Below are 115,343 nucleotides of genomic sequence, written 5' to 3'. Positions count from 1 at the left end.
CGGCAAATAAGTCATGGCAATAACAATTCAGGAAGCAATTAAAAAAAATATCCTAATCCTTGATGGAGCAATGGGAACGATGTTGCAACGCTATAATTTCTCCGAAGAAGATTTTCGTGGAGAGCGTTTCAAAGATTTTCCACATCCGTTAAAAGGAAACAACGATTTACTATCCATAACACAACCACAAGCGATCCGCGATGTTCACGCCGCTTATTTTGAAGCTGGCGCTGACATCGTAGAAACCAATACTTTTTCAGGAACTACAATCGGTATGGCCGATTATTTCCTGGAAGATTTGGTCTATGAATTAAATTACGAATCGGCTAAAATTGCCAGAGAAGTAGCCGATGAATTCACCGCTAAAAATCCGGAGAAACCACGTTTTGTTGCCGGATCCATCGGACCAACAAACAGAACGGCAAGTATGTCGCCAGATGTAAACGATCCGGGTTACAGAGCCGTAACTTTTGATGATTTGCGTATTGCTTACAAACAACAAGTCGAAGCTTTAATGGATGGAGGATGCGATTTACTTTTGGTAGAAACTATTTTCGACACCTTAAATGCTAAAGCAGCACTTTTTGCAATCGAAGAAGTAAAAGACGAACGCAATTTGGATATTCCAATCATGGTTTCGGGAACGATTACCGATGCTTCAGGAAGAACACTTTCCGGGCAAACGGTTGAAGCGTTCTTAATTTCAGTATCACATATTCCGTTATTGAGTGTTGGTTTTAATTGTGCTCTTGGAGCCGATTTGTTGAAACCGTATTTAAAAACATTATCTCAGCATACACAGTTCAACGTTTCGGCACATCCAAATGCAGGTTTACCAAACGCGTTCGGACAATATGATGAAACACCAGAACAAACTCAGGCGCTAATCAAAGAATATTTAGATGATAATTTAATTAATATTATCGGTGGTTGTTGTGGAACAACTCCGGATCATATTCGATTAATTGCTGAAGTAGCGAAGGGTTATAAGCCGAGAGTGGCGCCTGTTTTGGCCTAATGTTTACGTTTCCTACAAGGTTTTCAAAACCTTGTAGGTATAAATTTGTTGGCGAGTAAATGGCAAACCTACAAGGTTTTGGAAACCTTGCAGGTTAAAGGAAGCTAAAGGTTTTGTCGGAACAATATGTTTTTAAAAATGTGGAATATCGGGATGAGATTGCTTCGTTCCTCGCAAAGACAAGTAAGCCGAAGAAATAAAAGTTCCGGAGGAACGAAATATTGGTAGCAACGGAATTTATTCCGTTGAAAATGATAAAGATTCACAACAAAAGTTCCGTAGGAACGACATATATAGGTTCAAAGATTTGAAAACGATTATTGAAAACGTGAAAAAACATAAATATCTTATGAAACCAAGTTTGCGTGAGGGATAGAAGTGGATAGCCCACAGCCTGACGAAGGAAGTGTGAGGACTAGAAACGAATAGCCTGACCCGGAGGGACACGCCCAAAATAAGATTATTAAAAAACGAAATATACCTACAAGGTTTCGAAAACCTTGCAGGAAAGAAAACAAAGAATAAAAAACTTAGAACCTAAGCATCTTAGGACCTTAGTAACTTAAAAAGAAATGGCAGAAAAAAGAAGAGACCTTGTATTAGCAGGATTAGAACCGTTAATTATTACGCCCGAAAGTGTTTTTGTAAACGTTGGGGAACGTACGAATGTAACCGGTTCACGAAAATTCCTTCGCTTGATCAAGGAAGAGAAATATGACGAGGCGCTTGATATTGCAAGACAACAAGTAGAAGGTGGAGCACAAATCATCGATATTAATATGGATGAAGGAATGCTTGATGGTGTTCAGGCAATGACTAAATTTTTGAATTTAATTGCATCAGAACCGGATATTTCGAGAGTGCCGATTATGATCGACAGTTCGAAATGGGAAATCATCGAAGCGGGTCTAAAAGTAGTACAAGGAAAAAGTGTTGTAAATTCCATTTCATTGAAAGAAGGTGAAGAAGCCTTTATTCATCATGCCAAATTAATCAAACGTTACGGAGCGGCTGCGATTATTATGGCTTTTGACGAAGTAGGTCAGGCCGATAATTTTGATCGAAGAGTCGAAATCTGCCAGCGTTCGTATGATATTTTGGTTAACAAAGTTGGTTTTCCTCCACAGGATATTATTTTCGATTTAAACATTTTTCCCGTTGCAACCGGAATGGAAGAACATCGCCTGAATGCTTTGGACTTTTTTAGAGGTACAAAATGGGTTCGTGATAACTTGCCACACGCACATATTAGTGGTGGAGTAAGTAACGTTTCGTTCTCTTTTAGAGGAAACGATCACGTTCGTGAAGCGATGCATTCGGTGTTTTTATACCACGCGATCAAGAACGGAATGACGATGGGAATCGTGAATCCGGAGATGCTTTCGATTTACGATGATATTCCGAAAGATTTGTTAGAGCACGTTGAAGACGTAATTTTAAATAGACGCGATGACGCGACAGAACGACTTTTAGATTTTGCGGAGAACGTAAAAGGCGAAGTAAAAAGTGATGAAAAAGCGATTCAGGAATGGCGTTTAGGAACGGTTCAGGAAAGAATTACGCATTCATTGGTTAAAGGAGTTGATGCTTTTATTGAAGAAGATGTTGAAGAAGCCCGTTTGGCTGCAACAAAACCAATTGAAGTTATCGAAATCAATTTGATGACGGGAATGAATGTCGTAGGAGATTTATTCGGAAGCGGAAAAATGTTCTTGCCTCAGGTAGTAAAATCGGCACGTGTAATGAAAAAAGCGGTTGCATATTTATTGCCCTATATTGAAGCTAGTAAACAAGCCGGAGACAAACAAGGAAACGGGAAAATATTGATGGCAACCGTAAAAGGTGACGTTCACGATATTGGTAAAAACATTGTTTCGGTAGTTTTGGCTTGTAACAATTATGAGATTGTAGATCTTGGTGTTATGGTGCCTCCGGAAAAAATTATTGCGGCCGCGATTGAACATAATGTTGACATTATTGGTTTAAGCGGATTAATTACACCTTCGCTTGACGAAATGGTCTATCTGGCCAAAGAACTTGACAAACAAGATATTAAAATCCCGATTATGATTGGTGGAGCTACCACTTCGCGTGCGCATACTGCCGTGAAAATCGCTCCGCAATATAGAGAAACTGTAATTCACGTAAACGATGCTTCGCGCGCCGTGACAGTTGCAGGAAACCTGTTAGATCATAACCGAAAAATATATGCAAGCGATATTCGTGCAGAATACGATTCGTTTAGAGAAACGTTTTTAAATCGTTCAAGAGATAAAAACTTCTTGAGTATTGAAGATGCCCGTAAAAATAAAATGCAATTAGATTGGAGTGAATACACGCCGACAAAACCAAAATTTATTGGAAAACAAACCGTCGAGGTTGAACTAGATGTTTTGGTTCCGTATATCGACTGGACGCCGTTTTTTCAAACTTGGGAATTGCACGGAAAATATCCTGCGATTTTAACGGATGAGGTTGTGGGTAAAGAAGCAACTTCTCTTTTTGCAGATGCTAAGGCGATGCTTAAAGTGATTTTGGCTGAGAAAAAACTACAAGCAAAAGGTATTTACGGAATTTTTCCTGCGAATCAGGTTGATGATGACGATATCGAATTGCGTGATGAAAACGGAAAATTTTTAGAGAAATTCTTAACGCTTCGTCAGCAATCACAAAAAACAAAAGGCGCACCGAATATTGCATTGTCTGATTTTATTCTGCCAAAAGAAAGCGGAATAGAGGATTATATGGGAGCTTTTTGTGTGACAACCGGTTTTGGTGTAGATGAATGGGCCGCGGAATTTGAGAAAGATTTGGATGATTATAATTCGATTATGGTTAAAGCGCTTGCAGACCGTTTTGCTGAGGCTTTTGCCGAATATCTTCACGAAAAAGTTCGTAAAGATTTCTGGGGTTATGATAGAGAAGAATCTTTAACAAACGAAGAATTAATTAAAGAAAATTATAAAGGAATTCGTCCGGCGCCAGGATATCCGGCTTGTCCTGATCACCTGGAAAAACCAACGATTTGGAAACTCTTAAATGTAGCCGAAGAAATTGGAGTTACGTTAACGGAAAGCATGGCGATGTGGCCGGCTTCCTCTGTTTCAGGATATTATTTCGGAAACCCGAAAAGCAGGTATTTCGGACTCGGAAAAATAAAAGAAGATCAGGTGGTTGATTACGCCAAACGACGTAGCGTGCCAACAGATTACGCAATGAAATGGTTAAACCCTAATATAGCAGATTAAGAAAAAGTTTCAAGTTTCAGGTTTCAGGTTCGCACGTAACTTGAAACTTGAAACTTAAAAAACTTGAAACAAAAAACAAGAATGAAAGTAACAGAACATATAGAAAACGCCAAAGGAAATACATTATTCTCATTTGAACTTATTCCGCCTCAAAAGGGGAAAAGCATTCAGGAATTATACGATAATATCGATCCGTTGATGGAGTTTAAACCGCCATTTATTGATGTAACAACTTCACGTGAAGAATACATTTATATTGATAAAGGCAACGGACTTTTAGATAAAAAATTGACTCGTATGCGTCCGGGAACGCTTGGAATTTGCGCTTCTATAAAACATAAATACAATGTAGATACTGTACCGCACTTGCTTTGTGGCGGATTTACACAGGAAGAAACAGAATACATGTTGGTTGATTGTCAGTATTTAGGAATCAACAATGTAATGGCACTTCGTGGGGATGCCATGAAAGATGAACAATCTTTTGTGCCAAAAGTTGGTGGTAATAGTTTTGCTATTGATTTGGTAAGACAAATCAACGATTTAAATTGCGGAAAATATCTGCATGAAGTTATGGATGCCGACAATAAAGCTGATTTTTGTATTGGAGTTGCAGGATATCCTGAGAAACATTTAGAATCTCCTTCGTTACAATCAGATTTAAAAAGACTGAAAGAAAAAGTAGATGCAGGAGCAGATTATGTGGTGACGCAGATGTTTTTTGACAATGCTAAATATTTTACTTTTGTAGAAAAAGCGAGAGAAATGGGGATCACAATTCCTATTATTCCGGGAATTAAACCAATTGCTGTTCAAAGACATTTACAAATTTTACCCCAGATTTTCAGAATTGATTTACCGGAAGATTTAATCGATGCTGTTGATAAATGCAAAAACAATGCAGAAATAAAACAAGTAGGAATCGAGTGGGCAATTCAGCAATCGTTAGAATTAAAAGCTGCCGGAGTTCCTGTTTTACATTATTATTCAATGGGAAAATCTGAGAATATTCGCCAAATCGCGAGTCAGATTTTTTAATATTTAAATACAATGCTGTAATCTTTATCAAAGTTCAAAACTTTGACAAAGATATTGCTAGCTTGGAATTTGGGAGTTAAAGTTTGGAATTTTTTAAATTTAAACATTATGGAAAAAGAAGAATTACAAGCGATAGCTTCTCAACTAAAACATCCAAAGGGAGAAAAAGGAATTGAAATGGCGAACATGATGAATGAAACCAACATCAATATGACACGCCATTCAATTCAAAATCTAAATATATCCAAAGAAAATAAAATTCTGGAATTAGGCCACGGAAATGCGGGACATGTAGAATTTTTATTAGAACAAGCAGAAAACTTAAAATATTGCGGACTAGAAATGTCTGAATTAATGTTTCAGGAAGCACGTCAGATAAACAGGAATTTTGTCTCTCAAAAGCAGGCTTTCTTTTCGCTTTATGATGGAAATACAATTCCGTTTGAAGAGGATTCTTTCGATAAAATATTTACTGTAAATACTATTTATTTTTGGCAGGAACCAGAAAAATTACTTCTGGAAATTTACAGGGTTCTGAGACCAAATGGAAATTTCTGCCTAACATTTGCTGAAGAAGACTTCATGAAGAAACTTCCCTTTACTCAATTTGAATTTGAACTCTACAGCACCGAAAAAGCACAGCAATTAATAAAGAAAACACCTTTTAAAATTGTTTATACAGAAACTCAAACAGAGAAAGTAAAAAGTAAAACAGGAGAATTGGTTGACAGAGCATTTACTACATTGGTTTTAGAAAAATAACAAAAAGTTAGAATAATAATTTTCGAACTCTTTTTTTGAGTACTTTAATTGATTTTTTTATTGCAAGTTTCTATTTCTGAATTCTAAATACTTTTTATAATTATGGAAGTTAAAAAAATCAATTTTCTCAAAAGTTACAGTAGTATTCTGTTGCTTCTTGGAGGTATTATTCTGGGAAGTATTTTAGGCCTTTTTTTTGGTAAAGATGTCATGGTTATAAAACCGCTTGGCGATATCTTTTTAAACTTACTTTTTACTGCAATTATTCCGTTAATATTTTTCACGATTGCTTCTTCTATTGCTAATTTAGAAAGAACAGAAAAGTTAGGAAAGCTTTTCATTATTATGATTGCTGTATTTTTAGCCACAGTTCTAATTTCGGCAATAGTTATGATTGCAGCAGTTTATGTTTTTCCTATCCACCAAAATATTATAATTTCTAAAGTTCCTATTGAAAATATTGAGTCGGTAAGTATTGGCGAACAAATTGCACAATTACTTACGGTAAATGATTTCTTCGAATTATTGTCAAGAAAAAGTATGCTGGCGCTTATTATTTTTTCGTTTTTAATTGGATTCGCCAGTTTGCAATCCGGAGAAAAAGGAAGCAGTTTCAGAAGTTTTCTGGATTCAGGAAATGAAGTTATGAAACAATTACTGAATATGATTATGAAATTGGCACCAATAGGTTTGGGCGCTTATTTTGCTTATCAGGTTGGCGTTTTCGGACCGCAATTATTTGGTGTTTATGCCAAACCGTTAGGGATTTATTATGGTGCTTGTATATTCTATTTCTTTGTGTTTTTTAGTTTGTATGCTTTTGTTGCAGGAGGTAAAAGAGCATTTAAAGTATTTTGGAGTAACAATATTACGCCTGCTTTAACAGCTGTAGGAACTTGCAGCAGTATTGCTACAATTCCCGCAAATCTCGAAGCGGCAGAAAGAATGAATATTCCAAATCATGTAAAAAACTTAGTTATTCCACTTGGTGCGCCTTTGCATAAAGATGGTTCCAGTATGTCATCTATCTTAAAAATAACAGTTCTTTTTGCCATGTTTGGAAAAGATTTTACCGAACCTTCAACCATACTTTTAGCCTTAGGAATTACTGTAATTGTTTCTATTGTAGAAGGCGGAATCCCGAATGGCGGATATATTGGAGAAGTCTTAGCAATTACTGTTTACGGATTGCCAATGGAGCAAGCGTTGCCTGTAGCTATGATTTTAGGAACTTTAGTAGATCCAATTGCTACTTTATTAAATGTTAATGGCGATTTAATTTGTTCGATGATGATTTCGCGGTTCTCCGAAAAAACCAAATGGTAAAAAATTATTATTTATAACGATTTCAAAATAAAATAATGAATTCAGTATTACAACACGATTTAAACGATTTCGAAAATATTTTAGAAAAAGCAAAAAAACAAGGAATAGATTTCTTAAATGATCTGGAAAATATTCCAACTTCTAATAAAAACTCAATTGATTATACCAGAGAATTAAACGAATTAGGCTTAGGCTCTTTGAGTGCGCTGAAAGAATTTAATGAACGATTGGCTCCTTTGATGGTTGCTTCTCCGGGGCCACGGTATTGGGGTTTTGTTACCGGAGGATCAACACCGGCTTCTATTGTGGGCGATTGGCTGGCTACAGTTTATGACCAAAATACGCAGGCCATAAAAGCACAAGGCGGTGCTTCGGCATTAATTGAATTTGAAACTATCAATTTATTATTGCAATTATTTGAGTTACCTGATTCTTTTTTAGGCGGATTTGTAACTGGAGCCACGATGTCAAATTTCACCAGTTTGGGAGTTGCGAGACAATGGTTTGGGAAACAATTTGGGAAAGATTTTGCCAAAAACGGAATTTCAGAACCAATTACTATTTTGACTGCAACACCACATTCTTCGTCAATAAAATCATTGGCAATGTTAGGAATTGGAAGTAATAATTACACGACAATTAAAACAATTGAAGGCAATCGTGAAGCTATTGATATTGTTGATTTAGAAAAAAATATTGAAAGCTTAAACGGAAAACCTTTTATACTAATTTCAAGTGCAGGAACGGTTAATACGGCCGATTTTGACGATTTTCTGGCCATTTCAAAACTAAAAGAAAAATACAATTTCTGGTGGCATATTGATGCCGCTTTTGGTGGGTTTGCCGCAGTTTCAGATAAATTTAAACACTTGGTTGAAGGCTGGGAAGGAGCAGACAGTATTACAATTGATTGCCATAAATGGTTGAATGTTCCTTATGAAAGTGCTTTTTATTTGGTTAAAAAAGAACATACAAGTTTACAAATAGAAACATTTCAAAATTCGAATGCGCCTTATTTAGGAAATCCGTTGGAGAATTTTAATTATCTGAATGTATTGCCTGAAAATTCAAGACGTTTAAGAGCTTTGCCGGTTTGGTTTTCATTATTGGCGTACGGAAAGGAAGGGTTTTGTGATATTGTAGAAAACAGTGCTTCAATGGCTTTGCATTTTGGGAATCAGCTTATCGAAGATGAAAATTTTGAACTATTGGCGCCAATTCGTCTTAATAATGTTTGTTTTACTTTAAAAGGAGATCACAATCAGGAAAAAGTTTCTCCATTTCTGACTGAACTTAATGATCGCGGCAAGGTTTTTATGACACCCACGGTTTATCGCAACAGAAAAGGAATCAGAGCTTCATTTGTAAATTGGCGAACTACAGAAAATGACATTAAAACCGTAATTGAAGAAATGAAAGCCGTTTTTTTAGAAATATAACAAAATCATAAGTATTTATTAAAAGTCCTGTTTATCCATAAACAGGACTTTTTTTGTGAATTTTTGTAAGTTTTTTAATAAAATGTTTTTATCTTTTTTTAACCCTTTTGATTATTTTTTAAGCAATTATTAAGACTAAATTAAGTTAATCTTAATAATTGAGTCTTTTTTTTTGAGAAAAAACAGTTTAAAAGTTAATTACAATCCTTATTTAGAATAATTAAATATAATTTGGAAAAACCCATTGGAGAAGTTAATTTTGTGCCAAATTTTAACTGTCATTCAAATTTTAAATAATGCAAATAAAAAGATTGTTAATCTTGATGCTGGTTTTGCTGGCTTCAATTCAGGGTTTTTCGCAAAGTAGTAAAGTAAATTTAACCGGCGTCATTTTAACAGATAGTGGTCAGCCTGCTGAAGGTGTTTCTGTAGCATTAAAAGGAACAGCTTATTCAACATTAACAAATGAAAAAGGGGAATATGAACTAAGTGCCGAACCGGGCAATTATGTTTTATCCGTTACCTATGTTGGATACAAATCAAAACAAACAAAAATTAATCTGCAATCTAATCAAACTGCACCAAGCATTAGTATAGAAGAAGATATGGCAGCTTTGGATGAGGTTCAGGTTACAGGGAAATCTAAAGTAGAACGAGTTCGAGAGCAACCTTTTAATATTACAGCTGTCGATTTAAAAATGATTCATAATACTTCTGCTGATTTAAATCAGGTTCTAAACAGAACAACGGGAGTTCGTGTTAGAGAGACCGGAGGAATGGGATCTGATTTTAACTTTTCATTGAATGGATTTTCAGGAAATCAGGTTAAGTTTTTCATGGATGGTATTCCAATTGATAGTTATGGATCTTCATTTACCCTAAATAATATTCCGGTTAATTTGGCAGAACGCATTGAGGTTTATAAAGGTGTTGTACCAGTAGAATTAGGAAGTGATGCTCTAGGAGGTGCTGTAAACATAGTTACAAATCAATCGGTAAAGCGTTATGTTGATGCATCATACAGTTTTGGCTCTTTTAATACACACAAGTTAGCTGTTAATACTCGCTTTAGTGGTAAAAAAGGCCTTGTTGCTAATATAAATGCTTTTGGTAATTATTCAGACAACAGCTACAAAGTAGATGTTAGTGTAGCCGATAAGAATGGAAATTTTGGTCCTGTACAAGCCTACAAACATTTTCATGATGGTTACAAATCAGGAGCAATTATTGGAGAAATTGGAGTAAAAGATAAGAAATATGCTGATTATCTTGTTTTGGGGATGATGATGTCTGCTAACAAAAAGGAAATACAAACCGGAGCAACTATGCAAAATGTTGTTGGTGATGCTTTTAAAGACAGTAAAGCTTTTGTTCCTACTCTTAAATATAAGAAAGACAGTCTTTTTACTAAGAATTTGTCTGTAAATTTTATTGCTTCATATAATATGGTTAATAGCCGTTCTGTGGATACTTCTTCTTACAGGTATAAATGGGATGGAAGCCGTACTTACAATGTATTAAGTAATAGCGGAGAGATCTCCCGTGAAAAAACTATTTATGTTTTTGATGATAATTCCTTTCAAGCCAACACTAATTTCAAATATGACTTGAATGATATACAATATTTTGCTTTTAATTATTCTGTTAATAATTTGAAACGTAAAGAAGAAGAACAATTTAGGGCAGACGCACCTAAGCCTGGTTCGCCTACTTTGGATAAAAATATTTTAGGCTTATCTTATAATCTGGCTGCGTTTGATAGAAAATTATCTTTTATAGCATTTGGCAAAAAGTACTTTTTAAAAAGCAGAATGATTGATGTCGTAGATGATTACGCAGATGAAAAGCAATATGTTGTCTATAATAATTCTTTTGATGATTGGGGCTATGGAACAGCATTAGCTTATTTTCTGACTAGTGAAATACAATTAAAAGCATCTTATGAACATGCTTTTCGTCTCCCAACCGCTGAAGAAATGTTAGGAGATGGTATTACTATCTTACCTGCAATAGAATTAGTTCCTGAGGAGAGTGATAATTTTAATGCAGGATTTAGTTACAAGAAATCTTATTCTGTACATTCATTTGGCTTTCAAGGAAATTTCATTTACAGAAATGCAAAGAACTTTATACGAAGTAAACCAGAGGGAGCTTTGGCTATTTATTCAAATTTGGCAGATGTGAGAGTTACAGGTTTTGATGGTTCATTACACTATGGATACAAAAACTGGTTAACCTTTGAAGTAAATGCAACGCAGCAAAAAACAATTAACGAAGGTAATTTTGATCCGCCATGGACAAATATCAAGAACGATTATAAAGGCAGTCAAATTGAGAATGTTCCAATCTTTTACGGTAATGCCAATTTGGGGTTCAATTTTAAAAATATTAGAACTTCTGACGATAACCTAAGCGTTAATTTATTTGCAAATTACGTAGGTGAATACTATTTGAAATCAACAAAAAATGGCGACCCAAGTACCAGAAGAACAATACCGGAACAATTTACTCAAAGTATTGCTACCGCTTATGTTTTTGGAAAAGGGAAGTATAATGTAGGTTTAGAATGCAACAATATTACAAATGCAAAAGTATATGACTATTTTATGATACAAAAACCAGGGAGGTCATTTACTGTTAAATTCAGATATTTTATAAACTAATTAATAATTCTAAAATTTTAAAACAATGATAACTAGAACTAAAACACTTTTAGCTTTATTTGTACTGTCAGCGGTTACATTTTCATGTAGCAGTGATGACGCAGCACCAGTAGAAAACCCTGCTGACGTAAGTTATGTACTTGCGTACCAAACAACTGATTTTGATACATACATTTGGCAGTTTGAGTCAACAGACGAACTTTTGAGTGGAGAAATAAACATGGTTGGAAAAGGAATCGAACAAGCGGCAAGTGCTGGTGTACCAGTTGCTAATACATTTTTTGCTCTTACTGGTGAAAATGAAGGATCTGTTGGGTACTATCTTAATTCTGATGGTATTTTAGCAAAAAGCAAAAATGTTTTCACAGGAGATACTTATGCTTATGGTACCACAGATGATGATAAATTAATTTTGATTAACTCTCCTTGGGATGCTAGTTCAACACAAAATGAATTGATTTTATATGATCCAGCTACTGCAAGTATTACAAATCGTGTATATGATGATTTTGCTATATCAAATGGACATTTTTTATGGCCTACAAGTGTAAACGTATCAGGTAATAGAGTATTTGTATCAACTTTTGAGCGTGATGCTGCCTGGAAACTTTACAATGAAAACGCAGTTGTAAAAGTTTATGAATACCCTTCATTAAAATATGTAAAAACTATTACAGATACTCGTACAACAGCTATTGGTCAATATTATACTAATACAGGAATGGTTCAAACAGAATCAGGAGATATTTATACATTCTCTTCAAATTCACGTACTGCAGGTTATGCTGCTACAGCTTCTCATTCAGGAATTCTTAGAATAAAAAAGGGACAATCAGAATTTGATACTACTTATTTCTTCGATATCGAAGCAAGTACTCTTAAAGGAAAAGTTTTGTCAGCTTATCCAGTTGGAGGAGAAAAAGTATTAATCAATTATATGCCAGCAGATATTGATGCGGATCAAGGAAACTGGAGTTTCTTAAATTACGGTACATTTAAATTTAAATCTGCTATTCTGGATCTTAGCTCAAAAGCTATTACACCAGTTACAGGATTACCTGACCACGCAGGAGATAATTACTATGGTTTTGGTAGTGCTTTTACAGAAAATGGAAAAACTTACAAAAGTTTTGTAACAAACGATGAAGGACGCGTTTATCAAATTGATGTTAATACTGGTGCTGCTGTAAAAGGGGCTCTTATTACTGGAGGTGTTAATTTGCCAGCAATTACAAAATTAAAAAAGCAATAAGAAAAATAAAATCTAATTTTTCTATAAAAAAAACCATATAATCAATGCTTTAGTGGTATTGATTATATGGTTTTTTCAATAATAACGATTTCTCATATTGATGAATAAAAGAATTCTATAATGTCTATTATCACTAAAAAAACATCGAAACCCAAACCCAAATCACGCTTCAGTAAAATAAATGCCTGGCTGCATTTATGGCTCGGACTTGCTTCTGGAATTGTAGTTGTAATAATGGGAGTTACAGGCTGTATTTTGGTTTTTGAGCATGAAATAAAAGGATTGACTTCGCCTTGGTTAAATGTAGAAGCTCAAAGTCCGGAGAAAGTTTTGCCCCCTTCTCAAATCTATGCTTTGGTCAGGAAATCTTTGCCGGAAAAGGAAATTCATGGCTTATGGTACAATGGTTTAGATAAAACAATAAAAGTTGATGTTGAATCAGATTCGTTGATTTACGTAAATCCTTATAATGGTAAGATAACCGGAATGGTTGATCATGAAGATTTTTTCCATGAAATAGATGAAGGGCACCGCTATTTATGGCTAGGGAAAGAAATAGGAACTGCCATAACATCATGGGCAACCTTTATTTTCTTTTTTTTGCTTATCAGCGGACTTATTCTTTGGTTTCCAAAAAAATGGAATAAAACCACGATAAATAGCAGTTTTAAAATTAAATCGAATGCTAAGTTTAAACGTTTGAATTATGATTTGCATAACGTAATGGGTTTTTATACACTCATTTTGGCTTTGCTTATTTCATTAACCGGATTGATTATGACTTTTCATTGGGTAAGAGAAAGTACTTATTGGATTACCGGTGGCTGGGCAAATGAAAAAGAGAAAAAAGAACAAATTCTTTCAGTCAAAAAAGATGCATTAGCTACACCACAATTAGATAAACTAACAGCCGCAGATTTTATCTGGAATAAAGTTCGAAAAGAAATCGCAAAAGAAAATAAAGAAGCCGTTATTATTCATTTTCCTGATGAGCCAAAGGATGATTTTTATGCCTGTACAGATATGCATAACGGAAATTGGAGAGATTTGTATTTTGATCCAAAAACATTAGAACTGCTTCCGAATTCAAGAAAATACATTGACGACGAAAAATTCCATGATTGGATGAGCCGTTCTAATTATAGTCTTCATGTTGGTGCAATTGGCGGATTAACAACTAAAATAATTTATTTTACAGCCAGTTTAATTTGTGCCAGTCTACCTCTCACAGGTTTTTATATTTGGTTAGGAAGAAAGAAGAAACAGAAACCAACAGTAAAATCTTAGCACTTATTTCAAACGTATTGGTTTGAATGAGAATAGAAAAGCCTTTTGAAAATACATTAACGATTTTCAAAAGGCTTTTTTCCTTCTTAGATTAAAGTAAATAAGTTTTTGATGATGTATTATATACAAAAAGAGCCTGCTAACTACAAACAGGCTCTTTACTAACACAAAAAAAAACAAAAAAACAAAGAATTATAGTTACGGGCTTATATTCGATATGTAAAAGCAATTGTAGTAATACGGTTATCAAGTTCGTATTGTTTATTAATTCCTGTTTGTCCGATGACAGATTTAATATCAAAATTATTAGTGTTGAAAATATCAGTAAAATTCAGTTTGATATTTCCTTTATTTGCCAAAATTTGTTTCGAAATTCCGATGCTGAAATCAAAAAAATCAGCTCTTTCATAAATACCTAAATTTGATTTCGATTGATATTGTGCATTTGCTTCAGCTTTCCATGTTTCAGAAATTGTGAAGGCATTTTGTGCGCTTAAGTTAAAAGTAATTATTGGGTCGATTTTATCTGTATTTACAGTGTTTCCCATAAATTTATTTTCAAAAACATTAAAAAGTGTATTGAGTGACCACCATTTGTATATTTCATTTGTGTTGGTAATATTTACACCATAATTATATGATTTATCAACATTAATTTGAGAAGTTACTGTTGTATTGGTTGCAGGATTGTAGACATACACTTCTGTAAAAACATCTTTTGTTTTGCTAAAATACACCGAAGCCATAAAAGTGCTTTTCCATGCATATCCAATTTCTGCTGCATGAGTAATTTCGGGAACTAAATTTGGATTTCCCTGCGAATAATTAAAAGAATCATCATAAAAACGGAACGGATTTAAATCAAATTGGCTTGGTCTGTTAATTCTTTTGCTATACGATGCATGTACAGAATTACGTTCATTAAATTCATATTTCATTGAAACACTCGGAAACCATTTCAGGTAATCATCTTTATGCTCTTCATTCAACGTTTTTTGTAGAATATTAATAGCTGTATATTCCGTTCTTAATCCACCCTGAATATTGAGTTTTTCCATTTGATATTTATAGTTTGCATATGCCGCATAAATCTGTTCCTTATATTCAAAATGATTGGTCGAATTTGCATCTATTGTCCATTGATTATTTTCGTTATATTCATAAACCGATGGATTATCATTGTTTTTCAAACCTGCTTTAAATCCCCATTCAATGCTTTCCTTTTCTTTTAGGGGATTTGTAAAATCAACTTTTGCTGTAAAAACTTTCAATTGCGAAGGAATAAAACCTCTTCTGTCATTAATAACAGTTGAGCTTGACTGATCTGTATTTTGGGCACTCTGAAACTGATTCGATCTAAATTTAGATGTCTCGTATTCAAAATCAAAAGTCATATTTCTTCCTTCAGTATTAAATTTATGAGCTCCGGAAAAAGCATAAGTATAATCATTCCATTTTTCTTTACTATCATTATAAGTCAAAGCATCAAATTGTAATTGATCTTGCGCATTCAATAACGTATTTCTTCCGTTGGCAATATTTTCATAACGGCCAATTTTAGCATCAACATAAGCTTCTAAATTAGTTTTAGGCGAAATTTCATAAGTCGTTCCAATTTTAAAATTGTTTGAAGTCAAGGGTTCGTCAGTCGTTGCGTTCTGATAATTTTTGGTTACAATTTCTTGTCTGGTATTATCAGCATATTGAATCTGATCATATTTTTTACGTTCTTCTTCTCCTCTAAAGGTGTAGCTGTAGTTTCCGTAAACACCAAATTTGTCTTTGTTATAGCTTAAATTTATTCCTGAATTTGTTCTGTTTTTTTTACCTCTTCCATAACTTGTAAAAGCAGTTCCCTTTAGGCCGGAATTGCTTGGTTTTTTTAGAATAATATTGATAATTCCGGCTTTTCCGGTTGCATCATATTTTGATGAAGGATTGGTAATAACTTCAATTTGTTTGATATTTGATGAGGTTGTCGATTTTAAATAATTAGCCAGTTCCTTTTGAGAAAGCTGAGTTAATTTGCCATTTATCATTACACCAACGCCTTGTTGCCCACGAATTGATAATTCGCCATCCTGAGAAACCACAACACCCGGAGCTCGGCTTAAAACGTCTAATGCCGTTCCGCCTTCAGAAACAATACTGTTTTCAACATTAAAAACCATTCTGTCTGATTTTTGAGTATAAAGAACCTTCTTTTTTACAATAACAATTTCGTCAAGCGCATTTATAGAGCTTTCAACAATACTGTCGGTTTCTTTTTCTGTTTGTGAATAACTGTAGACAGAAAAAGCAAGCATAAGAGAGGTTATAATATTTTTCATATTACGGGAATATTTAATTTAAGAGAGATTTTCAACTCTCATTTGAATTGGGATTTAAATTAGTTTAGAATGTTTTTATGGTAAAACAATGCGTTCGAGTTTTTCTGAAAGAACTTTTCGAAAATGCAAAATACGATTGATTAATCGAAGGAAGTAGTTTTTGAAGGAGGAGTATAGGGATAACATTTTGAATGTTTTTGGGAGTTTTATTTTTCAAATATAACACTATTTATATCAAGTCTAAATAAAAATAATTATAAATTTTTCAAGAAAATACCAAAACACTGGGAATGAGCCATTTTTTAAACTTCGAAAACTTAAAGTTAGAAAGAAAGTAAGAAAAATAAATAATTGAATTCTATTGAAAAATAGACAAACAAAAAAGCCCGTTTATAAAACGAGCTTTTCTGTAATTGAAACTTTAAATTGAAACCTATTTTGTTATCTCTCTAAAAACAGCTTCAAGATTTTTATTTTTTTGATTTAATTGTAATGTTTTCAAACCGTTTTCGTTGGCAAAATCAAAAATAGCCGGACGCATATCTTTTTCTGCAACAAAAGTTAATTCCCAGGTCATATCATGAATGTTTCTATATGAGATGATATTTTCAAGTTTTGCTAAAAGCTGTTCCTGAATCTGATAATCAAATTCTACCTCGATCACTTGTTCTTTATTTTCAGAAATTAAATGATCTAATTTTTTATCAGCCACAATTTGTCCTTTGTCAATAATAATGACACGATCGCAAATAGCTTCTACTTCCTGCATAATATGAGTTGATAAAAAAACTGTTTTATCTTTCCCGACATTTTTAATTACATTTCGTATTTCCATTAACTGATTCGGATCCAGACCTGTAGTTGGTTCATCCAGAATTAATACATCCGGATTGTGCAGTAAAGCATTCGCAAGTCCCACACGCTGGCGGTATCCTTTAGAGAGCTGACTTATTTTTTTATGGCTTTCCGGTGTCAGTCCTGTCAGTTGAATTACTTCTTCAATTCTTGATTTGGCAACATGATAAACATCCGCATTAAAAGCCAAATACTCACGAACATACAAATCCAAATACAACGGATTGTGCTCTGGTAAATACCCAATAGAAAGCTGGACTGCCTTTGTGTTTGTCATGACATCATGACCATTTACAAGGGCCGAGCCACTATCGGCAAGTAAATAAGTAGTCAAAATTTTCATTAACGTAGATTTTCCTGCGCCGTTTGGTCCTAAGAATCCTACGATTTCTCCTTTCTCAATTTTAAATGAAATTTCGTTAAGAGCTTTTTGCGTTCCGTAACTTTTTGATATGTTGTTTACTTCTATCGACATGAGTATTTATTTGCTACAAAAGTAAACAGAAATACGCTCGTTTACTACATTTTTGTCTTTTTAAGAACTCATAAAAAAATCTTAATGTTTAATTGTTGCGGCATCGTTATTGTTAAAGCGTTATTAAATTTTTTAAAACAAAAACAAAATGAAAAAAATGTTAGTTATTGTTGCATTAGCTGTAGTTAGCTTTGCAAATGCACAAAAAGGAACAATCTTAGTTGGTGGTAGTATTGGTTATTCTTCAGAAACCAGAACTCTTGGTAACAACGAAGTAAAAAACAATGAATTTGATTTTTCTCCAAAAGTAGGTTACCAATTTCACGAAAGTTGGACTGTAGGGGGTGAGGCTTCTTTTGGTTCTTCTAAAACAAAACAAGGGGTTAACGAAGATAGATTTAATACTACTAAATTAGGTGCATTTTTACGTTACACAATGCCATTAAATCCAACTTTCTCATTCTTTGCAGAATTAGGGTTAGGTTATCAGGCAGAAAAAGACAAAACTTATGCTGGACCACTTACTTCAACTGCTAAAGGTGACGGTATGTATGTTGGTGTAACACCAGCTCTTTTTATCGATATGAAAAAAGGTTTTGGTTTAAACTTTAACATTGGTGGATTAAACTACGGTACAATAAACTACGAAAACAACGGACCAGAATACAAAAACTTCGATTTTAATTTTGGTAAAACATTTAATATTGGAGTTTCTAAAAACTTCTAATCTTAAGATTATATTAAATGAAAGCATCCGCCGTGGCGGATGCTTTTTTGTTTTAACGTTATTATGTGTTTATGTTTTAATTAATTGTTACCAAATTGATTAAGGGTAAATGCTGGTATTTTTGTTGTTTATGCTATGTGAAATCTTAACAAATATCACATATGAAAAAAATGCTACTTATTCTTGCATTGGCTATGGTTAGCTTTGCAAATGCTCAAAAGGGAACAATCTTAGTTGGTGGAAACATCGGATTTGCTTCTGAAAAAATTGATAATCAAGGCGAGGAGAGAAAATCAAATTCATTTGGTTTTTCTCCAAAAGTGGGTTATCAGTTTCACGATAATTGGACAGCCGGTGTTGAATTTGCCTTGTCTTCTTCAAAATCAACATTTTCTTTAAATAGTATTGGAGAATCAGAATCGAAATTTAATGCTTTCAAAGTAGGCGCATTTGTGCGTTATTCGGTTCCGTTGAGTGAAACATTTTCAGTATTTGCCGATTTAGGGGCTGGTTTCCAAAATCAGAAAAATAAAGATTATATTAACGGATCGCTTACTTCAGAAAGTAAAGCAGATGGACTTTACGCAGGAATAACACCAGCACTTTTTATCAATATGAAAAAAGGCTTTGGATTAAATTTTAGCATTGGTGGTTTAGGATACGAAACATTAAGTTTTGATACTAGTGATACTGATGTTAGTAAATTCTATTTCAATTTTGGAAAAACAGTTAGTATCGGAGTTTCTAAAAACTTTTAATATATAAATCATATTCAATTTTGAAGAAAGCATCCGCGTAGGCGGATGCTTTTTGCTTTTTACGTGAAGTCTTTTAAAAACTAAAAATTCTCATTTAGCCCCGATAGAAGCGATATCCTTTTGTGGCCGCAGCGGCGGACATAAAAGATATAGCGGATAGCGGGACATAAGGTGTTTTAAAACCATAAATTTCTGCTTCAAAATTCACTTTAACTCATTTTATTTTTAAAAACAAAAATGCCAACCAAGTGAAGCCAAAAAAATCATAACTACAGATTTCCGACTTCACTTTGTTGACATTAAAAAACAAAAATATATTAAAATAAAAAGTATTAATTAACCGGACTTTCAACGGCAGCTCTCATTTCCTGAGCAGCGGCAACCATTTCGATTAAAGCTTTTTTGGTTTCATCCCAATGACGTGTTTTTAAACCACAATCCGGATTTACCCATAATTGATCTACAGGGATTACAGCCGAAGCTTTTTCTAGTAATTTTACCATTTCCTGACTCGAAGGAACACGTGGCGAGTGAATATCATAAACTCCAGGTCCAATTTCGTTAGGATATTTAAAGTTGGCAAAAGCATCTAAAAGTTCCATTTGCGAACGTGAACATTCGATTGTAATAACATCGGCATCCATGTCAGCAATATTTTGGATAATATCGTTAAATTCGCTGTAACACATATGCGTATGAATTTGCGTGTCGTCTTTTACTCCACTTGCCGAAATTCTAAACGCTTTTACAGCCCAATCAAGATAATTTGCCCATTCTTCTTTTCGCAATGGCAATCCTTCGCGAATAGCAGGTTCATCAATTTGAATAATTTTGATTCCGGCTTTTTCCAGGTCAACCACTTCATCACGAATCGCTAATGCAATTTGCGTACAAGTTTCAGAACGTGGCTGATCGTTACGAACAAACGACCATTGCAAAATCGTTACAGGTCCTGTAAGCATTCCTTTTACCCATTTTGGAGTTAGGGATTGTGCATATTTCGACCATTTTACTGTCATTGGGTTTGGTCTCGAAACATCACCATAAATAACAGGAGGTTTCACGCAGCGGCTTCCGTAACTTTGTACCCATCCATTTTTAGTAAAGGTAAATCCTGCCAATTGTTCTCCAAAATATTCCACCATATCATTACGCTCAAATTCTCCATGAACCAAAACATCAATACCTGTTTCTTCCTGAAAACGAATGGTAGCTTCGGTTTCTTTTTCGATTAAATCATTGTATTGTTCAACGGTTAATTCGCCTTTTTTAAATTTCGCTCTCCAGCTTCTTACTTCCGCCGTTTGAGGGAAAGATCCAATAGTTGTTGTAGGAAATAATGGCAGATTCAAAGCTTCAATCTGACTTTTTCTTCTCGTTGCAAATGTACTGTTACGTTTATCGTCAGAATCGGTAATGTTGGCTACACGAGATTTAACTTCATTATTGTGGATTAATTTTGAAGTTTTACGATTTTCATTCGCAGTTGTATTTTGTTTAAAATCTTCAAAATTCTCAGTATTCACTTCGTTTGAAGCAAATTGTTTTAATAATACAATTTCATTGATTTTTTGTTTGGCAAAAGCAAGCCATTGTTTGATTTCAGGCGTAAGTGTTGCATCATTTGTTTCTAAGTCTAAATCACACGGACTGTGAATTAAAGAACAAGATGGAGCAACCAAGATTCTGTTTTCTCCCAAAGCATCAGTAGCTTTTTTGATTAATTCCAACGATTTTTTGAAATCATTTTTCCAGATATTTCTCCCGTCAACAACCCCTAATGAAAGATTTACAGTAGTGTTTAATTTTCCTGATTCTAAAATATCATTTAGTTGAAGCGGACAGCGTACTAAATCTAAATGAAAAGTGTCAACAGGCAAAGCCAATGCAGTAGCCAGGTTTTCGCCAAAACAATCAAAATAGTTTGCCAGAATGATTTTTATTTTTGGAAAACGAATATTGATTTCATTATAAACTTCTGTAAAAGTGTTTCTTTCTTTATCCGTTAAATTTAAAGCTAAGAAAGGTTCGTCAAGCTGAATATATGCTACATTTTCGGCTTGTAATTTTTCGAAAATTTCAAAGTAAACCGGAAGCAATTTATCGATAAGATCAATTCGGTGAAAACCTTCTTCTTTTTCTTTTCCTAAAAGTAAATAAGAAATTGGCCCAATTAAAACTGGTTTTGTAGCAATTCCTAAATCTTTTGCTTCTTTAAATTCATTAATTATTTTTTCTGAAAACAATTCAAATTTTTGGTTTTTTGTAAATTCAGGAACAATATAATGGTAATTGGTATCGAACCATTTTGTCATTTCCATCGCCACGACATCTTGTCCGTTTTTTTGCGCGCCTCTTGCCATTGCAAAATACAAATCGATAGAAGAGTTGGTTTTGGCAAATTTATGATAACGCTCCGGAATGGCACCCAAAGCCAACGTTAAATCAAGCACCTGATCGTAAAAAGAAAAATCATTTGACGGAATTAAATCTACTCCGGCTTCGGATTGTAATTTCCAGTTGTTAAGACGAATTTCTTTTCCGGCATCAATAAGTTCGTCAACCGAAATTTTTCCTGCCCAATACAATTCGCTGGCTTTTTTCAGTTCTCTGTTGCTGCCAATTCGTGGGTAACCTAAATTATTTGTTTTCATTTTTGTTTCAGTATTTTTTACTGAACAAATTTATTGTTTTAGGTTTTAATACTTATATTTGGTTATTATTTAAGTAAAATGTCTTATAAAATACATTTTTTAAAGATTATATTACTGATGAAATGTATTTAAAAGAACTTTAGCCGTAAAAATTACTATGGAAAACTTAGATAAAACCGATTTGTTGATACTTAAACACCTGCAGGAAAACTCCAATATCAATACAAAAGACCTCGCAAGTAAATTATTTCTGACGGTAACGCCGGTTTATGAACGTATAAAAAGACTGGAACGCGACGGATATATTACTAAATATGTTGCTTTATTAGATAAGAAAAAAATGAATCGCGGCATGACGGTTTTCTGTAATGTTCGCCTAAAAGAGCATGCAAAAAATGTAGGAAGTAATTTTGTGAAAGATATTGTGGCACTTCCTGAAATTATAGAATGTTATAATATTGCCGGAGATTACGATTTTATGCTAAAGATACTGGTTCAGGATATGGCTAGTTATCAGGATTTTGTCATGAATAAATTATCAACCATAGAAAATATTGGAAATACCAACAGTATTTTTGTCATGGGAGAAATTAAACATAGCACAGCTTTAGAGTTTTAATCGCTATAAAATCCTAAAATAAAATGTATTTTTGACATTTAGATCCACAATCTACAATCTAAAATCACAAATCTAAAATTGAATAATGAACTGGGAACAACTTTTATCACTCAAACGTCAAGGCGATACTAACAAAAGATTACGTGCAGAACAAGATGATACCCGTTTAGGATTTGAGGTAGATTATGACCGAATTATATTTTCGTCAGCCTTTAGATCTTTGCAGGATAAAACTCAGGTTATTCCCCTTTCAAAAACAGATTTCGTACACACACGATTGACACACAGTTTGGAAGTGTCGGTTGTAGGGCGTTCTTTAGGGCGTTTGGTTGGAAAAAAAATTATCGAAAAATATCCGGACTTAAAAGAAATTCATGGCTACCATATGAATGATTTTGGTGCTATCGTAGCGGCGGCATCTTTGGCGCATGATATAGGGAATCCTCCTTTTGGTCATTCTGGCGAAAAAGCTATTGGTGAATATTTTTCAATAGGAAACGGACTGAAACATAAAGATAAACTAACGGCAAAACAATGGCAGGATTTGATTGATTTTGAAGGAAATGCCAATGGATTTTCTGTGCTTACAGCCAGTCGTCCGGGAATTGAGGGCGGACTTAGAATTTCTTATGCCACTTTAGGCGCTTTTATGAAATATCCCAAAGAAAGCCTTCCTAAAAAACCAACAAACAATATTGCCGATAAAAAATACGGGTTTTTCCAGACTGATAAATCATTTTTTGAAGAAGTAGCTCAGGATATGGGAATGATTGCCAATAAAGAAGGCGAAGATATTGGTTTTGAAAGACATCCTCTTGCATATTTGGTAGAAGCTGCAGACGATATTTGCTACACAATTATTGATTTTGAGGATGGGATAAATCTTGGTTTAGTTTCTGAAGATTTCGCTTTAGAATATTTAATAAAGCTTGTGAAAGACAATATTGGCGTTTCAAAATATAAAATGTTAGAGACCAAAGAAGATCGAATTAGTTATTTAAGAGCTTTAGCAATTGGAGCTTTAATAAACGACGCGGTTGATGTTTTTATTGAAAATGAAGAAGCAATCCTGGCTGGAAAATTTCCTTTTGCTTTAACAGATAAAAGTAAATACAAAGCTCAAATGGATGATATTATCAAATTAAGTATTGAGAAAATCTATCAAAGCCGTGAAGTAATTGAAAAGGAAATTGTGGGTTATCAAATTATTCAAACCTTGCTGGATAAATTTATAACAGCTTTTAATAACAAATATGAAGGAAAGGCATCCAATTATGATAATTTAATTTTAAAAATGCTGCCGGAAAAGCATCATTTAGATAAAACTAACTTATACGAACGTTTGCTTCATATTTGTCATTTTGTTTCTCTTTTAACAGATGGAAATGCTTTAGAATTATTCGAAACTATTAACGGAAGAAAGAATAACTAATTACTGAAAAGCATATACAAGACCTACACCCAGAACTTGTCTTAGCTGAGCTCTTGGTCCGTCATTAACCTGACTTGTTGTTCCTGTTACCGGGTCTACAACATCTATTTTGGTTTTGATGTCATCATCATATACTAAATGAACCCCAATGTTTGCTTTTACATAAGCATTAACTACAAGGTCTATACGCGTGTCATAATCAATGTCGACATTTCCAAATTTGTTCAGATAATCGGTATATAAACTTAGCCTGTTTTCATAAAAAACGTTTTTATAAATTTCGCTTTTCATATATCCGGTGAATAAAATACCAAATTCGGCTTTTACCTTTTGTCCTTCTTCAACTAAGATTTGACTTGCAGGATCATTAGGATCAGTTATATAAACGGCTTTTTTAACACCAAAAGATCCCTGATTTGCTAAATATTGATCTAATACCAAAGTAGTTTTTAACGTGATTGGAGAGAAATAAAATGTTCTGTCTTTTTGCTTGTTTGAATTCTCAGCTCCGGCTCCTAAAAAGATATAGGCCGGTGCAAATGGTTTAGAGATTGCAATATCCCTATTAGGATAATTGTAACCGTCTGTAAATTGCGTGTTAAAATTAAACTTGGCAGAATAATACCAGTTTGATAAAGTGTCTTTTCTAAATCCGTAAGTAGAGTTCAACTGAGCAGCATCATCCGTTTTTCTTAATTCGGTACCATCTTGTTTATTTAAACCATATTTTACAATAAGTTCATTCACCCATTTATGATTTCCTTTGGCATAAGTTCTTCCAAATTCACCTTTAAATAAACCAGAGATAGAACTTGTTCCCCCCGCGCTCCAGTTAACAAACGCAATTTCTGAAATATCAAAACCTATTTGATTTTTCTTTGTCCAGTTTGAAGGAATTTTTGGCAATTGGGAAGGATCTAGCGTAGTTCGAATAATTTGAGCAGACGTCGTAATTGAAAAACTAAAAAGGAATAATAAGATGGTGAATCGAAATAATTTCATTAGGTTAACTTTTGATTTTTTTTTTGACTGCGCAAAATAATTATTTTGAACGGTTAGAAAAAAGATTTGCTAAACTTTTAACGTCAATTTTGCATAATTGTTGTAATTGTAAGACAGTTCCATGCTCAATAAATACATCAGGAACGCCCAGAATTTGTATTTTATTCGTATAGTTATTTGCTGCTGCAAATTCAAGAATAGCACTTCCAAAACCTCCGCTGATGACACCATCTTCGATAGTAATAAGGGTTTTGAAATTCTCAAAAGTATAATGTAATATATTGTGATCTAAAGGTTTAATGAATGGAAAATCGTAATGGGCAATAGTTTTAGGATTTCCGCATTCGTTTAAGGCAGCAATCACATTATTGCCAATTGTTCCAGTAGATAAAACGGCTGTTTCTGTACCGCTTTTTAGACAATTTCCGTCGCCAATTTTAATATTTTCGTATTGTCCGAAATTTTCTACTTCCCAATTCGAAATAACGCCCCGACCTCTCGGATATCGAATTGCAATAGGATGCTCTAGTCCAAATTGAGCAGTATATAAAATGTTTTGAAGCGCAATTTCATTAATTGGCGCATAAATTATCATATTTGGGATTGATCTTAAATAAGCAATATCAAAAACACCGTGATGCGTTGCTCCGTCTTCGCCAACCAAACCTGCTCTGTCCAGACAAAAAATAACAGGTAAATCCTGTAAAGCCACATCATGAATAACCTGATCGTAGGCACGCTGTAAAAATGTCGAATAGATATTGCAATATACAATCATGCCCTGAGTTGCCATTCCGGCGGCAAGCGTTACAGCATGTTGTTCTGCAATGCCCACATCAAAAGCACGTTCAGGAATTTCATCCATCATGAATTTTAAAGAACTTCCGGATGGCATTGCGGGTGTGATTCCGATAATTTTTTCATTCTTTTTGGCTAAATCCAAAAGGGTTAAACCAAAAACATCTTGAAATTTTGGAGGAAGATTTTCTTCAGATTTCAAATGAATTTCTCCGGTTAAAGCATCAAATTTTCCAGGCGCATGATATTTTACCTGATTTTCCTCAGCTTGCTGTAAACCTTTTCCTTTTGTTGTAACAATATGAAGGAATTTAGGGCCTTTTATTTTTTTTAAACGGTTTAATTCTTTGATTAAAGTTGGAAGATCATGACCATCAATTGGTCCGGAATAATCGAAATTCAAAGATTTGATCATATTATTCTGCTTCGGATTTTTCCCGTTTTTTACCGCTGTGAGGTATTTTTTTAAAGCACCAACACTTGGATCAATTCCAATTGCGTTGTCGTTTAAAATTACCAGAATATTAGCATCTGTAACTCCGGCATGATTCAAACCTTCAAAAGCCATTCCTGAAGCTATAGAAGCATCGCCAATAACTGCAATATGCTGTTTGTTGAAATCACCTTTTAGTTGAGAGGCAATCGCCATTCCGAGTGCCGCAGAAATTGATGTTGAAGAATGTCCAACACCAAAAGTATCATAAACACTTTCACCTCTTTTAGGAAAACCGGAAATTCCGCCTATTTGTCTGTTGGTATGAAAATTTTCTCGCCTTTCAGTCAGGATTTTATGTCCGTAAGCCTGATGTCCAACATCCCAAACCAATAAATCTTCGGGCGTATTAAAAACATAATGCAAGGCAATTGTCAATTCAATCACGCCTAAACTCGCACCCAAATGTCCTTCTTTAACAGAAACAATATCAATAATAAATTGACGTAATTCCTGAGCAATTTGAGGTAATTGCGTCTCTTGTAAAAGGCGTAAATCGGCTGGATTGAATATGTTTGAAAGTAAATTGCTTTTCATTGTAGAGTAAAAAACAAATTTACGGTTTTAAATTTATTTTCAGGGTATAGAGCTCTTTATTGTCATCATCATATTTATTCGCTAACACTTCTTAATCAAAGATCGATTGTAAAATTTTACTATTAAAGTTAGTGTGAGTTTAGGTTTATTCTATTACTAGTGGTAAGGAATATTGCATTCTTATTTTTCTTCCATTAGATTCTGCAGGCTGCCATTTAGGACATAGGCTTAAAACTCTTATAATTTCTGTTTCTAAAATTTTGTCAATGGCTGGTACAGATTGTAAAAAAAGCATAGAACCGTTTCTTTCTACTGAAAAGGAAATTCTAATCTTAGGATTTGTAATATTGACGTCTTCAGGCTTTTTAAATTCTTTTTCAAAAAAGTTGTACAATTGTTCAATACCACCAGGGAATTCTGCATTTGTTTCAATTGAGGTACCTCCATTATAAATCACATCTTCTACAACAGTTTCTTTCTTTATTGTTTCGCAGGAATTAATTGGTTTAGCTTTAAATATCTTTGAGTTTTTTATTTGAGTTTTTTCTTTTTCAAATTTTACTGAATCTGATTTTGGCAATGGTGGTGGCGGAATTTCACTTTTCCCACGAAGTGCTTTTCCTGTAGTCATATTATTTTCTAATTCAGTTTTATCAACAACTTCTATCGTATCAATTTTTTGTTTATTTCCATTTGTATCCTTACAGCTAAACAGAGTTGTTCCCATGGCAACAAATAATGCCAAAAGAAACATCTTATGATAATTTATTTGCGTGTATAAAACCTGACTCGGAATTTGAATCGTTATCGAATCTAATTGAGATTTCTTAAATCTTCCGCAGATATTTCCACTTTGATTTTGAATGAAAAAATGCTGTACTTCTTCAGGGAGCATTACTGTAAAATCAATAACGGTTTTAGAACAACTTAGGCAAAAGCGGCCATTTTCAGAAGGAGTCATTTTATTCCAGTTTTCATGACAGGGTTCAGGAATTGTAATTTTTTGTTTCATTCTTTATTACTTAAATGGAATTTGCAAAGTGTAAGTGGAGCGAACAATTCTATTTTTTCGTTTACCCGGAATCCACTTTGGAGTTTTTTCTAAAATTCCGATAATATCTTTTTCACTTGCTGACGTTGTATTTTCAAGTATATTAAAATTACTAAGACTTCCGTCGCCTTCAATCACAAATAAAACGGATATTTCTCCTTGTTTTGCTGTGATAAGATTTTTTGAAAAATTAGAATTGAATTTTTTTATTCCATTTTTAGGAACAGCTGCAACGTCTAAATCATTTGAATTATAAATAATTCCGTAATGTTCGGATTGAGGCTCCTCTTGTCCAGATTGAGAATGTTCTTCGGCGTTAAGTTTGTCTACAGGCATCAAAATAATTCCGGTAGTAGCGTGTTGTTCTGGTTTGATATCTTCTACAACTTCAATTGTATCTATTTTTTTCTTATTTCCGTCTTTGTCTTGACAACTAAATAATGTAGTGCTCATAGCTATAAAAAGTGCCAATAAAAACATTTTTCTATAATGGATTTGGCTGTGTAATATTTGAGATGGAATCTTAATATTTATTTCACTTAGCTGTTCACTTTTAAGTCTTCCACAGACATTTTTATGTGAAATAAAATATTGCTGAATTTCCTCAGGAAGCATTGATGTAAAATCAACAACTGTTTTAGAACAACTCAGACAAAAACGACCATTGTCTTTTGGAGTCATTTGATCCCAGTTTTCATGACAAGGCTCAGGAATTGTTATTTTAAAATTTCTTTCCATAATTGAATATCAGGATTTAAATGTAATAAAAAAATGAAACGAAAATCTTCAGCAAGAATGATTTATTTAACAGTTGAGGCGATTATCGATATTAATCGCCTCAAAAAAAGTGATTTTATGAGGCAATTAATTTTTATAAACACAGAAGAAATTAAAAACTAAAGATTTGCCAATGTTTTTATGATGTCTAAATCAATAAAAATTATTTCAAAATAGTATTTTTGCAGCTATGATAAATCCCTTCACCGACGAGTACTTTATGAAAAAAGCTTTGCAGGAAGCTGAAATGGCCTACGAAAAAGGCGAAATTCCTGTTGGCGCCATCATTGTTGTGGCTGATAAAGTAATTGCAAGAAGTCATAATCTGACAGAGTTATTAAATGATGTTACGGCTCATGCCGAAATGCAATCCATAACCGCTGCCGCAAACTTTCTGGGCGGAAAATACCTTAAAGATTGCACGTTGTATGTTACGCTCGAGCCTTGCCAAATGTGTGCAGGAGCTTTGTATTGGAGTCAGATTTCAAAAATCGTTTTTGGCGCCCGCGATGAACAGCGCGGTTTTATGGTAATGGGAACAAAACTGCATCCAAAAACAACCGTTGTTTCCGGAGTAATGGCCAATGAAGCGGCCGAATTAATGAAGCGTTTTTTTATCGAAAGGCGTAAATAATATTTTTGATGATAACAATGTTATGACTGATTTTTCAACAATAAAAAAACTATTTCACATTTCAGAATCTAATGGTTTTGCAAATAAAGAAATAGAAACTATTAAAAATATTTTTGGTAATCTTCCACAAGTATTTGTTGATTATTACACTGAATTGGGTAAAATTCAGAACCTAAATCACACACAAGATTTATTAATTGTACCTGAACGCTTTCAATATTATCAGCACAATGACTTTTTGATATTTTATTCTGAGAATCAAAGAGCTTGTGTTTGGGGAATCAATAAACAGGATTTATTAAATGCTAATCCGCCAGTTTATATAAGTTATGATCAAGAAAAATGGCAGTTAGAAACAGAAACCTTATTAGAGTTTTTTACTGCAATGGCTTTTCTTCAGGCCGCTTTTGCACTTCAATTTCCATCTGAATCATTTAAAGAGTTGAATCAAAATGAGATAGATTTTATCGTTGAAAACTACAAAAATAAAAACGTTGCTTTTAAACAATGGTGTGAGGGAATAAAATTTTACGGAAATTATAGTGATGATGTTATTATAATTATGAGTAATAATCAACTTTTTTATTCAGCCAATACCGAGGAGCATTTTTGTGAGATGGATGAAAATTTGTCCAAATTAGGTATAGAAATGTGAAAACATTTTTTCTGCTAAAAGCTATCAATAATTCTTTCTTTTCATTTCTGAAAAATAATTCAGGCAACTGAATTTTCCTCTTAAATACTTCGGAAAATAGTATACATTTACTAGAATATAATTAGTGTTTTGTTAATATGATTTTAAGATCATCAAACCGCATTTTCTTTATATTTAACAGTATTTGTAACAATTAACTCCTTTATCAAAGTGAAAGCAAGAAAATTAGTTTACGTGTTTTTTGTGTTTTTAATTTTTCAGGCCTGTGGCAAAAAATCAGATTTCAACTCTGATTTTTCATTATTCAAAGAGTACATAACAAGTTTTACGGGTGGTATTGTCTCAGCACAATCGGATATACGTGTTGTTTTGGCTTTCGATAAAAAAGAATGGAAAGTAAATGAGGTTTTAGACAACGATTTGTTTGATATTTCGCCAAGTGTAGACGGAAAAGTAGTGGCACTTTCAAGCAATACAATTGCTTTTATTCCAGAGGAAAAACTAAAAGCAGGAACAGAATATCAGGTAACATTACACTTAGATAAGTTAATTGAACTTCCTAAAAAAACAGATGATGATAAAACTGATCTTTCTGATTTTAATTTTACTGTTAAAACTGTAAAACAGGATTTTACCATCAATACGCTGGATATTCAGTCTTATAGTAAAGAATATCAATATCTGAATTGCGTTCTTAAAACAGCAGATGATATAGATTTAGAAACAGCCCAAAAATTGGTTGAAGCTTCTCAAAACGGAAATAAGGTTAAAATTAAATTTAATAAAACGCCAAATTCAGGAAAAGAATTTAAGTTTATAATTGATAGCATTCAACGATTAGATTCAGAAAGTAATCTGGAGATTGCATATGATGGAAATGATTTTGATATCGACCAAAAAGGCAAAATGGATTTTCCAATTACAGCTATTAATGATTTTAAGATTGTCAAAGTCGATATTCCGGATGATAATAACCAACAAGTATTGATCAATTTTTCTGAACCATTAGAAAAAGGTCAGGATTTTAAAGGATTGGTTTCCATACAAAACACCAATAATCTGAAGTTCTCAACTCAGGGAAATATTCTTAAAGTTTATTTCAGCAATCAAAAACCAGTTGAAGAAGTTGTACACGAAGTTGAAGTTGAAACCGAAGCTGTTGCTGTAGATTCTACAAGCGCAGTAGTTGATTCTGCAAGTGTTGCTGTGGATACTGTTGCAGTCGCAGAACCGGTTGTAGAGGAAGAAGTTGTAGAAGAACCAGAGCCGGAATCAGCAGTTGTTTCAGGTGAATTATTATTGGAGGTTTTTCAGGGAATTGAAAGTCAGTACGGTCAGAAAATGAAAAATAATTATACTGAAAAGATCTCTTTTGACCAGATAAAACCAAATGTTCGCCTTATCAAAAACGGAACAATCCTGCCAAGTTCAAGTAATTTAAAACTGAATTTCGAAGCCGTAAATTTAAGTGCTGTTGATGTAAAAGTGTATAAAATCTATAAAAACAACATTTTACAATTTCTTCAAAATAATGAACTAAACGGAACACAAAACCTAAAACGAGTTTCGCAGCCTATTGCCAAAACGAGACTTAATCTTAAAGAAAATTCATTAATAAATCCAAGTAAATGGAACACTTTTGCTTTGGATTTGTCTAAAATTATAAGTCCGGAACCCGGCGCAATTTACAGAGTTGAGTTCTCTTATAAAAAAGCCTATTCTTTATACAAATGCGAAAGTTCTGAAAGCGATGATAGTTCTGCAGAAGAAGAGGAAGAAGTCGATGAAAATGACGTAAACTACAGTGGAAACTCTTACGACGATTATTATTATGATGATTATGAATGGAGAGAAAGTCAGGATCCGTGTACAGGTTCGTATTATTATAATGCCAAAATAGGGACCAATATTTTAGCTTCAGATTTAGGCGTAATTGCCAAAAGAGACGAAAACAAATCGTATTTTTTTGCTGTAAATAATATTATTACAACCGAACCGGTTTCAAATGCAAGAGTTGATCTCTATAGTTTTCAGCAACAAAAACTGGCAACAGCAGCAACAAGCAGTGAAGGAATCGCTTCATTTCAGTTAGATAAATTTGCTTATTTTGCCATTGTCACTTTAGGAAATCAATCGACTTACGTAAAACTTGACGACGGGAATTCACTTTCGGTAAGTAATTTTGATGTTTCCGGCGAAACTTTACAAAAAGGATTAAAAGGGTTTATTTACGGAGAACGTGGCGTTTGGCGTCCGGGCGATAATTTGTATTTATCATTTATTTTAAATGATGCTGCGAATAAATTACCCAAAGCGCATCCGATAAAATTCAGGTTAACAGATCCGAATGGAAAAGTGACGTATCAAGCCGTACAAAAAACGAATGAATTAAATCATTACGCTTTTACGGTTCCAACAGATCCCGACGCGCCAACCGGAAATTGGGAAGCGATGGTAAGCGTAGGCGGAGCAAAATATTATAAAAGCATCAAAATAGAAACGATTAAACCAAATCGTTTAAAAATCAAGAACAGTTTTAGAAACCCTATTTTATCTTCGTCGCATGCTAATACAAGTAATCTTGAAGTAACCTGGCTTCACGGTGCGATTGCCAAGAATCTGAATGTAGAAATGCAGGCTAAATTTTCGCAGCAAAGCACAACTTTCAAAAATTATCCTAAATATGTTTTTGATGATTTAGTACGTCAGTTTAGTACCGAAGAAGTAAATGTTTTCTCCGGAAAATTAGACGCAAACGGAAGAGCATCCGTAAATATAGATCCAAAATTACAAGGTCAGGCACCGGGAATGCTGAAAGCTGCGTTTGTTACCAAAGTTTATGAAGAAGGCGGAGATTTTAGTACCGATGTTATCTCGACAACTTATTCTCCGTATAAAACATATGTGGGGGTTAAATCGCCTGAACCAAACAAATACGGAATGCTGGAAACCAGAACAGCAAACAAATTTGACATCGTTACCGTTGATGAAAATGGAAGGCCAAAATCTGTTAAAGATCTTGAAGTAAAATTATATAAGGTTGAATGGCGCTGGTGGTGGGATGCCTCAAGCGATAACTTATCCAATTACAATTCATCAGAAGCAACAACTTCATATAAAACTTTTAAAGTAAATACAGATTCAAGCGGAAAAGGAAGTTTTCAATTTGCCTTGACAGATGAAGAATGGGGACGTTATTTAATTCGTGTTTCAGATGAAGAAGGCGGACATGCATCTGCATTAACCGTAAATATCGATTGGCCAATCTGGTCTGGAAAAACCAGAAATACAGATGCTTCTACAGCCAATATGCTTGTTTTTTCTACCGATAAAAAAGAGTACGCTGTAGGTGAAAAAGTGCAAATTTCTTTCCCTTCAAGTGAAGGTGGACGCGCACTGGTTTCGATAGAAAACGGATCAAAAGTTGTGCAGACGCTTTGGGTTGAAACTAAAAAAGGCGAAACAAAAGTTGAAGTTCCGGTTACAGCCGCAATGGCGCCAAATGTGTATTTTAATATTACACTTTTGCAACCACACGCAACGACCAAAAACGATTCGCCAATAAGAATGTACGGAATTGTTCCGATCGAAGTTGTGGATAAAAACACGATTCTTTCTCCTAAAATTACCATGCCGGATGTTCTAAAACCGGAACAGACATTTTCGTTAAAAGTCAATGAGCAATCCGGAAAAGAAATGACGTATACGATTGCAATTGTTGATGAAGGTTTGTTGGATTTGACACGTTTTAAAACGCCAAATGCCTGGGATAGTTTTTATGTGCGTGAAGCATTGGGCGTAAAAACCTGGGATGTCTACAATGATGTTATTGGTGCGTATGGTGGAAAAGTAAATCAGATTTTCAGTATTGGGGGAGATCAGGATTTAGGCGGGGGAAAAGCTAAAAAAGCCAATCGTTTTAAACCGGTTGTGGTTTACCTGGGACCTTTTAAATTAGAAAAAGGACAAACAAAAACACATCAGATCAAATTGCCAAAATACATTGGTTCAGTGCGAACAATGGTTGTGGCGGGAGACGCCAATACAAGTGCATACGGAAGTGTCGAAAAAGCAACTCCGGTTCGTAGTCCGTTGATGGTATTGGCTTCATTACCAAGAAAAATTTCACCATCAGAAAAAGTAACGATTCCAGTTACGGTTTTTGCAATGGAAAAAAATATTAAAAATGTTTCAGTTCAGATCAAAACCAGCAATGGATTGAAAGTTATTGGAAGTGCATCACAAAGATTGACATTTGCACAACCAGATGAAAAAATGGCTTATTTTAATCTGGCCGTAGGCAGTTTAACCGGAATTGGAAAAGTGCAAATTGTGGCAACTTCCGGGAACGAAAAATCAGTTTATGATGTTGAAATTGATATGACGAATCCAAATCCGGTAACGAATACGTTTACAGATGTGATTTTAGAACCTAATAGCTCTAAAACAATTAGCTGGAAAACGTTTGGAGTTTCAGGAAGTAATAAAGGTAAGTTGGAAGTTTCATCAATGCCAACAATTAATTTAAACGGAAGATTACAGTTTCTTATTCAATATCCACATGGTTGCGTAGAGCAAACTACTTCCTCTGTATTTCCACAATTATTTTTAAATGAAGTTGCTGATATTGATGGTATACGTTTACAACTGATTCAAAAGAATGTTACGGCCGGAATAAATCGATTGGGAGGTTTTCAGTTGCCAAACGGAGGGCTTTCTTATTGGCAGGGAAATACGCTTGCCGATGATTGGGGAACTTCATACGCTGGACATTTTATGATTGAGGCAGAGAAAAAAGGCTATGTTTTACCTATTAATTTTAAATCAAAATGGCTTTCATACCAACAAAAAGAAGCCAAACAATGGCGATTTGAGCCTCGTTATGGAAATGATCTGGCACAAGCTTATCGTTTATACACATTGGCTTTGGCTGGTTCTTCAGATTTATCTTCTATGAACAGATTAAGAGAAACAAAAGGAATTTCTAATGAAAGTAAATTGCGATTGGCTGCCGCTTATATTCTGGCAGGACAAAAATCAGCAAGTCAAAACCTGTTTTTACATAGTAAAATTGAAGATGAAACAAGTGATTATAATTACTATTATTATGGTTCAAGCGCCAGAAACAGGGCAATGGCTCTTGAAACGATGTTGTTGTTAGGGCAAAAAGAAAAAGCATTTGCAATGGCTATAAAACTGGCTAAAAACATGGCAAGTGACCAATGGATGAGTACGCAAACAACAGCATATTGCCTATATGCAATGTCTAAATTTGCTGCAAATAATGGTGCTAAAGGAATTGATGTTCAGTTTAGTAAAGACGGTAAATCTCAGGTAGTAAAAACATCAAAAACAGTTGCAGACAGAAGTTTGGTGGTAAAAACAGGATCAAACAGTATTACTTTAAAAAATAATAAAAAGAACACCATTTATGTTCGTGTATTAAACACAGGAATTTTACCAATTGGGCAGGAAAATGTTGTTCAAAATGATGTTTCGGCCGGAATTGTTTTCAAAAATCGTAAAGGCGGAACAATAGATGTTTCGAGAATTACACAAGGAACTGAATTTGTTGCAGAAGTTACGGTTAGAAATCAACGAAATGAACATGTTGAAAATGTAGCATTGTCACAAATTCTTCCTTCCGGGTTTGAAATCGTAAATACCCGTTTTACTGACTACGGAGATGCAACAAACAATATTGCAGATTATATTGATATTCGTGATGACAGGACAAATTTTTATTTTGGAATGAAAGCAGGCGAGACCAAAGTATTTAGAATTCTCCTGAATGCATCTTATTTAGGAAATTATTATTTACCGGGATTGCAATGCGAAGCGATGTATGATAATACGTTTTTAGCAAGAACTAAAGGATTTTGGGTTGAGGTTGTGAAGTAAATATATTGCCCACGGATAGAACGGATTAAACGGATTTACACTGGTTTTTAGTTTTGTTTTTCAGATTTAATAAAAAAATAATCTGTGTAAATCCGTTTAATCCGCACAATCAGTGGGCTAAAATGAAATTGTTTTGAAAAATAAACTTATAGCGTTCTTTCAACGCATTTTATACTGGATAAAAAGAAATAAAATAAAATCAGCAATTGTATTTTTACTCTTGCTGATTTATTATTTCTCGTTGCCACGAACTTTATTTCAGGAACCTTATTCTACCGTTATTGAAAGTAAAGAAGGAGAATTATTAGGCGCAAAAATTGCTCGCGACGGGCAATGGCGTTTTCCGGAACAAGATAGCGTTCCCGATAAATTTAAAAAATGCATTGTTTATTTTGAAGATGAATATTTCTATAAGCATCCAGGTTTTAATCCTGTCGCAATGGTTAATGCTATCAAACAAAACCGAAAAGCCGGAAAAGTAGTTCGCGGTGGAAGTACATTAACCCAACAAGTAATAAGGCTTTCTCGAAAAGGAAAAAACAGAACTTATTTTGAGAAGATCATTGAGCTTATTCTGGCAACACGCTTAGAATTAAGATATTCGAAAGATGAAATTTTAGATCTCTACGCTGCACATGCACCTTTTGGCGGAAACGTAGTTGGACTTGAAATGGCTTCCTGGCGTTATTTCGGATTAAAATCTACTCAGCTTTCGTGGGCAGAAAGCGCAACATTAGCAGTTTTGCCAAACGCACCAAGTTTAATTTATCCAGGAAAAAATCAGATTAAATTATTAGAAAAAAGAAATAGACTTTTATTGAAATTAAATCAGGAAGGTATAATAGACAAACAAACCTATGAACTTTCTGTTGATGAGCCATTGCCCGGAAAACCGTATAATTTGTCTCAAATTGCACCTCATTTATTACAGCGAGTTGCTAAAAATCAGGAAGGAACAAAAGTAAAAACCACGGTTGATTTTGCTTTACAAAACAGAGTAAATCAAATTGCGAAATATTATTACAATCAATACAAACAAAACGAAGTTAATAATCTGGCAATTTTGGTGGTTGATGTCAAAAACAGAAATGTAATCAGTTATGTTGGGAATGCGCCAACAGATAAAGATCACCAAAAAGATGTTGATATTATTGATGCGCCAAGAAGTACCGGAAGTATTCTAAAACCTTTATTATATGCTGCAATGCTCGATGATGGTGAACTTTTGCCTAATACTTTGGTTGCAGATGTACCAACTCAGATTTCGGGTTATACGCCAGAAAATTTTAATCTAACTTTTGATGGAGCTGTACCTGCGCATAGAGCTTTGTCCCGTTCTCTAAATATTCCGGCTGTTTTAATGCTGCAGGAATTTGGCGTAAATAAATTTTATGAAGAATTGCAGAAATTTAAATTAAGGGATATTAATAAAACGCCGGATCATTACGGATTATCGCTTATTCTTGGCGGAGCCGAAAGTAATCTGTGGGATTTATGCCGTTCATATGCAAATTTATCTTCGACGGTAAATTATTTTAATAAAAGTCACGGAAAATACAGAACAAAAGAGTTTGCAGAACTGAATTACGAAAATAATTTTGAGGCTGATTTTGGAGACGAAACGAATCAGAAGAATATTTTAAGTGCCGGCTCAATTTGGCTAGCGTATAACGCAATGGAAGAAGTAAACCGACCAGAAGGAGACGAAGCCTGGAAGTTTTATGACAGTTCGTTAAAAATCGCATGGAAAACCGGAACCAGCTTTGGTAATCGTGATGCCTGGGCTATCGGAACAAATTCGAGATATGTAGTGGGTGTTTGGGTTGGAAATGCAACAGGCGAGGGAAGGCCAACTTTGACAGGAGTTACAAGTGCGGCTCCTATTTTGTTTGATGTTTTTAATTTACTGCCAAGACAAAAATGGTTCGAAACGCCTTATAATGATTTAGATGAGGTAGAAGTTTGCAAATTAAGTGGTTATCTGGCAAAAGAGGGCTGCCCGAAAATAAAACAATGGGTTACTAAAAAAGGAAAAACGACAGCAATTTGTCCGTATCATAAAGTTGTGCATTTAGATCAAACAGAACAATTTCAGGTTAATAGCAGTTGTGAAAATGTAGAGAATATCGTAGTTAAAAATTGGTTTGTTTTGCCTCCGGTTATGGCTTGGTATTACAAAGGTAAACATATCGAATACCTGCCATTGCCTCCTTTTAAGGAAGATTGTATGGGAGCGCAAACCACCTCAATGGATTTTATTTATCCGAAAGTAAACAGTAAAATTTATCTAACGAAAGATTTTAATAGTGAAATACAGCCGGTAATTTTTAAAGTAGCTTATTCGCAAAGAGAAAATAAATTGTTTTGGTACGTTGATAATGTTTACAAAGGCGAAACAAAAGTTTTTCATGAAAAACCAATTTTGATGACAGCAGGATTTCATTATGTTACTGTAGTTGATGAATTTGGAAATGAAATAAGGAGAAAAGTTGAAATTGTGAGAGAATAAAAAACTAAAATATAATATATGAAACAAACGTGTCTGTATCTGATAATTATTTTAGGATCAGTATTTTTTAATTATCATTATGGCTTTGGATTCTTTTTTAAAAATGGAGAATTTACTATTTTATGGCTTTTCTTTTATACGCTTCTTTTACCAATTGGTTCAATGTTACATCTTTTTAATAATTACGCATCATCTTCAAACTTTCGTCAAAGTAGTTTATTTGTTTTTTTAGTTTATTTATTGAGCGTTTTTGTGTCTGCTTTTGAATATTTTGATTTTATAAATTTCACAATATTGGGTGATGGTGAAACAAAATTTGTTATTAGTTCGGTTTTAATAGTTTGCTTTATATCTGCATGTAGTTCATTTTTCTTTACTCAAATAAAAAATATAAGTAAATAATCTTCTTATGAAAACGAGTGCCTAGCCCAGATAGAAGTGGAAATCCTTTTATTTTTTTCTTTAAAAAATAAAAGATTGTAACGAATAGCTGGAAATTGCTCCTAAAAAAACAGCCGCGAATTCACGAATTAAAACTTATAATAATTCGTGAATTCGTGGCTAATAAAATAAAAAAGGGCACAAAAAAACCGCCAATCTTTCGAGAGGCGGTTTCTTGTTTTATTCTTTGATAACATTTCCTTTTTTGTCGTAGAAATGATATTCTAAGTACGTGTAAGCGTCACGAGGTATGATTTTCACCCATTTCTTATGTTCAAAAAACCATTTTGAACGTAATGATGGAAAACCTTTACTGAGGTATGCAGCCACAAACGGATGTACATTAAGTACAACACCCTTGTGGGTTTTTAAAATTCTTTCTAAATCAGAGGTGATTTTATCAATGATTAAAATTGGCGCTTCAATTTCGCCATGTTCATTGTTTGGATCTTCTTCTCTAGTTTTAATATTAACTTCGGGTCTTACTCGTTGTCTGGTAATTTGAACTAAACCAAATTTACTAGGCGGTAAGATTTTATGCTTTGCTTTATCGTCGCTCATTTCTTCTCGCAAGAAGTCGAACAAAACCTTCCTGTTTTCAGGATTAGACATATCGATAAAATCAACTACGATTATTCCACCCATATCACGCAAACGAAGTTGTCTGGCAATTTCAGCGGCAGCGATCATATTTACTTCCATGGCGGTATCTTCCTGATTAGTCGCCTTATTCGAACGATTTCCACTATTTACGTCTATAACGTGAAGAGCTTCAGTATGTTCAATAATAAGATAAGCGCCTTTGCTCATTGAAACCGTTCTTCCAAATGAAGTTTTGATTTGTCTCTCTATATTGTATTTCTCAAAAATTGGAGTGTCGTTTGATTGATAAAACTTAACAATCGATTGTTTTGAAGGGGCTATCTCTTGCAGATATTCCTTCGTTTGATGGTACAACTCTTCGTCATCTATTTGGATACCACTAAAGGTATCGTTAAAAACATCTCTTAATATTGAAGAAGCTCTGTTAAGCTCTCCTAATACTTTTGATGGATGATGAGCAGTTGGTAATTTTTTACACATTGCAGTCCATCTGGCAAGCAGGTTCTGCAAATCTTTTTCTAATTCGGCTACGTTTTTGCCTTCGGCTACTGTACGAACAATAACACCAAATCCTTTTGGTTTGATAGATAGAACAAGTTTTTTTAGACGATCCTTTTCTTTTTTGTCTTCTATTTTTTGTGAAATAGAAACTCGGTCAGAAAACGGAACGAGAACAATAAATCTTCCTGCCAATGAAAGCTCAGCGCTTATTCTTGGACCTTTGGTAGATATAGGTTCTTTTACAACTTGAACTAAAACAGATTGATTGGCACTTAAAATATCAGTAATGATGCCATCTTTGTCAATCTCTTTTTCAAACTGAAAGGTTTTTAGGGAGAAATCTTTTAATTTACCTGCGCTTACAAGTTTTATGAATTTCAATTGAGAAGCTAAGTTAGGTCCTAAATCGTGATAATGTAAAAAGGCATCTTTTTCGAAGCCTACATTTACAAAAGCAGCATTAAGTCCGGCAACTGGTTTTCTTATTTTGGCAATAAAAATATCACCAACCTGAAAATTGCTTTTCTCTTCTTCTTTATGTAATTCAATTAGTTTTCCATCTTTTAATAAGGCAAAATCTACGGCTTCAGAACTAGATCTAATGATTAATTCTTTATTCACACTGTAAATTTTTATCTGTTTTTTCAGAAAATAGAGTAAAGAGTAAAGAATAAAGACTTAGTAAAGCCTAAAATCTGAAATCTAAAATCTAAAATCTTATCTACAGATGGATTAAACAATATTTTTAACAGGTATTGAACCCGGGGAAAAGAAGATTAGTAGAGAATAGAACAAAGAGAATAGATTTTTACGTCTATTTTCTATTTCTTTACTCTTTCATCTTTTTTCAATTTCAATGAACGTTAAAAAGAAAAAAGTAGTTTAAAACTACTTTTTCTTTTTGTGACGGTTAGCTCTCGCTCTTTTCTTTCTTTTGTGAGTAGCTACCTTATGTCTCTTTCTTTTTTTACCACTTGGCATATCGTGTCGATTTTATAATTAATTAATAGTATTATTTTGCTTCGTTGTTTGTTTTTACTCCTTCTACAAAAACTTTTGCAGGTTTGAACGCAGGAATGTTGTGCGCTGGAATTTTGATAGTGGTGTTTTTAGAGATGTTTCTTCCAGTCTTTTCAGCTCTTGTTTTTACGATAAAACTTCCGAAACCTCTTAGGTAAACATTGTCACCAGTTTCTAATGAAATTTTAACTTCTTCCATAAAAGTTTCTACTGTTGCTTGAACATCTCCTTTTTCAAGACCTAGTTTCTCTGAAATTTTCGCTACGATATCTGCTTTCGTCATTTTCTTTCCTATTTTATTTATAAATGATGTACTATTTTTTTGAGTTTGCAAATATAGGAATTAAAAAAATAATTAATCAAGCTAATTCGTTAAATTTTAATTACATAAACATTTACTTTTGTATTCTAAGTATTTTACGATGGATTTTTCTAACATATTGATAAAATGGTATTTACAAAACAAACGTGATTTGCCTTGGCGAAAAACGACCAATCCGTACCTAATTTGGCTATCAGAAATAATGTTGCAACAGACTAGAGTTGCGCAGGGAACGCCCTATTTTTTTTCTTTTTCAGAGGAATTTCCTACGGTATTTGATCTCGCAAATGCCGATGAAGAGCAAGTTTTGAAACTTTGGCAGGGTTTAGGGTATTATTCTCGCGCCCGAAATTTGCATAAAACGGCTCAATATGTAGCAAATGAGTTAAATGGAATTTTCCCTCCTTCTTATACTGAATTGTTAAAATTAAAAGGTGTTGGTGAATATACAGCCGCTGCAATTGCTTCTTTTTCTTATAATGAACCTGTTCCTGTAGTAGACGGAAACGTATTTAGAGTGCTTTCCCGTTATTTTGATATTGAATCTGATATTACATTACCGGCAACTAAAAAAGAATTTACAGAACTGGCACGTCAATTAATGCCAAAGGACGATCCTGCAATTTTCAATCAGGCCATAATGGAATTTGGTGCTTTGCAATGTGTGCCTAAAAGTCCGAACTGTTCTGTTTGTGTTTTTTCAAATAGCTGCGCGGCATTGCAAAAAAAGAAAGTAGATGTTTTGCCTGTAAAGACTAAAAAGGTAAAAGTAACCAATCGATTTTTTAATTATTTAATTTTAGAAGATGTTTTGGGTAATACTTTAATCCAAAAAAGAACCGCAAAAGGAATTTGGCACAATCTATATGAGTTTCCTCTTTTAGAAGCACAGGAAATTGTTGATTTTGATTTTGTTTCAAAAACTGTTCAAAATGATATATTTTCAAACTATACTATATTAGGTATAGAAGACTGTAGCCATGCAACGGTTATTCATAAACTTTCGCATCAGCATTTGCATATTCAGTTTTGGAAAATTAAAATCAATGAAATAATTGAAAATGGAGTAGACTCAGTTAGTTTGGAAACATTTCCTTTTCCTATTGTGATTTATAATTTTATAAAAAAGCAAGAAATAAATTGCTAAAAAAATGTATCTTTGAGATAAATACCACAAAAACTATGAACGGAACATTAAATAAAGTGATGCTCATCGGCCACTTAGGCGATGATGTAAAGATGCATTATTTTGATGGAGGAAATTGTATTGGACGTTTTCAGTTGGCAACAAATGAAGTTTATATTAATAAAACGACCAATGAAAAGATAACCTCTACAGAGTGGCATAATTTAGTAGTACGCAATAAAGCGGCTGAAATTTGTGAAAAATATCTCTCTAAAGGAGATAAAATTTATATCGAGGGGCGCATAAAATCGCGTCAATGGCAAGCCGAAGACGGAACTACAAAATATACAACCGAAATTCAGGTTACGGAGTTTACTTTCTTGACTACCAAAAAAGAAGTAGCAAATCATAAACAAAATCACGAGTCAGAATCCGCAAAAAATGCTAACTTTGAAGCGAGTAACGAAGGCTTGCCTATAAATGATTTGCCTTTTTGATTGTTTAACTAATCTTTTTTGATTTGGACCCGGAGCCCAGTTTATTTTTCTCTACTAACTTAGACATCAATTTAATTATTGGTTTTGTCGGAATATTTATTTTGCTGTTCTTATCAGCAATTGTATCAGGTGCCGAAGTAGCACTTTTTTCTTTATCTCAAAAAGACATCGAAGATACTTTACAAGAAGATACTTCAAAAGGAAAAATTATTTCCAGTCTTTTAGATAAACCCAAAAAACTTTTAGCTACTTTATTGGTAGCCAATAATTTTTTCAATATTGGAGTTGTTATCTTATTCTCTTTTATTGGACAAAATATTTTTTCAAATGTTATTTCACCAGTATTTAAGTTTGTTTTAGAAGTTACTTTGGTAACAACTTTGATTTTACTATTCGGTGAAGTTTTACCTAAAGTTTATGCCAGTCGAAACAATATAAAATTTGCGAAATGGGCAGTATACCCAATTTCTTTTTTAGATAAATTACTCTCGCCAATAAGTTTGCCTATGCGTCAGGTTACCTTATATTTGCAGAATAAATTAGGGAAACAGAAGAATAATTTTTCGATCAATCAGCTTTCACAGGCTTTAGAGCTTACAGATTCTGAAGGGACATCAAGCGAAGAGCAAAAAATACTCGAAGGAATTGTTTCTTTTGGAAACACGGATACAAAACAGGTAATGAGCCCAAGGATTGATATTTTTGCATTAGAGATATCAGAATCATTTGCTTCAATTTATCCCAAAATAATCGACAAAGGATTTTCGCGAATTCCTGTTTATAAAGACAATATCGATCAAATAGAAGGCGTTTTGTTTGTTAAGGATTTATTGCCTCATATTGATAAAAAAGAGTTTGAATGGACATCTTTATTAAGAGAGCCTTTTTTTGTTCCCGAGAATAAAAAACTCGACAATTTATTAAAGGATTTCCAAAGTCTTAAAAGCCATTTGGCCATTGTGGTTGATGAATATGGCGGAACATCCGGATTGGTTTCTTTAGAAGACGTTATAGAAGAAATTGTAGGCGATATAAGTGACGAGTTTGATGATGAAAACCTGAATTATTCTCAAATAGATGAAAAGAATTTTCTTTTTGAAGGTAAAATCAATATGAAGGATTTCTACAGAATTGTAGATGTAAATGAAGATATTTTTGAATCACATAAAGGGGAAGCCGAAACGTTAGCCGGTTTTATCCTTGAGATTCTGGGGAATTTCCCTAAAAAAGATCAAAAAATAGCGTTTGAGAACTGTATTTTTACGATAGAAACAGTTGATAAAAAACGTGTAAAACAAATAAAAGTAACAATAGAATAAAATGCTTAAAAGAATAATTTCAGTAGCGACAATTTTACTAACACTAACACTTGTAAGCTGTAAAGATGATGTGATGCCAAAACCGGCAAGTTTTTTACGTTTGGATTATCCGGAAGCTACATATGCTAATTTTGAAGGTAATTGTCCATTTTCTTTTCAAATGAATGAAGCTGCGATTATAAAAGGCGAAAAAAATTGTGGTTTTGCAATTACGTATCCCAAAATGAAAGCTACCATTTATTTAACTTATAAACCAGTAAACGGCGATATCGAAAAATTGCTTAAAGATGCTCAGAAACTAACTTACGAGCATGTAATAAAAGCGGATGATATATTAGAACAGCCATATTTAAACCCTGAAAAAAAGGTTTACGGAATGTTTTATCAAGTTGATGGAAACGCTGCTACAAACTCTCAATTTTACGTTACAGACAGTACAAAACATTTTATAACCGGATCGGTTTATTTTTATGCAAAACCAAACTTCGATTCAATTATGCCGGCAGCCAGTTATATCAAAAATGATATGCGACAGTTGATGGAAACATTAAAATGGAAATAATAAAAAAAGCATTCAACTGAATGCTTTTTTTATGTTTTAAAGTGATGTAATTAAAAATTGCATTGAACTAAGAAGCCGAAAATGCATCATTCATAAAATCCTGAAGTCCTGCTTCTTCGAGTATTTCGATTGAGAATTCTCCAAAACGTTTTGGAAGCCAAATAATTCGAATTCCGCTGGGAGAATTAAGGCTTTCTAATGACAAAGGATTTCCATTTTCATCTTCCGGCTGAACTCCCTTAGAGACCAATTCATCAAAAACTTTTTCAATGTCCGGAGTAGAATAACAATGACGATAAATAGTTCCTTCACCTTTAGTATCTAATAGGTTTTTTAAATTTCCCGAAAAAGGCTTCACCAGCATAAATCGTTCCTGACCCATTTTTACAACAGCATATTCGACATGAAGTTCTCCTCTTTCCCAAGTGAATTTCTTTGAGATTTCGGCTCCAAGGATTTGTCTGTAATAATCACAGGCTACCTGAAGGTCTTTAACTAAAATGTCTATATGGCTAAATTTAAGGTTCATTATTTTTTATATTAATTTATTATTGCTGTGAGTGAAATCGATTTAAATAATTTTAAAAAAAAAACAGTAGTAATCCTGAGTTTACTACTGTTTGAAATGTATTATTTCTTTTGTTTTTCAGTACTCTATAAATCTTTTATTAAGATTTGATATTTGAAGTTTTATATGTTTTTCCATCCCCTGTTTCCTGAACTACTTTAGTTAAATTTTCAGGGTTTTGAATTGTTTTGTCGAAAGTAACTGTTGCCGTTTTTTTATCAAAATCAACGGCAGCTTTTTCTACACCTTCAAGATTTGATAGTTCTTTTTCGATAGTTTTTGCACAACCTACCGCACAAGTCATTCCTTCGATTGTAAAACTTGCTGTTTGTACATTTTCCGCGGCAATTGCTTTGTGTTCTTTAGTAACTGTTTTGTCAGCATTTATTACCGCTAAGCTTTTGTCTTCTTCTTTTTTGCAGCTTACAAGTACTAAACCTGAAATTGCTAGTGCCGTTATGATTTTTGTAAATTTCATTATATCGATGTTTTAAATTAGCTAATAACGTTGTTTGCAAAATTAATAAAAAAGCGAAGGTCAGTTCATAAAATAATTACAAATTTGCAGTAAAATACTATTTATGGATGCAAAACAATTAAAGTGGTTTTATTTATTCTTGCTTTCGCTAATTTGGGGAAGTTCTTTTATTTTAATTAAAAGAGGATTAGTTGGTTTAACAGCAATTCAGGTAGGTTCACTCCGAATTATTTTTGCCGCTTTGTTTTTGCTTATTGTAGGATTTTCAAGTTTAAAGAAAATTTCCCGCCGTCAATGGAAATTTGTGGCGCTAACATCAGTTTTTGGGACATTTATTCCTGCTTTCTTTTTTGCCATTGCCGAAACTCAGGTCGATAGCTCGATTGTAGCTATTTTAAATTCGCTTACACCTTTAAATACATTGGTTCTAGGAATAATTGCTTTCGGAATACAATTTCAAAAACGTCAGGTTTTAGGAGTTTTCGTTGGTTTAATTGGATGTCTGTTGCTGGTTTTAAGCGGTGCTTCTGCGCATCCGGGACAAAATTATTATTATGTTCTTTTGGTCGTAATTGCAACGATTTGTTACGCCATAAATGTAAATCTAATCAAGAAGTATTTGCCGGATTTGAATTCATTAAGCATCACAACCGGAAATTTTACGGTCTTGCTTATTCCTGCATTAATTATTTTAAGTACAACCGATTTTACACAAAGAATAAATCTTGAAGCAACAAAGCATTCTATTTTATTTGTAATGATTTTGGGTGTTTTAGGTACCGGAATTGCAAATGTTTTATTCTTTAAATTAATTCAAATGTCATCGCCTGTCTTTGCAACATCAGTAACGTATTTAATTCCGATAGTTGCTTTTTTCTGGGGATTATTAGATAATGAAATGCTAACGCCAGTTCAGTTTTTTGGTGCTTTTATTATTTTGATCGGAGTTTATTTGTCGGCTAAGAAATAAAAGAAGCTTTGTCAAAGTTTTAAACTTTGACAAAGCTTCTAAAAATCTTAGTCCCGAAGCTTCGGGACAGCGCCTTAGCACCTCAGAACCTTCCTAAAGAAAATCTGCTTCAGAAACTCCTTCATTTATCTTAATCTCAGACATTTTAATGTCTAATTCAAAACCTGCATTTTGTATTAGATTAAAAGGAACTTTTACGCCTTTTACTTCTTTATAATCATTAAAATAAGTTGTTTGTGTTGTAGATTGTCCGCTTTGCTCTTTTATTTTGGTTTCGGCTACTTTTAATCCTGATTTTACATCATAATAATAAATAGTTTTTCCATCTTTTATAGAATAAGCGTCGTTGCCGTTTATTGGTTCTATTCCTTCAACTTTTAAACCGGTTTTTTTGCTTAATAGCAATTCCTCAAAAGGAGCTGCGTTTGCTTTCATTTCGGCTAAATCTGCGCCTTCAAGATTTTTACGTTGTCCTTGTTGTTCTATATAAGCACCTTTGTCGTTTACAACTTGCTTCATCAAAGCCATAGTTCCCATAGAAAGTGAAACCATCATTTTTCCTTTTGAATCTAATTTTGAAGTAAAAGTTAAAGGAGTCGGTGCTTGCGGAATTGTCGTCGAACCTTTCATGGAAAGTGTTTTTGCTGCAGAAACCGCTTTTTCGCCACCAATCGCTTTGATGTAATTCTCAAACACAGTTTTTGCGGTGATTTCAGCCGGAGCTTCTTTTTTGCTTACCGGTTTTTCAACAGGGTTTCCGTATTTGTCAAAATAATAAATAGGAATTTGAAGTTTTTCTAAACCGCTTAGTACTTCAGATCCTTTTCCTACGATAACAATTCGCATATTATCAAGAGGGAAATATTTGTTGGCAACACGATAAATATCATCTGGAGTAACATTGTTAATCGTCTGAATGTATTTTTCATAGAAATCAGCCGGAAGCTTTTCTGTTTCGATATTTAAAGCGTAACGAGCCACGGCCTGAGGTTTTTCAACCTGCATTACAAATCTTCCGATATAACCTGCTTTTACGTTTTTCAACACATCATCAGAAACTTTTTCTGTTCTGATTCTTTTAATTTCTTTTACAAATTCGGTAACGGCACTATCGGTAACCGCATTTCGAACTGCAGATGTTGCTTTGAATTTTGTAACATATTTTCCGCTTCCAATGTTTGAGTTAGCACCGTATGTCCAGGCATGTTGTTCGCGCAGATTCATGTTTAAATAGCTGTTGAAATCACCGCCCAAAATTTGATTTGCAATTACAGCAGGGAAAAAATCAGGATCACTCATTTTTAAATTCACTGTATTTACCAATGAAATTTCAGATTGAACTGCATTTGGAACATCAACAAAATCAATTTGAAGTTTTGATACATTTTGCGGATCTGAGTAAGTGTTTTTTGGAGCGCTTTGTTTTTTCCATTCGCCAAAAAGCTTTTCTACGGCTGCTTTTGTTTCTTTAAATTTAATATCTCCAATTACAACCAAATAAGCATTTTCAGGAACAAAATAAGTAGCATAATTTGCCTGAACATCTGCAAGTGTTACATTTTTCAACGTTTCTTCAGAAATAAATTCTCCCGCAGGATGATTTTTTCCAAAAGCCAAAACATCTACAACGCGATTGGCAATTGCCGGAACGCTTTTTTCATCGGCTTTAAGCCCTTCTAATAATTTTGCTTTTTCCTTATCAAATTCTTCCTGAGTAAAATTTGGCTGTAAAGCGCCTTCGGCTAAAAGCTCCAGAACTCTTCCGGAATATTTAGAAAGCGAACTTGCATAAGCGCCAGATGAAGTAAAATTGATGCTTGCGCCATAAAAATCAATTTCTTCATTAAAAGCTTCTTTTTTTGTTTTTTTAGAGCCGTTTCCAATTAAACTGCTGGTTAATTCGTCAACGCCTTTTTTGTTTCCTTCTGTAAAAGGAGCGTTGTCAAGCGTAAGATTAAAACTTACTCTTGGTAATTTATGATTTTCAACCACCAAAACTTTCATACCGTTTGCCAAAACAAAAGTTTGTGGTTTTTTGATGTTGACTACTGGTGCGTTACCTGGTTTAGGTTGTGGGCGATCTTGTGCTTGCATAATTCCCGTTAGGAATAAAAGGATTAAAATTGTATGTATTTTTTTCATGATTTGAGACTCTTAGTTTTCAACTTTTTTTGAAGGAACATAATCTAAAATTAAACGCTGATTAGGGTTTAAATACTTTTTAGCGACATCTCTAATTTCTTCTCTTGTTATAGAGTGGTAGAGGTCGATTTCGGTATTTATAAGATTTACATCTCCATAAAGTAAATAATAAGAAGCTAAATTTTCTGCAATTCCTTCGACACTTGCGTTTGCGTTGACAAAATTATTATCAAATTTATTTTGTAATTTTTGATAGTCTTTTTCAGAAATCAAATCGGTTTGTATTTTAACAATTTCCTCATCCATTTCTTTTAAAATGTCTGCAGTTGTATTGGGTTGCATTGGCAAACCGTATAGAATGTACATTCCGTAATCTTCCTGACTAAAGCCGACAGCACCAATTTGAAGCGCCATTTTTTTATCATCAACTATTTTTTTGTACAATTTTGAGCTTTTTCCATCGCTTAAATAAGAAGAGATTAAGTCTAAAACCCGGGCATCTCTTGTTTTCATTGATGGTGTTCTGTACGAAGCAACGACCATCGGAATCTGAATATTAGGATCTTCGTAAGTTGCTTTTATTGTTTGATTAATTGGTTCTTCTGTAAAAGTTTGTTTTTTTACAACTTCCCCTTTTGGAATTGGACCAAAATATTTCTGAATCCATTCTTTGGTTTTTGTTTTGTCAAAATCGCCTGCAACAACTAAAACGGCATTATTTGGGGTGTAGAATTTTTTATTAAAAGCCTGAAATTCTTCAAGAGTTGCAGCATCCAGATCTTTCATAGAGCCAATTGTTGTCCAGCGATACGGATGGTTTTTGAACATGTTTTTTTTAACTTCAGGTAAAATATTTCCATAAGGCTGATTGTCGTAACGCATTCTCTTTTCTTCTTTTACGACTTCATTTTGCGTATCAACTCCAATTTTGTTGATAATTGGGTGCATCAATCTTTCAGATTCCATCCATAAACCAAGTTCTAAACTATTTGACGGGAAAACTTCATAATAATAAGTTCTGTCATCAGATGTATTGGCATTGTTTACTCCGCCATTTGCGGTAACAATTTTCATCCATTCGCCGCGTTTTATATTTTGGGTTCCTTCAAATAACAAATGCTCAAAAAAGTGAGCAAAACCTGTACGATCAGGACGTTCATCTTTAGATCCCACATGATACATCACAGAAGTTACAACAACTGGCGCCGAAGGATCGTTGTGCAAAATAACATGCATGCCGTTGTCTAAATTATATTCTTCAAAAGCTACTTTTTGAGCATGAGCTACTCCGCCAAGCATTAATGCAGCACTTAACATCATTATCGAATTTTTCATAAAGATTAATAATTTTTATTACCTAATATTATAGTAGGTAGTCAAGAGGTAATTATAGTTACATCAAAAATAAGTTTTTTTAATGATGATTTTAATATTAGCCAATATTTTGATGCTACTTTAACAGTCCTTTACATCGGGATATGTTTTTTAAAGCCATAAAACACCTTGAAAAACAGACTTTAATGCGAGGAAAATATTTTTGAAATAAGAGATTGCACAGTAAATTATTAATTGTATATTTGCAACCTTAAAAATCAATAAATCAATTTGGTATGTATGCAATCGTAGAGATAGCAGGGCAACAATTCAAAGTAAGCAAAGACTTAAAGGTTTATGTTCACCGTTTGGCTAATGAAGAAGGTTCAAAAGTTTCTTTTGACAAAGTTCTTTTATTAGACGATAATGGAAACGTAACTTTAGGCGCCCCAGCTATAGAAGGTGCTTCAGTAGAAGCTAAAGTGTTACAACACTTAAAAGGAGATAAAGTTATCGTTTTCAAAAAGAAAAGAAGAAAAGGGTACAAAAAGAGAAATGGTCACAGACAATATCTTACTCAAATTGTAATTGAAGGTATTACTGCAGCAGGTGGAACTAAAAAAGCAGCAGCTAAAAAAGCAGTTGTAGCAGAAGAAGCTCCGGCTACTGAAGTTGAAGCAGCTCCAAAAGCAAAAAAAGCAGCAGCTCCAAAAGCAAAAAAAGAAGCTACTAAAGAATAATAACAATATTTAAACTCATACGTCATGGCTCACAAGAAAGGTGTCGGTAGTTCGAAGAATGGTAGAGAATCAGAATCAAAACGTTTAGGCGTTAAGATTTTTGGTGGTCAAGCTGCTATTGCTGGGAACATCATCGTTAGACAAAGAGGTTCAAAACATAATCCAGGTGAAAACGTTTACATCAGTAAAGATCACACACTACACGCAAGAGTAGCTGGAGTTGTTAAGTTCCAAAAGAAAAAAGATAACAAATCTTATGTATCTATCCTTCCATTCGAAGCATAATCATAAAATTACTTATTAAAAAAACCCGTTCTGAAAAGAGCGGGTTTTTTCTTTTTCTGTAAATTGAAATTGGCTATCGGCGTATACATAATATAAATAAAACGGTAAATTTTATTGTTTTATTATTGAAAGCATCATATAATCAGCGTTATGTGATTTTTGTTTAGTCGAAATTGATACAAAAGAAGGCTTTTTTATTATTGGAATTTGGTCCCGAAGCTTCGGGATTAATTTTGGATTTTTTCCACTGTATTATTTGTATTTTTGACTGGACTAAACCACTCAAATTTTGAAAAAAATAGTTTTTCTTTTATTTCTTTTCTGCACAAGTCTGTTTGCAAAAGAAATTCATCCTACTGAACAAATAGCGTCATTAAACGATATTCAAAAAAAGATTTTATACGAATTCGCAGTTTTACAAAAAGGCGGTTCTGACGCCAATACATATTGGCTAAAACATAAAAATCAGTTTTCTGCACTCAATGATTCGGTAAGAAATCAATTAGCAAATGAAATTTACGTCAACTCTCATGTAGTTTATATTCCGGTAAAAGATTCTGCAGTTCAAATTTGGATGCAAACGCAATCACTCACGAATTGGATGTTGTATTTGGCCGCTTTTATTGCAATTTGTGCCATAATTGCTTTATTACGTAATTATTGGAATTTGCTAATAGGTGTTCTTATAAAACAATTTGCACCGTTATTCAGGCTTTTGTTTTCGGCCATTTTGCTTACGTATGAGTTGTTACTGATAGGCGTTGCATGCATTATTGGAGGATGCTATTTAGAAGAAATGACACTGAGAACAGTAGTAATTCATACAGGTCTGTTTTTATTGTGGAGTCAGTCAACTGCCATTTTTACAAGAAAATATCTGGTTCAGAAGTATGTTTTTCAAATAAAAGACAATTTCTGGGGAAACAATAAATGGGAAACGGTAAAAACAATTTGTCTTCCTGCAATTATTGTGACTGTCGCTCTTTTGTATGTCTTATATAAAGTTCCGGGTGATACATTATATAATTATGAGATTGTTGTGTCTGGTATGGCGGCTATTTGTGCTTTACCTTTTTGGCGTGTTTTAGAGAAATATATATCGCCAATTCTAATACCTTTTAAAGATACTTCGATCGAGAGAAGTATTTATTCACTTGCTGCCTGCATGGTTTTAGCTTTGCTTATAGATGGATTTTTTATAGCACAGCAGAATCCGCTTTTTTCCTATGTCATAATTGCGTTGACTAGTTTGCTGGTTATTTCCTTTTTATTATTGTCACTTAAGGATAATTTTAAATACAATTATAAAAATTACTATTATTTGCAATTTATTACCATCCTTTTTCTTTCGGCTGTTTTATTGTATAGTTTTTATATTCATTCCGGAGAAATGATTTGGGCGTCGTTAATAGGAACAAGTATTTATGTTATTATAAAATATTGGGAGATTCCAACATTTTTTGTCAGTTGGAAAAGAAGCAAAACGGCTACTTGGGGATTTCTTGGAATGGCGGTATTATTGTGGTTGCTGGCCAAAGGTATTTTATATGTTTCGGGCGTGTTGTACGTGGCTTAAGTTATAATTGTTTTGTAATTTCGAGCGAAGGGAGAAATCGCATCCAGAGAGTGTCTTCACTTTGTGTTATTTCTCCCTTCGGTCGAAATGATAAGATTGTCGGGAATTGGAATTTGGGATTTTTAAATTGGGATTTAATTTATTCTATTCCGTATCCTTCGTTTCTTCCAAATCCTCAGTTTTACGGCCAACTTTTACTTTAGGACTATCCTGAGTTCCTGTCACGGTTAACGGAATTCCGAAAATACCTAACGGAGGCAATCCCAAACGCATTTTTAGATTTAATTTTCCGTCTAAACTTGTAGTTCCTTCAATTCTTGGCCTGAAGCCTGCAAACTTAAATTTAAAGCGTTCAACCGTTATGATATTATTCTTGATCTTACTTTTTATTTCAACTTTTGAAAGATCAGGGTTTTTCATGGATTCAGAATTGGTTTGTTTGCTTACGGCATTAAACATTTTCAAACCTCTTACTTTTACGTTTTTTACAGAAAGTGTTCCTCCGCCAACAAGCGATGGATAAACCGGTTTCATGTTTTCGTTTAATCTCCCTTTTAACTGATAATCAAGCGATACAATTCCTTGTGCTTTTTCGGCTGCACTAGCCATTTTTCTAAAAACTTCAACTTCATTGTAAGCCCTTTTAATATCAAAATCAGAAGCTTTAATGCTGTAGTCAAAATTTGCTTTTTGAGGCGTCACAGCCTGATAATTGCCATTCATAGCAACATTACAGCCAATTAAATTGAAGCCTGTATTTTGCATGCTCAGTTTGCCTTGGTTCATCTTTAAATTTCCGCTGGCATTTTGAAGATTTAATTTGTCAAAATAAACTTTTTGGGCATGCGCCATTAATTGCAAATTTAAATTGGTTGGAATAATAATAACTCCAGTTTGTTTGGTTTCCGTTTGAGAAGCTGCATTTGTATCTGTTTCAGACATAAATTCATCAACATTAATATATCTCGCCGAAACCGTAAAAGAGCCTTTTAAAACTCCTGTATTTGTTGTTATATAATTAAAAACGTTCTGCAAATATCCGTTCATCTTAAAATCTGATTGCCCATAAGCAGCCAAAAAGTTATTGAAAGACATTTTATCCTGATTGATTTTGAAAATACCTTCCTTAATGATGAATTTTTTAGGCAGATATTCTGATGCAACTCCAATGTTTCTAAGTTCAAGCGTTCCTTTGTTGTAAAGTTTGCTGTAATTTCCTTTTTCAGCGTCGCTTTGTTTGCCTTTTAAAACCAAATCAGCTTTTATAAAACCATCTAAATCCAAACCTTTTTGAGAAAACACTTTGTATATTTTATTTACATCAAGTTCACCATTTGCTTTGATGTCGTAATTTAAATCATCAAAATCGCTTAAAGCAGCAGATACAAAAACAGGTTTTCCTTCAAAAGTAAACTGAGCTGGTTTTAAATTCACTTTCAAATCCTGAAAAGTTCCTTTTTGATTGCTGATGTTAGATTTTACAACAATGTTGGTAATCGCATTTGGATAATATTTTGTTTTAATATAGCCGTTCTCTAAATCAATATTTCCTTTTGTAACAGGAAAAAGTTTGTTTTTTTGATCGAATTTCCCCTTCGCTTTTACATCTCCGGCCAAAGTTCCTTTTAATTCCAAATCAGGAATTCCAAGAGCTTTATTTAATTTGGCAAGATCTATTTTGGCTTTAAAATCGGCGTCAATATTTGGAGTGCTTAAGCCTTCCATATATAACTTTGATTTTAAATAATCGTTATTGATCTTCAGTGATATATTTTTGGCATCAACAATTAAAAGTTCAGGATCTAATGAAGGAACTTTTGTTTTCACCTCTAAATTAAGATCAGAAACCGGAAAAGCACTTTTGTTATAATTCACAAATCCGTTGTCAATTTTTACATCTAAATTAAGGTCCGGAGCTTTTTTTTGCGAAGCAATATAGTCTCCTTTTACTGTTAAAAGTAAATTAGTATTACCTTTTAGTTCTGTTTTAGAAAGCCAGGTGATGTATTTTGGTGGAAAAGCAGTGAAAACATCGTATAAATCGCTATTTTCTGATTTTATTGCCAAGTCCATATTATAGCCGTCTTTCAGAAAATTGAAATTTCCTTTAAAATCGACTACCAGCTGATTTATTTTTAAATTGTTTTGTTGGAAAAAGAATGATAACGAATTGATGTTTACTTTCGTAATCAAATCAGCATCAATTTTTTTGTTCATTAAGTAAGGCTCATCCTCATAAACAATATTTAGTTTTTCGACTTTTGCTTTTGAGTATAAATCGAAAACAGATTTATTTAAATCCCCTTTTCCTAAATAATTAAAACCAAGAGCATCAAAATGTACTTTTGTAGATTGATCATCATAAATAATTTTACTATTGATGATTTCAATTCGCTCCAATTTTAAAGCTGTATCTGAGCTGTCTTTTTGTGTGGTTGTCTGCGCCGTAGATTTGTAAATGTTGTAATTGGCTTCACCATTTTTATTGACTTTTACATTTATAAACGAGTCAGACAAATAAATCTGGTCGATTTTTACAGATCGGCCAAAAACTAAACTTGCAACGTTTATTCCAAACGAAACCTCTTTTGCGGTAATAAATTTTTCAGCTTTATAAGGTGCAGAACCATTAAGACTTAAATCATTTAATGTTAAGGTCAAAGAAGGAAAATGACGAAAAAAAGATACAGAAACATCAGAGTAATTCAATTCGGCGCTTAGCCTTTCATTCGCCGTTTTTTTGATTTGATCCTTAATTTGATCTTCAAAAATAATAGGCGTTAAAAACAATAACCCCAGAATAACAGCAAAAGTTATTGCCAGGTATTTACCTGTTTTTAGTAAGACCGATTTAAATTTATTAGTTGGCATTTAAAATTGTGATATGATTTATATTTGAATTAGGATTGGATAACAGTTTTTTTATCCGTGAACGGTTTCGCTTTTTCCGTAATTGGTTATGATCGAACCTTCATATTCAATCCATTCTTTCCAGCGTTTGTCGATGTCTATATTGTCTGTATATTTTCTGGCAAAGCCTAAAAAAGTAGTATAATGTCCTGCTTCAGAAATCATCAAATCACGATAAAATTTGGCTAATTCTTCGTCTTTTATATTTTCAGAAAGTACTTTAAAGCGCTCACAACTCCTGGCTTCGATCATTGCCGAAAACAATAAACGATCGCAAAGCGCGTCTTTACGGCTTCCATCTTTCTTCATAAATTTAAAAAGTTCATTTACATAATGATCTTTTCTTTCGCGGCCCAAAGTCAGGCCTCTTTTTTTAATTATGTCGTGAACCATCTGCAAATGTTCCAGTTCTTCTCTTGCAATTACAAGCATTTCGGTTACTAATTCTTCCAATTCAGAATTGTAAGTAACTAAACTAATGGCGTTTGAAGCTGCTTTTTGCTCGCACCACGCATGATCCGTTAAAATTTCTTCGATATTCGATTCGACGATATTTACCCAACGAGGGTCTGTGGCTAATTTTAATCCTAACATAATTTTATAGAAAAAAGTGTTCTGCAAAATTAGTGTTTTTTATCGCCGAAAGTCAGGAAATATGGTGCAAATCCGCGCAAAATAGTATTATTTTGTAACTTGAAACAAATCAAATGAATCACACAAAAAAACTTTTAATTATTGGTTTTGTCTGGCCGGAGCCAAATTCGTCTGCAGCGGGTGGAAGAATGATGCAGTTGATTTCTATTTTTGCAACAAATGGATTTGAAATTACATTTGCAAGCCCGGCATTAGACAGTGATTTTATGGTTGATTTGAAAGCTTTTGGAGTTGAAAAAAGAACCATAGAATTGAATAATTCCAGTTTTGATGATTTTATTATGGCATTAAATCCGGATGTTGTTTTATTTGATCGTTTTATGATTGAAGAACAATTTGGATGGCGGGTTTCAGAAAACTGTCCAAAAGCAATTCGTTTACTGGATACTGAAGATTTACATTGTTTGAGAACAGCGAGACAAAAAGCTTTTAAAGAAAATCGAACTTTTGAAGTTCATGATTTGTTATCTGAGGAAGTTGCAAAACGTGAAATTGCGAGTATTTTAAGATGTGACTTATCTTTTATTATTTCAGAATTTGAAATGGATCTCCTAAAAGATACTTTTAAAATTGATTCCAATCTGCTTCATTATTTACCTTTTTTAGTTGATAAAATGTCTGAGGAAAATCTTCAGGAATTACCTTCTTTTGAAGAACGCAAGAATTTTGTTTTCATCGGAAATTTTCTTCATGAACCAAATTGGAATACAGTTCAGTATTTAAAAGAAACAATTTGGGGCGAAATTAAAAAACAGTTTCCCGAAGCTATTTTAGAAGTTTATGGCGCATATCCATCACAAAAAGTACTGCAATTGCATCAGCCTAAAAGCGGTTTTTTTATTATGGGAAGGGCAGAAGATGCCAACGAAATTGTAAAAAACGCCAGAATTGTTTTGGCTCCAATTCGTTTTGGTGCAGGTTTAAAAGGAAAATTGTTAGAAGCAATGCAATGCGGAACACCAAGTGCAACCACAACAATTGGTTCGGAAGCAATGCATGGTAATTTGCCGTGGAATGGTTTTATTACTGATGATATTCAGGAGTTTGCAAAACATGCAGTTACACTATATCAAAATGAAAATTTGTGGAAGCAAGCCCAAAAAAATGGAATCGCAATTGTGAACGAGTGCTATCAAAAAAATAAATATTCAGATGAATTAATTAAAACAATTAATTCATTATTGAATGATTTTGAAAATCATCGTTTGCATAATTTTATGGGAAGTTTGCTGCAGCACCATACTTTAAAAAGCACCAAATACATGGCAAAATGGATTGAAGCGAAGAATAAAAATTAAGGTTTTTAATTGCTAATATTTAGGGGAATGTACTGTATGTGGTGGATAATTTCCCTGTATATATAAAATTGAATAGTTATATCCCGTAGGGATTATATATTGGTAGAAAGAAAATATCCATTTTGATTATTTGTCCCGTTAGGGACTGCACAATATGTAATATATGTAGTCCCTAACGGGACAATGATTGTAATACTTGGATTTTTTCTACCAATATATAATCCCTATGGGATATAAAAAATCCCCAATTATCAATTATCTTGATATTGGGGATGTAAACTTTTAAATTTAAAACTGTTTACTGTCACTTTTTGCTGTGACTGAAAACTATTTCAACAAACCTTCAACAGCCTGAACAGTTGTGGCATGATAACCAGATTTTGCTTTTTCAAAAATTTGTTTTGCCCAGGTTTTTCCTTCCGGAGTTTTAACCAATTCTTTATAAAGTGTCATTAACGATCCTGTTCTGCTCGTTGCAATCATAAATTGTTCAATAACAGGATAAGCGGTTTTGTATTGATGACGAATTGCCTGAACAAACCATTGACGTTTAATAACGAAGTTTCCGTTTTTAGTAAAACTGAACTCATTATCAATTGCTGTCATTTCTTTGGCTGTAATATCTGCAGGTAAATAATCGATAAAATGTTGTTTTTCCGTTGTTGATTTTATCTTTTCGCTTAATCCTTTAACGCCTGTTGTTCTCCAGTTTTTCTGAATGTTATCTATTGCAGTAAAATCTTCAGAAGAAGGAGTTGTAATGTTTGATGGAACGCCTGGTTTATAAATCCAGTCGTCTAATTTGATTTTATCAGCCAGGGCTTTGTCATCTTTAATAAGATTCTCTTTTAGGTATTTTACGAAGTCTTCTGTTGTTATAGATTGAAAAGCATGCGCATCAAAATAGTTTTTAATAAACGGATCGAATTTTTCACGACCAACAGCCTCTTCGATTACTTTCAGGAAGTTATAGCCTTTTACATAAGGAATCTGGCTAATTCCGTCATCTGGGTTTCTGTTGGTAAGGCTTACTTTTAATCTTGTATCTGGATTTGTTGCTCCATATTCAGCTATATTATCATCTAAATCTTTACGAGTTAGGACATCCTGCATTTCAGCTTCTTTTTTACCGAAAATTTCTTCGCCAATTCTGTGTTCTACATAAGTAGTGAAACCTTCGTTTAACCAAATATCATCCCAGGTTGCGTTGGTTACTAAGTTTCCGCTCCAGCTGTGGCCTAATTCGTGCGCCAATAAACTCGTCAAAGAGCGATCGCCGGCAATAACGCCCGGAGTCAGGAAAGTTAAGTTTGGATTTTCCATTCCGCCATAAGGAAAACTTGGAGGTAAAACCAAAACATCATAACGTCCCCAACGATATGGTCCGTAAAGTTTTTCTGCAGCGCCAACCATTTTTCCTAGCTCAGCAAATTCCCATGCAGCTTTTTTTAATATAGAAGGTTCAGCATAAACTCCGGTTCTGTTGTCAATTGATTGAAAAGCAATGTCTCCAACAGCAATTGCCATTAAGTAAGATGGAATCGCTTTGTCTTGTTTGAAAGTATAAACTCCCGTATCATTTTTTTGTTGCGGATTTACAGAGGCGCTCATTACAGCCAATAAATCTTTAGGAACCGTAACTTTTGCATTATAAGTAAAGCGTATTCCCGGTGAATCCTGACACGGAATCCAGGTACGAGACCAAATACTTTCTCCCTGAGAGAAAACAAAAGGTTTCTTTTTATCTGCAGTTTGTTGCGGATTTAGCCATTGCAATGCAACAGCATCTTTGGTTGTACTATAATAGATGTTAACTTTTGTAGTGTTTGGTTCAATAGTAATATGAAGTGGTTTTCCGTGAAATTCAACTGCTGCACCGAGTTCGAATTTAGTTTCTTTTTCTTCGTCGCCTAAAGTTACTTTGGTAATATTTAGCGTGTTTTCATCAAAGATAATTTCGTTTCCTTTGCTAATATTATCAATTTGCCAGGAAGCTTTTCCTGAGATTGTTTGTGTATCAAAGTCTACTTTGATATCAAGATCTAAGTGTTTTACAACAGCAAGATCTGCTTTAGAAAAAGTGTGTTCGTCTTTAATAGTAGCTTTAGCAGTGGTTGTTTTTTCTGTCTGATCTTTTTTCTGACACGCAAAAGCTGCTAAAAATAAGGTTACTAAGAATATTTTTTTCATATTTATGAAGTATTGAAATTGAGAAACTAAATTAAATAAAAAATCCCGTTCTGATTACTCAAAACGGGATTTAAATATGTAAACAATCGATTATGCCAACATTGTAACCGGGCTTTCGATGTATTGTTTTAACGTTTGTAAAAATTGAGCTCCGGTTGCACCGTCAATTGTTCTGTGGTCACAAGCTAATGATAACATCATTGTGTTTCCAACTACAATCTGACCGTTTTTAACTACTGGTTTCTCAACAATTGCACCTACAGAAAGGATAGCAGAGTTTGGTTGGTTGATAATTGAATTAAATTCAGTAATACCAAACATTCCAAGGTTAGATACTGTAAAAGTACTTCCTTCCATTTCTTGTGGCCCTAATTTTTTGTTTTTAGCTCTTCCTGCAAGATCTCTTACTGAAGCACCAATTTGAGATAAACTCATAGCATCTGTAAATTTCAATACAGGAACTACTAATCCGTCTTCAACAGCTACAGCAACACCAATATTAACGTGGTGGTTGATGATGATAGCATCTTCTTTCCACTGAGAGTTAATTTTTGGATGTTTTTTCAATGCCAAAGCACAAGCTTTAATCACCATATCATTGAATGATACTTTTGTATCAGGAACAGTATTGATAGTTGCTCTTGCGCCCATTGCTTCGTCCATGCTTACTTCGATCACTAAGTTGTAGTGAGGTGCTGTAAATAAAGATTCGGCTAAACGTTTTGCGATAATTTTACGCATTTGAGAATTTTTGATCTCTTCTGTGTAAACTTCTCCGGCAGGAACAAATACTTTCGGAGCAGATGGTGCAGCAGTTTCTGATTTAGCGTCAGCACTTGCAGCAGGTTTTGCTTGTGTAGATGGAGTAAAGTTTTCGATATCGCTTTTTACGATACGTCCGTTTTCTCCAGAACCTTTAACCTGAGTTAATTGGATTCCTTTATCTGAAGCAATTTTCTTCGCTAATGGAGAAGCTAAAATTCTTCCTCCGTTTGAATTATCGGCAACAGCTTCTGTAGCTTTTTCAGCAGTAGGAGCAGCAGCTTTTTCTTCTGTTGCAGGAGCACTTGCAGTTGCAGCGCCTCCGGCAGTATAATTTTCAGCAATTCCGGCAATGTCAGTTCCTGCTGGTCCAATGATAGCTAATAAGCTATCAACAGGCGCAGTATTTCCTTCCTGAATACCGATGTATAATAATGTTCCGGCATTGAAAGACTCAAACTCCATTGTAGCTTTGTCTGTTTCAATTTCTGCTAAAATATCTCCTTCAGCAACTGTATCACCTACTTTTTTCAACCAGGTTGCTACAGTTCCTTCTGTCATTGTATCACTCAAACGTGGCATAGTTACTACTATAACACCTTTTGGTAATTCAGTTGCAGCTTTTGCAGGAGCAGCAGTTTCTGTTTTTGCTTCAGCAGCAGGAGTTTCTTTACTTTCTGCTTTTGGAGCTTCGGCAGGAGCATCTCCACCAGCTAAAAGTGCTGAAATATCCTCTCCTTCTTTTCCAATAATTGCTAATAATGAATCAACCGGAGCAGTTTCTCCAGTCTGAATTCCAATATGTAAAAGAGTTCCTTCGTTAAAAGATTCGAACTCCATTGTTGCTTTGTCTGTTTCAATTTCAGCAAGGATATCTCCTTCGCTAATTTTGTCGCCTACTTTTTTAAGCCAAGTCGCTACCGTTCCTTCCGTCATAGTATCGCTCAAACGAGGCATTGTTACTTTAATAGCCATAATTAATTATAGTTTATGAGGTGTAAATGGATAGTCTTCTTGTGCGTATACTACATCGTATAATTGTTGCAATTCAGGATATGGAGATTCTTCAGCAAATTTCTGGCATTCTTCAACTAAATCCTTAACTCTTTGATCAATTGCTTCAATTTCTTCTTCTGTAGCGTATTTTTGATCCATAATTACGTCTAAAACCTGAGTAATTGGGTCAATTTTTCTGTATTCTTCAACCTCTTCTTTAGAACGGTATAATTGTGCATCAGACATTGAGTGTCCTCTGTAACGATACGTTTTCATTTCAAGGAAAGTTGGTCCGTCTCCACGACGTGCTCTTTCGATAGCTTCGTGCATAGCTTCTGCAACTTTTACAGGATTCATTCCGTCAACAGGTCCGCAAGGCATTTCGTATCCTAAACCAAGTTTCCAGATATCAGTATGGTTTGCAGTTCTTTCTACAGATGTTCCCATTGCATAACCGTTGTTTTCAACGATAAATACAACTGGTAATTTCCATAACATAGCCATGTTGAAAGCTTCGTGTAATGAACCTTGTCTTGCAGCTCCGTCACCAAAATAAGTCATGGTAACACCGCCAGTATTGAAATATTTATCAGCAAAAGCCAAACCAGCTCCTACCGGAATTTGTCCACCTACAATACCGTGACCTCCGTAAAAACGGTGTTCTTTAGAGAAAATGTGCATAGAACCTCCCATACCTTTAGAAGTTCCTGTTACTTTTCCTAAAAGTTCAGCCATTACGTTTCTGGGGTCAACTCCCATACCAATTGGCTGCACGTGGTTTCTGTAAGCAGTAATCATTTTATCTTTAGTCAGGTCCATAGCGTGCAACGCGCCTGCTAATACAGCTTCCTGACCATTATATAAGTGTAGAAAACCTCTAACTTTTTGTTGAATGTATAATGCTGCAAGTTTGTCTTCAAACTTTCTCCAAAGCAGCATGTCTTCGTACCACTTTAAATATACTTCTTTTGTAACTTCTTTCATCTGAATTCTTTCTTTTGCTAAAGTTTGTTTGTGTTATCAATTGTTGCCTATAACGCAAAATAGTTTCCTCCCACAAATTTGCGCCCGAAAGGTCGGGATGCAAAAATAAGACATTACATTTAAGAACTAAAATTTAAACGCTACTTTTTGGCTTTTTTTTACAAGAACTTTTTATCAAACATAAAAGGGAGCAAATTTTTAAGGGATGTTGATTGGTAAACTTCTCCAATTTCACCCATAAAATAGATTTCTATAGGGGTTTCCTGTTTAATTTCGTATTCTGCTATTGATTGACGGCATGAGCCACATGGTGGAATCGGAGCTTTTGTCTGATTGGTGTCTGACGCTGCTGTAATTGCCATTTTTAAGATTTTGGCCTCCGGATAAACACTTCCGGCGTGAAAAATAGCCACACGTTCTGCGCATAATCCTGAAGGATAAGCTGCGTTTTCCTGATTTGATCCTAAAACTATTTTTCCGTTATCTAAAAGTAAAGCGGCGCCAACTCTAAATTTTGAGTAGGGTGCATATGCTTTTTTTCGAATTTCAATTGCCTGTTCCATTAAGTCCTGAACTTCATTTGAAAGTTCTTTTATTGAATCATAAACTAAAAATGATGATGTAACGCTTATTTCTTTCATTCTTTTTAAGGGAAAAAAAATCCAAATTTCTAAAATCAGAAATTTGGATTGTTATATTGTTTTAATTTTTTTTGTTTAGTATTGCTCGTATTTGTCGCCAAAGTTAAACGTTAAAGAAAAACGAAGCGTGTTTTCTAAAGGATTTTTAACTTTTGATGACGAAAATAAGTAAGATACGTCAATTTTTACTGCGCTATACTTGAATCCTGCTCCTAAAGAGAAAAATTGTCTGGCTCCTTTTTCAGGGCTTTCGTGAAAATATCCGGCTCTTACTGCGAATGAATCCTGATACATATATTCTGCACCAACACTATATGTGATTTCTTTTAGTTCTTCGCTAAATCCTCCCGGAGCGTCTCCAAAAGATTTAAATATTCCCGAAACCCAGCCAATATCATTGTAAGCATTATAATTTGCGGCATCGGCATCTGCCTGAGAAATGTCTCCGGCATCTGTAAAGTCCCCATCTCCGTTTGCATCAACTGCAGTTCCAGGTCCTGGAGGAGTTGGTACTAAAAGTTTTGTAAATTCTAAACTTACACCAACTTTATTGTAGTCGTCTAAAATAAAATCAAAACCTCCACCCAATCTTAGGTTTGCAGGCAAGAAGTTTGCACTTATATCATCATTATCATAGCTTATTTTTGGCCCTAAATTTTGCATATTAAAACCTGCTCTCCATCTTCCGTTAAAATCAGCATAAGCGATTTCATCAGATTGATAAAAACCAGCGATGTCTACTGCAAAAGAACTTGCAGCTGATGCATCAATGTCGGTTGAAGGGATTTTTAAGTTTGAACGGATGTATCTTGCGCCAACGGCCATAGAAAATTTATCGCTTAATTTTAATGAATAAGATCCGTCTAGGGCAAATTCATTAGGATTTACTTCTCTTGTAGGCTCATTTGGATCTCCGGTTTCTCTTAGTTCAATTCCTCCAAAACCAAAGAAACGAAAGCTTGTTGCAAAAGCACTTCGTTCGTTAATTTTATTGTAATAGGTAAGTTGTCCTAAAGAAATGTCGTTAGCCAAATCTGTCAAATAAGGAGTATAGCTTATTGAAAGCCCTTGTGCTTCTACTGCAAATGCATATTTTGCAGGATTCCATTGTTGAGAATAAGCGTCTGTTGCTGTTGCTACACCCTGGTCTGCCAAACCTGCTGCTCTTGCATCTGCGGCAACCAATAAGAAAGGTACTCCGGTAGTAATGGGACGTTCAATGTCTTGGGCTTTTGCGTACGAAATAATTAATAAACAAATTAATAGTAGAGATATTTTTTTCATTTATAGATTTAAGGTTTTTATGGTAAAAATATATATATATTTATAATATGACAAGTTTTTCGTACTTTTCTGCTCTTTTATTTGTTAAATTTGATCTAACAGTGAGTTTGTAGATGTAAACGCCTTTCCCAATGCGGTCTCCAAAATCATCTTTGCCATCCCAGGTTATCTCTCTTGATAAAAAACCTTCGGTTGTAATAACCTGATTTTTTGTCCATACCACTTTTCCGGTAATTGTCATCACCTGAACCTGAACATCTAAAGGTTCATAAGGTCTGTTATGTGAAAACCAAAATTGAGTGTAGGTCGAAAATGGATTAGGATAATTAAGAACGTGTGTCAGGGTCAGCGATTCATCTCCAACAACTATAAACTGTATTTCGCTTGTTACGGGATTGTTATAAACATCCCAGGCTGTAAAGCTTATAGTATGCAGTCCCGCTTCTAAATTTCTTAGCGGGAAACGTAAATTTCCATTTGTGTAATCGTCTAATTTAGTTTGATAATAATCGTTTAATATATAAGGATTACTTACATCTCCGTCTAAAATCGCAACAATATCATGACCAATTCCGCTAGCGGTATTTATCCCGTTTTCATCTTCTAAAAAAGCCAATAAAAATGGGGAACTATTTGTGATTCCGCCAGAAACAAAAGTTTCGTCGTTCATATATAACTTCACTTTCGGATTTATATTGTCCGCAGGTGCATTTTCATTTATTCCGCCTATTTTAATGGTAGTATTATAGCCTGATTGGTTCTCTAAAAGTGCCGTTTTCTTTGCATAAAAGCTAATTCGGCCATAGTCTACCGGTATTCTGATGTCTCTTGGAACAACAAAACTAAATTCAAACTGACCATTGGTTACTGATGCATTTCCTCTAAAAATAGTTTCTCCCAAAGTTTTGAAAGACATTGCAGGGCTATAACCATCATTATTTAAAGTTGTGGTTGTAATTAATTTATCAAATATAGCAGTGGCTAATTCGCCATTATAATTACTTAAAACAGTATTGTTCTCGTCTGTAATTTCTCCTGTAATTTTAATTTTTGCTAAAGATTTAAAATCAGCAATAGGTTGTGAAATAACAACATCATTTACTTTTGTTAAATTAATTCTGGGTTTTGGAATAGCCAGCATCAAAGCGGGATCTCCAATATAAAAAATTACATTACTGGACGAACTTGGATTATCATTTTTAGAAATCCGAAGCGCTTCTGAGATTGCAGTATATTGGTTTGTGCCATAAGAAAGCAGGTTTTTTGTAAGGTTGTCATTAAAATTTTCTGCATTATATTGACCTATAGCACGAATGGTTGTAAGCATTGCAATTGCTCCTCCTTTTGGATTCCAAAATGTGTATTCGCCCGCTGTTGGCCTTGTTGGATCATCAAATCTTGAAAATTCGCAGGTAATAGTTATAAATAAGGGATATTTGTATTGGTTGTTTAAATTTTGACCGTCAGATTTCTCCCAGATTCTTTCGGCTGCCAATCCATCTTCACCGCCATGTCCCAGATAATTAAAAACCAAAGCTCCTTTTTCAAAAGCATCAAAAAAGTCAGTTCTTGCTTTTGGATATCTCGATCCTCCGGCAGAAGCTTCCTGAGTATATGAGTCCAGAATAATTTTGTCAATATTAAAAAAAGGTTTTTCGGTTGAGATAAGATCTGCCAATGCATTTTGACGGGATTGCAAAGAAGCATCAGAACTCTGGTCAGCATCATCGCTTACTAAAACAAAATTATTTCTCCAGTTTCCGTACGATTTAGTATCGTGATATTCCAAAACTTTATTGACCATTTCTTCAGCCTGAGCATTGTCTGAGATTAACATTCTTCCAACTGCGATATCAATTCCTCCAAAAAAAGAAATCACATTTCCTTCGTCAGCATCCATGAGGGCGTAAAAGTCATCTGATGCAAATGAAGATTCTCCAACGGTGTTACTATTTAAGGAATGATATATAGGTACAATATTCGTGTTGTTTGAAATTCTGTTTTTATAATCGAATGATGCATCGCCAAACAAATTCACGTATTTAATTCTTTTTTCTGCGGAAGAAGCATTTTCATAAATATATCGGATGCAGTTTCTAATGGCAGAAATATCTTGTTTTCCAGAAGAAAATTCCTGATAGATATTTTCTAGCGAAATTACTTTTACATTTAAATTAGAATTAGTGCGATGAAAATTGGCTAGTTTTTCTGCTTGGGAAATTAAAATTTTAGGAGTTATAATTACATAATCAATATCCTGAAACGCATTTTGATTGTTTTTAAAAAGTGTTCCTTTCAAATTCTGGTTTGCAATTTTGGGCTGACTATCTTTTAAAGGAGTATAAAAATCTGAAGCATCAATTGCAATGTATTTTCGAATTTCTCCTAAAGAAGCTTTAAAGCTAAAAGTGGCCAAATTTGTATTTTCTATTTTTGATACATTATATAGGTCTGTAACATCCCAAATCTGACTAATGCCTGAAGCGTTGCCAATAGTATAATTCACAATTCCCGAAGTTGAACCTGCCAGATCATATTGAAACTTAAATTGTTTTCCTGTGCCCTGCAGTTTTCGTTTTGCAATTAGGTTGATATAATCCAGATATCCTTTTGATCCGGGTACACCATTATTATTATAGGTAAGTTTTATTTTGATATTGTCGGCACCTGTAAAAGTGCTGTTAGAAGGGAGTTTTACCGAGTAATATCTAACATCAGAACCTGTAACTAATGAATTAAATGAAATATTGCCGATGTTTTGCCCGTTGGCAGAAACCGCAAAAGAAGTAGGGGTGTAGGCGGCCGAAGCTGCGTTTACTTTTATTTTTACAGGAATTGTTGTTTCCAGATTTGGAAAATTGAACTCAAATTCCTGTTCTGCATTAATATCAAACGCTTCTCCTAGCCATTGACGCCCTAAATGGGCAACGTTAGTAAGGTCGACTTCGTGAAATTGATAGTCATCAAACGTGTTTAAGTTCAGTGTAGCGCTGCCTGTTGGCTGATTTGCGGTAGAAATTCTTTTCCCATCGCTGCCGGTTGCTGTAATATAATAGTATGATTTGGTGTCGTATAAATTAATATTGGTCTGGCTTTCATTATTCCAGTTGTCAACTCCTTCTGCATAAAAAAGAATATAATCTTCATTATTAAAAGTACCGTCATTTTCTCCTATAATTTGAATACTGTTTTCCATTAAGTCATCAGGATAATAAGTATTGTTTGCTAATGGAAGCATTTTTCCACCATTTCCATAAATTTTAATCTTTCTCGGATCAACTTTGCCTGCATCAAATCCTAAACTCTGTAAAAAAGACTTTGAAATTTTATAAGCACCTGATTTTTCGACATAAAAGCGATACCAGTCGCCAGAAGCCAAAACAGAATTAGAAACTAAGGCCGTTTTTTGATAAGAAGAAGAATTACTGCTTTTTGCTGTACTATTATTTATTGAATACGAAAATGACTTGATTCGTTTATAGCTATTTCCTTCCTTAATAATTGGGTAAAGAGATAGAAAAGTTTGTTTCTTATCTCTTGCTGAGACGTTTTTTAACGTTTCATTTGGTCTGTCCGGAATGTTTTGAAGTGTTAAATCTCCTAAATCCGTAATTGAAATTGTTTCGTATATGACGTTAGTTAACGAAACAGAATTGCTGTTTGAAGAGCTCGATTCGGCAAGTTTAAGAAGCAGTGTTATGCTTTTTTTTGTAGTATCGAACCTAAAACTGCTTCCTGTGAAGTAAGGTATGATTATTTTGTATTCGCCAAAACTCATCTCTTTTTTATTTTGCCAATCTAATGTGAGGCCGCCATTTATCTGAGAAAATGAGACAAAAGGAATCAAAAAAAGATATAGAATTATGGCTTGTTTCATAGGTTGAAAATACTAGTTTGAAATTAAAACATTTTAGTAAGTAAAAATATAGTATTTCATGTTATAGTAAATAATAAAAAGTATATTTTTGCGTTCGTAACTATAGGTTATTTTCTGGTAAAAAACAGCTAAATAAAATTATTAGAACAGATGTTGCTAATTAAATGTTAATTATTATATTGCAGCACCTAAATTTATCACCTAAGAATGAGTATGAAAGTAAACAAAATTGTAGTCTTGCAATTAATGATGTCAATGGTATTGATGTTGGGCACGGCTAGTTGTAGCAAAAAATCGAGTTCAAGCCACGCTTCTAGAGCAACAGGTTGGGATGTAGATAGTCAGAATGGAACTGCTGCTAGAAATGCAGGGAAAAAACAACAGGCTGGTCCTGGGTTAGTTTTTGTTGAAGGAGGTACATTTACTATGGGTAAAGTACAGGATGATGTTATGCACGATTGGAATAACACACCAACTCAACAACACGTTCAATCATTCTACATGGATGAAACTGAAGTTACGAATGGTATGTACTTAGAGTACCTGGAGTGGCTTAAAAAAGTTTTCCCTCCAACAGAAGAAAATTACAAGAATATTTATGAAGGAGCGTCTCCTGATACTTTGGTATGGAGAAATCGTTTAGGGTATAACGAAACGATGACTAATAATTACTTAAGACACCCTTCTTATGCTAACTACCCAGTAGTAGGTGTAAACTGGATTCAAGCTGTTGAATTTAGTAAATGGAGAACAGACCGTGTAAACGAAGCTGTTTTAGAAAAAGACGGATATCTTAAAAAAGGTGCTAAAACTACAGACGTAAGTGCTGAAAGTTTATTTAATACTGAAGCTTACCTTGCTTCACCTTCTACTACTTATGGTGGTAACGAAGAATTAGTATTAAAGAAAAATCCAAACGGAAGAAGACCAAAAGCAAATAAAGATGGTGTAGTAGAAGAAAAAAATGTGTACGCACAACGTTCTTCCGGAGTTATCTTGCCAGAATACAGACTTCCTACAGAAGCTGAATGGGAATATGCTGCTGCAGCTGATGTTGGACAAAGAGAGTACAATATATATAAAGGACAAAAGAAATATCCTTGGTCTGGAGATTATACTCGTTCGGCAAAACGTAAAAATAAAGGAGATCAATTGGCTAACTTTAAACAAGGAAACGGTGATTACGGTGGAATTGCAGGATGGTCAGATGATGGAGCAGATATTACAAACTCTGTAAAAAGCTATGCGCCAAATGATTTCGGATTATACGATATGGCAGGTAACGTTGCGGAATGGGTTGCTGACGTTTACAGACCTATTATTGATAATGAAGCAAATGATTTTAACTACTATAGAGGAAATCAATATGCTAAAAACAAAATTGGTAAAGACGGTAAACTTGAAATCATTACAAAAGAGAATATCAAATATGATACTTTAAGTAACGGTAAAGTTGTAGCTAGAAATCTTCCGGGAGAAATTGCTCAGGTACCAGTTGACGAAAACGAAACTTATTTGAGAACAAATTTCAGTACAAGTGACAATATCAATTATAGAGATGGTGACAAACAATCATCTAAATATTTTGACTTTGGAGATTCAGAATCTGGAACAAAAGCTGATCAAACAATGTACAACTCTCCTAAACATAATATCACTACAGATAGTTTAGGTAAGATGATGAGAAAATATGACAACTCTAGTAAACGTACTACTTTAATCGATGATAAAGTAAGAGTTTACAAAGGAGGTTCTTGGAGAGATAGAGCTTATTGGTTAGATCCGGCTCAAAGAAGATATTTCCCTCAGGATATGGCAACTGATTATATCGGTTTCAGATGTGCAATGTCTAGAGTAGGTTCTAAAGCTGAAAGAAGAAAGTCGCCTAGAAACTAAGTTTTAGAAATTTCAAAATAAATGATTCCAAATTCCAAGCGCTGAATATTCAGTTTGGAATTTGGAATTTTTTTATGATAACTTTTCTATTTTTACAATTCATAAAAAATGTTTTATAAATGAATATTCAGGAAATTCACAATTTGTTTTTGCAATGTAAATCTGTTTCAATTGATACGCGAAAAATTGAAAAAGGTTCTATGTTTTTTGCTATTAAAGGAGAAAATTTTGATGCTAATACTTTTGCTCAGCAAGCACTTGATTTAGGTGCTTTGTTTGTTGTTATTGACAACGAGGCTTATTTAATAGATGAAAGAACTATTCTGGTTCAAAATAGTTTAGAAACATTACAGGAATTATCAAAATTTCACAGAGCATATTTAAAATTGCCAATTATTGCTTTAACAGGGAGCAATGGTAAAACAACAACTAAAGAATTGATTAATGTTGTTTTGGCTAAAAAATTCAACACAAAAGCAACAATTGGAAATTTAAATAATCATATCGGAGTTCCGTTAACCTTATTGTCTTTTACTGGTGAAACTCAAATAGGTATTGTTGAAATGGGTGCAAATCATAAAAAAGAGATTGAATTTTTATGTGAAATTGCGCAACCTGATTATGGTTACATAACCAATTTTGGCAAAGCTCATTTAGAAGGTTTTGGTGGTGTTGAAGGTGTAATTGAAGGAAAAAGTGAGATGTATCAATATCTTGCCAAAAATAAGAAAACGGCTTTTGTAAATCTGGAAGACCCAATTCAGATTGAAAAATCAAACGGTATTGCTTCATTTACATTTGGAATTAAAAAAGAGAAAGCTGATTTGGAAATTAATAGTATTGAAGCCAATCCATTTGTGGAAGTTGAGTACAATGATTTTAATGTAAAGTCTAATTTAATTGGTCTTTATAATGCTAATAATATTAATGCGGCTGTTGCTATAGGAACTTATTTTAAAGTTGATACAAAAGATATAAAGGCTGCTATTGAAGGATATGTTCCGGATAATAACAGGTCTCAATTATTAAAAAAAGGTACAAATCAAATTATTTTGGATGCTTATAATGCAAATCCTAGTAGTATGGCGGTGGCTATTGCCAATTTTGTACAATTAGACAATCCAAAAAAAGTTATGATTTTGGGTGATATGTTCGAATTAGGGAACGAAAGTGTCCAAGAGCATAAAATCATTGTCGATTCAGTTTCCAATCAAAGTGAATCTGCTTGTTATTTTATTGGAAAAGCATTTTATGAGAATAGAATTTCAAAAGAAAATATCTGGTTTTTTGAAACCTTTGATGCTTTTGCAGAATACCTTAAAACCATAGATTTTAATGACAATATTATTTTAATTAAAGGTTCGAGAGGAATGGCTCTTGAACGAAGTTTAGAATATATTTAATACTTAATAGCATAAATAAACAGCCATTTATTATTGTAAATGGCTGTTTATTTTTGATTAGATGCTCATTAAAAAGCCAATTAAATTCTCTTTCTTATTTAATCCGAGTTTTTTTCTTAATCGATATCTTGCAAGTTCAACACCTCCGCTTGAAATATTCATAATTTCAGCTATTTCCTTTGTTGACATATTCATTAATAAATAAGTAGACAAATCGAGTTCGCGTGGAGAAATCGTCGGGTATTTTTCTTTTAGACGTTTTAAGAACTCAAAATGTACATTTTTAATGTGCTTTTCCAAGTCCTTCCAGCTTTTGTCTGTATTGACCTCTTTTACGATACTTTTGTGTAATTTATTGAACTCAAATTTTGTTGAGTCGTCCAGGATATTAGTATCAATGTCTTTGAGTTTGTGAATTATTCCATTTAAGATTTTATTCTTCTTTACAACCTGAAGCGAATTATTTACGAGTTCTTTATCTTTTGCTAAAATTTTAATTTGAAGCTTGTCGCTTTTAAGTTTTTCGATTTCTTTTTCAAGTTCATGTTGTTCATGTCTTATTCTGGATTCTTTTTCAAGATACAATCTTCGTTGTTCTATAGTTTCGTAATATTTGTTTTTTCTAATTTTTGATTGAATTCTATTCGAAATAATATAGATAGCGGCTAAAACAAAAATAAAATAAATAAGATAAGCCAGAAAATGTCTGTACCACGGCGGAGATATAGTAAAATTTACTTCATTAACATCAGAGACAATACCATAGCTGTTTTTGGCCCTAATTTTCATTGTATAATTGCCTTCTCTCAAATTGGTATATTCCTTAATTGCTACTGTAGACCAATTTCGCCAGCTATCATCAAAAGGTTCCAGCTTATATGAATACAGTAAGTTTTCCTGATTTTCATAAGTTGGTGACGAAAATGTAAATTTAACATGATTTGAACTATAAGGCAGTTTAAATTCTTTTTCTGGTATTTCAAGATTTCCTATAAGAATGGTATCATCAGTAAATGAAAAACTTTCAATAAATGTGTTTGGTTTCGTTATAAAACTGTTTGATATTTTTGAATCATAATGCGTTAAACCATCCGTTAGGCCTATGAAAATATTGCCGGGATCAATAGTGTTTACAGAAATGTAATTATTAACCAGGTTGCCTGTAAGGTTAGAAAACGGAGCCTCTTTCTTTGTAAAACTGCCATTTTTGTTTTTTGTTAATACACCCAGCGATTCATTATATGAATACCATAAATTTCCATAAGTGTCTTCTATTAAAGTGTTTATTGTAGGTATGCCCAGGAATAACTGAGTAATTTTTTTGTCTTCAAAAAAAGCTTCTTGTTCTTTCGAAAATCTATAAAAATGATTTTTAGTTTGAAAGTAGATTTTTTTATTCAGTACTTGTAAGCTTCCGATTCCTTTATAGTCTGATGAAAGCTGAGTATGCTTTTTTATGTTATCAAATCTTTTTAAGTCATCAGACAATACCATTTGATATAAATAGGGATCTTTTTTTAGCCATAAAAAATTTCCATCTAATGCTATTTCAAATGTATTTGTAGTTTCGTCAAATCCTTCAACCTGATTTACATATTCGATGCCATTTGCTCCCTTTTTAAAAATCGAAAAACCATTATAACTTTCGCCTATTATATAGTTTTCGTGATTCGGAATTGCTTTAAATCCGAAATAACCTTTTGTATCTAATACTTTGGACACCCTGTTTTGATCAATCACTAATGCTCCGCTATTACTGGCGCATAATAGCGTGTTGTTTATTACCTGTACATTCCAGGCCTGCGCAATTGTACCTTCAACCCTGCTAAACGGTTCGTCTTTAAATGATTTATTCCAGGTATGATAGAATAATCCCTGATTTGTTGCAACATATAAATATCCATTAAAAAGCAGAGATGAGTAAACGGTTCCGATATTATAACTATAATCAAAAAAGGTGAAAGGCGAATTCTCGTTTATAAAAGTGATTCCATTATCCAATCCCAGCCAGAGATTGTTCTTACTGTCTACAAATGAAGTTAATATAGTATTGTTTTGAAGCCCTTTTTGACGATTAAGATGTTGGATTATTTTTCCGTTTAAATCACAAACTATGAATCCATTTAATACAGAATTGAGAACGATAAACTTATTCTTTATTATACAGCCGCCCAGTGATGTGTTTTTTTTAATGAATTCATTGGCCTCAGTTACCCATGGTTTAACAGAATTTCCATCGGTAACAAAAAGTCCTTTTTCCAGAGTCGCCAAAAGCAGCCTGTTATTTGGTAAAGGAAAAACAGACCAGATTTCCTTATCATTAAAAACCGTTGAACCTTTAAGAGGAACTAATTTTCCATTTTTATATTCCAGAATTCCCAGAACTTTATCTTGAAAATAGAGTTTTTTATTAACCAAAAATGAAAATTGAAACTTATTAGGAGCATCAATAAATCGTAGTTTTTCATTTTTAAAGAAAAATACTTTGGTAAATGATTGAAAAATTATTTCTCCTTTATATAGATGGATCCTCCAAATAAGATTGATGTTTTTGTTTGCTTTTTTATCAATCAATTTTGAAAGTGAAAAGTATTTTAAAACTCCTTTTTCATTGCTTTTAAAATATCCAAATTCATCATTTCCTCCTACAAATATTCTTCCGGTATTGTCAATTTTTACACTTCTTATTGCTGTTCCGTTTGGCAAGGAATATTTATGCCATGTAGATCCATCAAACTGAATTAAGCCACTATTGTTGGCAAAGTACATATTTCCTTTTTTATCCTGATCTATGTTCCAGTTTTGGGTTCCTCCTTTATATTCTGTCCTTTTATAGTTCTTTACCTGAGGTAATCCGACACTTTTTACTTGCGCAAAAAACGAAAAAGGTAAGATAAAAATTACAAATAATATTGAAAGTGAATTTATGAATTTCATAATTTTTAAGATCTATTTTTATGAGTAATGTTTTATATTTTGATTTAAAATCGAATATCGTGATTATGATTCTATAGTTTTACTTAATTATTTTCAATAAAAGCGAAAATAATTGTTTTTTCATAAATGTAGTGTTTATTTTTATAATTAACATTTCGATAACATCTAATAATTTATACTTAAATAATTAATAATCAATTTTTTATAAAAAAAATGATGTGTTTTTGTAATGTAATAAAATTTACTTTGATGTGTTTTTGTAATGAATTTTAATTATAAATAGTAAAAATTTAACTTTATTATTGCATCAAATTACTAATTAATTAACCAAAATTTTTAGAAAAATGAAATTAACAAAATTACTTATTTTTTGTTTTTCGTCTCTAATGTTTTCAGTTATCGCAATGGCACAGGACGTTACGGTAAATGGAGTTATAAATGACGAAAGTGGATTACCCGTCCCGGGCGCAACAATATCAGTTAAAGGGACTAAAAAAGCTACTGCTTCTGACTTTGATGGAAAATTTCAAATCAGTGTTCCTTCTAATGGAACTTTATCAGTAACTTTTGTAGGATATGTTACTGTAGACGAACCAGTAAATGGAAGAACTAAACTGGATATTAAATTAAGACCAGAATCTCAAAACTTAAATGAAGTTGTAGTAGTAGGATATGGTACTCAAAAGAAGAGTGTTGTAACTGGATCAATTTCTAGTGTTAAAGCAAAAGATTTAGAAAGTTTACCAATAACGAGAGTAGAGCAAGCTTTACAAGGTAGAGTTTCAGGGGTTTCTATTGCTGCAAATGCAGGTCAGCCAGGATCTGCTTCTACGATTCGTATTCGTGGTTTTACAACTTTAAACAACAACGATCCTTTATGGGTTGTTGATGGTGTAATTGTAGATAATGGCGGAATTGGATATTTGAATCAATCTGATATTGAATCAATTGAGGTGCTTAAAGATGGTGCTTCTGGTGCAATTTACGGTTCTCGTGCTGCTGCCGGAGTTATTTTGGTAACTACTAAAAAAGGTAAAGCAGGTAAAATTTCTGTAAACTATACTGGTTATGCAGGAACATCTCAGGCTGCTAAAAAAATCGATTTATTAGATGCTTCTCAATATACAACTATTTTAAATGAAGCATATGTAAATGGAGGTAAAGCTGCACCTTTCGCACCAACAACAGCTAAAGGAACAAACTGGCAGGATGTAATTTTTAATGATCATGCTCAACGTTATTCTCACGAATTAAGCTTTAGTGGTGGTAATGATACTTCGACTTTTTATATGTCATTTGGTTTAACAGATCAGGAGGGTATTATTACAACTGATATTTCAAATTATACAAGAAAAAATATCCGTTTAAACTCTAATCATAAGCTTGGTAAGTATATCAAAATTGGTCAGACTTTAGGATATTCTAACGAAAAAACAATTGGTATTGGTAACACAAATGATGAGTTTGGCGGTCCATTATCATCTGCAATCAACTTAGATCCGTTAACACCATCAATTGTTGGTCCAGAAGCTGCAGTTGCAGGTAGCCCATATGTAAATGCAAATGCGCTTAGAGATGCAAACGGAAACTACTATGGTATTTCTACAAACGTTACTCAGGAAACTTCAAATCCATTAGCTTATACACAAACAAGATTAGGAAATAATGATTTCTCTGAAAATTTTGTTGGAAATATTTTTGTTGAAGCAGAAATTTTGCCTGGATTAAAATTTAGATCTACTGCAGGTGCTAAATTAGCTTATTACGGTTCAGATAATTTTACTCCGGTTTACTACTTAAACGGAGCTACGAAAAAAGATGTAAACGAATTATTTAGATCTTACAAAAAATCATATAGCTGGAATTGGGAGAATACTTTGAATTATGCTAAAAAATTCGGAGATCATAACTTTAGTGTTTTAGTAGGTAAAGGAACTTATGTGGATAACATTACATCTGGTAATGATATCACTTACAGAGGCGTTCCTGCAACAACTCATGCTGACGCATCATTTAACGTTGATATTCCAATTGCTGATAAAATTGCAAATGCTTATAATGCACAAGCTTTAGAGCACAGAGTTGAATCATTATTTGGAAGGTTAAATTACGATTACAAAGAGAAATATATTTTTACAGGTATTATTCGTCGTGATGGTTCCACACGTTTTGGACCAAACCACAAATACGGAACTTTCCCTTCTGTGTCTTTAGGATGGGTACCGTCTAAAGAAGGTTTCTGGAAAGAAAATGATGTTGTAAATAATTTAAAAATTAGAGGAGGTTACGGTGTAACTGGTAATGACTCTTCTCCGGATTTCTTATATATTTCAACAGTTGGAATTCAAAGAAACTACACTATTGGTGGAAACATAGCTAACGGACAAAGTACAAATGCAATTGCAAACCCTGATTTGAAATGGGAAGAAACAAAACAAACAAACATTGGTTTTGAAACTATGTTATTTCACGATTTCAATTTAAGTGTAGATTTTTTCAACAAAAAAACAGAAGGTATCTTAATGCCAGTTCCGGTTCCGGGATATGTTGGAGCAACAGGAAAAACATATGCTAACTTAGCAGATATGGAAAATAGAGGTATTGATATTGAATTAGGATACCGTAAAAAAATTGGAGCATTAAACCTTTCAGTTAATGGAAACTTCTCATACATCAAAAATGAGATTACTTACCTTGATAAAGGAACTAACTTTTTAGTAGGTGATGAAACGGTTCAGTCTAGCTCTTATGAGATCAACAGAACACAAGTAGGACAAGCTTATAACTCTTTCTACGGATTTAAAACAAATGGTATTTTCCAGACTCAGGCAGATGTTGATAATTATAAAAATGCTGCAGGAAAAGTAATTCAGCCAAATGCTAAACCAGGAGATTTCCGTTGGCAAGATTTAGATGGAGATGGTTCAATTGGATCTAATGACAGAACTTTCTTGGGAACTTCATTGCCTAAATATACTTACGGGTTTACTTTAAACTTAGATTACAAAGGATTTGATATGTTAGTTTTTGGTCAGGGAGCTGGTGGAAACATGATTTATCAAGGTTTAAGAAGACTTGATATTACAAACGCAAACTACCAAACAGAAGTTTTAGGTCGTTGGACAGGACCGGGATCAACAAACAGTTATCCTAGAGTTACTACAAATGACACGAACAAAAACTTTACAAACCCATCTGATTTTAACTTAGAAAAAGGAGATTTCTTCAGATTTAAAACAGTTCAACTTGGATATTCATTTCCAAAAGAATGGATAGAAAGCATTTCATTGCAAAAAGTAAGATTGTACGTAACAGGAGAAAATTTATGGACAATAACCAAATATACTGGTTATGATCCTGAAATTGGAGGGCCTACTACTGCAGGGATGAACAACGTACAAGGTGTTGACAGAGGTTATTATCCTCAGGCAAAATCGTACATGTTAGGAGTTAATTTGCAATTTTAATTAAAAAAATAAAATATTATGAAACTTATAAGTTTTAAACAGTCACTTATGGCATTTGGAGTGTTGCTTACACTTGGAGCGTGCGATACAGATGAAAAATTAGAAGTGAAAGGTGATGGAGTAGTATATGAAGAAAATTTTTATAGAAACGAAACAGAAGCTTATTCAGGTCTTGTTGCCGCTTACGATAAATTAGGAAAGTTTGCAGGAGCAATGGAAAACGCACCTTTATTATTTTTAAACTCTGCATCAGATGATTTCTATGCAGGTGGTGGAGGGCCAGATGACCAGCCAGGTCTTCAGGTTGCGTCAAACTATAGCATAAGCCCTGGAAATATTCCGCCAAATATTTGGGCAGATTATTACAAAGGTGTTGCAAGATGTAATATCATGTTAGCAAAACTTCCTGCTATTCCTATGGATGCTGCTAAAAAAACAAGATTTACTGCCGAAGTAAAAGCTTTACGTGCTTATTATTATTTTGATCTTGTTAGAATGTTTAAAAACATTCCTTTAATCCTGGCTCCTATTGTACTTAAGGAAGAAATTCCATTAGTTGAACAGTCTAAACCGGAAGTAGTATATGCTCAAATCGAAAAAGATTTAAACGAAGCTATTGCTGATTTGCCAATAACATTACCATCAGCTGAATTAGGAAGATTTACAAAGGGAGCTGCAACTGCTCTTTTAGGAAAAGTATATTTATATGACAATAAAAAAGCAGAAGCTGCTGTCGAATTAGCAAAAGTAAACGGAACTACTCCTGGCCAGCCAAGTAGTTATGGTTATAATTTGATGCCTAAATTTTCGGATTTATGGAATCATGCGAACAAATTTAATACAGAATCTATTTTTGAAATTGCTTATACAGATAAATCAAATGCTGACTGGGGTAATTTTGAAAGAGGTGACGATGAAGGAAACGTTGCTGCTCAGTTAATGGGTATTAGAGATTATACCAGAAAAACTGCTGGTATTGCCGCACTTTTACCAGATTATATTAATGGTTGGGGTTTCATGGTAGTTACTAATGATTTAAGAACTGCTTTACTAGGAGATCCGCGTTATGCTTCTACTATTTTTGATGCAGGTACAGCAAGAGGTACTGGAAATACTGATCCCAATGGACTTATAACATATACCGACAGTTATAATGAAACTGGATATCATTTTATTAAATATGCGGCTGTTAATAGCGATATTAAATCGTCTAATCCATTCTTAAATTTTGGTATTAATACTTATATCATTCGTTTAGCTGATACTTATTTGCTGGAAGCTGAAGCTTTAGGAGGGACAGGAGCAAGAGCTCAGGCACTTTTAGATGCAGTTAGATTAAGAGCAGGAGTATTACCGGTACCCGTTTCTTTAGATGCTATTTATGCAGAAAGAAGATTAGAACTTGCCGGAGAAGGACACCGTTGGTTTGATTTGGTAAGAACAGGTCAGGCTGCTGCTAAATTGGCTTTCAAAGGATTTACTGCAGGAAAAAATGAAGCTTTCCCAATTCCTTACAGTGAATTCAACAACACTAAAATGGTTCAAAACGATCTTTACTAAATTATTTTAAAAATAATAATATCATATAAGAATTGTAACTTCAAATATGATGTTAGTTTGAGTTAAGTTTAAGTTTGGTTGTCAGAATAGCCCATATTCTTTATTGATTATGGGCTATTTTTTAATCAGGTTGACTAAGTTCAAAACGAGATTTGTACAAAAGTCTTACTACTAAAACATATACAATGAAAAAAATTACATTCATTATTACTACTTGTTTATGTTTTTCTTTATCTGTTTTTTCACAAAAGAGCCAAAAACCGGTACAGAAATTTACAACAACCAACAAAAAAATCACAGTTTATACTACTGCCGATAATACAAAATTAAGGTTAACCCCTACAGATAATTTAAGTTTTACAGCATCGAAACAACCCGTTGAAACAGAAGTTTCGGTTTTTGTAGAACCTTCAAAAAAGTTTCAGACCTTTATGGGAATTGGCGGTGCCGTTACAGACGCAAGTGCCGAAATCTTCGCCAAATTATCTAAAGAAAAACAACAAGAATTTTTAAATGCCTATTACGATGCCCAAAAAGGAATTGGATATTCATTGCTAAGAACAACCATTCAGAGTTCTGATTTTAGCAGTGGAAGCTATTCTTACATTGAAGAAGGCGATAAAGAGCTAAAAACTTTTTCGATAGATCACGATAGAAAATACCGTATTCCGTTAATCAAAGATGCGATCAAAACAGCTGGCGGAAAATTAGTTACTTATGCAACGCCTTGGTCTCCAAATGCTTTTATGAAAAGCAATAAAGACGTACTAAAAGGTGGAAAATTATTGCTTGAATTTTTTCAGCCTTGGGCAAATTTCTATGCCAAATTTATAAAAGCTTACAACAAAGAAGGAATTCCAATTTGGGGAACATCGGTACAAAATGAACCAATGGCAACTCAAACCTGGGAATCTTGTTTATATACAGCAGAAGAAGAAAGAGATTTTCTTAAAAATTATCTGGGACCAACATTGAAAAAAGAAGGTTTAGGAGATGTAAAAATTATTGCCTGGGATCACAATCGTGATTTAATGGTACAAAGAGCAAACGTTATTTATTCAGATCCCGAAGCTTCAAAATACGTTTGGGGAATGGGTTTTCACTGGTATGAAACCTGGACAGGTGCTCAGCCCATGTTCGACAACGTAGCAAGAGTACACGAAGCATATCCGGATAAAAAACTAATGTTTACAGAAGGATGTGTAGAAAGATTCGACGATACAAAATATCAGTTTTGGCCAAATGCCGAAAGATATGGAACCTCAATGATTAACGATTTTAACAACGGAACCGTTGCCTGGACAGACTGGAATATTCTTCTGGACGAACGAGGCGGACCAAACCACGTAGGTAATTTTTGTTTTGCGCCTATTCATGCCGATACAAATACAGGTCAGTTAATTTATACCCCATCATATTATTACATCGGGCATTTTTCAAAATTCATTCGTCCAAATGCAGTTCGAGTAAGTAGTGCAGTAAGCAGAAGCTATTTGTTAAGTACTTCATTTTTAAATACTGATGGCAAAATGGCGACGATTGTAATGAATCATACTGATAATGAAATTACATACAATTTTATTATTGGAAACGAAAAATCAATAGTTAAAATTCCGGCGCACGCAATACAAACGCTGGTTTATTAATTTTTCACAATAGTAAAAGACAATTTTTAAAGTAATAAGTTTTAGAAAGACATGAAATCAATCAGCAGCATATTTTTAACCTCGATATTAATTCTGCAGGCTAATTATTCTTCATCACAAAATGCAGGATCTTCAGGAGTTTCATCATCAAAATCAAATAAAAAAATCCAGATATATACAACAGCCGAAAATTCAGATTTAAGACTGTCGTTGTCTAATGATTTTATTTCGAATGAAAAAGCGACGGTTTTTATTGAAGTTGATGCTTCTAAAACGTTTCAGACTTTTCTGGGAATTGGCGGCGCAATAACTGATGCAAGTGCCGAAGTTTTTGCTAAACTTTCTCCGGAAAAGCAACAGGAATTTCTAACCGCTTATTACGATAAAAACAAAGGAATTGGTTATTCATTAGCCAGAACAAACATCCATAGCTGTGATTTTAGCAGCGAAAGTTATACTTATATAGCTGAAGGTGACAAAGATTTGAAAACTTTCAATATTGATCACGATCGAAAATTCAGGATTCCATTACTCAAAAGAGCAATTAAAACTGCCGGCGGAAAATTAACTTTATTTGTTAGTCCGTGGAGTCCCCCAGCTTTCATGAAAGACAATAATGATATATTACACGGCGGCGTTTTATTGCCTGAGTTTGCACAATCATGGGCAAATTATTATGCAAAATTTATAAAAGAATACCAAAAAGAAGGAATTCCAATTTGGGGATTGACCATTCAAAATGAACCAATGGCAACCCAGCGTTGGGAATCTTGTATCTATACTCCCGAAGCAGAAAGAGATTTTCTTAAAAACTTCCTCGGACCCACTTTAGAAAAGGACGGTTTAGGAGATAAAAAAATAATTATCTGGGATCATAACCGCGGTGATATGCTGGAAAAAAGAGCACAGCTTGTTTTTTCAGATCCTGAAGTTTCAAAATATGCATGGGGAATTGGATTTCACTGGTACGAAACCTGGAATGGCGGAACACCAAAATTCGAATCAGTTGGCAATGTTCACAAAGCATTTCCAGATAAAAACTTATTATTTACAGAAGGCTGTATCGAAAAATTTGACGCAACGAAATTTCAGTTTTGGGGAAATGCGGAACGTTACGGTCTTAACATGATCAACGATTTTAATAACGGAACCGTTGGCTGGACAGACTGGAATATTCTCCTTGACCAAAACGGCGGGCCAAATCATGTTGGTAATTTTTGTTTTGCACCCATTCATGCCGATACAAATACAGGACAATTAATTTATACACCGATGTATTATTATATCGGACATCTTTCAAAATTCGTTCGTCCCGATGCAAAAAGAATAAGTGAAACCGTAAGCGATAACACATTACTTTCTACATCATTTAAAAATACAGATGGAAAAATTGCTACAATTGTTATGAATCAATCAGACAAAAATGTGGTTTATACGATTACAGTTAAATCTCAGAAAAATACAATTACAATACCGGCACATGCGATGCAAACGCTTGTGTATTAGTTTTTAATAAGATATTAATTTAAAAAATTAAAATGAAAAATTCAGTTTTGCTATTGTCTTTGTTTCTTATTTGTGGAGCAGGATGGAGCCAGCAATCAAAAAATAATAAAGCAGCTATTGATGCTAAAGTTTCAGAGTTATTATCAAAAATGACACTAGAAGAAAAAGTGGGACAAATGACTCAAATCACGGTCACCATTTTTGAAGACACAAAAAAACCAGGCTATTTTGATGCTGCAAAATTAAAGCAGGGAATTCAGGATTATCATATTGGTTCTATTTTGAATGTACCAAATCCGGGTGCGCCAACTTTAAAAAGATGGCAGGAAACCATGACGGCAATTACAAACGAAGCCAATAAAACAAGATTAAAAATCCCTGTTTTATACGGAATCGACGCCATTCACGGCGCAAGTTATACAGCCGGAGCAACATTGTTTCCACAGCAAATAGGTTTGGCTGCGACTTTTAACACAGCTTTAGTAAAACGTGGTGCTGAAATTTCAGCTTACGAAACCAGAGCTTCATCAATTCCATGGGTTTTTTCTCCGGATTTAGATTTTCCAAGAAATCCTGCGTGGTCAAGAATGTGGGAATCTTTTGGAGAAGATGCTTATTTATCTTCAAAAATGGCAGTCGCTTTAGTAGATGGTTTTGAAGGAAATAACAATGTAGGTTCTAAATACAGCGTTGCTTCGTGTATGAAACATTACATAGGTTACGGAAGCACAACAACCGGAAAAGACAGAACACCAAGTATTATACCGGAACGTATTTTAAGACAATATGATTTAACAATCTATCAGGCAGCAATAAAAGCAGGTGCAAAAAGCGTAATGGTAAGTTCTGGAGAAATCAACGGAACTCCGGTTCACGCCAGCAAACATTTAATTACCGATATTCTTAAAAATGAATTAGGATTTCAGGGCGTTGTTGTAACTGATTGGAAAGATATTATCTACTTAAATACCAGACATAAAGTTGCCGAAACCAAAAGAGATGCCGTGCGTATCGCTGTAATGGCAGGAATTGATATGAGCATGGTTCCGGAAGAATTTTCTTTTTATACAGATTTAGTTGATTTGGTAAAAAAAGGCGAAGTGCCAATGTCCAGAATTGATGATGCGGTAACAAGAATTTTGAGAATGAAATTCGAATTGAACTTGTTCCAAAATACAGTAGCTGATTTAAAAGATTATCCAAAATTTGGTTCGGCCGAACACATTCAGGAAGCGTATAATACGGCTGCAGAATCGATTACTTTATTGAAAAATAAGGATGCCGTTTTACCTTTAAACAAAACAGAAAAAATTCTGGTTACAGGTCCAACTGCAAATAGCATGAAATACCTTAACGGAGGCTGGTCATACAATTGGCAAGGCGAAAACTCAGATACTTATGCAGCAGATAAATCGACAATTTTGGAAGCTTTTCAAAATAAATTAGGCAAAGAAAATGTATTATACACAGCTGGAGCTGATCTTGAAAAAGAAGACGATGCCGAAATTCAGAAAGCAGTTGATCTGGCAAAGAATGCCTCAAAAATTGTATTGTGCTTAGGAGAGAAAAATTATACGGAAACTCCTGGAGACATCAGCGATATTTATATTAGTAAATCTCAAATAAAATTAGCGCTTGCCTTATCAAAATTAAATAAGCCCATTATTTTAGTTTTAAACGAAGGAAGACCAAGATTAATTAGCGATTTTGAAGATAAAATGAGTGCCGTTGTTCAGTGTTATTTGCCAGGAAATGAAGGCGGAAGAGCATTGGTAGACATTATTTACGGAGATGTAAACCCAAGCGGAAGATTGCCTTATAATTATCCAAGATACCCGAACTCATTAGAAAAATACAATAGAAAATATACCGAAAGTATTTCTGAAGGAGAACAAAATAACGATGCAACTTACGAGAAAAGTTATTTGCCTCAATTCGAATTTGGAACGGGATTATCGTATACGACTTTCTCGTATTCAAATTTAAAAATTGATAAAAGCGAAATCAACAATACAGATGAAGTCAATGTTTCTGTTGATGTTACAAATTCAGGAAAAAGAGCCGGAAAAGAAGCTGTTTTATTGTATTTGTCGGACAACTTTGCTTCGATTACACCAGAATTTAAATCCTTAAAAAGATTCGAAAAAATCAGTTTAGAGCCAAATGAAACCAAAACGGTAAAATTTACTTTAAATCAAAAAGACCTTCAATTTGTAAACGAAGACCTAAAATGGATTTCAGAAAAAGGAACATTTACAGTTCAAATCGCCAATCAAAAAACGGATTTTTTATTAAAATAAATTAGTCTAATACATTCCTGCAAGGTTTACAAAACCTTGTAGGTATTTAAGTTTAAATTAAACACATAGAAACATAGATTTTATATTTAGAAATCAATAAAAAGAGAATAAAAAGAAACTAGTTTCTCACACATAGTCCCGAAGCTTCGGGATGCATTAATACAAGTGAAACGCCTTTTGAACGCAAACTAAGCTATGTTTCTATGTGTTAAAATAATACACCCAAAGGATTAATATTTAAATAAAGCATGAAAAATTTAATTATCACTTTACTATTGTTGCTTTCAATTGCCGGTTCTGCACAAGGATTTTTGCACAGAGACGGGCAAAATATCGTTGATGGTAACGGAAAAAATGTAATATTAAGAGGATTAGGCGTTGGCGGCTGGATGGTTCAGGAAGGTTATATGCTGCAGACACAGCCTTTTGCAAGTCCGCAATACATGATCAGACAAAAAATTCAGGAAGTTATTGGCGAAGAAGGAACAAAAGAATTTTACGCGGCTTATAAAGCAAACGGAATAACCAAAAGAGATGTTGATTCGCTGGCAAAATGGGGATTCAATTCAATTCGTTTACCCATGCATTACAACTTATATACTCCGCCAATTGAGCAGGAAAAAAATGGCGAAATAATCTGGATTGAAGAAGGTTTTGCCATGACCGATAATTTGGTAAAATGGTGTGCCGAAAACAAAATGTATTTGATTTTAGACTTACACGCTGCACCGGGCGGACAAGGAAATGACGCAGCAATTTCGGACTACGATACTACAAAACCATCTTTATGGCAAAGCGAAGACAATCAGAAAAAAATGATTGCTTTATGGAAAAAACTGGCTTCACGTTACAGAGATAATCCGTGGATTGGTGCTTACGACATTATAAACGAACCCAACTGGAATTTTACCGGAACGAATAAAAACGGTTGCGACGAAAACTCAAACGGACCTTTAAGAGATTTAATGGTTCGCGTTACAAAAGCCATCCGTGAAGTCGATACCAACCATTTAATTTTTATTGAAGGAAATTGCTGGGGAAATAATTACAACGGCATTTTTCCTTTATGGGATGAAAACTTGGCGTTGAGTTTTCATAAATATTGGAATTACAATACGACGGCTTCTATCCAGAAAATGCTTGATTATAGAAAACAGTATAACATACCAATTTGGTTAGGTGAAAGTGGAGAAAACTCGAATGTTTGGTTTAAAGATGCGTTGACATTAGTAGAAACCAACAATATTGGATGGGCTTTTTGGCCAATGAAAAAAATTGAAAATATTGCCGGAGTAACATCCGTAACCAAAATTCCTGAATACGATGTTTTGCTAAAATACTGGAAAGATGGTGGAGAAAAACCATCGGCAGCATTTGCTAAAAAAGCATTAATGAAAATCGCTGATAATTACAAAATGGAAAACGTAACCGTAAAACCAGATGTAATTGATGCGATGTTCAGGCAAGTACAAACCAACGATACAAAACCGTATAAAAAGAATATTATTCCCGGAAAAATTGCGGCAACACATTATGATTTAGGAACGAACGAAAAAGCCTATTCGGACAAAGATTTTGTGAATTACAGAGTCGAAACCGGAAATTTTGACGAATGGAACAAAGGAAATTCAATGAGAAATGACGGAGTTGATATTTTGCCATGCAAAGATTCAGGTTCAAACGGTTATCAGGTTTCTTTTATCGAAGATGGAGAATGGCTGCAATACACAGTTGAAGTTTCAAAATCAAATGTATACAATGTAGCAATTCGTTATTCAAGTGAAAACTTAGAAGGAAAACTTCATTTAGAAATAGAAAACGGTAAAAAATCAGAACCAATTACGCTTGCTCCAACAGGAGGAAATGACAAATTTAAAACTGTGATTTTATCAGGAATTGAATTAAAAAAAGGTGCAAATAAAATCAAAGTATTTTTTGATAACGGAGGTTTTAATTTGAATTATTTAGATTTCTCTGAAGTAAAAAAATAAAGAGCATATTCCTTTAGAAGTTAAATCTTGATAGTTAATTAACATAATTTTTAAATGAGTTTTTCTCTTTAAGACTACGGAAACACTAGTTTTACAGATTAAAATTTTTTAAATATGAAAAAGTTAAATAAAATTGTTTTAGTCGTATTCGTACTTTTTGTGAGTTTGTCATTTTATGGTCAAAATTTAAAAATGATGACCTATAATATTCGGTTAGATAATCCTTCAGATGGAGAAAATGCATGGCCTAATCGGAAAGAATATTTTACGTCGCAAATACAATTTTACAGTCCTGATATTTTTGGAGTTCAGGAGGCTTTGCCAAATCAGGTTAACTATATAGCTTCGGCTTTGCCGAAATATAGCAAATTTGGAATTGGAAGAGAAGAAAAAGAAGAAGGTGAAGCGTGTACGATTTATTATAAAAAAGACCGTTTTCAGGTTGATAAAATAAGTACATTTTGGTTGTCGGAAAACCCAAATGTGGTTTCCAGGGGTTGGGATGCTGCTTGTAACAGAGTCTGTACGTCGGCTCTTTTTAAAGATTTAAAGACAAAGAAGTTTTTTTGGGTTTTTAACGTGCATCTCGACCATATTGGAAACGAGGCAAGAATAAAAGGAGTACAATTGGTTCTTTCGAAAATAAAAGAATTCAACACAAAAAAATATCCTGTTTTTTTGATGGGGGATTTCAATTCAGAACCTGATACGCCTCAAATTGCAGAAATAAAAAAAGTAATGGATGATACAAAAGATGTTTCCATAGAAAAACCTTTCGGACCATCAGGAACTTTTAATGATTTTGAACACAATAAGCCTGTAACCTTGCTTATAGATTATATTTTTATATCTAAAAACAGCGGGTTAAAAGTGCAAAAGCATGCCGTTTTAAGTGACTCTAAAGATTTAAAATATCCATCAGATCACTTGCCGGTTTATATTGAAATTAACTAAATTAAAATGAAAAAATTAACCACATTTACCTTGTTGATGGTGTCGTTTTTTGCGGCTGCACAACAAGAAACAATCGATCAAAAAGTAAATGCTTTATTGAAAAAAATGACTATTGAAGAAAAAATAGGTCAGCTTAATCAATATACAGGCGATAATTCTGCAACCGGACCAATCACCATAAATCCAAATAAACAAGCGGAGATAAAAGCAGGATTGATAGGTTCGATGCTTAACGTCGTTGGAACAAAATATACCAGACAATATCAGGAATTAGCGATGCAGTCACGCCTTAAGATTCCGTTATTATTTGGTCAGGACGTAATTCATGGATATAAAACAACATTTCCAATTCCGTTGGCCGAAGCCGCAAGTTGGGATTTACCGGCAATTGAACTAGCTGCCAGAGTTGCCGCCACCGAAGCTTCTGCAAACGGTATTCACTGGACATTTGCGCCAATGGTAGATATCGGCCGTGATCCGCGTTGGGGCCGTGTAATGGAAGGAGCCGGAGAAGATACTTATCTGGGTTCTAAAATTGCTTATGCGAGGGTAAAAGGTTTTCAGGGAAATAAGCTTGGAGATTTAAACTCTGTTATGGCTTGCGTAAAACACTTTGCAGCTTATGGTGCTGCTGTTGGTGGTAGAGATTACAACTCGGTTGATATGAGCGAAAGAATGTTATTTGAAACGTATTTACCTCCTTTTAAAGCAGCTCTGGATGCCGGAGCCGCAACGTTTATGAATTCCTTTAATGACATTAACGGAATTCCGGCAACAGGAAATGCACATTTACAGCGTGACATTTTAAAAGGAAAATGGAACTTTCAGGGATTTGTAGTTTCAGATTGGGGTTCTATCGGAGAAATGGTGGCGCACGGTTATTCAAAAGATCTTAAAGCTGCCGCACTTTCTGCCATTACAGCCGGAAGTGATATGGATATGGAAAGTAATGCGTATCGTTATAATTTAGCCGAATTAGTAAAAGAAGGAAAAGTATCTATTGATCTTATAGATGATGCTGTAAAACGTATTCTTCGTAAAAAATACGAATTAGGATTGTTTGAAAATCCGTATAAATATTCAGATGACAAAAGAGCTGAAAAAGCATTAAATAATCCTGAAAATAGAAAAGCGGCGCTTAAAGTTGCCGAGAAAAGTATTGTTTTATTAAAGAATGAAAATCAAACTTTGCCACTTTCTAAAAGCCTTAAAACGATTGCATTTATTGGTCCAATGGTAAAAGAATACAAAGCCAATATGGGATTTTGGTCTGTAGAGCTACCAGATGTTGATTATGATAAATGGGTAGTTTCGCAATGGGACGGACTTCAAAATAAAGTGGGTAAAACGACCAAATTGCTTTACGCAAAAGGCTGTGAAGTAGATGGCGATAACAAAGACGGATTTGCAGAAGCAGTTGCAACCGCCAAACAAGCTGATGTTGTTATTTTGAGTATTGGAGAAAGACGCGACATGAGTGGTGAAGCAAAAAGCCGAAGTGATCTTCATTTGCCTGGGGTTCAGGAAGATTTGGTAAAAGCAATTCAGGCAACAGGAAAGCCGGTTGTGGTTTTGGTAAATGCAGGGAGACCGCTTATTTTTAACTGGACAGCAGATAATGTTCCGGCAATTGTTTACACTTGGTGGCTGGGAACTGAAGCAGGAAATGCAATCGCCAATGTTTTGTTTGGAGATTATAATCCGTCTGGAAAATTGCCAATGACTTTTCCGAGAGAAGTAGGGCAAGTGCCAATTTATTATAATCATTTTAGTACCGGAAGACCGGCTCCAAATGAAAATTCGACAGGTTATGTTTCTTCTTATATTGATTTGAAAAACTCACCAAAATTTCCTTTTGGATATGGTTTGAGTTATACAAAATTCAATTATTCTGATTTGAAATTATCTTCTGCTAAAATCAAAAATAACGAAACCATTAAAGTTTCTTTTCAGTTATCAAATGTTGGAAAAGTTGCCGGAGAAGAAGTGGTGCAGTTGTATTTGCAGGATAAATTTGGCTCTGTAGTAAGACCGGTTTTAGAATTGAAAGATTTTCAAAAAGTAAAACTAAATGCAGGAGAATCTAAAACAATCGAATTTACAATCGACAAAGAGAAACTTTCTTTTTATAATGATAAAATAGAATGGGTTGCTGAACCTGGAGATTTTGAAGTAATGATTGGAGCTTCGTCAGCAGATATTAAATTAAAAGCAAATTTTGAATTAGTACAATAAATAGAGTGTCAATTAAATTGGCGTTATGGATTTTATAAACGGTTATGAATTATTTCAAAACAGTATTTATAAAATCCATAGCGCCAATTCCTTTATATGATGCAAATAACGCTTTGTCAAAAGCTTCTCTTTTTTCCTTTTTATTTTTAGCTTCGTTTTCAAGAATCATCTGGTTGAAAATTCTTTCCTGCTCTTCACTGTATTTTATAGAAGCTTCTAAAAGATCGTTTTTTGAAACTAATCCAAAAGAAGAGAAGACTTTTTTAATAAGTCCTTTGTTGAGTTTTGTGAAATTTGGAATGCTCATAATTAATCAATTTATATTTCTAAATCTAATAGACTACTTGTTTTTATGTTTGTTACCAAAAAGTCGCAATATTAAACCTGTAAATAAAGATTTTATCTTTAACTATTACTTTTGTAAGTACTTACTGTAACTTAAAGCAAAAAAACCGTTTAATGTGTTATTGTGACGCAATGTAATTATTTTTTTAATTCAATTTCTATTTTAAGTAAAAATTGTGAATTCTACACTTTTAAATTATAGGCATGAAATATTGCTTCTTTAAAAAAATTCTGTCAATTTATAAAAATCCTTAAATTGCATGTTTAATTGAAATCAAATTTTAAAAAAGGCAAATGTCAAATGGATTTATAGAAAATAGCAAAGATTATCAACCGGGACTTTCAATTGATTGCGTTATTTTCGGATTTCACGATAACCAGCTTAAAGTTTTACTGATTAAAACCCCTTATGAAGATAAATGGTCTTTGCCCGGCGGATTTATTCCTCTGGATCAGGATATTGATACTGCGGCTAGTACCGTTTTAAATGGCAGAACCGGAATAGAAGGTATTTTTTTAAGGCAATTTGCAACTTTCGGAAAAGTAAAACGAAACGATCAGCATTTTAACAATGCCGTTTTAGAACATTTTAAAATTCCCAAAGAAGCGGGAAATTGGTTTACACAGCGTTTTGTAACAATTGGATATTATGCTTTGGTCGATTTTCTAAAAGCGATTCCGCAAAAAGATAATAGTCAGGAAATCATAGAATGGATTGACCATAAAGAAGTTCCTGAACTTATTTTGGATCACAAGGAAATTCTTGATAAAGCTTTGGATACGCTACGAATAGAATTGAATTTAATGCCAATTGGATATAATTTATTGCCCGAAAAATTTACGATTCCCGAACTTCAGAAATTATATGAAACCATTTTGGACAAACAACTTGACAGAAGAAACTTCCTCCGAAAAATAACCAACATCGGAATCCTGAATAAACTCGACGAAAAGAAAAGCAACGTAGCACATAAAGCACCCAATTTATATTCGTTTGATAAAAATAAATACGAAGAAGTTCTAAAAAACGGATTGAATCAGGGTTGGTAAAAATCAATTTAAGGTAGTCATCAGAAAAATAAGCAGAACTTTTATTTCACTATTAAGAGATTAAGATTCATAAAGCTAAATCTTAATTTTTCTTAATTTCTTAATGGTAAAAATTTTATTTTATTGTCCTTCAACAATTGTTCTAAAAGTTAAATTCACCCTTGGTTTTGTAGTTGTTTTGGTTGGTGGCAAACGATGGAGCCAATGTGTTTGTGTTTCATCTTTCATTACCAATAAACTTCCGTGTTCTAAAATTAATGAAACAACTTCTTTTGATTCTTTATGCTTAAAAGCAAACTTACGCTCAGCACCAAAACTTACCGAACCAATTGCGCCGTTTCTTTTTAAATCTTTTTCGGCATCGCTGTGCCATGCCATTCCTTCATCTCCGGAATGATATAAATTAAGCAAACAGGAGTTGAATGTTTCGCCTGTTTTTTGTTCGATAACAGCTTTTAATTCTAACAATTCCTTCGTCCACGGCAATGCTTTTTTGGTTGTATTCGAATAAGTATATTCAAACTCCGAATCTCCATACCAGGCTACTTTTCGTTTGGTCAGGATTAATTTTCCAAAGATTATGGCTTCGTCATTTTTCCATTCAATAGTATTTAAAAGAACATCTAAGTAATGATTAGCGCTTTCTCTCGAAAACAATTTTCCGTAATAATTTACAGTTCCATTTTTTGGAAGCAAGTTGGTAGTTTCGTTTATTTCGGGATTAAATAAGTCCATTTTTCCAGTTTTGATATTCGGTTTTCATACAATGTCCACAAGGTCTGAAACCATTTTGTCTGGCCTCATTTTCAGATAAAAAGAAAACCCGATTTTCACGTTTCATTCTTTTTCCCGAAGAACATTTTAGGGTGCCGTAGATTTTTAGTTTTCGGTTTCCACCAAAGCAAATTTCTGCATTTTTAATTTTATTTCGAAGATCTGAATCCAGAATTTCATTATGATAGATCATTTGTTTTTAGGTTCAAAGGTTCAAAGAAGCAGAGGTTCAAAGGAGGCATTCGTAAACAAGGCTGTAAAACCTTTGTAGCTTTGTCCCTCTGACCCTTTGTCTCTCTTTTCTTAAGATAACGCATCATGAAAAATAATTCCCAACGTATGCCTTTCGCCCGAATGAATTTCACTAACACCATGTTTCATATTCACGCGATAATATCCTTTTGTACCTTTTACAGGTCTGAAATTGGTTGTAAAAACCAGAATATCTCCTTTTTTGGGTTTCAAAACAATCGCTTTAGATTGCGCTCTGGGCGTTTGCTGCGTTAATACAAATTCTCCGCCTGTAAAATCTTCATCTGGCTCGTTAAGAAAAAGTACTATTTGAATAGGAAAATAAACATCTCCGTATAAATCCTGATGCAAAGTATTAAAACCGCTTTTACCATATTTTAAAATTAAAACAGTCGCTTTTAATTGATTGTTGGCGTGACATTGTTCGAGTAATTTTTCGTGTGTTTCAGGGAAAAAAGTATTGATATTTAATGCTTTCATCCAGGCATTTGCAATTGGTGCCAGTTTAGGATAAATTGAAGAACGGATGTTTTGAATTAAGTCAGGCAAAGGGTAATTGAAATATTTGTATTCGCCCAATCCAAAACGATAACGTTCCATTACAACTGTTTTTCGATATAGATTCGGATTGTCATAATCGAATTTTAAATCTTCACATTGTTCATTAGTAAGCACATTTGAAATAATGGCAAATCCATTTTCGTGCATAGATTCGGTGAGATTTTCCCAATCAAGAGAAGCAATTTTTGATTGTATATTTTGCATAAAATAATTTTAGATTGAATTTTATATGACGAATTATTCACACAAGGCATATCTGTAGAGGCGTACAGCAGTGCATCTACACAAAGATTGTCGTCATAAATTGTAAATAGAAATTTTAGATTATTGGATTTACCTGCGCACCTTCCCAGCCAATAATAGCTGTTTTTCGAGTATTGCCCCACATATAACCGCCAAAAATTCCAGACGATTGAATAACGCGATGACACGGAATAAGGAAAGCTACGGGATTGCTTCCAATGGCAGTTCCAACGGCTCGGGATGCGTTTGGTTTTTCGATTTTCTGTGCAATAGAACCGTAAGTAGAAAGTTGTCCCATTGGAATTTTAAGCAAGGTTTCCCAAACTTTCAATTGAAAATCAGTTCCTTTTAAATGCAGTTTGATTTCAGATAATTTACTCCAGTCATTTTGGAAAATGAAAAGGGCATTTTGTTGTGCTAAATCGAGTTTTCTTGAAAATGCTGCATTAGGAAATTTATGTTTTAAATCTTCAAATCCTCTTTTTTCATCTTCGGCGAAAGCCATAAAACAAACTCCCTTTTGTGTAGAAGCGACAATAATATTCCCAAACGGACTTTCGGCAAAACTGAAATTAATTTGCAGGTTTTTACCGCCATTTTTATATTCAGCAGGCGTCATTCCTTCAATGTTTACAAACAAATCGTGAAGACGGCTTGTACCTGAAAGACCTGTTTCGTACGCTGTTTCAGAAATTGTAGCCTGATTTTCTTTAAGAAGTTTTTTAGCGTGTTCTAAACTTGTGTACTGCAAAAATTTCTTCGGACTTGTACCTGCCCATTCGCTAAAAAGCCTCTGAAAATGAAACGGACTCAAATGTACTTTTTCGGCAACTTCATCAAGATTGGGCTGGTCCTTAAAATTTGCTTTGATATAATCGATGGCTTCGGCGATACGATTATAATTGATGTTTTCTTGTGTGTTCATTTCTTCAATTTTATAATACAAATATCAGGTGGATTTTGCGGTTATAAAATCCGAAACTTGCGGAGTTCACTTTTGTTTGTTTCAAGTTTAAGGTTTCAAGTTCTCACATAACGTATAGCCTGAACTTGAAAAAAAGCAACTATAATTTTTTCTCCATTTTGTAATTGATTAGTTCGATACCTAATCTTATATTTTTTTGTTCGGCTTTTACTCTAAAACCTTTCTTTTCGAAAAATGGTTTTGCTGTAATGCTAATATCTGAAGTTAGCATTTTTGAATGTTGTCTTATGGCTTCAAGTTCTAATTCTGTTAAGATTTTATCAGCGATTCCCTGTCGTTGAAAATCTTTATGAATATAGAAGAAATCAATATAATTTCCATTTTTCAAAGTTCCGAAGCCTGTAATTTTATTTTGAATAATAGCCAATAAAACAAATTGTGTATTAACAACTTCAAGCCAGCGATCAGTATTATGAACTCCTGAAATCCAGGCTTCAATTTGATCAGGATTATAATCGTTTTTGCAAACTGATTTGATGGTTTCGGTATACAATTCCTGCATTTCTTTCAAATCTGAAATTGCCGCTTTTTTGAAAATCATTTTAATCTTATTGATATGATACTATTTATTTTAGGTCCTCTTTTCTTGATGAAGCGCTTATTAGTTTATATCCATTTTCGGTTCTTAAAAACTCAAAATGATCTTGCCCTGATTCATTTTTATTCTGAGGAGAAATAACAATGTTTTTCACAGGATTAATCCAGTCTTTCGCCTGACGGCAATTATCAAAATATTGATCATATTCATCTGCTTCATAGATAAATTTATTTAAGCTTTCAGAAAATATATGATAATCACAATTTGCCGATTTTAATTCTAATAATTTGGCTTTTATAATTTTGTAATTTTGTTTAATAAAGCTGGCTTTCGGTTTAGTAATCCAGCCGTCATCGTCTTTCTTTTTCCAATACGTGATTTGATCGTAAGAGTGTTTCAATAAATTCTCTTTTGATAAATCGGTAAGTAAGATGTTTTTAAGCCATGCTTTAAATTCTTTGTCAAAATTGATAAATGAATAATATTGTCCGTCAACACCAAGGAAATTATCTCTGACAGGATCTGGATTTTTTTCTTTTGATTTTTCTAAAGAATAAAAATTCAACTCATCATTGAAGCCAAAATTTTCAATTAGAATTTTATTGTTAATGTCAATTAGAAATTCTTTTCCTCCAGTCCAAAAAAAATGTTCTCCATCTTTTTCTTTAACAGCATCTTTTAGAGCTATAATCATTCCGTTTCTAACTCTTGTTAAATCACTGTATTCAGCCGGAATTACGATTTTTCCATCTCCATTAAACAAACCCATTTTGTCTGTTTTAGGATCATTAAAGCGTATAAAACCTTCATTTTCACAATCAGGGCCATTGTCAAAAACATATAAACTGTCACGTCCGACTATTTTTCCGGTTTTAGTTAGATAGTAGCTTTTCCAGTTTTCATTTTCTTCTTCGCTAACAGCAATTATATTTTCGAATTTATGAGCAATAGTCATCCCCATAAATTTTGGTTCAATTTTGATATTGCCGTTTTTATCTTTAAATCCCAGATGGGTTGTGTCTTTATCCCAAAATGAAATCCAGGTATCTTTATTTTGTGCTGATAAAGTAAAATTTAGACAAAGGAATAGATAAAGAATAATAATTTTTTTCATGAGATTTATTTATCGGATATGAATTTCTAATTCTTTGTTTTTTGCCTCTTCAAAACAATCAGAACATAATGTTTTAAAATCGGCTATGGTTTCAAAGGTATCATTCCATTCTTCACCATTGTCTAACAACCATTGTTCACATGCACCACACCAGGCAATTTGCGGAAGGTCTTCTTCAGCTTCTGAATAAAAGAAACCAACTTTTTCTTTGTTGTCTATAGCCATTGCAATATGAATACAGGAAAAAGACATTTCTTTTGATCCATGTTGCTCGCATAAAACTTTTTCAATCATATTTTTGTGTTCGATGAGATTTAAACTCTGTTTTATAGCTAATATATAAATATAATCTGATTACTTCCTGAATAAAAAACAAAACCCGACAAGTTTTTAAAACTTATCGGGTTTGAATATGTAATAAAGAAATCGAGAGATTTAGAATCTAAAATCTAAACTCAGAAATCTAAAATTTACTAGTATCTGTAGTATTCTGGTTTGAATGGACCTTCAACCGGAACGCCAATATATGCAGCCTGGTCGTCACGTAAAGTTTCTAATTCAACTCCTAATTTAGCTAAGTGCAAAGCAGCAACTTTTTCATCTAAATGTTTTGGTAACATGTAAACGTCATTGTTGTAAGCAGCGCTGTTTTTCCATAATTCGATTTGTGCCAAAGTTTGGTTTGTAAATGAGTTACTCATTACAAAACTTGGGTGACCTGTAGCACAACCAAGGTTTACTAAACGACCTTCAGCAAGAATGATGATATCTTTTCCAGCGATAGTATATTTGTCAACTTGTGGTTTGATTTCGATTTTAGATGCACCGTGGTTTTTGTTTAACCAAGCCATATCAATTTCGTTATCAAAGTGTCCGATGTTACAAACAACAGTTTTGTCTTTCATTTGTTCGAAATGAGATCCAAGAACGATATCTTTATTTCCTGTAGTTGTAATGATGATATCAGCATTAGCAATTACAGTATTTAATTTTTTAACTTCATAACCATCCATTGCAGCTTGTAAAGCACAAATTGGGTCAATTTCAGTAACAGTTACAATAGATCCAGCACCTCTGAAAGAAGCAGCAGTTCCTTTTCCAACATCACCGTATCCGCAAACGATAACTCTTTTTCCAGCTAACATTAAGTCAGTAGCACGACGTACAGCATCTACAGCAGATTCTTTACAACCGTATTTGTTGTCAAATTTAGATTTAGTAACAGAGTCGTTAATGTTGATGGCAGGCATTGGTAAAGTTCCGGCTTTTACTCTTTCGTAAAGTCTGTGAACTCCAGTTGTAGTTTCTTCAGATAATCCTTTGATTCCAGGAACCAATTCTGGGAAACGATCAATAACCATGTTAGTTAAATCTCCACCGTCATCAAGAATCATGTTCAATGGTTTTCTGTCTTCACCAAAGAATAAAGTTTGCTCAATACACCAGTCAAATGATTGCTCATCAAGACCTTTCCAGGCATAAACCTGAATTCCTGCAGCAGCGATTGCAGCAGCAGCCTGATCCTGAGTAGAGAAAATGTTACAAGAAGACCAAGTAACTTCTGCACCAAGAGCGATTAAAGTTTCGATTAAAACTGCAGTTTGAATCGTCATGTGTAAACATCCAGCGATACGAGCACCTTTAAGAGGTTGTTCGTCTTTATATTCAGCACGAAGCGCCATTAAACCTGGCATTTCAGCTTCAGCTAGTTCAATTTCTTTTCTTCCCCAAGCCGCTAGAGAAATGTCTTTTACTTTGAAAGCCACATAAGGCGTAGTTGTAGTACTCATTTATAGTGTATATTTGTATATTGTAAAATTTTTGCAAATTTACGGAATAGGTTTTTAATTTTGACTATTTCTGTAAGATTTGTGAAATGTTTAATTTCTTAATCTTTAGAACATTAGTTTCGAAATTAATTTTCACCATATAAGTGATGTAAGTTCATTTAAAAAAGATTCTGTTAAATGTACTTTCTTTACTAATTACATTTTTTAGATTCATAACTGATAAGATTAGAAAAATCATAATTCACAACTCATTTCATAATTAAAAAGTAATGCCTTTATTTCAAACCATACAGTGTAACGAAACTACCAAACTTTTAATTTGGGAAATAACGGAATCTTTTGAGGAGTTATTGAGTAAAGTAGTTTTAAAAGAGAAAACACAGAATCGATTAAACGGAATGAAATCTCAGTTGCATCAGCGTGCTTTTTTGAGTGTTCGTATGCTGATTCAGGAAATGGGTTTTACAGATCACGATTTGCATTATGACGAATTCGGAAAACCTTATTTTGATTGTCATAACTATATTTCGATTACACATTCGTATCATTTTGCAGCCATAATAATTAGTCATGAAACTGTTGGAATTGATATGGAATTGCAGCGCGAAAAAATCCTTCGAATTGCAGATAAATTTGTTGACACCGAATTTGATTATTTAAAGCAGGATGTTTTAGAAGAATACATAAAAAAGCTTACCGTAATTTGGGGAGCGAAAGAAGCTATTTTTAAAATCAGAAACGAAAAAGGAATAAGTTTTAAAGATCATATTCAGGTTGAAGATTTTTCGTTAACCGAAAGTAGAACGGATGCAAGCCTTCATTTTGATAATCTTGTAAAAGACTTTGATGTGCATTACAAAGAAATTAAATCAGATAATTTTGATGCTACTTTTACTTTGGTGTATGCCTTTGAGAAGTAGTTTTTTTTTAAATTCCAATAATAGAAATTCCAAATTCCAAAATTGACAACAGTCTTGTCATTTTGACCGAAGGGAGAAATCACACTCGAAACTCGATCTGGATTGGCGATTTTCATTGCGGAGTTTCTAGATTTCTCCTTTCTATTGAAATTGACAAAAAACTACACTTCACTTTCTTTTTTTCGATGTTCAAACATACTCATATATAAAAAAGTACTCATTTTTCTGGCACGACGTTTTAGTGTGTCGGCATTTTCGCCTTCAAAATGTTCATCGATAGTTTGAAACCAATGATTAAGCCAAATTCCGAATTCATTTGAAGTGATTTTTTCGCCAAAATGGGCATCAACTTCATTATGCACAGCATGCGGATTTCCTTTGTATTTTTTTACGGCAAATAAATTGGTTTCCCAAAAATCAGTCAGTTTTTCAAGATGTTTTTCCCAATCTTTTATCATCGTATTAAAATAAAAGCCGATTTCTCTATCGGCTCTTATTTTAGCATAAAACTGATGTACTAGAAATTCGACATCGGCTCTATTTTCTATTTGTTTTTTCATAGTACAAAACTATTCAGAAATATAAAGAAAACACTCAATAGAGCACTTAAAACAATAAGGTTAAAAACTACTTTATGTTTCATTTGTGCTAAAATTGAAGTATTGGCAAAAACACAGGCTAAAACAATAATTGCCAGTTGTATCATTTGTCCAATAGAAGTTCCGTGTGAAAGAATGTACATTGCAGCTGCACCACCTAAACAGCTTTGACCAATTACAGCCATTGCAGCAGAACCCATATAGTTTTTGTTGAAATTTTCGAATGTTGTTTGATATAGTGTCATGATATTGAGATTTTTATACTACAAAGGTACATGCACTATACAGCTCCATTTTATGACTTTAATCATAAAACAGGAACTTTTTTATCTGTATACTTTCCTGTTTATAATCTTCAAAGCGCCTTTTTTTTCCAATGCTTTAATAGTTCTGATAACGGTTTCAACCCGTAAACCTGTTAAATCGCCAATTTGCTGTCTGGTAAAATTGATGAGGTATCCATTTTCATCCTTTTGGAAATTGAAATAAGCAATTCCGTGATCCATTAATTTTAAAACCCGATGTTCTGGTTCCTGCGTTGACATTTCTGCCGCCATAACCGATTTATAATATAATCGCTGCGCCAGATTCTGAATTATTTTAATACTTACAAAAGGATTTTCTTCTAGCAATTTCATGAAATTACTTTTTGAAAGAAGAAGGATTTCTGAGTCTTCAACAGCAATTGCGTTAGCGGGATAATTTTGATTTAAAAACAAAGGCGGTTCCCCAAAAGATTGTTCCTTATAAAAGATTCCCTGAATAAATTCCCTGCCATCATCATTATAATTGCTCATTTTTACTTCGCCGGAAACGATTTGATAATAATAAGCGGGTAAATTTCCTTCTTCAAAAATAATAGCCATTTTATCAAAAACTTTCTTCAAAGCACCATATTTTTCTAATAATTCAGTAGCAATCATAATTTTGTTTTTTGGATTCTAAAAGCCTTCACACAAATATAATTCATTCAAAATTGTTCTTCTACATTAAAAAACTTTTACTTTTACGTCCATTATGCAACAAAAAATACCCAATATTTACGAGCAAATTATTCAGGCCAAAAACAATGGACAAAAATTGCTTGCCATTCTTTTAGATCCGGATAAGATTGTATTAGAAAATATAGAAAATTTATTGCTGAAAATTAATCAATCGCCGGCGACGCATATTTTTGTGGGCGGTAGTATTGTTCAGACAACAATTTTAGAAGAGTTAATTGCTCAATTAAAACAAAAAACAAATTTACCGGTGGTTATCTTTCCTGGAGATCCTTCACAAATCTCACCTCAGGCAGATGCTATTTTGTTTTTGTCATTAATATCAGGTAGAAATCCGGATTATTTAATAGAATATCAGGTTCAGGCGGCGCCAATTCTTAAAAAAATGAATCTTGAAGTAATCTCAACAGGATACATTTTAATCGAAAGCGGTAATGAAACAGCAGTGGCAAGAGTAAGTAAAACAGAGCCATTAAATAGGGAGAATCTCGATTTGGTTTTGGCAACTTCGCAAGCCGGTGAAATGTTAGGAAATAAATTAATTTATCTTGAAGCCGGAAGTGGTGCCAAAAAAGCGGTTCCATTCAAAATGATACAACTAATTTCTCAAAGCGTTAAAATTCCTGTAATTGTTGGAGGAGGAATTGTAGATTTGCAAGGAATTCAGAATGCTTACAACGCAGGTGCAGATTTAGTGGTTATAGGAACAGCTTTTGAAAATAACAGCCGTTTTTTTGAATCATAGAAATTAAATAAAAGCTAAATACAACAACCCAAATGATTGATTTTTTTTTAGAAAGTTATAAAAATGCCCCTTTATGGCATATTGCTTTAGAGTTTCTGGTTTTTGTGTTCGGAATTTTAAGTGTTTGGTTTGCTAAAAAAGAGAACATCTGGGTATATCCAACAGGTTTAATTGCGACTGTAATTTCTGTTTATCTTTTATATATTGCCGGTTATATTGGCGATATGATTATTAATGGTTACTTTTCTGTAATGAGCATTTATGGCTGGTACGTTTGGGCAAAAGGAGGAACAGTCGAAGATAATTTACCTATAACACGAACAAATCTTAATGAAAAAATAATTGGTGTTATATTGTTTTTTGTGACCATTTTTGTAGTTTTCGGCATTTATAAATATTTTGATTACGAGATTCATAATGACAATTATGTCGATATGATTTCGTCGGGAATATTTTTTGCAGGAATGTGGTACATGGCCAGAAAAAAAATCGAAAACTGGACACTTTGGATTATTGGTGATATTATTGTTGTACCTCTCTATGCTTATCGTGGCTTAGGAATGTTGTCACTTCAATATTTAATTTTTACAATTTTAGCTATTTCAGCTTATTTAGAATGGAGAAAAATCTTAGACAGCAAAAAACAGCTATAATAAAAATTGCTTTGTTTGGTCCTGAAAGTACAGGTAAAACAACTTTGGCAAAACAACTTGCCGCATATTACGAAACGGAATGGGTTCCTGAGTTTGCACGCGATTATTTGCAAAAAAGATGGGAAGAGAACCAACATATATGTGAAGCAGATGATATGCTTCCAATTGCATACGGACAAATGTCATTAGAAAATGAAAAACTTTCTTCGGCAAATAAATACCTGTTTTGCGATACTAATTTAATGGTTACTAAAGTTTTTTCTGAAATATATTATGGTTTTTGCGATCCTCTTTTAAATGAAGAAGCATTAGAACATGAATACGATTTATTTTTTCTGACAGATATAGATGTTCCTTGGGAAAAAGATGACATTAGAGATAAACCTGAAGGCAGAGAAACTGTTTTTTCGGTTTTTAAGCAAACTTTAATAGATAATAAAAAACCATTTATAACCCTTTCGGGGAATAAAGAAAGCCGCCTCGCAAAAGCTGCAATTATTATTGATAACCTGACAATTGCCAAAGAACACGGATTTTCATCTTCTGATTTTGTTGAAATTTACAATCACGGAGTTTCTATTGAAAGTGTTTTACAACAACTAAAAATTTTTAAAAACGGAATTTTAAAGAGTAATTTAATAAGCCCTGCAACAATTGGTAATGGAATTTTAAATTTAGAAGAAAATGATTTTGAAGCAAAAGCCCGTTTTTTTGACCTTCAAAAATCAAAATTAAAACTAAAGAAATTTGTTCCGGCATCTGGTGCAGCAAGCCGAATGTTTAAGTTCTTAACTACCTTTTTGAATGATTTTGATCTTCAGAAAGAAACTATAAATGCTTATATAAACAGAAAAAAAGATAGTGATTTGTCTATTTTTATTGTAGCAATGGATAAGTTTCCTTTTTTTGAAGCTGTAGATAAAAAGCTTAGAGAAGTTTATCCTGATTTTGAAACTTTAGACACAGATTACAAAAATTATTATTTCATAAAATTACTATTATCTCCTGACTATTTTGATTTTGCAAATAAGCCCAAAGCAGTTTTACCGTTTCATCATTATCAAACCCATATTGCAACCCCAATAGAAGAACATTTGAATGAATGTGTGCATTATGCTACATCCGATCAAATATCAAACTTACACTTTACGGTTTCAGAAATTCATCAGTCTCAATTTGAAAAAGCGGTTGATTTGGTTCAGGGTAACATAGAAAAACAGGCCGAAACTAAAATTAATATTGGATATTCTTATCAAAATAAAAGCACAGACTCTATTACAGTTGATGTTCATAATGAAGTAGTTAGGAACAAAAATGGGGAACTGGTTTTTAGACCTGGAGGACATGGAGCACTAATTGAAAATTTGAATAGACTTGATTCAGATATTATTTTTATTAAAAATATAGATAACGTAATTCAAAATCATATTGATAAAATTGCGTTGTACAAGAAAGGTCTTGCGGGAATTTTAATTGAAATTCAGCAACAAGTTTTCGGTTATTTAAAAGCTATTGAAGAACAGCATATAAAAGAGAGCAACGTTGTTGAAATTGTTCAGTTTTTAAAAGAACAGTTGAATATTAATTTGACAAATGATTTTAATAAATTTACGTTTGAAAATAAAATTATTAAAATTAAAGAACTATTAGACAGACCAATAAGGGTTTGCGGAATGGTAAAAAATGAAGGAGAACCAGGAGGAGGCCCTTTTTGGGTTATGGACGAAAAAGGAACAGTTTCACTTCAGATTGTAGAAACATTTCAGGTAGATTTAAAAAATAAGAAACAGCGTCAAATTTTAGCGGAAGCGACCCATTTTAATCCCGTTGATTTAGTTTGCGGAATCAAAAATTATAAAGACGAAAAATTTGACGTCACTCAATTTGTAGATCATAAAACAGGATTTATTGTAGAAAAAAGTGTTGACGGAAAAATAGTTAAAAGTTATGAACTACCGGGCTTATGGAACGGAGCAATGGCAAATTGGCTCACTATTTTTGTTGCTGTTCCGCTAATTACTTTTAATCCTGTAAAAACAGTAAATGATTTATTAAAACCTGCACATCAGCCACAGTAATGGATTCAGAAAAAATCATATCAGAGTTAAGTTTTAAAGCTGTTCGAAGCAGTGGTGCCGGCGGACAAAATGTAAATAAAGTTTCTTCAAAAGTCGTGTTGACTTTTGATTTAAACGCTTCGCAAGCTTTATCTGAAGAAGAAAAATTACTTTTGCAAACTAATATTGCTCCGCGTTTAACATCTGAAAATATTCTGATTATAAACTGTGACGAAGATCGAAGTCAGTTTAAAAATAAAGAGATTGTTATAAAACGTTTTTTAGAAATCATTAAAAAAGGATTGTTTGTTCCGAAAGTTCGTAAAGCAACCAAGATTCCAAAATCAGTAATTAAAAAACGAATCAAGGATAAAAAAAACATCTCTGAAATAAAACAATCTCGTAAAAAACCGAACTTAGATTAAATATCAAAATAAATTCCAAAAAAAGAAATTCCAAATTCCAATTGAAAACTATATAAGTAAGTCTTTTGGAATTTGGAATTTCTTTTTTTGGAATTTAAATTAAAAGTAAGTTTTTGGAATTTGGAATTTGATTTTTGGAATTTTTAACTTTACATTTGCACTGTCTCAAAGGGGTGCTCTAAATAACGAGCTGAGATCATACCCAAAGAACCTGAGCGAGTAATGTTGCTAAGGGAAAAAATGACAATTGTTAGTGTGCACACTATATTTTGTCGTAAGAAACACATTTATTAATTTAACAAAAAGAATAATTCCCCCTTTTATTCGTAATTTTTTACGGATGAAAACATTTTTTGAAGGTACTGAGGTGCTAAGTTACAAAGGTTCTAAGTCTCATAAATTGAGCAAAACTAAATCTATTTTCTTTCTTCTATTCTCTTTCTTCTGTACTCTAATTTCTTTCGCACAAACGCAGGACTCTACGAGGGTAAATTCTCTTGATGAGGTTTTGGTTTCCGCTGTTCGTGTTACTGCAAAAACGCCGGTTACGTTTAGTAATTTGGATAAAAAAGATATTAAATACCGAAATTTAGGTCAGGATATTCCAATTTTGATGAATTATTTACCATCTGTTGTTACGACTTCTGATGCAGGAAATGGTTTTGGATATACCGGGATCAGAGTCCGAGGAAGCGATGCAACAAGAGTAAATGTTACCATCAACGGAATTCCGTACAATGATGCAGAAAGTCAGGGAACATTCTGGGTAAACATGCCCGATTTTGCTTCTTCTGTAGAAAGTTTGCAATTGCAGCGCGGTGTAGGAACGTCTACAAACGGTTCTTCAGCTTTTGGTGCAAGTTTAAACATGCTTACTGATAATTATGCTTCTAAAGCAAATGGCGAAGTCTCCAGTTCTTACGGAAGTTTCAATTCTAGAAAAAATACTGTAAAATTTAGTACAGGTTTATTAAACGATCATTTTGAATTGGCAGGACGTTTGTCTACACTAAAATCTGATGGTTATATTGACCGCGCAAGTTCTGATTTAAAATCTTATTTCTTGCAGGGAACTTATGTTGGCAAAACAACTTTAATTAAAGCATTAGTTTTTGGCGGAACTGAAAAAACATACCAATCCTGGAATGGAATCGATGCCGAAACTTTAAATACAAACCGTACTTTCAATTCTGCAGGAATGTATACTGATGAAGCTGGGAACGTTCGTTTTTATGACAATGAAACAGATAATTACCAACAAGATCATTATCAGTTGCATTGGAACGAATCTTTTTCGGATAAATGGAGCACGAATTTAGCGGTTCATTATACAAAAGGAAAAGGCTATTATGAGAATTACAAAGAAGATACCGACATGGGGGAGTATGGTTTGCTGCCTGTTGGGGCAATAGCTACAACCGATTTGGTACGTCAAAAATGGTTAGATAATGATTTTTACGGAACTACATTTTCTGTAAAATATAAAGACGAAAAATTTGACGTGATCTTTGGCGGAGGCTGGAATAAATATGAAGGCGATCATTATGGCAAAGTAATCTGGGCAAGATATGCTTCTCAATCAGAGTTAGGAGATCATTATTATGATGATTTTTCGACAAAAACAGACGGAAATATTTTCGCGAAAGCAAATTATCAATTCACAGAAAAATTGAGTTTTTACGGAGATCTACAATATAGAAATGTACAATATAAAGCCAATAGTATTGAAACTGGCTTGGTAGATGATAACTTTAATTTCTTCAATCCAAAAGCGGGATTGAATTACGAGATCAATCAAAAAAACACGCTTTACTTTTCATACGCCAGAGCAAATCGAGAACCAAACAGAACCGATTATGAAGGTGGAAATGTAAAGCCGGAAAAATTAAATGATTTTGAATTAGGCTGGAGATTTAATTCAGAGAAATTTCAATTGAATTCGAACTTCTATTATATGGCTTATAAAGATCAATTGATTCTAACCGGGACTTTAGACGATGTTGGATCACCAATTCGATCAAATAGTGAAAAAAGCTATCGTTTAGGATTTGAAGTTGATGCAACAATCAAACTTTCAGAAAAATTTATACTGCGTCCAAACTTTACTTTAAGCAGTAATAAAAATGTTGATTTGGCTGTAGAAGGACAAAATTACGGAACCACGTCTATTGCATATTCACCGGAAGTAATTGCAGGAAATATTATTGTTTACAGTCCGATTGAAAATTTACATATTTCATTATTACAAAAATATGTTGGCGAACAATACATGAATAATATAGAATTACCGGAAGCTAAGCTTGCCGATTATTTTGTAAATGATTTAAATGTATCTTTTGAAATCAAACCAAAATCTATTTTTAAATCGATAATGATTACAGGTTTGGTAAATAATATTCTGGACAAAAAATATGTTTCAAACGGATATATGTACGACGTTTACCCATACTATTATCCTCAGGCGGGGATTAATTTCCTGGCAGGATTAACTTTAAAATTCTAAAAAAAGGAGCAGAAACAAAAAAGCCTGAAAAAATTAACTTTCAGGCTTTTTGTATTTAGTTATATACGTGAACAGAAGTTCCGGAGAGTTCCGCTCGATATTGTTTCATCGGATATTCCTGTCCGCCAAGTCCTGTAAATAAATTGTAAGATGTTTTGTCGCAGGAACAAACGGCATAAATACCGTCAATTGTCATGGCAACACAAGAAGTTAAGGCCTGATTTGGGCATGCAGCATCAAAAGCGGTATAAGTTCCTTCGCCTGTTTTCATTACAATAATACCTTTTGCTCCATAATTTGGAACATAAACCGGGCTGCTCACATATAAAAGGTTATTGTACGATGGCAAACTTGTATTAAGATAAGCATTTACTGCATAATTAGGAATATTAGGATTGTTGTTGCTTTTATTACTATCACTACAAGAGAAAAAGACACAAGTTAATACGATAAAGAGCCAGAATTTTTTCATTATTTTAAAAAGTATTAGTGAAACAAAATTAAATTATTTAGTTTTGAATTCTATATGATTAACATATAATTATGTACTATTAAAAATAATAGTATATTTGTAATAAGAAATCCCGTCCCGATGGGATTTTTTGTATTTATATAAACGATGAAGTTATGAGTAAAGTATCTTATTATACAGCAGAAGGATTAAAAAAGCTAAAAGATGAGTTGGAGCATTTGAAAAGTGTAATGCGACCAAAGGCATCTCAAGACATAGCAGAGGCAAGAGACAAAGGTGATTTATCTGAAAATGCAGAATACGATGCCGCTAAAGAAGCACAAGGTTTATTAGAAATGAGAATTTCTAAATTAGAAGAAGTGTATTCAAATGCAAGATTAATAGACGAATCACAACTTGATGTTTCGAAAGCTTTGGTACTTTCTAACGTAAAAATTAAAAACCAAAGTAACGGGATGGAAATGAAATATACACTTGTTGCTGAAAGTGAAGCTGATTTGAAAACCGGAAAAATTTCGGTAACATCTCCTATTGGAAAAGGTTTACTGGGAAAATCAGTTGGAGAAGTGGCAGAAATCACCGTGCCAAATGGAGTTTTGAAATTTGAAATCCTTGAAATTTCAAGAGACTAAATTATAAATGTTTAATTGGTTAATCGTTTATTTGTTTAACCGATTTAACGATTCAACAAATAAACGAATAAACGATGTCGATATTTACCAAAATAGTTAACGGAGAAATTCCAGCTTATAAAATTGCCGAAGACGAAAATTATCTGGCTTTTTTAGATGTAAATCCAAATGCAAAAGGACACACACTTTGTATTCCAAAACAAGAAATCAATAAGATTTTTGATATGGAAGATGAATTGTATTTGGGATTAATGAAGTTTTCTAAAAAAATCGCAATTGCTTTAGAAAAAACGGTTCCTTGTAAGAGAGTTGGTATGGCAGTTGTTGGTTTAGAAGTTCCTCATGCACACGTTCATCTGATTCCTTTAAATGAAATGGATGAAATGCGTTTTCACAATAAAGTATCACTATCTAAAGAAGAATTTGAAGCTTTAGCCAAAAATATTCAGGCAAATTTGTAATAGATTTACAGAGAATAGTTTTCGTATGTCCAGGCTGAGCGGAGTCGAAGCCCAGTTCTGATTGGGCACAAAAGGCTTCGACTCCGCTCAGCCTGACAGATAAAATCGTTCAGTTTGATAAAAAGAATAAGAAAAGTGTAGTAGAATTATTTGTTACTACACTTTTTTATTTAACTGAATTTGAAAGGTAGTTCCTTTTCCTATTTCAGAATGCAAAACTTTTATTTTGCCGCTATGATATTCTACAACAATTCTCTTTGTTAAAGAAAGCCCTAAACCCCAACCTCTTTTTTTGGTAGTAAAACCAGGCTCAAATATAGTTTTGAATTGTTTTTTAGAAATTCCGGTTCCGGAATCCTTTACATTTATTTTTACATGATGTGCATCCTGCTCAATTTGAAGGTCTAAGGTTCCTTTTCCTTTCATGGCATCAATGGCATTTTTTACCAAATTTTCTATTGTCCAGCTATGTAAAGTTGGATTTATCATAACCAAAATAGGCTCAGTTGGAGTATCATAAGAGAACTCAACTTGTTTTGAAAAACGGGATTGTAAATATTTGAATGAGTTTAAAGTTTCTTCAACGATATCATGAACTTCTAAAACAGGAACAGAACCAATTTTTGAAAAACGATCTGTAATAGTTTGTAAACGTTCAATATCTTTTTGAATTTCAAAAGTTATGGACTGATCAATTTCTTCGGTCTTTAAAATCTCAACCCAGCCAATTAATGATGATAATGGTGTGCCAATTTGATGTGCTGTTTCTTTTGCCATTCCCGCCCAAAGTTTATTTTGAGTCGCCATTTTTGTGCTTTTATAAAAATTGTAGACCAAAGCACCACACAAAAAGATAATCAGCAATAATGCGATGGGATAATATTTGAGTTTATTAAGTAAAGCCGAATTTCCATAATATAATTTTTGATACTTTCCGGGAGAATATTCAAATACAATGGGCTCATTTTCACTTTGGAGATTTTTTAAAAAGCGCATCGATTTTTTTTGGTCGTTTAATATTTCGTCAGGTACATTTCTGGTAGTCAGAATTTTGTCGTACATTGTTAATATTACAGGAATAGACGTATTGTTGCTGGAAATTTGAAGAGGAAGTTCGAGATCAGTATTTTCGTCTGCGTTGATTAATGCTATTTGCGCATTAGCCAGGAGTTTCATTTTGATTCGTTCTTCATTTTTGAATATTTGAAAAAAAGTATAAGTATTCCAAAGAATCAAAGTAATGATCGAAAAGGAAATAAAAATAATAATCCAACGAGTTGTATTTCTACTTTCAGAAAAACGCATAAAGTAATTTTTGAGGTATAAATATAACGAAATATACCCATTTAATATTTTGATTGCAGTAAAGATTTTTGTTTTTAAGGCTAAAACTATTTCTCTGACTTAAACCATTTCTATACTTTTGTAGTTGCCAAAACGAGATTTGGTTAAAAAGAAAAATTATGATTAGCATTGATCCAAAAGAGATTTCAACGGTAAAATTACAAGGTTATTTACAAAGTGCCATTGGCCCAAGACCTATTGCTTTTGCCAGTACAATAAGTGCAAAAGGAATCCCGAATTTGTCACCTTTTAGTTTCTTTAATGTATTTAGTGCCAATCCGCCAATTTTAGTTTTTTCACCGGCAAGACGAGTGCGTGACAACACTATTAAACACACTCTTATTAATGTAGAGGCGACTCGCGAGGTTGTGATTAATGTTGTAAACTATGATTTGGTACAGCAAACATCATTGGCCAGTACAGAATACGGAGATGGAGTAAACGAATTTATAAAGGCAGGATTAACACAAATTCCGTCAGATTTTGTAAAACCATATCGTGTAAAAGAATCTCCGGTGCAGTTTGAATGCAAAGTTACGCAGATAATTCCGCTGGGAACAGAAGGCGGTGCAGGAAATCTGATTCTTTGTGAAGTGGTAAAAATACATATTCATGAATCTGTTTTAGATGAAAATGGAGCAATTGATCAGTATAAAATTGATCTGGTTTCAAGGTTAGGAAATAATTGGTATTCAAGGTCTAATCAGGGGCTTTTTGAAGTTCAAAAACCACTTACAACTTTAGGTGTTGGAGTAGATGTTATTCCTAATTTTATAAAAGAGAGCCCTGTTTTTAACGGAAATGATCTTGGTAAATTAGGAAACATAGAAGCCTTGCCTACAACAGAAGAAGTTAGTATATTTGTGAAAGAAAATTTTTCTGTAAAAGGAGTTTTAAGTTCCGATGATCAGGAAAAGATACATCTGGAGGCTAAAAAATACCTTGATAAAGAAGATGTTACATCTGCTTGGAAAGTGCTTTTAGCTAAAAAATAAGAAAAGAAACAATAATTAATATAGACGAAGATGGAAGTTACAGGAAAAGTAAAAGTGGTAAACCCAGAGCAACAAGTTAGTGCCTCATTCAAAAAAAGAGAATTAGTTGTTACTACTGATGAGCAATATCCACAACATATTTTAATCGAATTTACACAAGATAAATGCGATTTGTTAAGTAGCTATAAGCAAGGAGAGGCAGTAAAAGTTTCTATCAATTTAAGAGGAAGAGAATGGGTTAATCCACAAGGAGAAACCAGATATTTCAATAGTATTCAAGGTTGGAGAATCGAAAGAGTAGCGCCTGAAGGTCCTGGACAAACTCCACCAATGCCTGCTGCAGAAGCATTTGCTCCGGCTACTAATTTAAACGAAGACGAACCAGACGATTTGCCTTTCTAAAAGTTTAAATTCTAAAATATAAATTCCAAATTCCAATTCATAAATATGTAATTGGGGTTTGGTTTTTTGTTTTTATTTGTAATTTGACAAGATTGTGTCTATTTGAAGCTTAAGGCTTGGAATTTGGAATTTACTTATTTTGTAATTTTATTTAAAACATGTATTACGTATTCAAAGATTTATTTTTCCCCCCAGTTTCAGAAGCCGATGAAGAAGGCATTCTGGCAATAGGAGGCGATTTAAATCCCGAGCGTTTAAAACTGGCCTATACAAGTGGAGTTTTTCCCTGGTTTAATGAAGGAGAGCCTGTTCTCTGGTGGTCGCCGGATCCTCGAATGGTTTTGTTTCTCGATGAATTGATTGTGTCAAAAAGCATGCGTAATGTTTTGAACAGAAATCAGTTTAAAGTAACATTCAATCAAAATTTTTTGGAGGTCATTTCGAATTGTCAAAAAATAAAAAGAGAAGGCCAGGACGGAACCTGGATTTCAAATGAAATGATCGATGCTTATTGTCAATTACATAAAGAAGGCATGGCAAAATCGGTTGAGGTTTGGCAAGATGAGGTTTTGGTTGGTGGTTTATACGGAATAGATCTGGGTCATGTTTTTTGTGGCGAAAGTATGTTTTCGAAGGTATCAAATGCATCAAAAGTAGCATTTATAGCATTGGTACAATCTTTAAAAGAAGATAATTATAAACTATTAGATTGTCAGGTTTATAATCCGCATTTAGAAAGTTTAGGTTGTCGTGAAATTGATCGTGAAGAATTTATGTATATTTTAGAAAATAAGAAATGATGAGTGCAATTTACACTGTAAAAGAAATTTATATTTATCCGATAAAAAGCCTTGCCGGAATTAACAGTAAACAAGCTTTTGCTGAAGAAATGGGATTTGAAAATGATCGAAGATGGATGTTGATTAATGCTGAAAATCTACATATAACGCAAAGAGAACACCCAATTTTGAGCCAGTTTTATCCTCAAATTTCAGATGGAAAAATCAGTATTACTTTTAAAGATCTTAAACATGAATTTTCGGCTAATGAACATTTAGATCAGCCAATAGACACCAAAGTCTGGGAAGATAAAAGTGAAGTTGTAGAAGTAAATAAATCAACATCAAAATGGTTTAGCGAACAATTAGGTTTTGAGTGCAAATTGGTAAAAATCATCAAAAGCGGAGATCGAAAACATGAAAGCTCAAGATTAAAAGAAACCTTCAATGTAAGCCTTGCTGATGGTTATCCTTATTTGTTAGTTGGAACAAAAAGTCTTGATTTTTTGAATGAAAAATTAGAAGATAAAATCACAATTTTACGATTTCGCCCAAATATTGTTATAAGCAGTGAAGTTCCTCATGAAGAAGACAACTTCGATACTTTCAAAATTGGAGAAGTTGATTTTAAAAACGTGAAACCTTGTGGAAGATGTATCATGGTAAATAATGATCCGCAAAAAGGCATCATAAAAAAAGAACCTTTGAAAACTTTAAGTAAGTATCGAAAAGTGGACAATTCAGTTTTTTTCGGAACTAATATAGTAAGTTTAAATAGCGGATTAATTAAAGTTGGAGACGAAATTGTTTTCTAAAAACTCAATTTTGTAAAACTCCAGTTTAAAGTATTAAAAAGTACCAATTCATTTTTTAAAGTTGGTAATCCTAAAATTACTTTAAGTGTTTCGTGTGCCATCATGGTGCCAATAATCCCCGGTAAAGTACCTAAAACACCATTTAAATTGCAATTTGGAACATCTTTTGGATCTGGCATTTCAGGAAATAAATCTCGAAGATTTTTGCTTCCATTGTGGTTAAAAACAGCAATTTGACCTTCAAATTTTAAAATACTTCCATAAACTAAAGGTTTTTGAAATTGAACACAAGTATCATTTACCAGATAACGTGTTGCAAAATTATCAGAACCATCTACGACAATATCATATTGTTGAATAATCGTAGAGGCATTTTCAGTTGTCAATTTCATATTAATAACTTCAACTTCAATCAACGGATTTAGTTTTGAAACTACTTCTGTAGCGACGATTGCCTTCTCTTGTCCAATCTCATTTTCGGTATATAAAATCTGTCTATGCAAATTGTGAATTTCAATAGTATCAAAATCCATTATTCCAATAAAACCAACTCCGGCAGTCGAAATATATTGTAAAATTGGACAGCCCAAACCGCCGGCCCCAATTACCAATACCCTTGCTTTTTTTAGTTTTTCCTGACCTTCATCGCCAATTTCCGGCAATATAGTTTGTCTGTTATAGCGTAGAAATTCTTGTATAATGCTCATTTTGGGTAATTTTAGATTGCTGATTTTAGATTTTAGTCCCGAAGCTTCGGGATGGAATTTGGAATTTATTTTTTGGAATTTTTCCTAATTATAACTTTTATCCCAATCTTTCCAAACAGGTTCGTAGCCGGAATTGGTTATAATTTGGGCAATTTCACTAACTGGACGTTCATCACTAATTTCAAATTGTTCCAAAGATTGCGGGTCAACAACATAACCACCCGGATTGGTTTTTGATCCTGCACTCATACTCGTTACTCCAATTGGGATAATGTTATTTCTGAATTTTTCGTTTTCACGAGTCGAAATTGAGATTTCAAGATCTTCATTCCACAAACGATAAGCACAAATTAGTTGCGTTAAATCTTTGTCGTCCATAATGAAATTGGGTTCAATAATACCTTCTGCGGGACGCAATCGTGGAAAAGAAACTGAATATTTGGTTTGCCAGTATTTCCTTTGAAGATAATCTAAATGTAGTGCGTTAAAAAAACTGTCCGTTCGCCAATCTTCCAAGCCTAATAAAACGCCCAAACCTATTTTATGAATTCCCGCGGTTCCAATTCGGTCAGGGGTTTCCAGGCGATAATCAAAATTTGATTTTTTTCCTTTTGTATGGTATTTTTTGTAAACTTCCTGATGATACGTTTCCTGATAAACTAAAACCGAATAAACTCCGGCTCCGTGCAAGTGTTTGTATTCTTCTGTAGAAAGAGGCTGAACTTCAACAGAAATAATGGAGAATTGTTTTCTTATCAAAGCAATCGCATTCAGGAAATAATTAATATTTACACTATAATTTGCTTCACCGGTAACCAATAAAACGTGATCAAAACCAAGATTTTTTAAGGCTTCAACTTCAATTTTAATCTCAGTATCAGAAAGTGTTTTTCGTTTGATTTTATTGTCTAAACTAAAGCCACAATAAGTACAAATGTTCTGGCATTCGTTGCTTAAATAAAGCGGTGCATACATTTGAATCGTTTTTCCGAAGCGTTTTTTGGTGATTTCATGGCATTCCTGCGCCATTCGTTCTAAATAATTTTGGGCAGCCGGAGAAATTAAAACTAAAAAATCATCAAGATTTCGTTTGGTTTTTGATAAAGCGCGCTCGACATCTTTTGCTGATGTTTGGTATATTTTTGATTGAATGTTATCCCAATTGTATTGCTCAAATATTGCTTTAAATGTTTTCATTTTGGATTGTCGGGTTTTATTTCACGCAGATTTTTGCAGATCTAAGCAGATTAAAAATGATTTTAATTTTTTATAAATGCAGTATCTGTTTATTGAATTTTATTTGCAACTCTTTTTATATCATCTAGTATATTTAGAGTATTGAAATTTACAAGTAAACCTAATTTTTTATTTGTGAGCCTTAAACAAGTAGAAAGTTGCTTGTAATGTATTGGAGCTAAATCTTCAACAGATTTTAATTCAATTATCACTTTGTTTTCTACTAAAAGATCAATTCTGAAAGCAGGATCCAATATAATTTCTTCATAAGGAATTATAACTTCAACTTGTTTTTGAACTTGTAAATCAGTTTTTGTTAATTCATAGAACAAAGCACTTTCATAAACGGATTCAAACAATCCAGGCCCCAAATTATTATATACTTTAAAAATAGCTCCTCTTACTAGATATGATATTTCGTTTTCTGTCATTATTCTTTATTTTAGTTATTAATACAAAATTAAAGAATAATCTTACTTATTTGTTTTTGCCTTTATTAAAATTAAAATCATTTTTAATCTGCTTAGATCTGCAAAAATCTGCGTGAAATAATTTAGTCATATAAAAAAGAAGTCAAAGGACTAGATTTAATCGCATAATTTTGCTGATTAGCGATTTTAGCTTCAAATGCTTTTCTACCAGCAATTACAGCTTCTCTAAAAGCTTCAGCCATTAATTTCGGGTTTCCGGCAACGGCAATGGCAGTATTGACCAAAACGGCATCGGCACCAATTTCCATTGCTTTTGCAG

Annotated in this window: 89 protein-coding genes (1 of these 89 only partly in view); 49 read left to right on the top strand and 40 right to left on the bottom strand. The window is 33.5% G+C overall.

All coding sequences use genetic code 11. From position 1 onward, the window contains the following. The first annotated feature begins 13 nt into the window (after window positions 1–13). The 9 genes from AC4FQ3_RS07670 (at window position 14) to AC4FQ3_RS07630 (ending at window position 14,033) form a co-directional block, all read left to right on the top strand. Entirely contained in the window at window positions 14–1,018 is a 1,005-nt protein-coding gene (locus tag AC4FQ3_RS07670; RefSeq protein ID WP_491181477.1) for a homocysteine S-methyltransferase family protein, read from the top strand. 572 nt (window positions 1,019–1,590) lie between these two features. Then, the gene (metH, locus tag AC4FQ3_RS07665) at window positions 1,591–4,266 is read left to right on the top strand and encodes a methionine synthase (protein WP_491181476.1); all 2,676 of its coding nucleotides are present in this window, start codon (window positions 1,591–1,593) and stop codon (window positions 4,264–4,266) included. 81 nt (window positions 4,267–4,347) lie between these two features. Then, window positions 4,348–5,304 (top strand): methylenetetrahydrofolate reductase [NAD(P)H], encoded by a 957-nt coding sequence (gene metF / locus AC4FQ3_RS07660; protein WP_073394913.1) that lies wholly within the window; start codon window positions 4,348–4,350, stop codon window positions 5,302–5,304. A gap of 108 nt (window positions 5,305–5,412) precedes the next feature. Further along, window positions 5,413–6,066 (top strand): class I SAM-dependent methyltransferase, encoded by a 654-nt coding sequence (locus tag AC4FQ3_RS07655; protein WP_491181475.1) that lies wholly within the window; start codon window positions 5,413–5,415, stop codon window positions 6,064–6,066. A 102-nt stretch (window positions 6,067–6,168) separates the two neighbouring features. Next, a complete protein-coding gene (locus tag AC4FQ3_RS07650; protein WP_491181474.1) occupies window positions 6,169–7,392 on the top strand; it encodes a dicarboxylate/amino acid:cation symporter in 1,224 nt (407 codons plus the stop codon). Window positions 7,393–7,427: 35 nt separating this feature from the next. Further along, window positions 7,428–8,831 carry a pyridoxal phosphate-dependent decarboxylase family protein gene (locus AC4FQ3_RS07645; RefSeq protein WP_491181473.1) on the top strand — a complete coding sequence of 468 codons (1,404 nt, stop codon included), beginning with the start codon at window positions 7,428–7,430 and terminating at the stop codon, window positions 8,829–8,831. Window positions 8,832–9,127: 296 nt separating this feature from the next. After that, the gene (locus tag AC4FQ3_RS07640; RefSeq protein WP_491181472.1) at window positions 9,128–11,494 is read left to right on the top strand and encodes a TonB-dependent receptor; all 2,367 of its coding nucleotides are present in this window, start codon (window positions 9,128–9,130) and stop codon (window positions 11,492–11,494) included. 25 nt (window positions 11,495–11,519) lie between these two features. Beyond that, the gene (locus tag AC4FQ3_RS07635) at window positions 11,520–12,746 is read left to right on the top strand and encodes a DUF4374 domain-containing protein (protein ID WP_491181471.1); all 1,227 of its coding nucleotides are present in this window, start codon (window positions 11,520–11,522) and stop codon (window positions 12,744–12,746) included. Window positions 12,747–12,866: 120 nt separating this feature from the next. Then, complete coding sequence (locus AC4FQ3_RS07630; RefSeq protein ID WP_491181470.1) at window positions 12,867–14,033, top strand: PepSY-associated TM helix domain-containing protein; 1,167 nt, start codon at window positions 12,867–12,869, stop codon at window positions 14,031–14,033. Window positions 14,034–14,239: 206 nt separating this feature from the next. On the opposite strand, the gene AC4FQ3_RS07625 is transcribed toward AC4FQ3_RS07630, so the two are convergent. After that, window positions 14,240–16,363, bottom strand: coding sequence for a TonB-dependent receptor domain-containing protein (locus AC4FQ3_RS07625; RefSeq protein WP_491181469.1), 2,124 nt, complete (start codon window positions 16,361–16,363; stop codon window positions 14,240–14,242). A 433-nt stretch (window positions 16,364–16,796) separates the two neighbouring features. Continuing rightward, the gene (gldA, locus tag AC4FQ3_RS07620) at window positions 16,797–17,693 is read right to left on the bottom strand and encodes a gliding motility-associated ABC transporter ATP-binding subunit GldA (protein ID WP_463462339.1); all 897 of its coding nucleotides are present in this window, start codon (window positions 17,691–17,693) and stop codon (window positions 16,797–16,799) included. Between the two features lie 148 nt (window positions 17,694–17,841). On the opposite strand from gldA, the gene AC4FQ3_RS07615 reads away from it, so the two are divergent. Continuing rightward, window positions 17,842–18,420, top strand: a complete 579-nt coding sequence (locus tag AC4FQ3_RS07615; RefSeq protein WP_042566177.1) for an outer membrane beta-barrel protein — start codon at window positions 17,842–17,844, stop codon at window positions 18,418–18,420. A 161-nt stretch (window positions 18,421–18,581) separates the two neighbouring features. Continuing rightward, window positions 18,582–19,178 carry an outer membrane beta-barrel protein gene (locus AC4FQ3_RS07610; protein ID WP_491181468.1) on the top strand — a complete coding sequence of 199 codons (597 nt, stop codon included), beginning with the start codon at window positions 18,582–18,584 and terminating at the stop codon, window positions 19,176–19,178. A 332-nt stretch (window positions 19,179–19,510) separates the two neighbouring features. On the opposite strand, the gene metE is transcribed toward AC4FQ3_RS07610, so the two are convergent. Continuing rightward, entirely contained in the window at window positions 19,511–21,832 is a 2,322-nt protein-coding gene (gene metE / locus AC4FQ3_RS07605; protein ID WP_491181467.1) for a 5-methyltetrahydropteroyltriglutamate--homocysteine S-methyltransferase, read from the bottom strand. 157 nt (window positions 21,833–21,989) lie between these two features. Between metE and AC4FQ3_RS07600 the strand changes: the two genes are divergently transcribed. Both AC4FQ3_RS07600 and AC4FQ3_RS07595 read left to right on the top strand, forming a co-directional pair. Further along, complete coding sequence (locus tag AC4FQ3_RS07600) at window positions 21,990–22,451, top strand: Lrp/AsnC family transcriptional regulator (protein ID WP_042566180.1); 462 nt, start codon at window positions 21,990–21,992, stop codon at window positions 22,449–22,451. Between the two features lie 85 nt (window positions 22,452–22,536). Next, on the top strand, window positions 22,537–23,883 hold the full coding sequence (locus tag AC4FQ3_RS07595; RefSeq protein ID WP_491181466.1) for a deoxyguanosinetriphosphate triphosphohydrolase: 1,347 nt from the start codon (window positions 22,537–22,539) through the stop codon (window positions 23,881–23,883). On the opposite strand, the gene AC4FQ3_RS07590 is transcribed toward AC4FQ3_RS07595, so the two are convergent. From AC4FQ3_RS07590 to AC4FQ3_RS07575, 4 genes are all read right to left on the bottom strand, one after another. Beyond that, window positions 23,884–24,885 (bottom strand): DUF3078 domain-containing protein, encoded by a 1,002-nt coding sequence (locus AC4FQ3_RS07590; protein WP_491181465.1) that lies wholly within the window; start codon window positions 24,883–24,885, stop codon window positions 23,884–23,886. Window positions 24,886–24,925: 40 nt separating this feature from the next. Continuing rightward, window positions 24,926–26,713, bottom strand: coding sequence for a 1-deoxy-D-xylulose-5-phosphate synthase (locus AC4FQ3_RS07585; RefSeq protein ID WP_491181464.1), 1,788 nt, complete (start codon window positions 26,711–26,713; stop codon window positions 24,926–24,928). A 145-nt stretch (window positions 26,714–26,858) separates the two neighbouring features. After that, window positions 26,859–27,725 (bottom strand): hypothetical protein, encoded by an 867-nt coding sequence (locus AC4FQ3_RS07580; protein ID WP_491181463.1) that lies wholly within the window; start codon window positions 27,723–27,725, stop codon window positions 26,859–26,861. A gap of 6 nt (window positions 27,726–27,731) precedes the next feature. Beyond that, the gene (locus AC4FQ3_RS07575) at window positions 27,732–28,502 is read right to left on the bottom strand and encodes a hypothetical protein (protein ID WP_491181462.1); all 771 of its coding nucleotides are present in this window, start codon (window positions 28,500–28,502) and stop codon (window positions 27,732–27,734) included. A 229-nt stretch (window positions 28,503–28,731) separates the two neighbouring features. On the opposite strand from AC4FQ3_RS07575, the gene AC4FQ3_RS07570 reads away from it, so the two are divergent. The 4 genes from AC4FQ3_RS07570 to pbpC all read left to right on the top strand — a co-directional run bounded on the left by AC4FQ3_RS07570 (window position 28,732) and on the right by pbpC (window position 38,240). Continuing rightward, window positions 28,732–29,175 carry a nucleoside deaminase gene (locus tag AC4FQ3_RS07570; protein ID WP_491181461.1) on the top strand — a complete coding sequence of 148 codons (444 nt, stop codon included), beginning with the start codon at window positions 28,732–28,734 and terminating at the stop codon, window positions 29,173–29,175. 22 nt (window positions 29,176–29,197) lie between these two features. Further along, complete coding sequence (locus tag AC4FQ3_RS07565; protein ID WP_491181460.1) at window positions 29,198–29,830, top strand: hypothetical protein; 633 nt, start codon at window positions 29,198–29,200, stop codon at window positions 29,828–29,830. Window positions 29,831–30,040: 210 nt separating this feature from the next. After that, window positions 30,041–35,731 (top strand): alpha-2-macroglobulin family protein, encoded by a 5,691-nt coding sequence (locus AC4FQ3_RS07560; protein ID WP_491181459.1) that lies wholly within the window; start codon window positions 30,041–30,043, stop codon window positions 35,729–35,731. A 133-nt stretch (window positions 35,732–35,864) separates the two neighbouring features. Further along, complete coding sequence (gene pbpC, locus AC4FQ3_RS07555; protein ID WP_491181458.1) at window positions 35,865–38,240, top strand: penicillin-binding protein 1C; 2,376 nt, start codon at window positions 35,865–35,867, stop codon at window positions 38,238–38,240. A gap of 621 nt (window positions 38,241–38,861) precedes the next feature. On the opposite strand, the gene AC4FQ3_RS07550 is transcribed toward pbpC, so the two are convergent. Further along, entirely contained in the window at window positions 38,862–40,406 is a 1,545-nt protein-coding gene (locus AC4FQ3_RS07550) for an Rne/Rng family ribonuclease (protein ID WP_042566187.1), read from the bottom strand. Between the two features lie 391 nt (window positions 40,407–40,797). Then, complete coding sequence (locus tag AC4FQ3_RS07545) at window positions 40,798–41,088, bottom strand: HU family DNA-binding protein (RefSeq protein ID WP_042566188.1); 291 nt, start codon at window positions 41,086–41,088, stop codon at window positions 40,798–40,800. A 139-nt stretch (window positions 41,089–41,227) separates the two neighbouring features. Here AC4FQ3_RS07545 and mutY point away from each other — a divergent pair, with 139 nt between their 5' ends. The 4 genes from mutY to gldD are packed head-to-tail and all read left to right on the top strand — an operon-like array spanning window position 41,228 to window position 44,631. Next, window positions 41,228–42,274, top strand: coding sequence for an A/G-specific adenine glycosylase (gene mutY, locus AC4FQ3_RS07540; protein ID WP_073394931.1), 1,047 nt, complete (start codon window positions 41,228–41,230; stop codon window positions 42,272–42,274). Between the two features lie 35 nt (window positions 42,275–42,309). After that, window positions 42,310–42,750, top strand: coding sequence for a single-stranded DNA-binding protein (locus tag AC4FQ3_RS07535; RefSeq protein ID WP_042566190.1), 441 nt, complete (start codon window positions 42,310–42,312; stop codon window positions 42,748–42,750). Window positions 42,751–42,773: 23 nt separating this feature from the next. Beyond that, window positions 42,774–44,069: a gliding motility-associated protein GldE gene (locus AC4FQ3_RS07530; protein WP_491181457.1), complete on the top strand. Its 1,296-nt coding sequence runs from the start codon at window positions 42,774–42,776 to the stop codon at window positions 44,067–44,069. A gap of 1 nt (window position 44,070) precedes the next feature. Then, entirely contained in the window at window positions 44,071–44,631 is a 561-nt protein-coding gene (gldD, locus tag AC4FQ3_RS07525; RefSeq protein ID WP_042566192.1) for a gliding motility lipoprotein GldD, read from the top strand. 67 nt (window positions 44,632–44,698) lie between these two features. Here the strand turns inward: gldD and AC4FQ3_RS07520 are convergent, their stop codons facing one another. Then, on the bottom strand, window positions 44,699–45,160 hold the full coding sequence (locus tag AC4FQ3_RS07520; RefSeq protein WP_491181456.1) for a VOC family protein: 462 nt from the start codon (window positions 45,158–45,160) through the stop codon (window positions 44,699–44,701). Window positions 45,161–45,299: 139 nt separating this feature from the next. Then, a complete protein-coding gene (locus tag AC4FQ3_RS07515; RefSeq protein WP_042566194.1) occupies window positions 45,300–45,677 on the bottom strand; it encodes a heavy-metal-associated domain-containing protein in 378 nt (125 codons plus the stop codon). Window positions 45,678–45,780: 103 nt separating this feature from the next. On the opposite strand from AC4FQ3_RS07515, the gene AC4FQ3_RS07510 reads away from it, so the two are divergent. Continuing rightward, window positions 45,781–46,647, top strand: coding sequence for a DMT family transporter (locus AC4FQ3_RS07510; protein WP_491181455.1), 867 nt, complete (start codon window positions 45,781–45,783; stop codon window positions 46,645–46,647). Between the two features lie 93 nt (window positions 46,648–46,740). On the opposite strand, the gene AC4FQ3_RS07505 is transcribed toward AC4FQ3_RS07510, so the two are convergent. Both AC4FQ3_RS07505 and AC4FQ3_RS07500 read right to left on the bottom strand, forming a co-directional pair. Beyond that, entirely contained in the window at window positions 46,741–48,789 is a 2,049-nt protein-coding gene (locus AC4FQ3_RS07505) for an insulinase family protein (RefSeq protein WP_491181454.1), read from the bottom strand. 12 nt (window positions 48,790–48,801) lie between these two features. Further along, on the bottom strand, window positions 48,802–50,124 hold the full coding sequence (locus tag AC4FQ3_RS07500) for a M16 family metallopeptidase (protein WP_042566197.1): 1,323 nt from the start codon (window positions 50,122–50,124) through the stop codon (window positions 48,802–48,804). Window positions 50,125–50,399: 275 nt separating this feature from the next. Here AC4FQ3_RS07500 and rplU point away from each other — a divergent pair, with 275 nt between their 5' ends. The 3 genes from rplU (at window position 50,400) to AC4FQ3_RS07485 (ending at window position 52,704) form a co-directional block, all read left to right on the top strand. Further along, window positions 50,400–50,843, top strand: coding sequence for a 50S ribosomal protein L21 (rplU, locus tag AC4FQ3_RS07495; protein WP_042566198.1), 444 nt, complete (start codon window positions 50,400–50,402; stop codon window positions 50,841–50,843). Between the two features lie 24 nt (window positions 50,844–50,867). Next, a complete protein-coding gene (rpmA, locus tag AC4FQ3_RS07490; protein WP_017497241.1) occupies window positions 50,868–51,128 on the top strand; it encodes a 50S ribosomal protein L27 in 261 nt (86 codons plus the stop codon). A 289-nt stretch (window positions 51,129–51,417) separates the two neighbouring features. After that, the gene (locus AC4FQ3_RS07485; RefSeq protein WP_491181453.1) at window positions 51,418–52,704 is read left to right on the top strand and encodes a hypothetical protein; all 1,287 of its coding nucleotides are present in this window, start codon (window positions 51,418–51,420) and stop codon (window positions 52,702–52,704) included. Between the two features lie 144 nt (window positions 52,705–52,848). Here the strand turns inward: AC4FQ3_RS07485 and AC4FQ3_RS07480 are convergent, their stop codons facing one another. Both AC4FQ3_RS07480 and AC4FQ3_RS07475 read right to left on the bottom strand, forming a co-directional pair. Beyond that, window positions 52,849–55,575 (bottom strand): hypothetical protein, encoded by a 2,727-nt coding sequence (locus AC4FQ3_RS07480; protein WP_491181452.1) that lies wholly within the window; start codon window positions 55,573–55,575, stop codon window positions 52,849–52,851. 51 nt (window positions 55,576–55,626) lie between these two features. Next, complete coding sequence (locus AC4FQ3_RS07475) at window positions 55,627–56,208, bottom strand: MiaE family protein (RefSeq protein WP_035685975.1); 582 nt, start codon at window positions 56,206–56,208, stop codon at window positions 55,627–55,629. A 113-nt stretch (window positions 56,209–56,321) separates the two neighbouring features. On the opposite strand from AC4FQ3_RS07475, the gene AC4FQ3_RS07470 reads away from it, so the two are divergent. Continuing rightward, window positions 56,322–57,566 carry a glycosyltransferase gene (locus AC4FQ3_RS07470; RefSeq protein ID WP_491181451.1) on the top strand — a complete coding sequence of 415 codons (1,245 nt, stop codon included), beginning with the start codon at window positions 56,322–56,324 and terminating at the stop codon, window positions 57,564–57,566. Window positions 57,567–57,893: 327 nt separating this feature from the next. Here AC4FQ3_RS07470 and AC4FQ3_RS07465 read toward each other — a convergent pair whose 3' ends face one another. The 6 genes from AC4FQ3_RS07465 to porU all read right to left on the bottom strand — a co-directional run bounded on the left by AC4FQ3_RS07465 (window position 57,894) and on the right by porU (window position 68,300). Continuing rightward, window positions 57,894–59,756 (bottom strand): hydrolase/aminopeptidase, encoded by a 1,863-nt coding sequence (locus tag AC4FQ3_RS07465; protein WP_491181450.1) that lies wholly within the window; start codon window positions 59,754–59,756, stop codon window positions 57,894–57,896. Between the two features lie 90 nt (window positions 59,757–59,846). After that, entirely contained in the window at window positions 59,847–61,493 is a 1,647-nt protein-coding gene (locus AC4FQ3_RS07460) for a dihydrolipoamide acetyltransferase family protein (RefSeq protein ID WP_491181449.1), read from the bottom strand. A gap of 6 nt (window positions 61,494–61,499) precedes the next feature. Then, window positions 61,500–62,498 (bottom strand): pyruvate dehydrogenase (acetyl-transferring) E1 component subunit alpha, encoded by a 999-nt coding sequence (gene pdhA, locus AC4FQ3_RS07455; protein ID WP_073394942.1) that lies wholly within the window; start codon window positions 62,496–62,498, stop codon window positions 61,500–61,502. 158 nt (window positions 62,499–62,656) lie between these two features. After that, window positions 62,657–63,139 (bottom strand): cytidine deaminase, encoded by a 483-nt coding sequence (cdd, locus tag AC4FQ3_RS07450; protein ID WP_463462321.1) that lies wholly within the window; start codon window positions 63,137–63,139, stop codon window positions 62,657–62,659. Window positions 63,140–63,214: 75 nt separating this feature from the next. Further along, on the bottom strand, window positions 63,215–64,423 hold the full coding sequence (gene porV, locus AC4FQ3_RS07445; protein ID WP_491181448.1) for a type IX secretion system outer membrane channel protein PorV: 1,209 nt from the start codon (window positions 64,421–64,423) through the stop codon (window positions 63,215–63,217). A gap of 40 nt (window positions 64,424–64,463) precedes the next feature. Next, window positions 64,464–68,300 (bottom strand): type IX secretion system sortase PorU, encoded by a 3,837-nt coding sequence (gene porU / locus AC4FQ3_RS07440; protein WP_491181447.1) that lies wholly within the window; start codon window positions 68,298–68,300, stop codon window positions 64,464–64,466. Between the two features lie 213 nt (window positions 68,301–68,513). On the opposite strand from porU, the gene gldJ reads away from it, so the two are divergent. Together gldJ and AC4FQ3_RS07430 are read left to right on the top strand one after the other, a co-directional pair. Next, window positions 68,514–70,196 carry a gliding motility lipoprotein GldJ gene (gldJ, locus tag AC4FQ3_RS07435; protein WP_073394946.1) on the top strand — a complete coding sequence of 561 codons (1,683 nt, stop codon included), beginning with the start codon at window positions 68,514–68,516 and terminating at the stop codon, window positions 70,194–70,196. Window positions 70,197–70,315: 119 nt separating this feature from the next. Continuing rightward, complete coding sequence (locus tag AC4FQ3_RS07430; RefSeq protein ID WP_491181446.1) at window positions 70,316–71,599, top strand: UDP-N-acetylmuramoyl-tripeptide--D-alanyl-D-alanine ligase; 1,284 nt, start codon at window positions 70,316–70,318, stop codon at window positions 71,597–71,599. Window positions 71,600–71,656: 57 nt separating this feature from the next. On the opposite strand, the gene AC4FQ3_RS07425 is transcribed toward AC4FQ3_RS07430, so the two are convergent. After that, the gene (locus AC4FQ3_RS07425; RefSeq protein ID WP_491181445.1) at window positions 71,657–74,536 is read right to left on the bottom strand and encodes a triple tyrosine motif-containing protein; all 2,880 of its coding nucleotides are present in this window, start codon (window positions 74,534–74,536) and stop codon (window positions 71,657–71,659) included. 344 nt (window positions 74,537–74,880) lie between these two features. Between AC4FQ3_RS07425 and AC4FQ3_RS07420 the strand changes: the two genes are divergently transcribed. The 8 genes from AC4FQ3_RS07420 to AC4FQ3_RS07385 all read left to right on the top strand — a co-directional run bounded on the left by AC4FQ3_RS07420 (window position 74,881) and on the right by AC4FQ3_RS07385 (window position 90,195). Continuing rightward, window positions 74,881–78,003, top strand: coding sequence for a SusC/RagA family TonB-linked outer membrane protein (locus AC4FQ3_RS07420; protein ID WP_073394949.1), 3,123 nt, complete (start codon window positions 74,881–74,883; stop codon window positions 78,001–78,003). 18 nt (window positions 78,004–78,021) lie between these two features. After that, entirely contained in the window at window positions 78,022–79,563 is a 1,542-nt protein-coding gene (locus AC4FQ3_RS07415) for a RagB/SusD family nutrient uptake outer membrane protein (RefSeq protein WP_073394950.1), read from the top strand. 185 nt (window positions 79,564–79,748) lie between these two features. Continuing rightward, a complete protein-coding gene (locus AC4FQ3_RS07410) occupies window positions 79,749–81,209 on the top strand; it encodes a glycoside hydrolase family 30 protein (protein ID WP_491181444.1) in 1,461 nt (486 codons plus the stop codon). Window positions 81,210–81,260: 51 nt separating this feature from the next. Next, window positions 81,261–82,715, top strand: coding sequence for a glycoside hydrolase family 30 protein (locus tag AC4FQ3_RS07405; protein WP_491181443.1), 1,455 nt, complete (start codon window positions 81,261–81,263; stop codon window positions 82,713–82,715). 32 nt (window positions 82,716–82,747) lie between these two features. After that, window positions 82,748–85,015: a glycoside hydrolase family 3 N-terminal domain-containing protein gene (locus AC4FQ3_RS07400; protein ID WP_491181442.1), complete on the top strand. Its 2,268-nt coding sequence runs from the start codon at window positions 82,748–82,750 to the stop codon at window positions 85,013–85,015. 248 nt (window positions 85,016–85,263) lie between these two features. Continuing rightward, window positions 85,264–87,006 carry a cellulase family glycosylhydrolase gene (locus tag AC4FQ3_RS07395; RefSeq protein ID WP_491181441.1) on the top strand — a complete coding sequence of 581 codons (1,743 nt, stop codon included), beginning with the start codon at window positions 85,264–85,266 and terminating at the stop codon, window positions 87,004–87,006. Between the two features lie 114 nt (window positions 87,007–87,120). Then, window positions 87,121–87,960: an endonuclease/exonuclease/phosphatase family protein gene (locus AC4FQ3_RS07390; RefSeq protein WP_491181440.1), complete on the top strand. Its 840-nt coding sequence runs from the start codon at window positions 87,121–87,123 to the stop codon at window positions 87,958–87,960. Window positions 87,961–87,966: 6 nt separating this feature from the next. Next, on the top strand, window positions 87,967–90,195 hold the full coding sequence (locus tag AC4FQ3_RS07385) for a glycoside hydrolase family 3 N-terminal domain-containing protein (RefSeq protein WP_491181439.1): 2,229 nt from the start codon (window positions 87,967–87,969) through the stop codon (window positions 90,193–90,195). A gap of 49 nt (window positions 90,196–90,244) precedes the next feature. Here AC4FQ3_RS07385 and AC4FQ3_RS07380 read toward each other — a convergent pair whose 3' ends face one another. After that, on the bottom strand, window positions 90,245–90,502 hold the full coding sequence (locus AC4FQ3_RS07380; protein ID WP_042566218.1) for a hypothetical protein: 258 nt from the start codon (window positions 90,500–90,502) through the stop codon (window positions 90,245–90,247). Window positions 90,503–90,834: 332 nt separating this feature from the next. Between AC4FQ3_RS07380 and AC4FQ3_RS07375 the strand changes: the two genes are divergently transcribed. Beyond that, a complete protein-coding gene (locus AC4FQ3_RS07375; protein ID WP_491181438.1) occupies window positions 90,835–91,590 on the top strand; it encodes an NUDIX hydrolase in 756 nt (251 codons plus the stop codon). 120 nt (window positions 91,591–91,710) lie between these two features. On the opposite strand, the gene AC4FQ3_RS07370 is transcribed toward AC4FQ3_RS07375, so the two are convergent. The 8 genes from AC4FQ3_RS07370 to ahcY all read right to left on the bottom strand — a co-directional run bounded on the left by AC4FQ3_RS07370 (window position 91,711) and on the right by ahcY (window position 97,847). Then, window positions 91,711–92,325 (bottom strand): alpha-ketoglutarate-dependent dioxygenase AlkB family protein, encoded by a 615-nt coding sequence (locus AC4FQ3_RS07370; RefSeq protein WP_491181437.1) that lies wholly within the window; start codon window positions 92,323–92,325, stop codon window positions 91,711–91,713. Beyond that, window positions 92,312–92,557, bottom strand: a complete 246-nt coding sequence (locus AC4FQ3_RS07365; protein WP_302094545.1) for an Ada metal-binding domain-containing protein — start codon at window positions 92,555–92,557, stop codon at window positions 92,312–92,314. The genes AC4FQ3_RS07370 and AC4FQ3_RS07365 overlap by 14 nt, the downstream gene beginning before the upstream one ends. A 110-nt stretch (window positions 92,558–92,667) precedes the next feature. Further along, window positions 92,668–93,381, bottom strand: coding sequence for a 2OG-Fe(II) oxygenase (locus AC4FQ3_RS07360; RefSeq protein WP_491181436.1), 714 nt, complete (start codon window positions 93,379–93,381; stop codon window positions 92,668–92,670). A 115-nt stretch (window positions 93,382–93,496) separates the two neighbouring features. Next, window positions 93,497–94,345, bottom strand: coding sequence for a bifunctional helix-turn-helix domain-containing protein/methylated-DNA--[protein]-cysteine S-methyltransferase (locus AC4FQ3_RS07355; protein ID WP_073394962.1), 849 nt, complete (start codon window positions 94,343–94,345; stop codon window positions 93,497–93,499). Between the two features lie 139 nt (window positions 94,346–94,484). Further along, window positions 94,485–94,946 carry a GNAT family N-acetyltransferase gene (locus AC4FQ3_RS07350; protein ID WP_491181435.1) on the bottom strand — a complete coding sequence of 154 codons (462 nt, stop codon included), beginning with the start codon at window positions 94,944–94,946 and terminating at the stop codon, window positions 94,485–94,487. Between the two features lie 25 nt (window positions 94,947–94,971). After that, window positions 94,972–96,057, bottom strand: coding sequence for a WG repeat-containing protein (locus AC4FQ3_RS07345; RefSeq protein ID WP_491181434.1), 1,086 nt, complete (start codon window positions 96,055–96,057; stop codon window positions 94,972–94,974). A gap of 9 nt (window positions 96,058–96,066) precedes the next feature. Continuing rightward, window positions 96,067–96,351: a hypothetical protein gene (locus AC4FQ3_RS07340; RefSeq protein ID WP_491181433.1), complete on the bottom strand. Its 285-nt coding sequence runs from the start codon at window positions 96,349–96,351 to the stop codon at window positions 96,067–96,069. Window positions 96,352–96,530: 179 nt separating this feature from the next. Beyond that, a complete protein-coding gene (gene ahcY, locus AC4FQ3_RS07335) occupies window positions 96,531–97,847 on the bottom strand; it encodes an adenosylhomocysteinase (RefSeq protein ID WP_302094552.1) in 1,317 nt (438 codons plus the stop codon). A gap of 269 nt (window positions 97,848–98,116) precedes the next feature. Here ahcY and AC4FQ3_RS07330 point away from each other — a divergent pair, with 269 nt between their 5' ends. After that, entirely contained in the window at window positions 98,117–98,767 is a 651-nt protein-coding gene (locus tag AC4FQ3_RS07330) for a 4'-phosphopantetheinyl transferase family protein (RefSeq protein ID WP_491181432.1), read from the top strand. Window positions 98,768–98,928: 161 nt separating this feature from the next. Here the strand turns inward: AC4FQ3_RS07330 and AC4FQ3_RS07325 are convergent, their stop codons facing one another. The 3 genes from AC4FQ3_RS07325 to AC4FQ3_RS07315 all read right to left on the bottom strand — a co-directional run bounded on the left by AC4FQ3_RS07325 (window position 98,929) and on the right by AC4FQ3_RS07315 (window position 100,289). Continuing rightward, the gene (locus tag AC4FQ3_RS07325) at window positions 98,929–99,327 is read right to left on the bottom strand and encodes a group III truncated hemoglobin (RefSeq protein WP_042566228.1); all 399 of its coding nucleotides are present in this window, start codon (window positions 99,325–99,327) and stop codon (window positions 98,929–98,931) included. Then, entirely contained in the window at window positions 99,324–99,611 is a 288-nt protein-coding gene (locus AC4FQ3_RS07320; RefSeq protein ID WP_302094555.1) for a hypothetical protein, read from the bottom strand. Before AC4FQ3_RS07320 ends, AC4FQ3_RS07325 begins: the two co-directional genes overlap by 4 nt. 81 nt (window positions 99,612–99,692) lie before the next feature. Continuing rightward, entirely contained in the window at window positions 99,693–100,289 is a 597-nt protein-coding gene (locus AC4FQ3_RS07315) for a Crp/Fnr family transcriptional regulator (protein WP_491181431.1), read from the bottom strand. 94 nt (window positions 100,290–100,383) lie between these two features. Here AC4FQ3_RS07315 and AC4FQ3_RS07310 point away from each other — a divergent pair, with 94 nt between their 5' ends. The 5 genes from AC4FQ3_RS07310 to AC4FQ3_RS07290 all read left to right on the top strand — a co-directional run bounded on the left by AC4FQ3_RS07310 (window position 100,384) and on the right by AC4FQ3_RS07290 (window position 106,750). Beyond that, the gene (locus tag AC4FQ3_RS07310) at window positions 100,384–101,112 is read left to right on the top strand and encodes a phosphoglycerol geranylgeranyltransferase (protein ID WP_073394968.1); all 729 of its coding nucleotides are present in this window, start codon (window positions 100,384–100,386) and stop codon (window positions 101,110–101,112) included. Between the two features lie 32 nt (window positions 101,113–101,144). Beyond that, complete coding sequence (gene pnuC, locus AC4FQ3_RS07305) at window positions 101,145–101,765, top strand: nicotinamide riboside transporter PnuC (RefSeq protein WP_491181430.1); 621 nt, start codon at window positions 101,145–101,147, stop codon at window positions 101,763–101,765. Further along, window positions 101,729–103,843, top strand: coding sequence for a DUF4301 family protein (locus tag AC4FQ3_RS07300; protein WP_491181429.1), 2,115 nt, complete (start codon window positions 101,729–101,731; stop codon window positions 103,841–103,843). The genes pnuC and AC4FQ3_RS07300 overlap by 37 nt, the downstream gene beginning before the upstream one ends. Beyond that, window positions 103,843–104,247, top strand: coding sequence for an alternative ribosome rescue aminoacyl-tRNA hydrolase ArfB (gene arfB, locus AC4FQ3_RS07295; RefSeq protein ID WP_491181428.1), 405 nt, complete (start codon window positions 103,843–103,845; stop codon window positions 104,245–104,247). The genes AC4FQ3_RS07300 and arfB overlap by 1 nt, the downstream gene beginning before the upstream one ends. Window positions 104,248–104,587: 340 nt before the next feature. Further along, window positions 104,588–106,750: a TonB-dependent receptor gene (locus AC4FQ3_RS07290; protein ID WP_491181427.1), complete on the top strand. Its 2,163-nt coding sequence runs from the start codon at window positions 104,588–104,590 to the stop codon at window positions 106,748–106,750. A gap of 55 nt (window positions 106,751–106,805) precedes the next feature. On the opposite strand, the gene AC4FQ3_RS07285 is transcribed toward AC4FQ3_RS07290, so the two are convergent. Next, window positions 106,806–107,222, bottom strand: coding sequence for a Rieske (2Fe-2S) protein (locus AC4FQ3_RS07285; RefSeq protein ID WP_463462297.1), 417 nt, complete (start codon window positions 107,220–107,222; stop codon window positions 106,806–106,808). 155 nt (window positions 107,223–107,377) lie between these two features. Between AC4FQ3_RS07285 and greA the strand changes: the two genes are divergently transcribed. Continuing rightward, window positions 107,378–107,854 (top strand): transcription elongation factor GreA, encoded by a 477-nt coding sequence (gene greA, locus AC4FQ3_RS07280; RefSeq protein ID WP_035623677.1) that lies wholly within the window; start codon window positions 107,378–107,380, stop codon window positions 107,852–107,854. Window positions 107,855–107,928: 74 nt separating this feature from the next. Next, window positions 107,929–108,315: an HIT family protein gene (locus AC4FQ3_RS07275; protein WP_042566237.1), complete on the top strand. Its 387-nt coding sequence runs from the start codon at window positions 107,929–107,931 to the stop codon at window positions 108,313–108,315. A 156-nt stretch (window positions 108,316–108,471) separates the two neighbouring features. Here AC4FQ3_RS07275 and AC4FQ3_RS07270 read toward each other — a convergent pair whose 3' ends face one another. Then, window positions 108,472–109,620, bottom strand: coding sequence for a sensor histidine kinase (locus tag AC4FQ3_RS07270; protein WP_042566238.1), 1,149 nt, complete (start codon window positions 109,618–109,620; stop codon window positions 108,472–108,474). 158 nt (window positions 109,621–109,778) lie between these two features. On the opposite strand from AC4FQ3_RS07270, the gene AC4FQ3_RS07265 reads away from it, so the two are divergent. The 4 genes from AC4FQ3_RS07265 (at window position 109,779) to AC4FQ3_RS07250 (ending at window position 112,650) form a co-directional block, all read left to right on the top strand. Beyond that, on the top strand, window positions 109,779–110,654 hold the full coding sequence (locus tag AC4FQ3_RS07265) for a flavin reductase family protein (protein ID WP_491181426.1): 876 nt from the start codon (window positions 109,779–109,781) through the stop codon (window positions 110,652–110,654). Between the two features lie 30 nt (window positions 110,655–110,684). Then, complete coding sequence (locus AC4FQ3_RS07260) at window positions 110,685–111,056, top strand: DUF3127 domain-containing protein (RefSeq protein WP_042566241.1); 372 nt, start codon at window positions 110,685–110,687, stop codon at window positions 111,054–111,056. Window positions 111,057–111,214: 158 nt separating this feature from the next. Beyond that, window positions 111,215–111,856 (top strand): leucyl/phenylalanyl-tRNA--protein transferase, encoded by a 642-nt coding sequence (gene aat / locus AC4FQ3_RS07255; RefSeq protein ID WP_491181425.1) that lies wholly within the window; start codon window positions 111,215–111,217, stop codon window positions 111,854–111,856. Next, complete coding sequence (locus AC4FQ3_RS07250) at window positions 111,853–112,650, top strand: MOSC domain-containing protein (protein ID WP_491181424.1); 798 nt, start codon at window positions 111,853–111,855, stop codon at window positions 112,648–112,650. Before aat ends, AC4FQ3_RS07250 begins: the two co-directional genes overlap by 4 nt. On the opposite strand, the gene AC4FQ3_RS07245 is transcribed toward AC4FQ3_RS07250, so the two are convergent. The 4 genes from AC4FQ3_RS07245 to AC4FQ3_RS07230 form a co-directional block, all read right to left on the bottom strand. After that, complete coding sequence (locus AC4FQ3_RS07245) at window positions 112,647–113,357, bottom strand: HesA/MoeB/ThiF family protein (protein WP_491181423.1); 711 nt, start codon at window positions 113,355–113,357, stop codon at window positions 112,647–112,649. The genes AC4FQ3_RS07250 and AC4FQ3_RS07245 overlap by 4 nt on opposite strands. An 84-nt stretch (window positions 113,358–113,441) precedes the next feature. Next, the gene (gene thiH / locus AC4FQ3_RS07240; RefSeq protein WP_491181422.1) at window positions 113,442–114,554 is read right to left on the bottom strand and encodes a 2-iminoacetate synthase ThiH; all 1,113 of its coding nucleotides are present in this window, start codon (window positions 114,552–114,554) and stop codon (window positions 113,442–113,444) included. Between the two features lie 89 nt (window positions 114,555–114,643). Further along, window positions 114,644–115,024, bottom strand: coding sequence for a GxxExxY protein (locus tag AC4FQ3_RS07235; protein WP_491181421.1), 381 nt, complete (start codon window positions 115,022–115,024; stop codon window positions 114,644–114,646). A gap of 122 nt (window positions 115,025–115,146) precedes the next feature. Further along, window positions 115,147–115,343, bottom strand: partial view of a thiazole synthase gene (locus AC4FQ3_RS07230; RefSeq protein WP_491181648.1) — the 3' portion only. It continues 580 nt past the right edge of the window; the window shows 197 of its 777 coding nt (coding positions 581–777); the start codon falls outside the window, past its right edge; the stop codon is at window positions 115,147–115,149.

Source organism: Flavobacterium sp. AK-345 (assembly GCF_058310175.1).
Note: the sequence above shows the minus strand (reverse complement) of the source record. Positions and strands in the feature narration are given on the sequence as shown.

Bases quoted from the DNA above. Each gene is read 5' to 3' on its own strand.
- gldD (WP_042566192.1), top strand. From the start codon at position 44,071: ATGCTTAAAAGAATAATTTCAGTAGCGACAATTTTACTAACACTAACA.
- AC4FQ3_RS07585 (WP_491181464.1), bottom strand. From the start codon at position 26,713: ATGAAAAGCAATTTACTTTCAAACATATTCAATCCAGCCGATTTACGC.
- AC4FQ3_RS07325 (WP_042566228.1), bottom strand. From the start codon at position 99,327: ATGAAAAAACAAATAGAAAATAGAGCCGATGTCGAATTTCTAGTACAT.
- AC4FQ3_RS07545 (WP_042566188.1), bottom strand. From the start codon at position 41,088: ATGACGAAAGCAGATATCGTAGCGAAAATTTCAGAGAAACTAGGTCTT.
- AC4FQ3_RS07505 (WP_491181454.1), bottom strand. From the start codon at position 48,789: ATGAAAAAAATACATACAATTTTAATCCTTTTATTCCTAACGGGAATT.
- metH (WP_491181476.1), top strand. From the start codon at position 1,591: ATGGCAGAAAAAAGAAGAGACCTTGTATTAGCAGGATTAGAACCGTTA.
- AC4FQ3_RS07470 (WP_491181451.1), top strand. From the start codon at position 56,322: ATGAATCACACAAAAAAACTTTTAATTATTGGTTTTGTCTGGCCGGAG.
- AC4FQ3_RS07315 (WP_491181431.1), bottom strand. From the start codon at position 100,289: ATGATTGCTACTGAATTATTAGAAAAATATGGTGCTTTGAAGAAAGTT.
- AC4FQ3_RS07655 (WP_491181475.1), top strand. From the start codon at position 5,413: ATGGAAAAAGAAGAATTACAAGCGATAGCTTCTCAACTAAAACATCCA.
- AC4FQ3_RS07515 (WP_042566194.1), bottom strand. From the start codon at position 45,677: ATGAAATTTACAAAAATCATAACGGCACTAGCAATTTCAGGTTTAGTA.
- AC4FQ3_RS07590 (WP_491181465.1), bottom strand. From the start codon at position 24,885: ATGAAATTATTTCGATTCACCATCTTATTATTCCTTTTTAGTTTTTCA.
- AC4FQ3_RS07575 (WP_491181462.1), bottom strand. From the start codon at position 28,502: ATGGAAAGAAATTTTAAAATAACAATTCCTGAGCCTTGTCATGAAAAC.
- AC4FQ3_RS07360 (WP_491181436.1), bottom strand. From the start codon at position 93,381: ATGCAAAATATACAATCAAAAATTGCTTCTCTTGATTGGGAAAATCTC.
- porV (WP_491181448.1), bottom strand. From the start codon at position 64,423: ATGAAAAAAATATCTCTACTATTAATTTGTTTATTAATTATTTCGTAC.
- AC4FQ3_RS07520 (WP_491181456.1), bottom strand. From the start codon at position 45,160: ATGAACCTTAAATTTAGCCATATAGACATTTTAGTTAAAGACCTTCAG.
- AC4FQ3_RS07320 (WP_302094555.1), bottom strand. From the start codon at position 99,611: ATGACACTATATCAAACAACATTCGAAAATTTCAACAAAAACTATATG.
- AC4FQ3_RS07370 (WP_491181437.1), bottom strand. From the start codon at position 92,325: ATGGACTTATTTAATCCCGAAATAAACGAAACTACCAACTTGCTTCCA.
- AC4FQ3_RS07430 (WP_491181446.1), top strand. From the start codon at position 70,316: ATGAATATTCAGGAAATTCACAATTTGTTTTTGCAATGTAAATCTGTT.
- arfB (WP_491181428.1), top strand. From the start codon at position 103,843: ATGGATTCAGAAAAAATCATATCAGAGTTAAGTTTTAAAGCTGTTCGA.
- aat (WP_491181425.1), top strand. From the start codon at position 111,215: ATGTATTACGTATTCAAAGATTTATTTTTCCCCCCAGTTTCAGAAGCC.
- AC4FQ3_RS07285 (WP_463462297.1), bottom strand. From the start codon at position 107,222: ATGAAAAAATTCTGGCTCTTTATCGTATTAACTTGTGTCTTTTTCTCT.
- AC4FQ3_RS07510 (WP_491181455.1), top strand. From the start codon at position 45,781: ATGGATGCAAAACAATTAAAGTGGTTTTATTTATTCTTGCTTTCGCTA.
- AC4FQ3_RS07460 (WP_491181449.1), bottom strand. From the start codon at position 61,493: ATGGCTATTAAAGTAACAATGCCTCGTTTGAGCGATACTATGACGGAA.
- thiH (WP_491181422.1), bottom strand. From the start codon at position 114,554: ATGAAAACATTTAAAGCAATATTTGAGCAATACAATTGGGATAACATT.
- AC4FQ3_RS07625 (WP_491181469.1), bottom strand. From the start codon at position 16,363: ATGAAAAATATTATAACCTCTCTTATGCTTGCTTTTTCTGTCTACAGT.
- AC4FQ3_RS07410 (WP_491181444.1), top strand. From the start codon at position 79,749: ATGAAAAAAATTACATTCATTATTACTACTTGTTTATGTTTTTCTTTA.
- gldA (WP_463462339.1), bottom strand. From the start codon at position 17,693: ATGTCGATAGAAGTAAACAACATATCAAAAAGTTACGGAACGCAAAAA.
- AC4FQ3_RS07395 (WP_491181441.1), top strand. From the start codon at position 85,264: ATGAAAAATTTAATTATCACTTTACTATTGTTGCTTTCAATTGCCGGT.
- AC4FQ3_RS07640 (WP_491181472.1), top strand. From the start codon at position 9,128: ATGCAAATAAAAAGATTGTTAATCTTGATGCTGGTTTTGCTGGCTTCA.
- AC4FQ3_RS07570 (WP_491181461.1), top strand. From the start codon at position 28,732: ATGATAAATCCCTTCACCGACGAGTACTTTATGAAAAAAGCTTTGCAG.
- AC4FQ3_RS07465 (WP_491181450.1), bottom strand. From the start codon at position 59,756: ATGAAAAAAATATTCTTAGTAACCTTATTTTTAGCAGCTTTTGCGTGT.
- AC4FQ3_RS07340 (WP_491181433.1), bottom strand. From the start codon at position 96,351: ATGATTGAAAAAGTTTTATGCGAGCAACATGGATCAAAAGAAATGTCT.
- AC4FQ3_RS07645 (WP_491181473.1), top strand. From the start codon at position 7,428: ATGAATTCAGTATTACAACACGATTTAAACGATTTCGAAAATATTTTA.
- AC4FQ3_RS07310 (WP_073394968.1), top strand. From the start codon at position 100,384: ATGCAACAAAAAATACCCAATATTTACGAGCAAATTATTCAGGCCAAA.
- AC4FQ3_RS07420 (WP_073394949.1), top strand. From the start codon at position 74,881: ATGAAATTAACAAAATTACTTATTTTTTGTTTTTCGTCTCTAATGTTT.
- gldJ (WP_073394946.1), top strand. From the start codon at position 68,514: ATGAAAGTAAACAAAATTGTAGTCTTGCAATTAATGATGTCAATGGTA.
- AC4FQ3_RS07265 (WP_491181426.1), top strand. From the start codon at position 109,779: ATGATTAGCATTGATCCAAAAGAGATTTCAACGGTAAAATTACAAGGT.
- rpmA (WP_017497241.1), top strand. From the start codon at position 50,868: ATGGCTCACAAGAAAGGTGTCGGTAGTTCGAAGAATGGTAGAGAATCA.
- metF (WP_073394913.1), top strand. From the start codon at position 4,348: ATGAAAGTAACAGAACATATAGAAAACGCCAAAGGAAATACATTATTC.
- AC4FQ3_RS07630 (WP_491181470.1), top strand. From the start codon at position 12,867: ATGTCTATTATCACTAAAAAAACATCGAAACCCAAACCCAAATCACGC.
- AC4FQ3_RS07345 (WP_491181434.1), bottom strand. From the start codon at position 96,057: ATGAAAAAAATTATTATTCTTTATCTATTCCTTTGTCTAAATTTTACT.
- AC4FQ3_RS07330 (WP_491181432.1), top strand. From the start codon at position 98,117: ATGCCTTTATTTCAAACCATACAGTGTAACGAAACTACCAAACTTTTA.
- AC4FQ3_RS07580 (WP_491181463.1), bottom strand. From the start codon at position 27,725: ATGAAACAAAAAATTACAATTCCTGAACCCTGTCATGAAAACTGGAAT.
- AC4FQ3_RS07350 (WP_491181435.1), bottom strand. From the start codon at position 94,946: ATGATTTTCAAAAAAGCGGCAATTTCAGATTTGAAAGAAATGCAGGAA.
- AC4FQ3_RS07380 (WP_042566218.1), bottom strand. From the start codon at position 90,502: ATGAGCATTCCAAATTTCACAAAACTCAACAAAGGACTTATTAAAAAA.
- AC4FQ3_RS07290 (WP_491181427.1), top strand. From the start codon at position 104,588: ATGAAAACATTTTTTGAAGGTACTGAGGTGCTAAGTTACAAAGGTTCT.
- AC4FQ3_RS07480 (WP_491181452.1), bottom strand. From the start codon at position 55,575: ATGCCAACTAATAAATTTAAATCGGTCTTACTAAAAACAGGTAAATAC.
- porU (WP_491181447.1), bottom strand. From the start codon at position 68,300: ATGAAACAAGCCATAATTCTATATCTTTTTTTGATTCCTTTTGTCTCA.
- AC4FQ3_RS07245 (WP_491181423.1), bottom strand. From the start codon at position 113,357: ATGAGCATTATACAAGAATTTCTACGCTATAACAGACAAACTATATTG.
- AC4FQ3_RS07250 (WP_491181424.1), top strand. From the start codon at position 111,853: ATGATGAGTGCAATTTACACTGTAAAAGAAATTTATATTTATCCGATA.
- AC4FQ3_RS07500 (WP_042566197.1), bottom strand. From the start codon at position 50,124: ATGAAAAATTCGATAATGATGTTAAGTGCTGCATTAATGCTTGGCGGA.
- AC4FQ3_RS07610 (WP_491181468.1), top strand. From the start codon at position 18,582: ATGAAAAAAATGCTACTTATTCTTGCATTGGCTATGGTTAGCTTTGCA.
- AC4FQ3_RS07405 (WP_491181443.1), top strand. From the start codon at position 81,261: ATGAAATCAATCAGCAGCATATTTTTAACCTCGATATTAATTCTGCAG.
- AC4FQ3_RS07425 (WP_491181445.1), bottom strand. From the start codon at position 74,536: ATGAAATTCATAAATTCACTTTCAATATTATTTGTAATTTTTATCTTA.
- cdd (WP_463462321.1), bottom strand. From the start codon at position 63,139: ATGAAAGAAATAAGCGTTACATCATCATTTTTAGTTTATGATTCAATA.
- AC4FQ3_RS07275 (WP_042566237.1), top strand. From the start codon at position 107,929: ATGTCGATATTTACCAAAATAGTTAACGGAGAAATTCCAGCTTATAAA.
- AC4FQ3_RS07595 (WP_491181466.1), top strand. From the start codon at position 22,537: ATGAACTGGGAACAACTTTTATCACTCAAACGTCAAGGCGATACTAAC.
- AC4FQ3_RS07375 (WP_491181438.1), top strand. From the start codon at position 90,835: ATGTCAAATGGATTTATAGAAAATAGCAAAGATTATCAACCGGGACTT.
- AC4FQ3_RS07535 (WP_042566190.1), top strand. From the start codon at position 42,310: ATGAACGGAACATTAAATAAAGTGATGCTCATCGGCCACTTAGGCGAT.
- AC4FQ3_RS07565 (WP_491181460.1), top strand. From the start codon at position 29,198: ATGACTGATTTTTCAACAATAAAAAAACTATTTCACATTTCAGAATCT.
- ahcY (WP_302094552.1), bottom strand. From the start codon at position 97,847: ATGAGTACTACAACTACGCCTTATGTGGCTTTCAAAGTAAAAGACATT.
- AC4FQ3_RS07600 (WP_042566180.1), top strand. From the start codon at position 21,990: ATGGAAAACTTAGATAAAACCGATTTGTTGATACTTAAACACCTGCAG.
- AC4FQ3_RS07635 (WP_491181471.1), top strand. From the start codon at position 11,520: ATGATAACTAGAACTAAAACACTTTTAGCTTTATTTGTACTGTCAGCG.
- AC4FQ3_RS07355 (WP_073394962.1), bottom strand. From the start codon at position 94,345: ATGAACACACAAGAAAACATCAATTATAATCGTATCGCCGAAGCCATC.
- mutY (WP_073394931.1), top strand. From the start codon at position 41,228: ATGGATTTTTCTAACATATTGATAAAATGGTATTTACAAAACAAACGT.
- AC4FQ3_RS07390 (WP_491181440.1), top strand. From the start codon at position 87,121: ATGAAAAAGTTAAATAAAATTGTTTTAGTCGTATTCGTACTTTTTGTG.
- AC4FQ3_RS07365 (WP_302094545.1), bottom strand. From the start codon at position 92,557: ATGATCTATCATAATGAAATTCTGGATTCAGATCTTCGAAATAAAATT.
- AC4FQ3_RS07385 (WP_491181439.1), top strand. From the start codon at position 87,967: ATGAAAAAATTAACCACATTTACCTTGTTGATGGTGTCGTTTTTTGCG.
- AC4FQ3_RS07475 (WP_035685975.1), bottom strand. From the start codon at position 56,208: ATGTTAGGATTAAAATTAGCCACAGACCCTCGTTGGGTAAATATCGTC.
- AC4FQ3_RS07235 (WP_491181421.1), bottom strand. From the start codon at position 115,024: ATGACAGAAAACGAAATATCATATCTAGTAAGAGGAGCTATTTTTAAA.
- AC4FQ3_RS07670 (WP_491181477.1), top strand. From the start codon at position 14: ATGGCAATAACAATTCAGGAAGCAATTAAAAAAAATATCCTAATCCTT.
- AC4FQ3_RS07400 (WP_491181442.1), top strand. From the start codon at position 82,748: ATGAAAAATTCAGTTTTGCTATTGTCTTTGTTTCTTATTTGTGGAGCA.
- pnuC (WP_491181430.1), top strand. From the start codon at position 101,145: ATGATTGATTTTTTTTTAGAAAGTTATAAAAATGCCCCTTTATGGCAT.
- metE (WP_491181467.1), bottom strand. From the start codon at position 21,832: ATGAAAACAAATAATTTAGGTTACCCACGAATTGGCAGCAACAGAGAA.
- pdhA (WP_073394942.1), bottom strand. From the start codon at position 62,498: ATGAAAGAAGTTACAAAAGAAGTATATTTAAAGTGGTACGAAGACATG.
- AC4FQ3_RS07260 (WP_042566241.1), top strand. From the start codon at position 110,685: ATGGAAGTTACAGGAAAAGTAAAAGTGGTAAACCCAGAGCAACAAGTT.
- rplU (WP_042566198.1), top strand. From the start codon at position 50,400: ATGTATGCAATCGTAGAGATAGCAGGGCAACAATTCAAAGTAAGCAAA.
- AC4FQ3_RS07300 (WP_491181429.1), top strand. From the start codon at position 101,729: ATGGAGAAAAATCTTAGACAGCAAAAAACAGCTATAATAAAAATTGCT.
- AC4FQ3_RS07415 (WP_073394950.1), top strand. From the start codon at position 78,022: ATGAAACTTATAAGTTTTAAACAGTCACTTATGGCATTTGGAGTGTTG.
- AC4FQ3_RS07650 (WP_491181474.1), top strand. From the start codon at position 6,169: ATGGAAGTTAAAAAAATCAATTTTCTCAAAAGTTACAGTAGTATTCTG.
- AC4FQ3_RS07270 (WP_042566238.1), bottom strand. From the start codon at position 109,620: ATGCGTTTTTCTGAAAGTAGAAATACAACTCGTTGGATTATTATTTTT.
- greA (WP_035623677.1), top strand. From the start codon at position 107,378: ATGAGTAAAGTATCTTATTATACAGCAGAAGGATTAAAAAAGCTAAAA.
- AC4FQ3_RS07615 (WP_042566177.1), top strand. From the start codon at position 17,842: ATGAAAAAAATGTTAGTTATTGTTGCATTAGCTGTAGTTAGCTTTGCA.